Origin of the sequence: Rhodococcus sp. NPDC079359, from assembly GCF_040702585.1 — a bacterium.
Lineage (GTDB): Bacteria > Actinomycetota > Actinomycetes > Mycobacteriales > Mycobacteriaceae > Rhodococcoides.
Genome location: NZ_JBFBLH010000012.1, coordinates 57,672 through 141,727, shown reverse-complemented (window position 1 = coordinate 141,727; position 84,056 = coordinate 57,672). Strand labels below are relative to the sequence as shown.

Below are 84,056 nucleotides of genomic sequence, written 5' to 3'. Positions count from 1 at the left end.
CCGGTGGCGGTCTTCGCGTAACCGCAGCCGGCTTCGAGATCTTTCAGGCTCATGGTGACGATCGCGGTGACGGGCAGGCCTCGGTGTGTGCCGAGAGTCCCGGAGGCAAGTGTGTGCCGGAGCGCCAGTTTCAGGGCGTCGTGACGACGTTCGTTCTGGGTGCGGATGTCACGCTGGGCGGCGGCCTCCCGCGTTGACGCCGCCGCCTCGGCCCGTGCCTGACTGCTCTCGGTATCGCCGCGCCCGGCAGCGGTACGCCTGGCAGCAGAGGCGTCGGAGTAGGCGTCGTCAGAGCCTGTACCGCAACCGCATTCGATGCCGCCTCCGCATTCGTCGTGACCGCATTCGTCGTGACCGCAAGGGCCGTCACCGCACGGGCCGTCACCGCATGGACCGTCGTTCCAGAGTCCCGCATCACGTCGCCACCGGTTTTCCCGCTTGGGTAGCGGTGGTGTTTCGGAATTGGAGTCCCCCGATCTTGCATCACTCGCCCCTGCTTCGCGGGGCGTGGTCCCGGGCTGCGGTCGTGCGTGGGCATCCTCGCCGGAGGTGTGGTCGTCCTCGTCGCTTCCGGTGTCGTCGTCGACGATCGGTTTGCCGTCGGCGGGGTTGTACATGCCAGGCTTCGCGGCTTTCGAGAACAGGGCTTCGAGGTAGGCGCGTAGTTCGGGGTCGACGCAGAATTTGCCTTCCGACATACCGTCGGCACCTTGCTCACCGAGATAGAAGAACGCATCCCTACGTTTGCGCAGCTTCGGTTTTCCGTCCTCGTCTTCGTCTTCATCGTCGTCGTGATCGCCGTCGGGGTTGAGGATCGAATCCAGTGACGCCACCAACGGCGCGAAGTCGTCGGGGCGTCTGGTCGATGCGTAACCCACCAACTGCTCTTCGGCGAGATCGCGGGTCTGCGGATCGACGTCCTTGGGCAGATGGCGAAAGAACTCGCGAATCATCTGCACATGCTTGGCATCGAGCAACCCGGCCCGTAAAGCTTCGGCGGTGTGCGGCAGCAACGGCGGCAGAACTTCACCGGAGAACGAGGTGCGATCCCCCAACTCCGCAGCCAGTCGTACCCGAGCACCCGCAGCTCGTGGGGTGATCCGCAGCATCCACGCCACCGAGGACGGGACCGAGCCCGGATACACGTCGAGGCCGTGCTGCGCGATCAGCTCGTTGAGCCAGGTGTACGAGTAGGCCGACAAGGATCGGGTCACCGTCTCCATGCGTTGGATCACCGCACGCCGGTCGGCGTTCGTCCACGACACCGACGCCTGCCCCGCCAACTCCGCGACCGCGGACTCGACCCGCTCCACGAATGCCGACAAGTCGGGATCGGACACGTCAGGGGCAGGCGGCACCACATCGATGCCGTCCACCCCTGATCCGCCGTCCCCCGAAAGCATGAACAAAATCTACCGCGACCCACCGACAAGTTTTCGAACAGATTTACGAACAGGGCGAGACGACTGTCGACGGCTGCGCCCACCATCTACGCAGTCACGGTGGTAGGAACTGACGTGAGCCATCCGAACCGCATGATCGGCATTCGGAGCTGAACGATCCTGGCTTGAACAATTCGCCTGGCGGGTGGTGGCTCAACCTGTCAGCGGGCGCACTCGATGTCGGTAGCGTCAGGGCTATGGCATCGAGCACGTATCGCCCGGAATGGTCGAACGACGATCTGCAGCAGAATGTCTCGGAAGCGCAGTGGGTGGACTACAACCTCGACGGCCTCGCCACAATCACAGTGGGCTCGCTGGTCCCCACTGCGTTCGACGCCTTTGCCCGTGTCCTGTATCCCGTACGTGCCAGCACGACCCAGCATGCATCGTCGAAAACCGTTGCACCCTGGCGTGATCAGCTGGAATCCATAATCGAAGTACTCGCTCGAAGCACGACGGCACCGGATGAGTGCTGGTTCGCCGTCTGGGAAGGCAACACAGCACTCGACGACATTCGCGCGACGGCACCGACCGCACACATCGCCGGTTACGGCTATTTCCTGTTGAAGGGACCGGTCTCACGCGCAACCGACACTCTCGAAGGACTGTCACCGAATCTGTGGTGGCCCACCGATCACACATGGTGCGTGGCTCAGCACTTCGACTTCACCTGCGCGTATCTCGGTGGCAGCACGGAGACTGTCTCGGACATCCTTGCGCTCGCCGAAGTCGAGTCCCGGCCGGTCCGCGTCAATCAGAACATCACTGCCGGCTACGACGAGACCCACTAGCCATTCGGCGACAAAACTCGACCACCGCGCTGCGTCAGAACTGCGCCCTCGGCGCTCCCATTCCCTGGTCGATTTGGAATGGTCCGCTGGCGGAGGGCGCTATCGGGAAGTCGAAGATCGCGGTGGGGATGTACACGGTGGCACAGGAATTGGGGATGTCCACCACCCCGGACAGGCGTCCTTCGATCGGGGCCGAACCCAGCAACAGGTATGCCTGCTCGGGACTGTAGCCGAACTTGGTGAGGTAGTCGATCGCGTGCATGCATGCGTTCTGGTACGACAGGTCGGAGTCCAGATACTTCTGCTCACCGTCGACGGTCACCGAAATGCCCGAGAAGGCAATCCATTCCGAGTACTGCGGCGCGGTGTTGCCGGGCATGAAGATCGCGTTTTCGCTCACCCCGTAGGTCTCCATGCCACCCTTGATCAGGTCGACGTGCAGGTCCATGAAGCCGCCCATCTCGATGGCGCCACAGAACGTAATCTCTCCGTCTCCCTGCGAGAAGTGCAGGTCTCCGAAAGACAATTTCGCCCCCGGCACGAACACCGGATAGAAGACGCGAGTGCCCTTGGTGAGGTTCTTGATGTCCTGATTTCCGCCGTTCTCGCGGGGCGGTGCCGTGCGAGCGGCTTCACCTGCGACACGGGAGAATTCGTCGCCGCTCAGTGATCCGAGAATTGCCCCGTCGAGTTCTGGGGCAAGTGCCAGTGGCGGAACTCGATTCGGGTCGGTAGCGATCAAGGCACCTTCACGGGCGTTCCACTTCGCCAACAACTGCGCCGAGGGCGCGGTCCCCATGAGGCCGGGATGGGTGATGCCGGTGTACTTCACGTGCGGAACGTGACGAGATGTGGTGGTCTGCCCCGAGAAATCCCAGATTGCCTTGTACGCGTCGGGGAATCGATCGGTGAGGAACCCGCCGCCGTTCTCCTTGGCGAAGATTCCCGTGTAACCCCAGCCCTGACCGGCCAGCGGACCCGAATCCTCCTGCGGGATCGGCCCTACGTCGAGGATGTCGACGATCAACAGGTCGCCGGGCTCGGCTCCCTCGATGTGGAACGGCCCGGACAGTGTGTGCACGTTGTTGAGCGGCGCATTCAGAATGTCCTCGGCGGAATCATCGTTGTGGATGGCCCCGTCGAACCATTCGCGGCAGTGGGCTCGAAAAGATGTGCCGGGTTTGACCGTGACCGCCGCCGGAATGTCGGGATGCCATCGGTTGTGGCCGACGATCTCCTGTTCGGTGAAACTCTTCGTCGAGTCGAGCGGAAACAGCAGTTCGGGCACTGGACACCTCCGGTTGCGCGGATTCCCCTGCCTCGATCATTGCACCGTCGTGGTGCATCCGGCCGCATATGGCGTGTAAATCTTGTATGACGTTGTGCCGGAACGTCGCTGATGCGACATCTAACGCTACCCTCGGATACGTGCCCACCTACAGCTTCCGCTGCGCACAGCGTTGCGCCCCCGTCGAGCAGCGATTCTCCATGGCCGACGTGCCCTCCGAGGTGCCGTGTCCGGCATGCGGGCAGGCGGCAGCCCGAAAGATCTCCTCACCCGTTCTCGGTCGAGGAAACAGCGCGGCGATGAAAGCGCACGATGCCGCCCGCGCCACCGCGGACACGCCCACCGTCGTCACGTCCGTGCCTCACCAGGGGAGGGCGGCGACAAGCACGACATCGAACCCGCTTCATCGACGCCTGCCGCGACCCTGACACCCGCGTTTCCCTTTCCTCCCGACGGGGAAGTCCGACGGTATGTCCGAGCTGCCTCCTCCCCCATCCATCGCCGACGGTGCTGCCACCGATGACGTCGTCGCCTGGGTTGCCGAGCACCTGGGCGATCTGACTCGCGAGGGGGCGGACGGGGTCACCGCCGGTGCCATTCGAGGTGGGCAGTCCGCTGCCGATACCGCGCTGGCCGGACTCGACATCACCGGCTATGCCCGCGATCGAAGCACGTTCCTCCCGGTGAATCGCCGAGGTGCAAGCCGCATGTCGCCGTACATCCGCCACGGACTGCTGACGCTGCGCGAAGTGTGGGACGCGGTCGCCGACGCTCCCTCCCGCGACCGTTCCCGCTACCGCGACGAATTGATGTGGCAGGAATATGCTCGCCACCTCTATGCACGGGTCGGAGCGGATCTCGGCCGTTCACTCCGCCGTGAGCAGCCGCGTCCGCAGGGCTGGACCGCGCAGCCGTGGCCCGAGGAGATGAACTGCATGTCCTCGGTGGTCGGTGAATTGCACGGCGACGGTTGGCTCGTCAATCAAACTCGCATGTGGCTGGCGTCCCAGTGGGCAGTCCGCGCCGGTGCGACGTGGCGCGATGGCGAGGACGAGATGTTCGCCCACCTACTCGACGGCTCTCGCGCAGCCAATCGCCTCGGCTGGCAGTGGACCGTCGGCACCGGAAGCGGGAAGGTCTACGGCTTCAGTCGATGGCAGGTGAACAAGCGAGCACCGTCCCTGTGCCGCAACTGCGCACTGAAAGATGCGTGCCCCATCGAGAATTGGCCCGACGACGATCTCGGCCCCGCGGTCGACGGCCCGGATCTGAACAAGGCTCCGATTCCCGCCGGCCCTGTCCACGTCGAAGGCACTGGCGCAGAACAAGTGTGGATCACAGCAGAGTCGCTCGGCACCGCAGACCCGGCCATGGCAGCGCAGCCCGATCGACCTGCCGTGTTCGTGTTCGACGAACCGCTGCTGCGGAAACTGAGGCTCTCCGGCAAGCGGCTGGTGTTTCTCGCCGAGACGCTCGGTGAGATCGCGTCGACCCGCCCGTTGGAGGTGCGCCGCGGTCGAGTGGCCGACGAACTCTCCGGGCGCCCTTTGGCCACCACCTGGGCACCCGTTCCCGGCTTCTCCCGCATCGCCGACGCCGTGGCCCCGGTCGAGTTGCATCCGTGGCCGTGGCTGGTGCGTCCCACCACGTCCTCGGTCAGATCGTTCAGCGCGTGGCGTCGGAGTCATTGAACAAGTAAGTCACCGACCGAAACTATCTCCGCTGCACCGAAATCTGGCCGTCTTCACTGGTGATCGACACCGACCTCGGTGAATTCGGATCGTCGACGACGTCGATGTCGACATCTCCCTTCTCCGACGTCGCCTCGACGTCGTAGAAGTCGGCTGCCGGCAGTTCGATCGTGCTGTCGCCCTGCATGTTCTGTACACGGACCGAGTCCGGTGGCACCCTCGAATCCAGGGCGATCCTACCGAACGTCGTGTCCACCTCGACTGCCGACACAGCCGCGTCCGTGATGTCGACGTCACCGAATCCGGTGGTGATGTCGAGGGTTCCGGCAGATCCCCGAGCGGTCACGGATCCCGCGGACGTGGACACCGATGCCTGCGCGTCCACGTCGGAGAGCTCCACGTCGCCTGTTGCTGCGTCGATGTCGACAATCAAGCCGGCGGGTATCCGTAGTTCGAGGCCGATGTCGCAGCTGCCTCGCTTGCGGTAGGAACACTCCACAGCGATCGTCGAGCCGTCGTCGCTGATGTCGACTGTCGGAGTATCTCCTCGGTACGAGCCGTCGGCCCGTACGTGCAACTCCGAGTCGGGGCTCATGGACACCGACACCTTGGCGAATCTGGTTGTGACGGAGAGATTGTTCCCGACGATCGCCGTATCGGCGGAGTAATCGAAAGACTGCATCTTCGGCGTGGTGAAGCCGACGGCGAGGGTGGCCGTCGTGGCCGCTCCTGCGGTACCCACCACTACGACGGCAACCGACACGGCGACAGCAGTGCGCCAGAGAACTTTTCTCACTGAATCGCTCCCAGATATCGCAGGACGGCCATGACACGGCGGTGATCGGCGCTGTCTCCGAGCAGACCGAGCTTGGCGAAGATGTTCCCGATGTGCTTCTCCACGGCTGCTTGACCGACCACCAGAGCAGTGGCAATTCCGGCGTTCGACTTGCCTTCGGCCATTGCGGTCAACACTTCTCGCTCGCGCGGGGTCAGCGAATCGAGTGGATCCGATCGTGGGGCCCGAGCCAGGATCTGCTGCACCACTTCTGGATCGATGACCGTTCCACCGGTGGCCACGGTCCGCACGGCATCGGCGAATTCGTCCACGTCGGCTACTCGGTCCTTCAACAGGTAGCCGACACCGTCCGTGCTCTGCCGGATGAGCTCGGCCGCGTACCGTTCCTCCACGTACTGCGAGAGCACGAGAACCCCTACAGCGGGCCACCGTTGGCGAATGACCAGCGCTGCGCGCAGACCTTCGTCCAGGAAGGTGGGCGGCATGCGTACGTCGATCACGCAGACATCGGGAAGCGGATCGGCAGCGGACATGGCCGCGAGCAGTTCCGACGCGTCGGCCACCTTGCCGATCACGTCGGCTCCGGCATCGGTCAGCAGGCGAGCGACGCCCTCTCGCAACAGAACCGAATCGTCGGCGATGATCACTCGCACGGGATGCTCACCTCGAGCCGCGTCGGGCCACCGGACGGCGACGTGATGGACAGGGTTCCGTCGATACCGCTGAGCCTGTCCTCGAGCCCGGCCAGGCCGCCTCCCGGTGCCGGATGTGCTCCTCCACATCCGTCGTCGACCACCGTTACCCGCGCTGCGGACGCGTCCCTCGAGACATCCACTCGGACGTGGTTTGCTTTCGCATGCTTGCTGACGTTGGTCAGAGCCTCCGAGACGACGAAGTAGACCGTCGACTCGACGGTGGCGTCCGGACGTCGATCACCGGAGAGGGCCGGGTCTATCCGGAACGTCACCGGTACCGTGCACAACGCCGCGACGGACGACAGTGCGGCGTCGAGGCCACGGTCGGTCAGGATCGGCGGATGCAGACCGCGGGTGAGGGTGCGGATCTCGCCGATCGCGTTCTTTGCTTCTCGATGTGCGTCGTCCAGCAGTTCCTTCAACACCGCGTCCTCGCTCGCCGAGACGCGCGACTTCGCCTGCCCCAGTGACATTGCCACCGAGACGAGACGCTGCTGAGCCCCGTCGTGCAGATCGCGCTCGATGCGACGGCGTTCGGCATCCGCAGCGTCGACGACACGAGCTCGACTCACCGTCAATTCGTCCACTCTCCTACTGGACTCCGATCGGCCGAGAAGGGCTGCGGCACTCCACCAGTCGAGTCGCGCCAGGGCGGTGAGCAGCAGCGGCACTCCCGCAACGAAGGTCACCAAGGATGCGAAGCCGACCAACGCGACGAACGGATAGCCCACCCGCTCGCCGATTTCGAGCTGGTTGGCGACCGGATTCGTCACGATCCAGGCGACCGGGGCCAGGGCGAGAACCGGCAGGGCCACGAAGAGCGCCGGCAGCAAGAACAGCAGAACAGCCGATACCGGAATGCGGATGAGCCAGTAGCACAACGACTTCCACAATCCGATGTCGCGGAGGCACCAGACGAACATGCGCCAACTGGTCGGGTACACGGTCACTTCGGGGCCCTCGATGGCAATTCCACCGGTGAAACCGATTCCGGCACGCGCTGCACGGTCCATCCACTTGAGCGCCACTATCGTCAGCGCGAAGACGAGCACCCCGCTGAGCGCAAACGGCAGTGCGCACACCGCCAGTATCAGCAGGCCCAGGATCATCCAACCGCCCAGCCCGGCGACCGTCGATGCCAGCAACGACGCCACCGCAAGCCACCAGTGCGGCGATATCCACGCCCTGAGTGGATTCAGGGGAATCGGTAGAGCCTCGTTCATGCGGATCAGCCTAAGTCGGGTGTCGTCGGCTTGTCCGCAGTGTGAACCCACGGCCCGAGGTAGGGCTGGCCCTACCGTCGATCCGTGGGTCGATCGTGGTGTTTTCCGTGCCACGGTCGACCAGATTCGACAGGTATGAACCTGAACATCCTCGATGTGGACCGATTGTCGTCCGTGCCCGTATGGGTCGTCTTCGCTATCGTATTCGTGCTTCTGGCGTTCGAGTCCGCGTCGTTGCTCGGTCTTTTCACACCAGGAAACAGCGTCCCGATCACGCTCGGGGTGCTGACGTCGATCGGCGTCGTACCGTGGCTCCCTGCCGTCGTCACCGCCGCGGTCGCGTCAAGCCTGGGGGCGCAGTGGGCGTTCTGGCACGGTCGCCGCACCGGCACGGTGTTGGGTCTCGGGCGCGCGGAGTCGGCGCTGCCTGCCGCGGTGATCAGGGTTGTCCACGGGCTGGCCACACACGCACGATCACGACCACGCACTGTCGCCACTGCCGGTCACCTCATCGGGGGTGTCCGCACCATCACGCCCCGACTCGTGGCGACCTCCTCACTGCGGCATCGCGAATACATGGTGCTCAGCCTGCTGGCCGCTGTCGTGTGGGCAGGTGTACTGGTGTCGGCCGGAGCGTGGCTGGGCGACCGGACCATCATCAGGACCGCCCTGGGATACGCCTGGATTCCGGCTCTGACGATCATGATCGCGACCCAGCTCAAGCGTCGAACACGCTCGTCTTCTCCCGAACTTGTCAGAGCCCGGTGATATCAAGGATGTAGAGAGATACGACAGAAAGGGATTCGCATGTCCGCACGCTTCGATACCTGCCACGGCACACTCGTGATCCACGCGGTCGGCGGTGCGGAGTGCACGGAGCCGGACTGCGTGGACCTCGAGTACGTCCGCCACTTCCTGGTGCTCGAATGCGAGGATGTCACCGGCGGCTGCCAGTGCACCGCCCTCGTGGAGTTCGCTCAGGCGTCCTGACGTCGAACCACCGGCTGCTGCAGCTCGGTGACCCAGTTCTCCTGCGGCTGTGGCTCCGATACCAGGTAGTACTCGCGGCAGATGCCGGAGAGTTCGTAGCCGTTGGCCTCGATCCACGCCATGAACTGTTCCCACGTCTCACCGATCGTGGCCATCGAACCGTGGTGAACGGTGGTCACCGCGAGTTCGACGGGCGGAAGCTCACGAACCTCGAAGCCCTCACCCGAAACGACCTCAGGTGTCACCTCGAATGCGGCATGCACGGTGACGCCGCTGCCGTCCCCGTCGTCGACGGCCTCGTACATGGCGATCGACGACGGCCCGAACGTCACGCCGTGCCCGGCTAGCGTCTGGGCGAGTCGGGCGTACATCGGGCCGATGACCGGGCCGATGTTCTCGGGTCCGAACCCGGCGGCGGTCTCGGTGACGAGAGCAACACGGGTGGGTGGCAACGACTTGGTGTCCACGGTGATCATCGAAATCCCTTCGGTGTGGGAGAGCCGCGCATCGATGCGACGCAGACGAGCGGCATCGAGATCGAGTCGACGCGCGACATCATCACGCTTCGCGGCAAGCATCTCGCGCAGCCGATCATCATCGACCTGGCCGTGCACGATCTGCGTCACCTCGTCGAGCCTGAACCCGAGGTCCTTGAACATGAGAATGCTTCCCAGAACCTCGAACTGCGAACCGTCGTACGAGCGATAGCCCGTGAACGGATCCACCCGTGCCGGCGTCAACAGCCCGATCTCGTCGTAATGCCGAAGCATCCGAACCGACACCCGGCCGATCGATGCGAACTCTCCAATGCTGAACATGACCCTCCGAGGTTCTCGTCTCACACAGTGTGAGGGTCAAGAGAACAAAATCGGGTGCACTGGACCGCGGTGAGCGCGGTCAGCTGCACCCGATTCTTCAGCGCACGGGAATCGAGAAGCGAACCGCCGACCCGATGAAGTCGACACGTTCGCCTCCTGCTCGCTCCAGCGTCGCGATCGAGGCCGCGTTGTCCACCTCGCATACCGCCGTTACCCGGGCCATGCCCACATCAGCGGCGAGCCTCAGCATCTCGCGAACTGCCCAGGAGGCAACTCCCCGACCTCGTTCGGACGGTCGAACCCCGTAGCCGAGGTGCCCGAGACGGTCGGCGAGTTCATGGCTGTCGTGTCTGAGTGCGATGCCGCCCACTACGCGTTCACCCTGCACGATCCAGCGGTACGTGCACTCGGCGTCGACCCGAAGCCGCTCGACCCAGTCCGAAAAGCCCTGTGCCGACTCCACATCGTCGTCGGCCTTCAGCCCGAAGCCGTCCTCGTGGAACCCAGGCCCCCACTCTGCATGAGCCTCCCGCCAGGCGGCGGCGAAGTCATCGGAGGGAACGACGAGGTGCACCGGCCGACGGTAGCACCGGATCGAGGCGCACCCCGATCCGACGTCCGTTCATCGAGGGGTGATGGAACCGAGGAACGAGGTGGTCCAGATGGCCGAGTTTGCCGATCCTGCAGCATCGTTCGTCGGAACCAGACCGTTGAGTGTCACCTGTCCGCCGGTCAGGCCGAGAGCAGGCTGCGGCGGCAAGGTGAAGCCGCAGGACTGCTGCACGGTGCCCGGTTCGATCGGCAGATCGATACGACGGCACTGTCCGGTGGACGTGGCAGTGAGCGCAGGCGTGACACCGTAGCTCGTGATGCTCAACGATGCGCCGAAATCCGGAGACGACGGGTTCTGGTAGCAGATCGATGCGGTGGCTGCGACGTCCGCGGAGGGCTCGGTCGATGCCGCGCCGGTGGCGGCGTCCACCGACACCGCGTGAATCTCCGTCGTGCGCACACCACCCGGGCATGCAGGAGTGCTTCCGGTCGAGACCGAGTTCACCTCGCGCCCGACGCTGTACTTCACGGAACCGGTCGGTTGCGGTGTTCCCGCAACGGGTTCCGGAACGGGAGCGGTCCCTTCACCGAGTGTGTAGAGCGTCCACAGCGAGCCGGTGCGTCCGTCCGGCAGGCGAAGCGGGTTGGCGATCGAGTTGCTGGTCGCGACACCGTCGATGACCCCGGAATCGTTGGGGTTCACTCGCAGAACACAATCGACGGCCGCGCGACCGGGCAACCCGATCATGAACTCGATCCCGCACGGCCCGTACATCGACAACTCGCCCAGTCCGGGGGCTGTCAGTGCGCCCCACTGGTCGAGGAAGGCCTGGCCGTCGATGATCGGCCCGGCGCACACGTAGATCGGTCCGACGTTCTGAGCCGTCGGGTTCTGCAGGAAACCCGTCGACGGGTCGTTGGTGAAGGTGTACATCCGCGCGTCGAGGCGTTCGACAACGGTCGACGAACGCGGGGAGCCGAAGTAGTCGTTGCACGCCGCGTTGTCCTCCGCGGTCGGACGCTGGCCGCTGTCTACGGTACGGAAAACGCTGAAGCTACCCGGCCCGTTGTCGATGGACCCCATGATGGTCGCTGGTGCCGGACTCGGCGCAGGATCCGCCGAGGCCGTAGCGATCGGACACAACGCGACCGCCACTGCAGACACCACGACGCCGCGCAACCACTTCTTCGACACTTCGTATCCCCCGGAAAAATAGTGGATCCGCAATTGGTGCAGATCGGACTCACCCCGCCGAGGAGACTAACGCAACAGCCGTTGAGAAGCGAGAGGTGGCCCTAGGGGCGCAGGTTCAATCCTGTTGTCGTCGAGAAGTAGTGAGCGGACTCCGCGCGTGGGGCGATTCGGAGGACATCGCCCTGCGACGGGGTTGCGATATCGGGGATGCGCGCGATGATCTGTGCCCCGACGGTGCCGAGATTCGACGCGTCCTCGACGGTCCGGCCGTAGATGTAGGCGTCCGCACCGAGTTCCTCGACGACGTCGACGACGATGTCGGTTCCGGACTCGGAGAGCGTCCACGCTTCCGGTCGCACGCCCATCGTGACGCGGCTGCCGTCGATCCGGTCGGCGATGGCGCGCTCGATGGGGACCGACAGCGAGCCCAGCTTCGCGGCTCCGGCGACCACGTCCACCTCGAACAGATTCATCGCGGGAGAGCCGATGAACCCGGCGACGAAGGCGTTGACCGGGCGCTCGTACAGCTCCTTCGGGCTGGCACACTGCTGCAGCACACCGGCTTTCATGATCGCCACGCGATCACCCATCGTCATGGCCTCGACCTGATCGTGGGTGACGTACACCGTGGTGGTGCCGAGCCTGCGCTGCAGTAGCGAAATCTGCGTGCGGGTCTGAACGCGAAGCTTGGCGTCGAGGTTGGACAGCGGCTCGTCCATGAGGAACACCTGCGGGTTCCGCACGATCGCGCGGCCCATCGCGACGCGCTGACGCTGACCGCCGGAGAGCGCCTTGGGTTTACGGCCCAGGTAGTCGGTGAGGTCGAGAATCTTCGCCGCTTCCTCGACGCGTCGGCCCACTTCGGCCTTGTCCATCCCGGCGATCTGCAGTGCGAAGCCCATGTTCTTGGCGACGGTCATGTGCGGGTACAGCGCGTAGTTCTGGAACACCATCGCGATGTCGCGTTCCTTGGGTGCCAGCGAGGTGACGTCGCGATCGCCGATCTTGATGGCACCGTAGTCGACGTCCTCCAGCCCGGCGAGCATGCGCAACGAGGTGGACTTTCCGCAGCCGGACGGACCGACGAGAACCAGAAACTCGCCGTCCTCGATGGCGAGGTCCAACGATTCGACCGCCGCGACGTCCGATCCCGGATAGAGCTTGGTCGCTCCTTCGTACGTGACCTGTGCCATGGGAGTACTCCTTTGTAGAGGTTAGAAGAATCGATGCGCGGAGCCGGAGGGCTCGGCGGTCAGAAAAGTGGGTTCCGGCAGTTCGGATCGCGCTGCACCGGTTGCGATCTCGTCCGCGACAGCCTGGACCAGCTCCGAGGGCACCAGCGCAATGGCAGAGCCGCCGAATCCCCCGCCGGTCATCCGGGCCCCGTATGCACCCGCGCGCAGCGCCGCATCGACCGCACTGTCCAGCTCCGGTGAGCTGACCTCGTAGTCGTCTCGCAAGGACGCGTGCGAGGCCGTCATCAACTCACCGAGTTCGGCTCCTGCGGCGCCGCCGTCGAGCAGTTCGGCGGCCTCCTCCACTCGGCGAATTTCGCTGATCACGTGGCGAACTCGCGCGATCAGGGTGTCGTCGACGAGTCCCGACACCGCCTTGTCCAGATCGAGACCGCGCAGCGTCGTCACCCCCAATTCGGCGTACGCGGTGTCCAGCGCCTTCCGGCGTTCCCCATACTGGCCGTCGACCAACCGATGCGGCGCGTTGGTGTCGATCACCAGCAACCGAGTTCCCGACGCGGCGAGATCGAGGGGTATCTGACGCGTCGAACCGTCGAGACAGTCGAGTAGCAGCGCATGTCCCGACTGGGCCGACATCGCGATGTTCTGATCCATGCCGCCGGTCGACGCACCGGCGATCTCGTTCTCGGCCCGAATACTGGCGTCGATCAACGCTTTCCGATCGACCTGCAGATCGAAGAGGTCATCGAGCGCCAGCGCGAACGAGCATTCGAGGGCCGCCGAGCTGGACAACCCCGAGCCCACCGGTACCGAGGAGTGCACGGCAACATCGACTCCGCCCACACCGTGTTCCCGCAGTGCCCAGGACACACCTGCCACGTACGCGGCCCAGCCCGACGGCGTGCCCGGCCCGATGTCGCCGAGCTCACCGGTCCACGGCTCGTCGGTGTGTGTGGACACGGCACGCATCGTGGTGTCCTCGCGCCGCCGTACAGCGACTGCGGTGGCGTACGGCAGCGCGAACGGCAACACCAGTCCGCCTGCGTAATCGATGTGCTCACCGATGAGATTGACGCGTCCGGGAGCGATCCAGACGCCGTCGGGTTCGCCGCCGAATGCGCTACGAAACAGCGCGGCGGCACTATCGGCGAGGTTCTCCTCGGCAACGACGTCGAGCCAGTTCACGTCAACACCTCGCGCAACCGATCGGCAATCCGCTCGGGTGTGGTGTCGTTGACCCACGCCCCCATTGCCGATTCGGATCCGGCCAAGAATTTCATCCGACCCGGTGAACGCATCATCGAAAACAGTTGCAGGTGCAGTCTTCCCAGTTCACGGTCGGCTCCGACCGGGGCCTGATGCCACGCTGAGATATACGGCACTTCGTCTACGCCTTCGAAGAATGCATCGACACCGCGCAGCAGCTCGCGGTAGACCCCGGCCAGCTCGTCTCGCTCTGCACCGTTCAACTCGGCGAGGTCCGCGACGTCGCGACGAGGAGCGAGATGCACCTCGACGGGCCAGCGCGAAGCCGCCGGGACGTACGCGACCCAGTGTTCGGCATCGACGACGATGCGTCGACCCGAACGCAGCTCGGCGGCGAGTACATCGGCCAGCAGCACTCGACCGGTGCGCTCGAAGTGTGTGCGCGACTGTCGCATCATGGCGTCGGTGCGGGGCGGAAGGTAGGGGTAGGCGTAGATCTGACCGTGCGGGTGCGTCAGCGTGACGCCGATTTCCTTGCCACGGTTCTCGAAGCAGAACACCTGCTGCACGCCCGGTATTGCCGACAGAGCCGCTGTGCGATCGGCCCAGACGTCGATGATGGTGCGGACGCGGGAGAGCTCCAGCGAGACGAAGGAAGCCTCGGGATCACTGGCGAAGCAGATCACCTCGCAGCGTCCGGTGCCGGGCGCGAGCGGCCACAGCGCCTCGCCGTCCACCTCTGTCGGAAGCGTCTGTTGTGCAGCAGTTTCGGACAGTGATGGGAACCGGTTCTCGAACACCACCACGTCGTAGTCCGACGCCGGGATCTCGGTGGCCGGGCGGCCCGGCCGGCTCGGTGCCAACGGCGACGCGTCGGCCGGGGGCAGGAACGTGCGGTCCATTCGCTGCGCGGCGATGACGATCCATTCGCCTGTGAGGACGTCGAATCGCATCTGCGACTGCGACATCGACGGTGAGAGAGCGCGGGTATCGACCAGGTCTCGGGTGGCTCCGCCGGAGACGTAGGGCTCGGTGTCGTCGTAGTAGATCAGCTCGCGGCCGTCGGCCAGAGTGGTCGACGTCTTGCGCAGGGCGTGCGTCGTGGCGTCATGCGTGGTCATCGAGTACTCGTTCCTCGTTCGTGTCGACGGGTCTTCCGGCGATCACCACGTCGTCGACCACCTCGGACAACGCGTCCTGCACGCCGGGGTCGAGCCCGGCATCGGTGACGAACACGTCGACGCGGGAGAGCGGGATGGTGTTGGCGAGCGCGCGGACGCCCCATTTGGTGTGGTCGGCCAGCACGATGACGCGTCGAGACGATGCCACCAGCGCCTGATTGGTCTGCGCTTCCATCAGATTGGGGCAGGTGAGCCCGGATTCGATGTCCACTCCGTGCGTTCCGAGGAACAGCATGTCCAGGTGGATGCTCTGCAGCGCGCTGACGGTGAGTGGTCCGACCAGCGCATAGGAGGGCGTGCGTTGTCCGCCGGTGAGCAGGACGGTCTGATCCGTTCGGCCCCCGGTGTGGAAGACCTCGGCAACGGGAAGCGAATTGGTGACGACGGTGATGTCCGGGATGTCGAGTAGTTCCTGGGCGAGCGCGTGAGTCGTGGTACCGCCGGAGATGCCGATGGAGGTCCCCGGTCGCACGAACCGCGCTGCGGCCTTGGCTATGTCCGCCTTGGCATCTCGATCCAGTTCGGACTTCGCGGAGAAGCCCGGCTCGAACACGCTCGCCGATCGCGGCAGCGTGACACCGCCGTGCACCCGCTCGACCAGACCGCGAGCCACCAATTCATTGATGTCGCGTCGAATGGTCATGTCCGACACCGACAGTGCAGTGCCCAGATCGGCGACCTTGACCGCACCCTGCGCGGTCACCTGGTCGAGGATCTTCTGCTGACGCTGATGGGCGAGCATCAGCTGTTCTCGGCAATCACTGCACTACCGCCGGCAGCCACGATCAGCTCACCGTCGACGTGTGTGCCGCTGACCAGATCGGTACCGGTGGCCGGCACACTCACCTTGTCGGTTCCGTGATTGAGCACGAACAGCCAGGACTGCTCCCCCGCCGAGCGCCGCACGATCTCCACATCGGATCCCAGATCTCGTCGAGTCTCGATACCGGCTGCACCGCAGAGCTTGTCGGTCAGTGCCGCCCAGCCGGCCGCGTCGGGAACGGTGGCCGCATACCAGGCAGCGCCGGTGCCGACGGCCCGCTTGGTCAGCGCGGGAACACCGCGCAGATGGCCCCTGGTGTGGCGCGCCAGCACATCGACGTCCTCGGATGCGGTGAGATATTCACTCCAGATCTCACCGACGGTCTCGTCGTCGAGGGACAGGGTCTCGCCCTCGGCGAGCGGGAAGAACTCTTCGACGCGGACTCCGAGCAACTCTCGGAAGGCTCCCGGGTAGCCGCCGAGTCGCACGTGGTCGTCCTCGTCGGCGATTCCCGAGAAAGCAGTGACGAGCACCTGCGCACCGGCTTCGGCCGCGTCGCCAATCCGTGCAGCGGTCTCGTCACTGCACAGGTAGAGGGCCGGGACGACGATCACGTCGTAATCGCTCAGGTCCGTCGACGACGGGACGACGTCGCAGGTCACGCCTGCGGCGGTGAAGCCGTGATGGGCGCGGCGGGCAATCTCCATGGGCTGCATCGCCATCGACGGATGACCTTCCTGCTCGCACGCCCACTGGGAGGCCCAGTCGAACAGCACGGCGACCCGCGCGTCGACGGTGCTGCCTGCCACCGGGGCCATGCGACGCAGTGCCGCACCGAGTTCGACGACCTCACGCCACCGAGCGGAGTCCTCGCCTGCGTGCGGCACCAGTGCGGAGTGGAATTTTTCTGCTCCGGCCTTGGAGGCGCGGAACTGGAAGTAGGCGATGCCGTCTGCTCCACGTGCCATGTGTGCCAGCGAGTTCCGCATCATCTCGCCGGGCACCTTGGCGCGGTTGATGTGCTGCCAGTTGACGGCGCTGGTGGAATGTTCCATCAACAACCAGGGTCGACGCCCCGCGACGCCGCGGGTGAGGTCGGCCGAGAACGACAGCTTGTGATGCGCTGCGGCGTCGCCGGTCTCGGGACCGACGAGATAGTGGTCGGTGGAGACGATGTCCTGCTCGGGAGCCCAGGACGCGTAGTCCATGTTGCCGGCGAGCGCGGGTCCCTGCCCCATACCCACCATGAAGTTGGTGGTGACCGGCACGTCGGGGGTGATGCGGTTCAGCACTGCCTTCTCGGCGCGGTACTGCTCGAGGAGTGCGTCGGAGCAGAAACGGCGCCAGTCGAGTTGGTGCGTGGGATTACCGAACGTGGTGCTCACCGACGGGGGAACGATCTCGTCCCAGTCGCTGTACCGCTGGCTCCAGAAGTCGGTGCCCCACGCGGTGTTGAGGGTTTCGAGGTCGATGTACCTGGCGCTGAGCCATTCCCGGAACGCGTGCGCGCTGTCGCCGGAGTAGCACAGGGCGTTGTGGCAGCCGAGTTCGTTGGAGACGTGCCACATCGCGAGCGCGGGGTGCTCACCGTAGCGGTGCGCCATCTTCTCGACCAGTACCAGTGAATGTTCCCGGTACACAGCGGAACTGGGGCTCCAGGTCTGGCGGCTGCCGATGGCGTACCGGTAGCCGCGCTCGTCGACCGGACGCATCTGCGGGTACGCAGTGGCCAACCACGGCGGGGGCGACGCGGTCGCCGTGGCCAGGTCGACGCGAATATCGCCCTCGTGCATCAGATCCATGACGCGATCGAGCCACTCGAAGTCCCACGTCGTGGCGGTCGGCTGCAGGCGAGCCCAGGAGAAGACACCGACGGTCACGAAGTCGACGCCGGCCTCGTGCATGAGTTCTACGTCGCGTCGCCAGACGTCCTCGGGCCACTGCTCGGGGTTGTAGTCGCCCCCGAAGGAGATTCCCTGGGTCGGCCAGGTGCTGCGTCGCGCTGTGTCCATGCTCACAATATGAACGAGACGTTCTCAGATGTCAACATGAATGAACATTTTCTTACTGATGCTGGTGAGCGGGCCTCGAAGAGCTTGACAGACGCCGTTAGGTCGTGTTTCTGTAACCTGCATCACCCCGAACGGTCAGTCGAGCACCGCGGAACGCACAGCGGAATGTTCACTTCTGATCGTTATCGATATTTTCCGTCGAAGGACTCTCATGAACCCACACGAGTGGCCGCGTACCTGGCAGCCGTCTCGACGCGACTTCCTCAGGTCTGCGCTCGTCGCCGCGGGTGCGATCACCGCAGGTGGCGTGCTGTCGTCGTGCTCGAGCAGTCTCGATCCCAACACGATCACGCTCGGCTCACGGCTGTCGGACAAGAACTCCAAGGTCGGCGTCGAGGACGTCGTCGCCATGTATCGGCAGCAGACCGGTGGCGACATCCGCGTCAACACCGTCGACTCGACGTCGTTCCAGGAGAACGTCAACAACTACCTCCAGGGCACGCCCGACGACGTGTTCACCTGGATGGGCGGCTATCGAATGAAGTACTTCGCAGACAAGGGCCTGGTGGAGGACGTCTCGAGCGTGTGGGCGAGCAACGGCGGCGGATACAGCGACTCCTTCAAGGAGAACTCGACCGGATCCGACGGCAATCAGTATCTGATTCCATTCTTCTACTACCCGTGGGCAGTGTTCTACCGCCCGAGCCTGTGGGCCGAGCGTGGGTACGAACCGCCCAAGACCTACGACCAGTGGGTCACCCTGAGCAAGCAGATGCAGTCCGACGGCGTCACCCCGATCGGCTTCGGTGCACGTGACGGCTGGCCGCCGATGGGGACGTTCGACTACCTGAACCTGCGCCTCAACGGAGTCGACTTCCACCGCACCCTGTTGGCCGGTGACGTCAGCTGGACCGACAATCGCGTCCGCACCGTATTCGACACGTGGCGTGAGCTTCTGCCGTTCCATCAGCCACAACCGCTGGGCCGAAAGATCGCCGACGCTCAGACGGCGCTGCTCAACAAGAGCGTCGGGTCCTTGGTCGCCGGCATGTTCGTCGCACAGAGCTTTCCCGCTGGGCCCGACCGTGACGACCTCGACTTCTTCCCATTCCCCGAACTCGACTCCGCCATCGGCAGTTCCGCGGTCGAGGCCCCGATGGACGGCTTCATGATGCGGGCCGATCCGCGCAATCGCCCCGGTGCCGAGAAGCTGCTGACCTTCCTCACCGGCCCCGGACCTGCCGTCGCCTACGCGAAGCAGGATCCGCAGGCCATCCCCGCACACCGAGACGCCGACCTGTCGGATTTCCCTGCGCTGGTGCGTAAGTCGGCAGACCTCGTCCAGAATGCCGGAGAGATCACGCAGTTCTTCGACCGCGACACTCGTCCCGATTTCGCGTCGATCGTCATGATCCCGGCCCTGCAACAGTTCATCGGCAACCCCAACGACGTCGACGGATTGGTCCGCGGCATCGAGCGTCAGAAGTCGGCGGTGTTCGGAACATGAATCCCGCTCGCCCCCACACCATTCACCCACGTCGAGATCAGGTAATGCCATGACCGCACCCGAACGGGTCAAGTCGCCGAAGATCAGGCGCAGTGTTCGCGAGAAGTGGACCATCGCGATGATGCTCGGCGTTCCCGCGATGATCGTCATCGGACTCGTCTGGATCCCCACGGTCTTCACGGTGATCCTGTCGTTCGCACGGTGGGACGGCATCGGCGGCACGTCGAGTATCGAGTGGATCGGTACCCAGAACTACGTCGACGCGGTCCAGGCATACCCACCGTTCCAGCAGGCGTTGCAGAACAACGTGCTGTGGCTGGTGTTCCTGTTCCTCGTCCCCACCGTCATCGGCATCCTGCTGGCGATCCTGCTGGACAAGAACCTCAAGGGATCTCGGCTCTACCAGAGCATCTTCTACATCCCCGTGGTGCTGTCGATGGCCCTCATCGGCTTCATCTGGCAGCTCATCTACTCCACCGAGGGCGGCGTCCTCAACAGCCTGCTCGGTACCGACGTCGACTGGCTCGGCGATCCGGACATCAACATCTGGGCCGTCATGGTCGCAGCAGGCTGGCGGCACACCGGCTACATCATGCTGCTGTACTTGGCCGGCCTCAAGGCCATCGACCCGTCCGTCCGCGAGGCCGCGGTCATGGACGGTGCCGGACCGATTCGCACGTTCTTCAGCGTCATCTTCCCGCTGATGAAGAACACCAACCTGCTGATCATCGTCATCACCGTCATCGAGGCGCTACGCGCGTTCGACCTGGTGTGGGTGATCAACAAGGGCCGCAACGGACTCGAGCTGATCTCGGCGCTCGTGACGGCGAACGTCGTCGGTGAGGCGAGCCGCATCGGATTCGGTTCGGCACTGGCCACCATCATGCTCGGCATCTCACTCGTCTTCATCGCCCTGTACCTCGCCATCGTTCTTCGGAGCAAAGACTGATGACCACTTCACTCACGCGCACAGCACCTCCCGAGCGCGATCCGCTGACCCGCAATCGCGCGGCCGTCGCCAATCGTCGACGCGCGGGCACCGCGCAGATCGCGATCTACGTGCTGCTGACGGTCATGGCAGTGGCCTGGCTGTTTCCACTGGCGTGGGCGGTGTACAACTCGTTCCGCAGCTACGACTACGTGCTGCTCAACGGCTACCTGTCGGTGGGCGGCTTCACATTCGACAACTACATCGACTCGTGGCAGATCGGCGGCATCCCGCACTACTTCCTCAACTCGCTGATCATCACCGTTCCGTCGGTGCTGCTCATCCTGTTCTTCGGCTCGATGGCGGCGTTCATCCTGGCGCGGTTCAGCTGGAAGTTCAACATCTTCATGTTGGCGGTGTTCATCGCCGGCAACCTGCTCCCCCAGCAGACTCTGCTGACCCCACTGTTCCGGCTGTACAACACAATTCCGGTTCCGTACTGGATGAGCTCCTCGGGCTCGCTGTACGACAGTTACTGGGGACTGATCATCGTGCACGTCGCATTCCAGACCGGGTTCTGCGTCTTCGTGCTCAGCAACTACATGAAGACCGTGCCCCACGAATTGCTCGAGGCCGCGACCGTCGACGGAGCCGGGTTGTTCCGGCAGTACTGGCAGGTCGTCATGCCGCTCTGCCGTCCCGCGCTGGCTGCCCTCGCGACACTCATGGTGACGTGGATCTACAACGACTTCTTCTGGGCCCTGGCCCTGATGGTCAGCGGCGACAAGCTCCCGGTGACGACGGCGCTGCAGAATCTGCAGGGCAGCTTCTTCACCGACACCAACCTCCTCGCCGCCGGTTCGGTGCTGGTGGCACTGCCGACGGTGTTGGTTTTCATTGCGCTGCAACGACATTTCGTCTCCGGTCTGACGATGGGTGCCAACAAGTGAGTTTCACCGTCCTGCGCCGTGACGGAGTCATGGTGATCCTCGGCCCGTCGTCCACCGCGGTTCCGGCCGTGCTGCACTGGGGTACCGATCTCGGTGAACTCTCCGATCACGATCTCGCCGAACTGCGCCGGGCCGCAATACCCGCGGTTCCGCACTCGAGTGTCGACGTACCTCGGTGGCTCACCCTGGCACCTGGTGGCGACGACGCCTGGCAGGGCACCCCCGCTCTGGCAATGCATCGCGACGGTTCGGTGCAGTACCCGCGGTGGGCAGATGTGACCGTGTCCGCTACCGAATTCGGTTGCACTGTGGACGCTTCCGACAGCGAGCTCGGCATCTCGTGGTCGATCGAACTGTCGCTCGAGGTCGGTGGATCACTGCGGGTGCGTCAGGGTGTCCGGAATGTCTCGGGCGTCCCCTTGACCGTCGACGGCATCGTGACCCTGATGCCGTTGCCGGACACTGCAACCGAACTTCTCGATCTGACGGGCCGGCACTGCCGCGAACGCACCCCGCAGCGTCGACGGTTCGATCACGGCACCGTGGCTCGTGCCTCACGTCGCGGAAGAACCGGGCACGACGCCACCCTGGTCCTCAACGCAGGCAGCGAGGGCTTCGGCTTTCGTAGCGGCGAGGTGTGGGGCACTCATGTCGCGTGGAGCGGCGATCACCTACATCTGGCCGAACGTCTGCCCGAGAGGGCCGGTCAGGCCTCGGGCGTGCTGGGCGGCGGTGAACTACTCGCCCCCGGCGAGGTGGTGCTCCAAACAGGTGAGACGTACACGACTCCGTGGGTGCATTTCGTGTACTCCTCAGCTGGACTGGATGGTTCGGCGCATTCGTTGCATCGCTGGATGCGCTCCCGCCCAGCACATCCCACATCCCCGCGCCCAGTGGTGCTCAACGTGTGGGAGGGCGTCTACTTCGACCACGATCTCACCCGGCTGCGCGGCATCGCGGACGTCGCCGCACGAGTGGGCGTCGAACGGTTCGTGCTCGACGACGGCTGGTTCCGCCACCGCCGCGACGACAAGGCCGGCCTCGGCGACTGGCAGGTGGACGAGGGCGTCTGGCCCGATGGGCTGGCTCCGCTGTTCGACCACGTCCGCAAGCTCGGCATGAGCCCCGGCCTGTGGTTCGAGCCCGAGATGGTGAACCTGGACTCCGATATCGCTCGGGCGCATCCGGAGTGGCTGCTCGCAGCACCGGGTCGAGTTCCACTCGAATGGCGTCATCAGAACGTGCTGGATCTGACGCGCCAGGATGTCTTCGACTATCTCCTCTCGGCCATCGATACGGTGTTGGCGACCGAGCGGCCGGACTACGTGAAGTGGGATCACAACCGGGACCTGATGTTGGCGGTCGATACCGACGGGCGTGCTGCCGTGCATGCACAGACGACAGCGTTCTATCGGTTGCTGGACGAGCTACGGTCCCGGCATCCGGAGGTCGAGTTCGAGTCCTGCGCATCGGGCGGAGCCCGCATCGACCTCGAGGTCCTCGAACACACCGACCGGGTATGGGCGTCGGACACCAACGATCCGCTCGAACGTCAACGGCTGCAGCGGTGGACGACGCAGTTGCTGCCGCCGGAGCTGATCGGATCCCATGTCGGGCCGCAGATCGCGCACACGTCCGGACGGTGGTCCACTCTCCAATTCCGCTGTTTGACAGCCCTGTTCGGTCACGCAGGGTTGGAGATGGACGTCACGGAACTATCGTCCGAGGATCACGAGTACCTGGCAGCCTGGACCACGTTGTACAAGGATTTGCGCGGGCTACTGCACACCGGCGACGTGGTGCGCTCCGACCACCCCGACCCGACTGTGTGGGTGCACGGCGTCGTGGCAGCCGATGCATCGGAGGCTGCGTATGCGGTGGTGCGGATGGACACCTCGGCCGAGGACCGCACGGATCGCGTGCGCCTCCCGGGTCTCGATACCTCTCTCAGGTATCGCGTCGAATTCGTACGTGAGCTGAGCGATCTCGGCAACGGCATTGCGCTGCCACCGTGGATCGCCGACGGCGGTGTCCTGGAACTGTCGGGTGCGATGCTCGCGCAGGCCGGCGTGGCACTCCCGGTGTTGTTCCCGCAGACCGGAGTGCTTCTGCGAGTGCGAGCCCTCTGAGGCGGATCGGCTCCCCAGTTCTGGATTTCCGCCTGCGATCGGAGGCTGGAATCCGAATCCGAGGAGCTGATTCGCAGGTCAGTCCCAGGTCACCTGCGACGCCATACTCAGCAGCTTTGCTCGTCGCGTCTCGTTGGTCTCGCCGATGCGCGCGATGCGTCCGTAGACGTGGGCCCGAAAGTCGTTGTGGTCGTTTCGGTTCTGTTCGGCAACGCCGGCGGTGATGCAGTTGTGCAGCAGTGCCCGGAGATTGTCGTACTCTTCTCGGGGCACTGCCGGCCACGAGTTGACGACGAGTCCGGTGAGCTGTTGTCTCTGATGCGCGCGTCGGACCCTGGTCTTGTCCGGATGGATCGTGAAGCCCTCGTCGTGGGCGATCTGGGAGGTCAGCCACAGCAGCCTGTCGACGTCGATATCCGCACCGCCGGAGAACGCCAGGTCGTCTGCGTATCGGCTATAGCGGGCTCCAACAGATCGGGCCAGTCCGCTGGCTCTGATATCGAGTTGTCGTGCAGCGAGATTGGCCAACGCAGGAGACGTGGGCGCACCCTGCGGCAGATGTGTCGCACGAAGCCTCGCTGCGGTGGGACGGTCCATCCCGATCAACTCGCCGGCCGGGGTGACCGTCGTACACAGTGCCGCGAGATTTGCCGCGACCCTCCGTGGGTAGCCGACCGCCTCGAAGATCGCGACCACTCGATCGAAGCCGATGGACGGGAAGAAGCGTCGGAGATCCACGGAGATCACCACGTCGCGCTCGGCGTGGGGCATCGCAAATGTTCGCGGGCTGCGCGCCCTTCGAAAGCCGTGCGCCGCCGGATGCGCCGGTATTCGGTCGAGGATGCGGCGCAGTATCTTTCGCTGGATCTCGCGCAGTCGTGGTTTCGGAACCTCCAGCAGGCGGATTCCCTGCCGCTTGTCGAGTCGCGCAGACCGATAGTGCTGCAACGGGAACGGTGCGGTTCGGAGTCTGCCCTGCAGATCGGCGAACCATTCTATTTCGGAAATCGTCAGGTCGAGGGAACGAGCGAGCTGACCGGTCGTTTCGTAGCGCGGCACCTCGAATCGCCAGGGTTTGCGGCCGGTACGCACTTGCGGTCGCTGCGAAGACCTCGAAGGCTCCGAGATGAACGGGAGATCGCGCAGCAGAACGAATATCGATGCCTCGTCGAACGGCGGGCTCGGATACAGATTGATGATGCGATCGGCCAACCACGACGCCTTCTCAGGCGTGAGACGCGCGAACGCGACCTCGAGGCCTGATCGCGTCCACTCGGCATCAGCCGCCAACCGAGCCAGTGTCGCAGCGGCCCGTGGGGACAATTCGCGTTCGGTCATGGACGGCTGTCGCTCAGGTGAAGCGCTGTGACATGCAACGGCGCGGGGCGACCGAAATCTTTCGTCCTCGGAGCAGCCGTGCACGCGAAGCGTGCGGACCTGCTTCGGACGCAGTGATCGATTCTCGTGATGTACCCAGGGGTTACCCCTGAGAGCGGAGCCCGCGGAGCGACCCAAAACACTGAGACCGGTCCCGCGGACCAACTCTCGCCCACGCGCCGCTGCATACCTCCACCATGCCAAATCGACGCCGGTCTGTCAGCGGGATACGCGACATCTCGCCGGCTGTGCGATACCCATGCGGGTATGCTCGGCATTGTCACCCTCGACAACCGAAGGATCGGAACATCATGACCGAATTGGCCATCAGCACGCGAGTGAACACCACGTTCGAGGACACTGTGGACGCCACTCGAAAAGCGCTGTCCGAACAAGGTTTCGGCATCCTCACCGAAATCGACATGCAGGCCACGTTGAAGTCGAAGATCGACGCCGACATCGAACGCTATGTCATCCTCGGTGCCTGCAATCCGCGGTTGGCGAAGGGAGCGATCGACACGGATCGGCAGGTCGGGTTGCTGCTGCCCTGCAACGTCGTCGTCCGAGCCGACGGAGGCAGCACGATCGTGGAGGCGATGAATCCGCAGGTCATGGTCGGATTGTCCGATGCCTCCGGGCTTGCCGACGTGGCCGATGAGGCCACTGCGCTGCTGCAGGCGGCAATCATGACGTTGGGCGGCGACAGCGCCGTCGTGTGAACCACCACTCGACCTGACCGCTATACCCCCTTGGGTATAGTGGAGTCAGGTGTTCGAGTGACAGAGGAGAAATCATGTGCAGAGCCGTCACGTGCAAGAAGTGCGGAAAGACGACGTGGGCAGGGTGCGGCCAGCACATCGACCAGGTGATGCGGGGCGTTCCCTCGTCGAATCGATGCAAGGGTCACGACGCCGATCCGCCGTCTCCAGGGTTTCTGTCCCGCATGTTCTCCAGAAAATAGTCCTGCCCACCCCGTTCCATTGCGGGGTGGGCAGAAGATTCTCAGGCGAGGGCGAGAAACAGTTTCTCGAGTTCCGCTTCGCTCATCTTCTCGCCTGTCTCCGCTCCCGTAATGCACTCACGGAGTCCGGTGGCGACGATCTTGAAGCCTGCCCGGTCGAGAGCCTTCGACACCGCGGCCAGCTGGGTGACGACATCCTTGCAGTCACGACCGCTCTCGATCATGGCGATCACCCCTGCAAGCTGACCCTGCGCACGCCGCAGACGGTTCAATACCAATGCGATGCTTTCGGTGTCACCGGTCATGTCGTTCAGTCCTTCGTTCGATGAAACTCCAGTTTACCCCTAGGGGTAAGAGTGGTCGTGGTGGCCGAAGCCGGACGGCCTCGGCCACCACTGTGTTGCTTGGATCGGTGACACTCAGCTGTGCGAGAAGCCGATCTTGGGGAGTACCGCACGCAACCATGCGGGTGACCACCATGCGGCGTGGCCGGTCAAGCGCAACAACACCGGCAGCAGAACCAAGCGGATGAGAATCGCGTCCAGCAATACGGCGACACCCAGAATGATTCCCATCTCCTTGGGTGGCAGTGGTTCAGCGAGCGCGAACGAGAAGAACACCGCGATCATCACCGCTGCCGCCGCGAAGATCACCCGTCCCGAATGCGCCATTCCGTCGATCTGAGAACCGTGCGGATCACCGGTGTTCTCGTAGTGTTCCTTGACGCTCGACAGCAGAAACACCGTGTAGTCCATCGCGATTGCGAAGATCATCGCGAAGAAGAACACCGGGCCCCAACCGTTCAGGAATCCCTGCGGCGTGAATCCGAGCAGCGACGAGCCGTGACCGTCCTGGAAGATCAGCTTCGCCACACCGAATGCCGCTCCGGTGGACAGCAGGCTGACCACGGTCCCCAGCAGGGCGATCAGCGGCGCCTGCAGCGCGATCAGCAGCAGCAGGAATCCGAGCACGAGGATCACCGACACCACGATCGGCAGATACTCGTTCAACGCTGTCTGCAGGTCCAGGTTCTCCGCCGGTGCACCGCCGACGATCGCTCCCTCGGGCAGCTCGGCGCGCAAGGCGTCGAGTGTGGTCTCGAGTGCGGGGTCCGACGGGTCCACGTTCGGGATGGCCTGCAGCATGACGAAGTCGGATCCGTCCATGGCGGGCATGGGCGGCGTCACCATCGATACGCCGTCGACGCCCGCTGCGATCTGCGCGGTCTGCTCCGCCTCCGATGTGGGGGCGATGATCTGCAGCATGCCTGGTGCACCTTCACCCATCTGTGCCTGCACCAGTTCGTAGCCCTGCCGAACCGGAGCGTCCTCGGGCACAACCGAAATGGACGGCATGGCGACCTTGAGACCCAGAGCCGGAATCGACAGCGCCACCAGAATCAACAGCGAGCCGATGGCGAACGGCCACGGATGCTTGTGCAGCAGCTGACCCCAGGACGCGAATTTCGGCGAGCGGTGCACCTGCCGCTTCGCGTACGGGAGGGAGCCGGCATTGACCTTGGCTCCGAGCTTGCCCAGAACTGCGGGGAGCAGTGTCAGGGTGGCCGCGAGCACGAACACCACCGCGAGCATGATGCCCACGGCCATCGTGCGTACCGCAGGTGCCGGTACCAGAAGCACGGCAGACAAGCTGATCAGCACGGTCAGACCCGACAGCAGGACTGCTTTGCCTGCCGTGTCCATCGTTTCTGCCACTGCACGCTGCGGGTCGATCCGTCCGGCGTCGATGGTCTTTCGGAGCGCATCCCGGAATCGAACGACGAGGAAGAGCGCGTAGTCGATACCGAGCGCCAGCGCGAACATCATCGCAAAGTTCATGGCCCACACCGAGATCGGTGTGATCTCGTTCAGCAGGACCAAGCCACCCGCGGATGCGACCAGACCGGCCAGCGTCAACAGCAGGGGCAGGCCTGCCGCGACGAGGGATCCGAACGCGAGCACCATGATCGCCAATGTGACGGGCCAGGAGATGATCTCGGCCTTGATCATCGCGTCGTGGTTGGCCTTGTTGAAGTCACTCCACAGCGCCGATGCTCCGGTCGGGTAGACCTCGATCGAGTCCGTGGAGGCTGCGGTCAAGTCGCCCTTCAGATCGTCGACGGCCTTCACCATCTCGTCGGTCGTCCCGTTCGCTCCACCGATGAGGATTCCGGTGTGCCCGTCGGGACTGATCGACATCCCCGGTTGCGGGGGGATCACCTCGGAAATCCGCGAGTCAGCGGCCAGTATGTCGGTGACCTCGGAAATGACAGCCGCGACAGCGGGAGCCGTCACCTGCTCGGTGTCCGAGTGCACGACCACCTGTATTGCGGCAGAAGAGTTGCCGCCGAAGTGCTCCTGTGCGAGTTCGCGAACCTGGACCGACTCCGATCCGTTGGATTGCCAACCGGCACCGGCGAGAGAGCCGAACACCGACGGGGCAAACGCTCCCAATCCGATGATGACCACGAGCCACGCGGTGACCACCCACTTGAAATTGCCTGCCATGCGCGCACCGAAGCGCGCCAACGGCCCCCCGCTGATCCCTGGCGGCGAGCTGTCTGCAGAACTCTCGTCGGTTCGAACGTCCGTAGAACTCACTGTGTGTCCTTAAAGGTCGGGGGCGGTGACCGAACGGTAGCACGGTACCCCCGGGGGTATCAATGACACCCGAACTCGTACCCCCTGGGGTATACATGAACAACACCGTTCACTCAGAGAATCGAGCATCTCTTCATGTCATGTGCTGCAGGATCCGTCCGCCCGAGTATCGATCGCGCAGTACCGGCATTGGCAGGCACCGTGGTGCTCGCGAGCCTCGCGCTCACCCGACTACACGACCGTCGATGGCAAGCACTGACGGCGTTCGTCGGCGGAAACCTCGTGTTCTACTCGGCAGTGGGATGGTGTCCGGCGAGTCTTGTGATGCGACGATTGGGCATGGAGCAATCGACACCGTGCGCGAAGCCATGAATCGACGACATGACAGGTGGCAGCGATACTGGGACAAACAGTCGGTCCACTACGACAAGCACATGAACTTTCTCGACCGCGTTCTGTTTCGAGACACCCGATCCTGGATCTGCTCTCGAGCCACCGGGGAGGTGCTCGAGATCGCGGTGGGAACCGGCCTCAACCTCGACCACTATCCGGAGCGGACGGCCTTGACCGGGATCGAACTGAGCCCGGACATGCTGGCGCGCGGTCGAACTCGTGCAGAGTCGATGATGCCCGATGCCAATCTGATGCTCGGCAATGCGCATGGACTGGAGTTCCCCGACGCATCGTTCGACACCGTCGTCTGCACCTTCTCCCTGTGCGCGATCCCCTCACCCGACGTCGCTCTCGCGGAAATGACACGAGTGCTGCGGCCCGGCGGAACCCTTCTGCTGGCCGACCACGTCCCCTCGTCCTTGCGGGTCGTTCGATGGCTCCAGCGCCTGGTCGAACTGGTGAGCATCCCCGTGGGCGGTGAGCACTTCCTGCGACGCCCATCGCTCGCACTTGTCGGCGACGACGCCTTCACGGTCGAGGACATCGAAAGATTCAACCTCGGACTCGTGGAGCGTCTGCAAGCGCGAAAGCGACTGTGACACAGTCTGACGCAGGGATCGTGGAGTCGAATCCGGTCGCATCCGTTCGATCATGCAGCCGCTGAGGCTGTCTCACCGACGCCGCACAGTGACGCACCTACGATGGCGGCCCATCGGGCGATCGGGCTCGAGTACCGCCGATCTACGCCCCTCGTGGGAATCCGCACCCCCTGGACGCGGTGCGAATCCCCACGAGGGGCGTGAATTCGACCGTCTCGGGAACCGGACGAGGCGGAACTGCGTCCAAGAACATAGGTGTTCTCGAGGAATGGACGACAGCGATGCACAGGGCACGTCGATGGCTCCCGGCAATGGCGATACTTATGCTGCTCACGGGCTGTGCGAGCGCTACAGGGGACGACGCGACTCCGACCGCGACCAGCACCACCATCGCAGCACCCACGACGCCATGGGATCCCTGCACCATCCCCGACGAGGCCATCGTGCGAGCGGGATTGAACGCCGAGACCAAGGAATCGGGGATATTCGGACGCGATCAGTACGGATTCAAAATCTGTGGATGGGAGAACCAGCCGCCGAACAACATGTATTACTTTTCAATATTTGCTGGATTGAAGGACATCGACTACATCGACGATCCGAGCGCCTTCGACCGGCTCTCTCCTGTTCGAGTGGGCACTCGTAACGCCACCCAGTACCAGCAGGTCGGTGCTGATGCCTCCCTCAATTGCGGCGTTGCCTTCGCCGCGGGGGCCCTGCTGCTCAGGGCCACCATCATCACGGACGCAACGGTCCGCAACCCTCCATACGACCCGTGCACGGAACTCAACGCCATAGTCTCCGCGCTCGATTCCGAACTGCCGACCTAGTGCCTACCGATCGAAGGATGCCAACGACGTGACGGAATCACAGCCCAACCTCATTGCACACTGGCAAAACCTCAATGCTCAGGCCGATGCGGGCACGATCACCATTCCGCCGGACGTGGCGAGCAAATGTGATGCAGCCTGTGCCGCCTACCTCGCGCATCTCAGTGATATGAAGCGCAAAGCGACCCAGCTGGGTGAATTCCAAGAATGGGGCAACTTGAAGTCCGCCCAGGATCTGGGTAACCGGTTTCTACGCCTGGCCACCGGCACAGATCGCTCTCTCGACATCATTCTTCAGCAGCACATCGACGTCATCGAATCGATGCAAATGCTTTTCCGTCGCTACTTTCAAGAGACGTCCGACACCGATGAGCGGACGTCGGCGAACATCACTGCGCCGACTCCGGAGAACTGATCGACCGCAACGCAACGCGAAAGGGGTGGCTCCAACCGAACCAGACGGTTCAGGTGCGGCCTGATCAGCCTCCGTGTGCCTCGACGGCCACGGGCTGCCATTCGCGCCAGCTCGCGAGTCGCGATTCGTAGTCCTTCGTCGCGATCTCCAGCGGAGCCTCGCCGAAAAAGACTCGCAGCGGCGGCTTCTCGGCGTCGACGACCTTCAGCAGAGCCGACCGCGTTGCACTCGGATCACCAGGAGTCGCCTGCCGGGCGCTGCGCAGCTTCGTGGCCTTGTCCCGAATCGGGTCGTATGCGGCGATGTCGGTGGACTTCTTCGCAGACGGGCCGGACCAGTCGGTGGAGAATCCGCCCGGCTCGATCAGCGTGACGTGAATGCCGAAGTCTTCGACCTCCTGCGCCAATGCCTGGCTGAATCCCTCCAGGGCCCATTTGGAGGCGTGGTACGCACCGACGTTCGGGAACGCGGAAATGCCGCCGATGGACGACACCTGCAGAATGTGGCCGCTGCCCTGCGCACGCATGAACGGCAGTGCGGCCTGGGTCACCCACAGCGCACCGAAGACGTTGGTCTCGATCTGCGCGCGAGCGTCTTCCTCGGAGAGCTCCTCGATCATGCCGAACTGGCCGTATCCGGCGTTGTTGATCACGATGTCGAGCGACCCGAACGTCTCGTGGGCCTGCTGCACAGCCGCGAAGTCCGCCGCTCGATCGTTCACGTCGAGTTCGATCGGCAAAATTGCGTCGCCGTACTGCTCGACGAGGTCCTTCAGCGTGTCGGTGTTGCGAGCGGTTGCTGCCACCCGATCTCCGCGTTCGAGGGCTGCGATGGCCCATTCGCGTCCGAATCCCTTGGATGTGCCGGTGATGAACCACGTCTTCGCTGCCATGAATCCTGTCCCTTTCGATCCGCGGACAAAAGTAGGGACGACGTCCGCTGCAAACGCCTCTCGGCGAGTGGTCGCTCGAAGCGACAAATGGGGTGAGGCCCGGGGCTTGCCAAGCGAACGCCGTCGAAAGAGTCCAACGAGGCATGCCCGCCGACTATTCCCCCTACGTCAGCTGTGTTCGGTGATCATCACTGCCATGGTGTTCGACTCCAGGGCCTCGAAGATGTGCGGCACGTCGCCGGGGTAGGCAACGTAGTCGCCCGGTACCAGTTCGACGGCCTCCCCCATCGGGCCCACCATCGCCCGTCCCGCGCTGAGCACCACATGCTCGACGACATTCGGCGAGTGTGGGTCCGAGCGCCTCGGTTCACCGACGTCGGCGCTGATCAGATAGATGTCCCGCCGAGCGTTCGGTGGAGACGACGCCAACAGCGTCGCCGTGTAGTCCGCCCTGTCCGACGCGAATCTCGGACCCTCACCCGCACGAATCAGGCGGACCGACTGCTTCGCGGGCTCGACCAACCTGGAGAACGGCACGTCCAGGGTGACACTGAGCGCCCAGAGAGTTTCGAGGCTCGGGTTCCCGGTACCCGATTCAAGCTGCGACAGAGTCGATTTCGCAATCCCTGCACGACGCGCAACTTCTGCGAGCGAAAGTCCCACGCGCCGCCGTTCCTGCTGGAGAGCGGCAGCTATCGCCGCGATCGGTGGACCGGTATCCGCCATTCGTTCACTCCATCGGTACGTTCGTTTGATTTGACGAACAGCCTAACATCGTCCACTATAACGACCATGCGTTCGACATGGCGAACCCTGCACGGGGTCAACATCCGCGACATCGCGTTGGTCTGCCTGGCCGACGCTCTGGTCGGGGCTTCGTTCGGTGCCATCTCGGTGGCAGCGGGTCTGCCCCTGTGGCTGCCGATCGTGATGTCACTGGTGGTCTTCGCCGGGTCGTCCCAATTCATTTTCGTCGGCATTCTGGCGGCAGGCGGCAATCCCGTTGCCGCCGTCGCCAGCGCGTTGCTCGCCAACATCCGACTGGTTCCGCTCGGCTTCTCCATCGGTGAGGTGTTTCGCAACGTCTCTCCGTTGAAGCGACTAATCGGAACTCACCTCATCACCGACGAGGCAGTGGCCTTCAGCGTTGCCGAAAAGGACGAGGGCAGCCGTCGAACAGCGTTCTGGCTGTGCGGGATCGGACTGTTCGCCACTTGGAACATCGGCGTCGTGATCGGCACGCTCGGCGGCGGGGCAATCACGGATACCGCCGCACTCGGTCTCGATGCCGCATTCCCTGCGATCCTGCTGGGACTGATCATGCCCGCGCTCCGAGACCGGGCCACCCGCAACGCAGCCCTCGTCGGAGCATGCATTGCGCTCGTCGCCTCGATGTTCCTGCCCAGCGGACTACCCGTGCTCTTGGCACTGGTCGCCGTCGTACCGGTCATGCTCTCCAATGCTCGTGTTGCACAGAAGGAATCCGCATGAACCTCACGATTCCCCTGCTCGCACTGGTCATCGGCACCTACGCGCTCCGCATCGCCGGCCCGGCACTGAGAACCCGAGTCGCCATCTCACCCCGGATCGACAGGGTCATGACCACTGCCGTCGCCGTCATCTTCGTGGCACTGGTCGCCACATCGACCCTCCTCGTGGGCAAGGACTTCGCCGGATTCGCGTTGCCCGCAGGAGTCGCCGTTGCCGCCGTACTTGCCTGGCGACGAGCGCCGTTCGTCGTCATCGTTCTCGCCGCGGCTGCCACTACTGCGGGACTTCGATGGGTCGGCGTCAGCTGAGTCTGCAAGACTGGGTTGGTGTCCGAGTCCCCTGTCCAGTCCGTCGACCGTGCGATCGAGGTGCTCGAATACCTGGCCGACCACGGCGAATCCGGGGTTCAAGACGTTGCGGCGCACCTCGAGGTACACAAGTCCACGGCCTTTCGCCTGCTCAGCGCACTGGAATTTCGCCGACTCGTCGAACAACCGGGTGAACGCGGCAAGTATCGCCTGGGCATCGGCCTGATCCGCCTCGCCACGTCCGTATCCGCTCAACTCGACATCACCCGCATCGCCCGACCGATCCTGCAGGAACTCGCCGACACCATCGGCGAGACCGTCAACATCGCTGTGCCCGACGGCAACGTGACCGTCAACATCGATCAGGTGCGGGGCGGCTCGTCGATCATCAGTCACAACTGGCTCGGCGAGAGGTCGGCTCTGCACGCGACGTCGAGTGGGAAAGCCCTGATGGCGTACGACGACTCGCTCCTCAAAGCCGGCGTCGACGGTCATCTCGAACTGTTCACCGCGAACACCATCACCACCAAGGCCGATCTGCTCGACGAGATCGAGACGGTCCGTGCCACCGGGATCGCCTATGCGCGCGAGGAGTTGGAAATCGGGCTCAACGCGACAGCGGCCACCATCATCAGCTACGACGGAACAGCAGTGGGTGCCATCACTGTCTCCGGTCCCGCCTACCGCCTCGACGAGGACCGTCTCACCGCTGCTGGATCCTCGGTTCTCGAAGCAGCACAGCGTGTCTCGACGCTATTGGGTTGGTCCGGCCACGCGTGATCCGACCCAGTCATGGAACACCCTGATGTGATGCTCGGCCGGCACCAGCACCCCGCCGTCGCGATACATCCGTGACGACATCGCCGGCTGACACCGCTCGCACGCCTCGAAATCCTGCTCGTTGACGCGATGGAACAGCTCCACCGACTTGTCCATCGTTGCCGCGTTGGTCGGATCGGCGACCACCCCGGGCGCATACAGCCAATCGCATTCGACGACAGTGCGATCCACGGCCATCGGGAACATGCGATGGATGATCACGTGATCGGGGACGAGGTTGACGAACACCGTCGGCCGAATCGTGATCGCGTAGTATCGTCGATCACGGTCCTCGCTCACACCGTCGAGGGCGTCGAACCCGTGGGAGCCGTCGACCGTGAAACCGGCTATGTCGCTGCCGAACTCGGCACCGTGGCCCACGTACGTCTGCGCTGCCATGCCGTCGGCGAACTCCGGCAGCACCTCGGTGAGCTCGGGGTGAATCGTTGCGCAGTGATAGCACTCCATGAAGTTCTCGACGATGAGCTTCCAGTTGGCCTTGACGTCGTAGACGATCCGACGCCCCAGGGCGAGCGAGTCCATATCGTACGAGTCGATGGCACCCACACCGCCGAGCCGTTCGCGAACATCACCCTGCACCGTGTCCTCGAACGACGGCGCATCCTCGGCGACGCACACCCAGACGTAGCCGAGCCATTCCCGGACGTGCACCTTCCGCAGCCCGTACTCCACCCGATCGATCATCGGCATATCGATCAGGTTAGGAGCTGCGATCAGCTTCCCGTCGAGATCGTACGTCCATGCGTGATAGGGACATTGGAAGTTTCGACGCACCGTTCCCGACGCCTCGGTGCACAGTGTCGCGCCGCGATGACGGCAGATGTTGAAGAATGCGGTCACACCGCCCTTTCGATTGCGACTGATCAGAACCGACTCTCGCCCGATCTGAACCGTCCGGAAGTTGCCCGGCTCGACGATGTCGTCCGACCTGATGGCGCAGAACCACATCTGCTCGAATATCCGATCCTGCTCGCGGACGAAATATGCGGGATCGACGTAGGTTTCACCTCCCAGCGTCGGAAGCAGAGTCGGCTGCAGTTCGGGATCGACCATGGTCATGCCGACACCGCGCATCTCGCCGGGTCGAAGAGCGCGATGGGATGCTTCGTCGCCCCGTCGATCGCGAGGTCGGCGAGGACTTCGCCGATGACGGGGACGAATTTGAAGCCGTGCCCCGAGAAGCCGCACGCCACTGTCACATTCGCGTGATCCGGATGCTTGGCGACAACGAAGTGCTCGTCCGGCGTCGTGGTGTACATGCAGGTCTTCGCATCCTGATGCGGTCCGGACAGCGCCGGAAACGTGGTGACGATGCGCTGCTGCAGCCGCGCGATCTCCTCGGGATGCACTGTGCGATCGATGGTGTCGGGATCGCACGGCGTTCCGGCGCGGAAGAACGAGATCTTCACGCCACCGCCGTCGCCGTCGATGGCCGGAAAGCCGTAGATCTGATCGGGCCCGTCCCCGCAGATGTACACGGGGTGGTGCGAGCTGTCGAAGGCCGCTTCGCCCGACTCCGGGGTGATCCAGTGCATCACCTGCCGTTCGACCACCATCGGTACGCCGATCTCGGCCAGCAGCTTCGGTGCCCACGCTCCCGGTGAGATGACCAGTGCACCAGCGGTGTACGTGCCGGCGACCGTCGTGACGGTCACCGACGAGTCGGACGATTCCCAGCCGAGTACCTTCTCGTCGTATCGCAGTTCGGCACCGGCCGCCTCGGCCAGATCGAGATGTGCGGCAACCGTCGTCTCGGGTCGCGCAATTCCCGCCTTCTCCTCGAAGAGGGCGAACTCGTCGGGCTGCAGTCGGACCGTCGGGAAGCGCCGCTGCGCCTCGGTGGGGTCGAGTACGTCGTGCTTCAGACCCCACTGCTCCGAGGCACGCAGGCTACCGCCGAACGTGAGCCCGTCCGGCCTTCCCACATAGAGACCACCGGTTTCGGTGAACACGTCCTGCCCACTGTCCGAGGCGAGGTCGTGCCACAGTTCGTACGCGCGCAGGAGCAACGGTACGTAGGCCGGGTCCTCGAAGTACGACTGCCGGTAGATGCGGGAGCCACCGTGACTCGATCCCAGCGCATGCGCGGGACCGAACTGGTCGATACCCAGCACCCGCTGTCCGCGTCGGGCGAGGTGACAGGCGGCGGCACTGCCCATTCCGCCGATACCGAGAACAATCACGTCATACGTCATATCAACACCTGATCTTGTTCATGTCGGGATCCACCAGCGGTTCGGCCATGACCGTCGCGGGTAGTAGGTCACGGAAATACTGCACTGCAACGTGATCGCCGGGTTGCAGCCCTGCCGGTAGCCAGGCGTAGGCCACCGTCTTGCCGATCGTGTAGCCGTAGGCGGCGCTGGTGACGTAGCCAGCCACGGTGCCGTCGATCAACACCGGTTCCTTGCCCATCACCACGTGCGACGGGTCGTCCAACGTCAGGCAGGTCAACACCGGTCCGCCGCGTCCTTCCTGCAGCGCCGAAGCTCCGATGAAGTCGCCCTTCGCTTTTCGCACCGCGAACCCGAGACCCGCCTGATACGGATCGTGTTCGGTGGTCATGTCGGTGCCCCAGGATCGGTAGCCCTTCTCGAGCCGGAGGCTGTTGAACGCACTCCGTCCTGCGGCCACGACGCCGTGCGCCTGCCCTGCCTCCCACAGCGTGTCCCACAGGCGCAGTGCGGTATCGGCGTCGGTGTAGAGCTCCCAGCCGAGCTCGCCCACATAGGACAGTCGCAGCGCCAGGACGTCGACTCCGCCCACAGCAATCGCTCGGCCGTTGAAATACTTCAGACCCGTATGCGAGATGTCGGCCGAGGTGAGGGGTGCCAGCACCTCTCGGGCCAGTGGCCCCCAGAGTCCGATACAGGCTGTGGCACCGGTGATATCGCGAACGTAGACATCGCTACCGGCATGACGGAGCATCCAGTCCTCGTCGAGCGGGCCGTTCACTCCCACCTGGAAACGATCCACGGCCACCCGCGCCACGGTCACGTCGCTCCGGATGCCGCCGGTCGCGTCGAGCATCAGAGCATAGGTGACGCTGCCGACCTTCTTGTCGAGCTGGTTGGTCGTCAACTTCTGCAGCAGCGCGAGTGCACCGGGTCCGCCGACCTCGAGGCGTCGTAGCGGCGTCATGTCGTACATCGCGACCGCCTCGCGAGTGCGCCAGGCCTCGACGGCGCTGATCGGTGACCAGAACTGCGCCGACCACGGCTCGCGCTTGGGTGCCTGCCACTGTTCCGGAAGTTGTTCGAGCAGAGCGCTGTTGGACTCGTACCAGTGCGGTCGCTCCCAGCCGGCCCCGTCGAGAAACATCGCGCCGAGTTCCTGCTGGCGACCGTAGAACGGGCTCACGCGCAGTGGTCGTGGTTCCACTCTCGGCTGAAGCGGGTGAATGATGTCGTAGACCTCGACGAAGTTCTGCGCACTCGTCCGCGCGACGTTGGACGGCACCAGGTCGGTCTTCTCGAATCGGTACAGATCGCACTCGTGCATGTCGATCTCGCTGTGCCCGGTGATCATCTGCTCGGCGAGCGACTTCGCGACTCCGGCAGAATGCGTCACCCAGATCGCCTCGGATACCCACAGTCCCTGGACTTCTCGGGATTCGCCGACGATCGGCGCTCCGTCCGGGGTGAAGGAGAAGATGCCGTTGAACGCGTGTTCTATCTTCGCGTCTCCGAGCGTGGGAATCAGCTCGGTGCTGCGCTGCCAGGCGTCGGCAAAATCGGTCTCGGTGAAGGGCATCGACGACGGCATGATCTCGGCGGTCACGTTCTCGCTCGATCCGAGGTCGCGCGAATCGACGGGCATCGGTCGATGGTGGTACGAGCCGATGCCGAGATGGTCGCCGTGCTCGCGGTAGTACAACCGCTCGTCCTGATGCCGGAGGATGGGCAGCGTGGCCTCGGTTCCGGCTCGACGCGAGGGCAGGTCCAGTGCCGTGGTGTGTGCGTACTGATGCGCCAGCGGCTGCAGGGGTACCTGCATGCCGAGGAGGTCACCGAGCTCCGGCCCCCAGAACCCGGCACAGCAGACCACGATGTCGGCGTCGAACGTGTGCTCGCCCGCGCGCACAGCCGTCACTCGGCCGTTGCTCTGGTCTATCGATGTGACCTCCATGCCGCCGATGAAGCGCGCACCGATGGCGGTGGCTCGCTCGGCCTGCACCCTGCTGGCCTCTACTGCCTTTGCCAACCCGTCGTCCGGTGTGAACAGACCGGCGAGGACTCGGCTGCCGTCGAGCAAGGGGTAGAGCTCGAGGCATCGCTCGGCGTCCACCACTTCCGACGTCAGTCCCCAGGACGACGCGAAGCCGTGGCGTCGATGCAGCTCGTCGACCCGCTCCGGCGTCGTGGCCACTTCCAGTCCGCCGACGTCGAGGAAGCAGCCGACCTTCTTGAACTTCGACGCCGTGTAGGCCGCGAATCGCGACATCGATCGGGAGGAGTTGGTGGCGAACACCAGGCCCGGCGCATGCGAGGTGGAACCGCCGGTGAGCGGTAGCGGGCCCTTGTCCAGGACTGTGACGTCGGTCCAGCCGCGCGCGGTGAGTTCGTCGGCGAGGCTGCAGCCGACGATTCCGGCACCGACGATCACAACCCTCGGGATGCTCGAGGACATGACACGCTCCTAGGGGGTGTACGTCGAGTTGATTTAGTTGCACAATACGAACTGCACTTCGTATAGCGCAACAGATTCACACGATCGAAACTCGAGCGTTCCATCGCCGCAACGGGGTGATCTCACGCTGGGTACAACACGAGCACTGCACACCCTCAGGTCCCCGGAGGCCCGACCATGACCGCAACGTTCTCCACCCGCGTCCTGCTCGACGTCGGTCGCGCCGAGGATCTCCCCGACGGGGAGGCCCTGCGCATCACCCCGGCCGGGGCACCGCCGATCGCGATCTTCAACGTCGAGGGTGAGTTCTTCGCCATCGACGACACCTGCACCCACCAGGACGCCTCACTGTCCGAGGGCTGGGTCGAAGGCTGCGCCGTCGAATGCCCCTTGCACACAGCATGTTTCGATCTCCGCACCGGTGCTGCACTCGGCGCGCCCGCCAAGATTCCCGTGCGAACGCACGCCGTACACGTCGAGGACGGGGTCATCCGCATCGCGGTCACCCCGTGAAATCGGTGACGGTGGTCGGTGCCTCACTCGCCGGCGTCGCCGCGGCCCGGGCCCTGCGTGATCAGGGTTTCGACGGTCGCATCACGATGATCGGCGACGAAGTGCACCAGCCGTACGACCGTCCCCCGTTGTCCAAGGCTTTTCTGCTCGGCGACGAATCGGCCGTATCGCTGGACGTCGACGACCTCGATCTCGACTGGCGCCTCGGATGCGCGGCGACGGGTCTGTCGGGAACGACGGTATCCACCGTCTCCGGCGATGTGACGGCGGATGCCGTGGTGATCGCGACGGGTGCATCCGCCATCCGCCTGCCGGGGACCATCGGCGTCGACGGGATTCATGTGCTCCGCAGCCTCGACGATGCGTTGGCTCTGCGGAGTTCGTTGGTGCCCGGAGTTCGAGTCACGGTGGTCGGTGCCGGATTCATCGGCAGCGAAGTGGCCTCGACGGCACTTCGATTGGGCGCATCGGTGACGGTGGTCGAGGCGTCGGAAACCCCGCTTGCCCGCGTGTTCGGTGGTGAGTTGGGTTCACTCATCGCCGGCTGGCATCGGAACGCCGGTGCGGCACTACTGACCGGGGTATCGGTGGCCGGATTCGTCGTCGAGGCGGGTCGGGTGCGTGCGGTGGAATTGGCGGACGGTTCGACGATCGAGTCCGACGTGGTCGTGCTCGGAGTGGGCTCGGTGCCCAATGTCGGCTGGCTCGACGGATCCGAACTGGAGATCTGCGGCGGGGTGGTGACCGATCAGCGCGGCATCACCTCGAACCCGGCCGTGCTTGCCGTCGGCGACTGCGCTGCGGTGCGAGATGCCGCGGGGGTGATTCGACGCGACGAACACTGGACCTCCGCCGCCACCCGACCGGCCGTCGCCGTCGAGGCGCTCCTCACCGGTGGGTCCAAGAGATTCACCGGACTGCCGTACGTGTGGTCGGACCAATACGCCGCACGAATCCAATTCGCCGGACATCACGGACCCCACTGCGTCGCCGAAATCGTGGAAGGCGACCCCGCCACCGGCCCCTTCGTCGCGCTCTACCGACACGACAATCACCCGGTCGCCGTACTCGCAGTGTCCTCGCCCCGATCATTCGGCAAATGGCGTCGGCAAGTGGTCGATACCGCGAACCCAACGGCCTGAGCGTCCACCATTTCCCTCCGCCGACACCCTCCCGCAACCGCTCCCCGAGTCCACTCGATGTGACATTGACCCCCGAAAAGGCCACCAGATGTCACATTGAGTACCCACGAACGGGAACAATGGTGAAAGAACACGGGAATCGATTGTCGACTTTGGGAGCAGCAATGACCGCGCTGGATGCAGTACGACGACGTTGGCCGAAGACGATGCCGTTGCAGCCGCTGCCGTCGGAGTCGTGGGCCAAGCAGGAGCCCACCTGGAAGGGTGCGAATCCGCAGGTCATCGAGTCTGCTTTGAAGCGTGCGAAGACGCGGACCTCGGGCAATTGGTTCGTGTTCGCGGCCAGTCGCGACGTCAAGGCCGACAAGCCGTTCGGTCGATATGTGGGCACCACCGAACTGGTCGCGTGGCGTGACTCGGCAGGCAAGGTGCACATCGGGCCGGGCGCATGTCCGCATCTCGGTGCCGCGTTGGACACCGCGAAGATCGAATGCGACACGTTGGTCTGCCGCTGGCACGGTCTTGCGCTCGGGCCGAAGGGCAAGCCCGGTTGGCGTCCGGTTCCCGCATTCGACGACGGGGTTCTGGTGTGGGTTCGTCTCGACGAGCTCGGCGGTGAGGAGCCGACGCCCGTCCCCGTGGTCCCGATCCGCCCGCCGGCCTCGACTGCCATCGCCGGAGTGGTCACACTCGTCGGCAAGTGCGAGCCCGACGACATCATCGCCAATCGACTCGACCCCTGGCACGGTGCGTGGTTCCACCCGTACTCGTTCGCGAGACTGAAGGTCGTCAGCGCGCCCACCGACATCGATGTGCCCGACGAGGACGATCGCTTCCTCGTCGACGTGACCTTCCGTGTCAGCCGTGGCGTCGGAGTTCCGGTGCGGGCCGAGTTCGTCTGCCCCGGTCCCCGCACGATCGTCATGCGCATTCTCGACGGCGAAGGAGCGGGCAGCGTCGTCGAAACGCATGCGACGCCGCTGGCGCCCGCGCCCGATGGCACCCCGCGTACCGCCGTCATCGAGGCTACGATCGCCAGTTCGGATCGTCCGGGATTCCAGATGGCACGCAAGGTATCCGGTCTGTTGCGGCCGGCGATGAACTTCACCGCTGCACGGCTGTGGAAGGACGACCTCGACTACGCCGAGCGACGCTACGAGTTGCGTTCGCAGGGCCGCGCCTGACCCTCGACGAACTCGGCGAGTTGTGCGATGACGGTGCCCCAGCCGTCGTGGAAGCCGTACTCCTCGTGCATCTTTCGGTCTTCTTCGTTGCGGTGCATCACGTGGGCGTGGTACTCGGTTCCATCGGGGTGGTCGGAGAGGGTGATCACCGCGGTCATGAACAACTGGGGTGCCGGCCGCCAACCCTCGACGAGCGAGTTGGTGAAGACGATGCGCTCACCGTCGTCGACGGCGAGAAAGCAGCCGTCCATGTGTGGTTCGTAGGCACCGCCGGATTCACTGATCAGTGTGCGGAATGCTCCTCCGGGCTTCGGATCCCAGGCATCGACACGACACAGTGCCGGTGCGGGAATCCACCACTTCTCGAACTTCGACGGGTCCGTCCACGCACTCCACACTGCTGCCCGTGGAGCCCTGATGACGCGGGAGATGGTCAAGTCCGTAGCAGGATCGATCGATGTCATTGCGGTTCACTTTCGTTCGAGGTCCGGGTGACGAAGTCTTCGAGGCGGTCCGTCCGGGATTCCCAGACGGCGCGTTGTTCCTGCAGCCAGTGTCCGGCTGCATCCAGATTGGTTCGCTCGATCGTGCACGCACGCACCCGGCCCACCTTGCGCGTGCGAATCCAGCCACTGCGCTCGAGCAGGTGAATGTGTTTCATGAACGACGGCAGAGTCATGTCGAACGGTTCGGCGAGTTCGCCCACTGTGGCCGGTCCGGATCCCAACCGGCTCAACACTGCCCGCCGGGTCGGGTCGGCCAGTGCCTGAAACACATCGTCGAGAACAGTCGAATACTGAGCCATAAGGCACACTATCGCTGCAGCAATACTTAGCGCAAGAGCTAAGTATCTGAACGAGCTCGTGCGATCATGACCCCCACTGCGGCACAGCACTATTGGATCTGAAAAATCTCTGAGAACCTTCGGAATCCCTCTTGGCACTCCACGGTTGAGAGTGCTAATTTCTGTTCTGCACAGTTGAGGAGCGACTCGCCACAGGGGTGAGCGCATCTGGGTACAGGAGGTGGTTGCTGTGCTTCGTTTCGATCCGTTCCGTGATGTCGATTCCCTCACCTCGGCCATGCTGGGTGCCTCTTCCGGTTCGGACCGCGCCCCGCGATTCATGCCGATGGACCTCTACAAAGTCGACGACCACTACGTGCTCAGTGCCGATCTGCCCGGCGTCGACCCCGGATCGATCGATGTCGACGTCGATCGCGGTACGTTGACGCTCACCGCTCACCGATCCGCTCCGGAAAGCACTGGCGTGCAGTGGATCACCTCGGAGCGATTCGCCGGCACGTTCCGTCGCCAAGTATCGCTGGGCGACGGCGTCGATACCGAGCGCATCTCCGCGTCGTACGACAACGGCGTTCTGTCGATCACGATTCCCCTCGCAGAACGTGCGAAGCCGCGCAAGGTCGACATCGCACACGGCGACATTGCCGCCGAACAGAAGTCCATCGCACACGAGTCGACCTGATCCGAGAACACACCGACATCCCGAACACTCCGGCGAACAGATCACGAAAACCATTGGGGTGATGCACTATGCAGTCCGAGGCGGTGGTGTGGACGGAATCGACCGACCGTGAACAGTGGTGGCGCACGGTGGTGGGCGTGGAGACGAGCATGAGGGAATGCTCGGCGGCAGATGCGCTCGATCAGTGTCGAGCCGTGCCTCTCGACGACGATCTCTACCCGCACACACAGCACGCAGCCTGATGAGAAGGGCCGGCACCGAACACCGGTGCCGGCCCTTCTCCTCGGAACATCTACAGAGACAACGAAAAGAACGTGCTCGACGGATCCACCACGTAGTCCGCGAACGGCGGACACTCGACGAATCCGTGTCGCACATACAATCTGCGGGCGGCGGCGAAGTAGTCCTGAGTTCCCGTCTCCAGGCTGACCCTGACGTAGCCCCGCTCCCGAGCCTGGTCCAATACGAAGCCGAGCAGCCGCGATGCCACACCCTGTCCTCGCGCCGCGCCGGTGGTCCGCATCGACTTCAGCTCACCGTGATCAGGTGAGAGCTTCTTCAGCGCAACGATTCCCAGCAGTGCGTCCGCCTCCCAGGCGGTCCAGACGGTGACGCCAGGCCCACGTAGGCCCGACAGATCGAGGGCGTGCACACTCTTGGCAGGCGAGGTGGCGTGCATGTCCTCGAGATGCTCGCTGAGTAGCGCGTGCACCTCCGGACGCGACAGATCGTCGACCTCGATCCGCATGCCCGAAGTCACCTGTTCATGAGTCTCTCGATGGCGTCGAACATCTTGAATCGTCCACTGGTCGGCACTGTTTCGATGTCGTGTCCGGTGATACCCCAGCTCGCCAACAGTGTGTTCGCGGCCTGCAGTCCGGTAGTGGCCGCGCGTTCCATCAGCGCCACCGGCAGATCGATACGAATGCCGTCGCCCGCAAGTACCAGAGCAGGTTCCGGAGTTCGGACGGTCGGACGCTCGGCAAACGCGCCGAGGCCGAACATCGGGCAATCGTCGCGCCACTCGGAACGCTCGGCAATCACCTCCGCATCAGCGGTTTCCGGATAGATCTGATACATCCGATCCATCAGCTGCGCCCGTGTGACCTCCTCGGATTCCTCGGCGGCGTAGGCGTGCAGTTCGACGACGGAGCCGCCGGTGCGGGCAGCCCACTGCGCGGCCTCGTCCTCGAAGCGTTCGAGCACGCTGATGTTGTCGATCGGGGGCATGCCTCCGGTGCCGATGAAGGCGGGACGGTCCGCGTTGACGGCCTTGCTCAACCACACGCGGTGCACCAGGAACGGCGGTGTGTTCTGCAGCGCTGCAACCTGTTTGCGCCAATCAGGTGTCCCGAGCTCGGATGACTGCTCGAGCACACGCTGCAATCCGGCGATGTCGGTGGCAAGAACCACCGCGTCGGCGTCGATGATGCCGCCCGCGTCGACGCGGAACTTTCGCAGGCCGCCGCGGGTGATCTCACCGCACGGTGTGGAGGTTCTGATGTCGACTCCGAGTCCGGTGAGGTATTCCCCCAGCGGGTCCCACAGCGCCTGTGGATACGGGTCACGGGGAACGTCGAAGATCAGGCCCTCGGAGGAGCCGAGGAAGTAGATGTGGAACATCATCGCCAGCTCGGCGGCGGACATCTTCTCGGGATCGGCGAAGAAGCTGCGGGAGAACACGCCGAACGCCAGGTGCCGCGCGGCCTCGGGAAAGTTGATGTTGCGCAGAAACTCTGCGGCCGGGGTGGTGTCCAGCTCGTCGAAGGTCTTCGGCACACTCACCGTCATCAACGGCAGAGCCGCAATACCGTTGAGATCGGTGAGATCCTTCCACCGGAACGTCGGACTGCGTTTGACGAAGGCGAACGCGTTCAGCGGCGGCGTATCGGGCAGGCCCTTGAAACCGTCGATCCGGCCGTCACCGTCGATCAGCGGATAGTCGTCGACCGGGCGCAGCCTGGCCAAGTCCGGATCGGTGCGACGCAACAGGTTTCGCAGGTTGTAGTACTGCCGGAAGAACGCATGGAAGCCGCGGCTCATGGTCGCGGGCGATCCGTCCTCCAGCGTCGTGTCCCACCCGCCGACGCGGCCGCCGAGGTAGCTCTCACGCTCGACCAGGTGCACCTTCACACCACGCTCGGCCAGCGCTGTCGCGGCGCTCAGGCCTGCGATACCGCCGCCGACCACCACCACGTGCGGGACGTCAGCCAGCTGACCGGCATCCGAATATCCCTGCGCGGCAGCATGGGTGACCTTCTTGGAGTCGGTCAACGCTCTTCCTCCCTGGGACGAGAGCCGAGGAACGTGTGCACCACACCGTTCTGCCACCCGGTCATCGTTTCTCTCGCTACGCCGGTGTACCCCGCACGCTGCATCCGCCGCATGAAGGCCGACGCGCCGTCGAAGGTCACGACGCTGCGCCACAGGTGCCGGTACAGGGTGGCGTCACGGGTCGCGAGCCAGCCGAGCGGAATGATGATGCCCCAGCTCACCACGTTCCAGGAGATCCTGGCGCGGAGCGAATCGTGTACCGAGTACTCGTGGAACGCGATGGTCGAGCCCGGACGCAGCAGCGCCAGAAGCGATTTCAGCTCGGTGTCGGGTTCGTCGACATTCCGGATGAGGTATGCAGCCAGGATCGCGTCGAACGGACCGTCGACCCCGTTGACCGCCAGATCCTCGACGCGTGAGTGCACGAACGTCACGTTCGACGGCCAGTCCTTGCTCCGAGCGACCTCGAGCATTTCGGCGGATGCGTCGGCGGCGACGATCTCGGCGTGCGGGGCGGCTTCGAGCAACGCGGCAGTGGATGCGCCGGTACCGCAACCGATGTCGAGCAAGCGCAGGCCGGCTCCGAGATCGGGGATCCGCAGCCGCTTGGCCGACTTCAGCAGGTGCTCGTGGTAACCGGGGTTCGCTCCGACAAGTCGGTCGTACGCCTTCGCGCCGACGTCGAATGCCCCGGGAACTTCGTTTCGCGGCAGTCCGCTCTTTCCGACCTTCACAGTGCCTCTTCCTTGCTCACGCGGGCCGAGGGCCCACCCTGGACCGATACGACATCACCGTGCTGCAACTGCCGTCCGCGCCGCACATCCACGTCCCCGTTGACGCTCACCAAACCGTCGGAGATGACGCCCTTGGCCTCGGCACCGGATTCGATGAGATTGGCGAGCTTGAGGAACTGACCCAATCTGATCGATTCGTCGCGAATGGGGACATCGTGTACGTCGGACATGTCTCCATCCTGTACTAGCGCGCCGTTCGCTGCTACCAACGAGTCACATCGCGGAGCGGAACCTGCGCAATCGGAGACTGTTGCTCACCACGAACACCGAGGACAACGCCATCGCGGCACCGGCGAGCATGGGGTTGAGCAGGCCCGCAGCGGCGAGCGGAATTGCAGCGACGTTGTAGGCGAACGCCCAGAACAGGTTGCCCTTGATGGTGCTCAGCGTGCGTCGGGAGAGCCGAATGGCATCACCGACGGCCCGCAGGTCACCGCGCACGAGCGTCAGGTCGCTGGCCTCGATCGCCACGTCGGTGCCGGTACCCATCGCAAGTCCCAGATCGGCCGTGGCCAGCGCGGCCGCGTCGTTGATACCGTCGCCGACCATCGCCACGACCTTGCCCGACGCCTGCAGTTCTCGGACGGCATCGACCTTGCCCGTCGGCAGGACGCCGGCGATGACCTGATCGATTCCCACCTCGGCGGCGATCGTGCGGGCGGCGGCTTCGTTGTCGCCGGTCAGCATGACGGGAGTCAGACCGAGTGCCCGTAGTTCCGCGACGGCCTGCTTCGAGGTCGGCTTCACCGAGTCGGAGATCACAAGCACTCCGCGAGCCCTCCCGTCCCAGCCGAGCGCGACGGCGGTGCGTCCCTGATTCTCGGCGGTCTCGAAGGCATCGGCCAGCTCCGCCGGCAGTGGCATCGACCAGTCGGCCAGCAGCGAGCGACGGCCGATCACTGCGGCACGGCCGTCCACGACACCCTGCACCCCGAGGCCCTCGAGGCTCGTGAATTCCTCGACGGTCATCGATGCGGTCGCACTCGCGATGGCTCGAGCGATGGGGTGCTCCGAACCCGCTTCCAACGCCGCCGCCACGGCACGGACCACGTCCTCGTCCTCGCCGTCCGCCACGTGCACCGACTGCAGAGTCATCTCACCGGTGGTGACGGTGCCGGTCTTGTCCAGGACGACAGTGTCGACGCGACGGGTGGATTCGAGGATCTCGGGTCCCTTTATCAGGATTCCGAGTTGCGCGGCCCGTCCGGTGCCGACCATCAGTGCGGTGGGTGTGGCCAGGCCGAGCGCGCACGGGCACGCGATGATGAGCACCGCGACCGCAGCGGTGAACGCGCCTGCCGCGGAATTGCCTGCACCGAGCCAGAATCCGAGTGTCGCGACCGAGATCGCAATGACGATCGGCACGAAGATGCCGGAGATACGATCGGCCAAACGCTGCGCCTGCGCCTTACCGGTCTGCGCGTCCTCGACTGCTTTCGCCATCTGCGCCAACTGGGTATCGGCACCGACTCTGCTCGCCCGCACCGTGATTCGGCCGCCGACGTTCACCGTTGCACCGACCACCGCGTCGCCGACGCCGACTTCCTCCGGCACGGATTCACCGGTCAGCATCGACCGATCGACGGCCGAGGAGCCGTTGTCGACGGTTCCGTCGGTGGCGATCTTCTCACCCGGGCGAACGACGAACAGATCGCCGACGGCCAACTGTTCGATCGGAATCTGCTGTTCCTTACCGTCTTTCAGTACAGCAACGGTCTTGGCTCCGAGGTCCATCAGGGCGCGCAACGCCGCCCCGGCCTGACGCTTGGATCGGCTCTCGAACCATCGTCCGGCCAGGATGAAGGTGGTCACGCCCGCCGCGGCCTCGAGGTAGATGTTGCTCGCCCCGTCCGTTCGCGCGATCGTGAACTCGAACGGATGCGTCATGCCGGGCGTGCCTGCGGTGCCGAAGAACAGCGCGTACAGCGACCATCCGAGGGCCGCAAGGGTTCCCATGCTGACGAGGGTGTCCATGGTCGAGGTGCCGTGCCGCAGATTGGTCCAGGCGGCGCGGTGGAAGGGCCAGGCTCCCCATACGACGACGGGAGCGGCCAGCGTGAGCGAGAGCCACTGCCAGTTGGTGAACTGCAACGCCGGAATCATAGCCATTGCGATCACCGGCACGCTGAGCACTGCCGAGACGATCAATCGCTGCTTCAGCGGATCGGTCGGGGGTTCGTCCGCCGGTTCGGCAGCCGGCAAGGAAGCGGTGTAGCCGGCAGCTTCGACGGCTGCGATCAGGTCCTCGGTGGCCACGCCGTCACTGGTGACGCGGGCCTTCTCGGTGGCGTAGTTGACCGTCGCCGACACCCCGTCGAGCTTGTTGAGCTTGCGTTCGATGCGGTTGGCGCACGACGCACACGTCATACCGCCGAGGAGAAGTTCCGTTTCCTGGCTCATGCCCCACCCTCCTGTGCCTCGATGGTGAATTCGGCTGTGTGGACGACGCCCTGGTGCTGGAAGTCCAGATAGAGCGCATATGTTCCCGCAGTCGGCGCGTCGACGGTGAAGTCGACCGTCGGCCCCGGCGGCCCGTCCTCGGGGTGGACGTGCAGGTAGGCGAGGTCATCGGCGCGGAGGGCCACCAGATGTCCGTAGGCACCGAGGTACGGCTCCAGATCGGTGACCTTGCTTCCGTTCTGATCGATCGTCAGAGAGACGGTCGAGTTCTCGCCCGCAGTCACTGCACCGGCGAGCGTCACGGTGTAACCGTCGACCCTCGATGTCACATTCGGTGTACTCGGGGGCTGCGTACTCAGGGGCTGCGGTCGATAGTCGCCGGGAACGGTCAGCTCCGCTCCCAGGGTGATGTTGTCGCCGCCGGCCGGGGTGAAGTCGGCGAACAGACGGTAGGGCCCGGGCCGGGTGAGATCGAGAGCCGTCGACCATGTTCCCGACGCGTCACGCGTCGGATGTACGTGTTGAAAATCCGTCAGATCGCGTCGAACGACGATGAGGTGCAGCTCCTCGGTGTGCATGACGTCGTAGTCGGTCAGCGCAGACCCATCCGGTTCGCTGATCGTGAAGGTGACCGGTACGTCCGGCCCGGACTCGACGACGGATCGATCGAGCTCGAGGGTGTAGCCGTCCTGGGTGGCCTGGAGCCCGGCAGGCATCTCAGCCGCAGCCGTCTCGTCGTGCGCGTCGTGACCGGTGTGTGACGCGGCTGCGGTCGCCTGGGCGTCGGGTCCGATCTTGTCCCCGACGAACAGCGCCGCCAGGAACAGGAACGCGATCCCGACGACGAAGCCGACGAGCTTGGTGGGTGCGTCGAGTTCCTGCCGTCCTGAGTTCACAGCACTACCCTACCCCCCCAGGGTATCTAAGCGATAGTTCCGAGGGTCATCTTGTAACCGACGTGGGAGTCGACGAAGCCGAGTCGGGTGTAGAAGCGATGAGCGTCCGTTCGACTGGCGTCGGAGGTCAGCTGCACCAGAGCGCATCCCCAGCGCTCGGCCTCGTCGATCGCCCACCTGATCAGCGCACCGCCGAGTCCCCGGCTGCGCCACTGCGCGCCTACCCGAACTGCTTCGATCTGTGCCCGCAGTGCGCCTCCGCGCGCGAGCCCGGGAATGAAGGTCAGTTGCAGCGTTGCCACCACCGCGTCACCGTGTACCACGACGACCTGCAGGTTTCGCGGGTCCGAGGAGATGTCCTCGAACGCTGCGCGATATCGATCCATTTCATCTGCGGATTCCCGCGAGACACCCAGCGGATCGTCGACCAGCAATGCCACGATCGATTCCAGATCCGACGCCACCGCTTCACGCACAACGCACGCCGACCCGTCGGGCAGGTCGAATTCCGTCGATGTAATTCGAGGGTGAATTGTCATGCGCACGACGGTAAATCATCCACTTTGTAACGCGAACCATCCCGAGGACGAAATGCCGGGTAACCCACTGGCAACTGCAGTCGGGATCAGTTCGGGCGGACATGATGGGGATCGAAAACATGAATGTTGGCAAGTCGAAGCGTGCGCGCGTTGCGTTGAGCGCGTTCGCGATCGGAGCCCTCGGTGCCGGAGTAGTTGTGGCCGCACCCTGGTCGACTCCCTCCACGACCACCGAAGCATCCATCGAACTGGTGTCGACGGCCACGTGCTACGACATGGTGAGCATCGCGATCGGCGGCCGCGGCGACACCCCGCGCGAGGGCGTCAAGTGGCTCACCACCCCCGAGGGCGAGCGGCTCCCCGCAGCGATGTCCGGCGATTACTCCAGCGACTGGATCGACCAGGCCGTGCGAGCCCCCAACAACGGCAACGTGGTTCCCGACTCCTACGCCGCGGTGTACGTCGAGTACCCGGCAGACCTGGCGAGCTACGAGAACGCCGTGCAGACCGGCGTCACCAACTCGCAGACCATCATGCGGACGATCTCGGCGTCCTGCCCCGACACCCGATTCGCCATCGTCGGCTACAGCGAGGGCGCAGACGTTGCCCGCCGCACCGCGATGGAGGTCGGCAACCAGGTCGTTTCGGCCGACGGCACGTACGGAATCGTCGATCCCAACCAGGTCGTCGGTGTCGTCATCTTCGCCGACGCCGGCCGCGTGTCGGGAGACGGACCGTTCCCCGGTGCCGAGAACCCGTTCGGCAACCCGGACGGCTTCGACACCAAGTACCAGAACGGCAACACCGCAGTTCCCGGACAGGGCGCACTGCCCGGCACGTCCGGCGGATTCGGAGCGCTCGACGGCCGAGTGGCGTCCTTCTGCTCCGACGGCGACCTCACCTGCGCACTGCCGGAGAACACGTCACTGATTCATCTGGCCGCCAACGTCGGTCGTCAGGTCAATGCCGACGCACTGCAGAACGAGCAGCTCACCCCCGCCACCGGTGCAGATCTTGCACTGGCCCTGGGACGCATCGCAGTCAACGCCTTCAACGACATCGCCTCGCAGCCCAACTGGATGCAGAGCGACGAGACATTCCTCGACGTGCTGATCAAGGTGTCCGAGCCCGGCTACAAGCCCGGCACGGTCACGACTCCCGTCTCGGCCAAGGTCGACGGCGAGCAGGAACCGATCGAAACCGGTCAGATGATCGACCTCGTGTACCTGCCGCAGAAGATCTTCCGCGAGATCACCGGATTCATCTCGTCCAACCAGAACACCGTTCCGGTCATCATGAACGATCCGTACGGCCTGACCTTGGGACCCGGCACGGGACACCACTTCGATTACTGGCGCGACGCCGATGCCGCCAACGGCAAGCCGCTGACCTCGGTGCAGTACGCCGCGGCATGGCTGACCGAACTCGCCGAGGAAGCCAACCGCGGCGAGCCGGTGAAGACCAAAGAGGTCCAGGAGAAGGCCGGACGAGCAGCGGTCGAAACCATCGTGGCACCGGTGACCACCTCGGCAACGGCAACCCCCAAGGCCACGACTACCGCACCTGTAACCACCAGCCCGGTCGTGACCCCGGCAGCTCCGGCTGCGCCGGCACCGGCCGCTGAAAGTCCGGCACCGGCTCCGGCCCCAGCCACCGAGACGGCAACGACCCCCGAGTGCACCGTCGCAGTCGAGGGCGAGACACCCGCCGAGGGCGCACCGCCGGTCTGCGTCACCGCGACCGAGACGGCCGCCGACACAGCACCCGAGACCGTGGTTCCCACGACCACCGAGGCTGTACCTGCGCCGTAGTCCAGTGCGTGCAGAACGCTCACGAGCCCGTCCACCTGTTTCATTCGGTGGGCGGGCTCGTCTGTTGTCACATCCAAGTGCCCGTGACTCAGGCCGTGCCGCGCAGCTTCCCCCGGACCACGATGCCCACGATCAGAAGCGCCACTGCTACGAACACCACCATCGACGGACCGCCCCGGTCGAGACCGGTCAACGTCGGAAGCGGTGCGAGCAGCGCCAGCCCCAGCGGCGGCAGAGTCAGTGCACCGACGCCGCCGGTGTACCAGAACCACTCGATTCGGTTCCAGTCAGAACGACTCTGGACCCGGTCTTCCACATGCACCATGGCAATCGCCAGAGGTACCGCTACGACCAGCCACAGGAGCGGGGACAGCGGCAGACCTGCCCGGCCCAGCAACGCGTCGGTGATGAGCGTCGCGCCGAAATACGACGGCAAGAACACCGCGACGGCGACGCAGAAACCCAAAGTCACGTCGGAGACGTCGTCGGGCAGATCTGTGTTCCGGCTGTGATCGGACATGAGATGCACGCTACGGACAAGGGTGCCGTCGCGGGAATCGCCGCCGTCGGCAGCTACCGAGCCGCCGGATTGTGGATGGGTCGGCGCATCAGCACCGCGCAGGCAATCGTCACCACAGCAACGACCACGAGCCCGGCCACGGACAATGCCAGGTAGTCGGGCTCGCTTGTGCGCGTGGCGACAGCGACGTCCGAAGACAGGCCCGGCTGATAACTCGCGGAGTACACCACCACCGGCAGAGTCATGGTGGACAGCACAGGCAGCGAGACCGCGAGAGAGCCCGGCGACGTCGCGAGGGCCGACACCACCACGTACGCGGCGACCAACGGCAGTGCGAACTCCGATCCCGTCGACACCTCGGCATAGCCCTCGATCACGCCCGCAACAGCGATGACGAACAGCCCGCCCAGTCCGATGTACAGCTGCGGCCAGCGGTAGCCGAGGCCCGCTCCGACGACCAACAGACCCACACTCAGAGCAAGCTGCGCACTGTCACCGGCAGCGAAGCCGAACGAGCCGATCCCGGCCGACGTCGACGCGAACAGCACCAGCAGCAGCCGTCCGTTCCGCCCGGGCAGTAGGAACGACGCCACGAGTGCCACGGCCGTCATACCGGCGAGAGCACCGAGCCATTCGACACTTCGAGCGTCGTGACCGGCGGCAATCCAAGTCAGGACTCCCGCGGCGACAGGTAACGGGATCCCGACGAGCAGGATTCGCCGGGTCTCGTACGGCTGTAGCTCCTCGTGGCGGTACGCCAGGAACAGTGCGATCGCCGCGGCCGAGGCCACGATCACCATGACGATCGCCCGCTGCGGGCTCACGTCGTCCTCGGCACCGACGACATCCCACACGAACACGGGACCGTCATCGGCTTGCAGCAGGGCATCCAGCGCTTTGCCGAGGAGACCGGCTCCGACGGCGGCGACGGCCAGCGATGCCTGCGCACCGCGATGTCGCCCCGCCAGTACGGCGGACGCGCCGAGCAGCGCGCCTGCTCCCACAGCGCCGGCCCAGTCTCCGAACATTCCGGTCACCATGCCGACTGTCCGGAACACGATGACGAGTACTGCTCCGATCGCCACGACAAGCACACCCCGTGCACTCGAACGCGCGAGCACGACGCTCACCAGGCAGGCGGTCAGCGCGAGGACAGTGAGCCCGTTGACGATCGTTGCCGGTGAACCGAATTCGGCCATGTTGCTCAGCAGGGAGTCGAGCGGTCGGACATCACTGATCGCATAGCCGACGACGAAGCCGGCGAGGATCATCGACAGTACTTTCATACTGCCGATCATGCCGTCAGCCGAATTTCACTCCCTGCGCCAGGGGCAGTTCGTTGGAATAGTTGACCGTGTTCGTAGCTCGCCGCATGTAGGCCTTCCATGCGTCCGAACCGGATTCGCGACCGCCACCGGTTTCCTTCTCACCGCCGAAGGCGCCGCCGATCTCCGCACCGGAGGGTCCGATGTTGACGTTGGCGATGCCGCAGTCCGAGCCCGCGGCGGACAGGAAGCGCTCCGCCTCGCGCAGATCGGTGGTGAAGATCGACGACGAAAGGCCCTGCGGCACATCGTTGTGCAATGCGATGGCCTCGTCGAGGGTGTCGTACGTCAGCACGTACATGATGGGCGCGAACGTCTCGTGCTTGACGATGTCGGTCTGCGCGGGCATCGTCACGATCGCGGGCTGAACATAGAACGAGTACTCGTCGACCACGTTCACTCGCTCGCCGCCGACCACGACCGTTCCGCCGTCGGACACCGCCGCCTCGAGAGCCTTCTGATAACCGGCGAATGCGGTGGCATCGATCAGCGGACCCACCAGAGTGTCTGTGGCCAAGGGAGATCCGATCGACAGTGTCTCGTATGCGGCTACCAGCTTGCGAACCAACTCGTCCGCGACCGAGGAATGCACGATGACGCGTCGGAGTGAGGTGCACCGTTGACCTGCCGTCCCGGCGGCCGAGAACACCAACCCACGCGTCGTCAGATCGAGATCGGCCGACGGCGTCACGATTGCTGCATTGTTTCCGCCGAGCTCGAGCAACACCCGACCGAATCGCTCGGCGACACGGGGCGCAACAGCACGGCCCATCCGCGTCGAACCGGTTGCCGAGACCAACGCAACCCGCGAATCGTCCACCAGCGCTTCGCCGGACGCGCGGTCACCGATCAGCAGTTGCGCGATCTTGGGATCCACTCCGGCTGCGGCGGCGGCACGCTCGAACAACGCCTGCACACCGACGGCCGTCAGCGGAGTCTTTTCCGAGGGCTTCCAGATGACCGTGTCTCCCGCGACGAGGGCGAGAGCGGTATTCCAACTCCACACCGCGACAGGGAAATTGAACGCGGTGATGACGCCGACGACACCGAGCGGATGCCACTGCTCCATCATGCGATGCCCGGGCCGTTCGGTGGCGATCGTGTTGCCGTACAGCTGACGGGAGAGTCCGACGGCGAAATCGCAGATGTCGATCATCTCCTGCACCTCACCGAGCCCCTCCGAGACGATCTTCCCGGCCTCGATGGACACGAGCGCGCCCAGATCCTCCTTGTGTACGCGCAGCAGTTCGCCCAGTTCCCGGATCACCTGACCACGCACGGGGGCAGGCACCTGCGACCAGGACACGAACGCGGTGCGTGCATCGGCGACGACGGTCTCGACATCGGCCGCCGAAGCACACGCCAGCGACGCCAGGTTTCCGCCGGTGATGGGCGAGCGCGCGATGATCGCGTCCGGTCCCGCGGGGGCGTCGAGCGCGATCGTGGCACCCAGCCGGTCGAGGATCGCGCGAGTGCGCACACTCAACTCGTCGTGGGTGATGGATGCAGACATGCGCGTACACCTTCCGTGGAGAGAACCGAACCGTCGGAGATGAGCCTACCGATCGAGGCTCGAACCGTATATTTTCCTGTCTTATGGACTTGCTTACGGAACATTAACGCGTATCTTCGTCCTTATGACGCAAGTATTACAGCGCACCGGAGTGACCATCGACGCCGCCAACGTCCGCGACGTGATCGGTGAACACCTACTGGCCGACGGCTTCGAGTTGGTGCTAGACCTCGATGCATCGACCGGATCCACGCTGGTCGACGCCAGGGACGGCACCCGCTACCTGGACCTGTTCACGTTCTTCGCGTCCAACGCGCTGGGCATGAACCATCCGGCGCTGATCGACGACCCGGACTTCCGGGCCGATCTGATGCAGGCGGCGATGAACAAGCCCAGCAACTCCGACATCTACACCGTCCCCATGGCTCGATTCGTCGACACGTTCGCTCGCGTCCTGGGTGACGATCGACTGCCGCACCTGTTCTTCGTCGAAGGTGGCGCCCTGGCCGTGGAGAACGCGTTGAAGGTCGCATTCGACTGGAAATCGCGATGGAACGAAAGTCATGGCCTGGACGCGTCCTTGGGCTCTCAGGTGATGCACTTCGAGCATGCGTTCCACGGACGCTCGGGCTACACGATGTCGCTGACCAACACCGACCCCAACAAGGTCGCGCGCTTCCCGAAGTTCGACTGGCCGCGAATCCCGTCCCCGTTCATCCGATCCGGCGCGAACATGGACGAACTCGAGGACGCATCGTTGGCGGCGGCTCGGTTGGCCTTCGAGGCCAACCCGCACGACATCGCCTGCGCCATCATCGAACCCATCCAGGGCGAGGGCGGAGATCACCACTTCCGGCCCCGGTTCCTGCAGAAGCTACGGGAACTCTGCCACGAGTTCGATGCACTGTTCGTGATGGACGAAGTACAGACCGGAGCCGGAATGACCGGTACCGCGTGGGCATTCCAGCAGCTCGACGTCGTGCCGGATGTCGTCGCCTTCGGCAAGAAGGTTCAGGTCTGCGGCGTCATGGCCGGCGGTCGCGTCGACGACATCGACGACAACGTCTTCGCTGTCAGCTCCCGCATCAACTCGACGTGGGGTGGCAACCTCACCGACATGGTGCGCTCGCGTCGAATCCTGGAAGTGGTCGAATCCGAGAAGCTCATCCCTCGTGCCGGTGAGCTCGGAGCCGTACTGCTGACAATGTTGCAGGACTTGGCAACTCGACACACAGTGGTATCCGAAGTACGTGGACGAGGTCTGATGTGCGCTTTCTCCCTGCCCGACGCCTCCACGCGCGACCGAGTGATCGAGCTGTTGCGTACCGAGGAACATGTACTGGCGCTCGGCTGCGGCGACGCGGCAGTGCGATTCCGCCCTGCACTGACCATCACCGAAACCGAACTGACCCAGGCAGTCGAGTCCATCGACCGGGTTCTGAGCATGCTCTAGCGCTCGGGAGGGATGTCTCTCTGCACCAACCGAATCTGTGACGTCGGAATGACACCGGGACGAAAGTAGAAGTTCTCCGGCGACTGCACGAGGTCACCCTCTTCGACTCCACTGACTTCCCAGACATCGACCGGTCCACCGGTGTTGTTCATGCCCACGAACCAATCACGTTCCCACGCATCGGCTGCCAGGAAACAACCCGCCTGCTCTGGCTGGTTGCTACCGGCAATACCGCGAGCGGCACCCATACGACGCCAGTCGAGTCCGTGGCACCGAATCGACTCACGGTTGAGCACCGAGGTCACGTGATAGCGAATGGTCATCCGCCGAAAATAGCAACGGCAACTTGACGAGTACAGCGATTTTCGCCTTGCCCTCTCCGTTCCACTGTCAGGTAAATCTTGACAGTCTGACCTTCCGCTGTCAGGCTTTTCCTGACACAGGAGGTCGGTCATGGATCCCATCACCCTCGCAACCGAGGCAGATATCACTGCTGCGACGCGGGCCGTCGTGACGGCAGCAGCCACCGAGGCCGGTCGCATCGCCGACGAGATCATCGGCACAGGGCCCCTGCCGGGCACACCGGACTGGGAGGCCGAGCAATCTACCGACCTGCCCGCACGGCGAAGCGTCGCGTGGCATCTGTTGAGCCTGCGTGTGCAACTCGCAGCCGGCCTCGATGGCATCGAAACCGTTGTGGTGCTTCGAGTTCAGGGCACAACGTGGGCGACGATCGGAACGGCCGTCGGAATGTCGCGGCAATCTGCGCACGAGCGATGGGGCACCCGATCGGCGGCGATTCTCGATCCCGTCGGCGACGGACTGCCCGAGGTCGTCCCGAACGACAGTCCGGCCTGAATTACAGCAGCATTCGCTCGGCACCCGCCGCCACGGCGTCGGCCGCTCGCTGCAGTGCGACAGACGACAGCGACCACTGCTGCCAGTACAGCAGCACGTCGTCGATCCCGTTGTCGTCGAAGCACTTCAGCGAGTCACGGTCCTGTAGATCGGGGATCATGCCCCAGCCGAAGCCGAGGTCGACAGCTCGCGCATAGTCGGAAGAAGCCGGCACCAGGTGACGCGGCGGCTCGTGTGGGTCGACACCGAAGCGCTGTAAGTAATTGTCCTGCAATCGGTCGTCTGCATCGAAGACGACCACCGGAGCACAACGCAAAGCCTCTGCCGTCACTCCAGCAGCGAACCACCGATCGATGAACTCCGGCGTGGCCGACGGCCGGTAGCGCATCGCACCGAGGCGTCGAACGGTGCAGCCACGAACCGGATCGGCCACGGAGGTTATTGCAGCGGAGACGATCCCGTCGTGCAGCAACTGCGCGGTCCGGTCCTGGTCCTGCCGATGCAGATCGAAGGTGGTGTTGCGCGCCAGTGGTGCGAGCGCGGGCAGCACCCAGGTCGCCAACGAATCCGCATTGACGGCAAGCGAAATGGGCGCAGCGACGCCGTCGTCACTCAGTTCTGCCCGAGTCTGCTCGGTGAGAGTGTCGATCTGACGCGCCAGACGGAGCACTGCTACGCCCGACTGGGTTGCCACCACCGGCTTGCTGCGTTGAACCAGAGTCCGACCGAGGGATTGCTCCAGCGACTTGATGCGCTGACTCACCGCCGACGGGGTCACGTACAGAGCGCGAGCGGCGGCCTCGAACGTTCCCCCGTCGACCACGGCCCGCAAGGCTCTGAGCTGTTCGATCTCCATAATATGAAGCTACGCTGATCATTACTGAAATACATTCGCTGGACCTAATCATGACCGGCTCCTAGCGTTGCCGTCATGACCTCGCTCGCCGCCGCCCAATCGACCCTCACCGGATTGGGCGTCGGACTCTCCCTCATCGTCGCCATCGGAGCGCAGAACGCGTTCGTGCTGCGTAAGGGCCTGCAACGCGCCCATGTACTGCCGGTGGTGGCAGTGTGCGCACTGTCCGACGCGGTCCTCATCCTGGCCGGGGTGGCAGGAATCGGTGTTCTCGTCGACCGGTTTCCTGTCGCGCTACGCGTCGTGACCGTCCTCGGTGCACTGTTTCTGCTCGTCTACGGCCTGATGGCACTGAACCGTGCTCGGATGCCCTCCACCATGACCGCGGAGGCGCACGGAGGCGGTTCCCTGATCGCCGCGGTGGGCACGTGCCTGGCTCTGACCTGGCTCAATCCTCACGTCTACCTCGACACCGTGGTGTTCCTGGGGTCCATCGGGAACCGTCAGCCCGGTGAACTGCGATGGTGGTTCGCCGCCGGCGCGATGCTGGGCAGCGTGCTGTGGTTCACCGCGCTCGGCTACGGATCGCGGGTGCTCAGTCCATTGTTCGCGAGGCCGTCGGCGTGGCGAGTACTCGACCTCGGCATCGGCATCATGATGCTGACCCTCGCAGCACTGCTGGTGCTCGGCTGAACCTGGATACTTGATCCGCAGTAAAACGAGTGATCTGATAGTCGCGAAAGACCGACCGCGCGGTCTGACAAACCTGGAGGATTTCCCGTGCCGTACCTCGGCCTGCTGATCATGCTGCTGTCCATCTTCTGCTTGATCGATGTCATCACCGCCGACGATTCCGGCATCCGCCACCTTCCGAAAATGGTGTGGCTGCTGCTCGTCATCGTTCTGCCGCTCGCCGGATCGATCGCGTGGCTCGTCGTCGGCCGGCCCGAGAACGGCGGCATCTGGGGTGGCAGCGGCGCACCACGCACCTCGTCGGCCTACCCCGAGTACGACGCCAAACCCGGACGCGCCGTTGCCCAATCGCAGGAGAGCGACGAGGAATTCCTACGCCGTTGCCGCGCCCGGGCCGAGGAACAGCGCCGCATCGCCCGCGAGCAGCGCAGAAACGACTGAGACCATGGCGAAGCTGACGACGTTTCCCGAGCCGAGCTCCGCCCTCTCCGATCCCGCCGACCTGTTTCGCGAGTACCTGCGCTTCTATCGCGGCGAGTTGGTTCGGCGAATCACGGCCCTGAGCGGCGATTCCCTGACCAGCACGGCCGTCCCATCCGAGTGGACTCCGCTGCAGATGCTGACCCATCTGGTGCACATGGAGCAGCGGTGGTTCGTTTGGGGATTTCTCGGCCGCGCAGTCGACGCGCCCTGGGGAGACGCGAAGGACGGCTCCTGGCACGTACCGGCAGATGTGGACGCCGAAGCACTGCTGAGCAGGCTCGACGACGGCGCCCGCCTCACCGACGAGATACTGAAATCACACCGAATGGACGAACTGGCTACTCCCGGTGGGCGATTCAGCGACGAGCAGCCGACGCTGATCTGGATCTGCTTCCATGTACTCCAGGAATACGCCCGCCACCTCGGCCACCTCGACGTCGCTGTCGAACTGGCCGGCGGGCCGACCGGCGAAGCCGAGAACTGACGCTTCAGACGTTCGCGTACAGATCGACGGTGGTGCCGTCGGGATCGTGTACGACGGCATAACGCTGTCCCCAGAACGCATCCCACGGCTGCAGGTGACCGGTGTACCCGGCTTTCGTCACCGCAGCCCACGCCGCGTCCACCCCGTCGGGCGTCCCACAGTCGAACGCGAGCGCTACGCGATGGCCCCCGCTGGGCGGCGTCCACGACGGATCGAACGAGGTGATGGTCGACGGTAGATCGAACAGCAAGCGAACTCCGCCGAGGTCGACTTCCACGTGCTGCTCACCGTCGGCCTCGTCCGGAATATTCAGCCCGAGAACGCGGTAGAACGCCAGCGCCGACGCCATGTCGGCAACGATGATTTCGATTCCTGCCAGGCGCGGTTTCACAATGAAGAGATTAGACCGTCAGCCCCAGTTCGCGGCATTCGTCAGACAGAACGGATGCCCGGCCGGGTCCAGGAGTACGCGCCAGGTCTCACCGGGCTGGTTCTCGGGCAGCGTCGCGCCCAGTTCCACGGCAGCCGTCGCCGCGACATCGAGATCATCGACGGCAAGATCGAAATGAAACTGTTTGCTGCCGTTCGCATTCGGCCACGGCGGCGGTCGATAATCGTCGACGCGGCCGAATCCGAGCGCACTGCTCGGCCCCTGCAGCATCGCGTACTCCTGCTCCGCATGCACGACGCTCCAGCCCAGCAGCGACGACCAGAATGTCGCGCTGGCCTTGGGGTCGGCGCAATCCAGGGTGACCATCTTCAGAGTGGCCACAGGTGTTTCGGTCATGGTGTTCCTCCTTCTCGTGTCGGACCAGACTCCTACACTGACGCGCGTGCCGGATAGGAAAAACGCGACAGCCACCCAGTCCGGCGTCCTGCGGCCCGATCAGCTGGCGCAACATGTCGACCTCGTACGGCTACCGTGTTCGGAGTCGTTGGAACCGTGGGTCGAGAACTACTGGCAGCTGCAGTGGGAACTGCCGCCCGGCACAACGCATCACAGCTCGACGCTCCCGCACCCGGCCTGCACGTTGAGCGTCGAACATGGTTGGACCCGCGAGGGCGTTGTCGAGCCGGTGGTCGTGACGGGGGTCCTCACGCGCCGCTTCGACGTCGTCCTCGCCGAGTCCGGGTGGGTCTTCGGCGTCAAGTTCCGGCCCGGCGGCTACGCGAGTTTCACCGGAACCGTGGCGAGAACACTGCGCGACGTCCCGGTAGCGCCACCGACCCCGTTCCGGTCCGAGACCGTCGCTGCACTGGCCGGGCTGAATGGACGTTTCGATGCCGACCACTGCGGAACCGTCGTCGACGCGGTTCTCACGCCCTACGCCCGTGACGTCGAGCCGGAGTACGAGGTGGTCTTGGACGTCATTGCAACCATGCTCGGAGATCGGGCGCTGATTCGCGTCGCCCAGGTGGAACAGCGGTGTGGCATCGGCACTCGTCGACTGCAGCGGCTGTTCGAGCGTTATGTCGGCGCGACGCCCAAGTGGGTACTCGGGCGGTATCGGATTCACGACGCCCTCAGCGAGCTCGACAACGGCTACTCGGGTCCGCTGGCACACCTGGCCGCGCGGTACGGGTGGTTCGACCAGGCTCACTTCACTCGGGAGTTCACCGAATTGGTCGGAATGCCGCCGAGCGCATACCAGCGGTGAGTAACGCCTTCGTCACGCAATGCGACTTTTGCCGATTCGTTTGGCACAGTATTCGCGGTGCCCGATAAGCATCGTGGTGGGGAACAGCAGCACAGAGGAAGAGTGGGCTTCAACGCATGATCAACATTCTCGTCGCCGGTGGAATCGCGTTGGCGGTCTCGATTCTGTTGACTCCATTTCTCATCGCACTGTTCACCCGGCAGGGCTTCGGCCAGGAGATCCGCGTCGAAGGTCCGGCAAGTCACCACGCCAAGCGCGGAACGCCGACGATGGGCGGCGTCGCGATCATCGTCGGTTTGTGGGCCGGTTACCTGGGCTCGCACCTCGTCGCAATGGGCGGTGACGGGCCCTCGGCGTCGGCGCTGTTGATTCTCGGTCTCGCGACGGCACTCGGCGTCGTCGGATTCCTCGACGACTACATCAAGCTCCGCATGAAACGAAGCCTCGGACTCAAGGCGACCGGCAAGTACGTCGGGCAGATCAGTGCAGCGGTGATCTTCGCGGTACTGGCGCTGCAGTTCCGCAATGGGAACGGGCTGACTCCGGGCAACGTCGAACTGTCGCTGGTACGCCAATCCACGTTCTTCACCATGGCCCCGATCGTCTTCGTCCTGTTCTGTGTCTTCCTCGTCGTCGCGTGGTCCAACGCGGTCAATCTCACCGACGGGCTCGACGGTTTGGCGGCGGGGTCGATGACGCTCGTCCTCGGCGCGTACACGGTGATGACGTTCTGGCAGTACCGGCAGTCCTGCGCGACCAATTCGGTCGCCGGGTGCTATCAGGTACGGGATCCGCTCGACCTCGCCGTCGTCTGCGCTGCGGCCGCGGGTGCCTGCATCGGATTCCTCTGGTGGAACGCGGCTCCGGCCAAGATCTTCATGGGCGACACCGGCTCACTCGCCCTCGGCGGACTGCTCGCCGGCCTGTCGATCGTGAGCAAGACCGAACTTATCGCCCTCGTCTTCGGAGCCCTGTTCGTCGCCGAGAGTGCCTCCGTCGTCATCCAGGTCGCGTCGTTCAAGAGCACCGGCAAGCGGCCGTTCCGGATGGCCCCGATCCACCACCACTTCGAACTTGCCGGCTGGGCCGAGACGACGGTCATCATCCGACTGTGGCTGTTCGCGGCCATCGCGTCGGCGCTGGGACTCGGATTGTTCTACAGCGAATTCCTCGCAGCCGTCGGCTGACCTACGATTCTGGGATGACTGAAGAACTGTCGCCTGTTGCCAAGGTCGACGCTCTCGCCGCCGAACTCGAACAACTCGATGCTCGACGCGTCGCCATCGGGGTCGAGCTCGTCAACCTTCAATTCGGCCTCGACGGAGACGCCAAGATCCGTGCGACCGAGGTCTTTCACAGCGACTACCTGGGACGACTGTTCACCTTGGTCGACGAACTGCGCACCGACGAATAGGGCTCGCTACACAGCGTCCTGATCCGAACGCGACACCACGGTCAGGCGAAAATCTCTGAGTGACAGCGTGAGTGCCGCCAACGCTGCAATCGCTACTCCACCGATCGGAAACACCAGCCACGGATTGCCGATGGTGGGAGTGAAGGTCGATGTGACAAGGTCGTCGCCGAGATACGGCACATACACTGCATCGGTCACATACGTTTCGGCCATGTAGGTGTCCGTCGCTGTCCAGCCGAAGTCGGCTGCAGGGGGCGAGTTGATCTCGATACTCCACGGATGCTCCCACGACCAATCCCACGCGGCTTCGGTTGGTTGCGGTGGCCAGTGTGTCCAGGCGAGTGCACTGCCCGCTCCCAGTGCCGCACCCACGACGATCAACAACACGAACAGGTGTACGCGGCTGTGCTGCCGATCCTGAACGATGCGCAGACCCGAATCGACGAGGAACGAGGCAGCCACGAGACCGATTGCTACTCCTGCTGCGACGAGATAGAGCGTCACGGGAAACCAACTCGGGCGGGCGTGGGTCACGCCGAGTTCCTGCGCATCGGCTACGGCGACATGCCAGACGACCGCTGCCGCAGCGCCTATCGACGCGCCGACGGCTGCCAGCACTGCGACGAGCGCTTTACCGGATGGCCTGTCCACGATCGGGACTCTACTCATGGCCTGTCCGGTCCATTCGAGTACTTGACCTGAAGCTTTGTCGAGGTTCTATCGTCGCTTTCATGAACACACCGAGACCCATGCAGCCACCCGAACTTCAGCCCATCGGATTCTGGACCGCACGCGCCGGCGACGCCATTCGAAATCGGATCCGCGCAGCACTGGCCGAAGTCGGTGTCAGCCAACCTGAATGGTGGCTCCTGCACCAGATCTCGCTGCACCCCACGGGGGCCGATCGCGCCGAGACCGTCGAGAAGATCGGGCACAACGACACGCCGGACGCAATCGTCGAGGCCATCGCGTCTGCACGGGACAAGGGTTGGATCATCGAATCGAATTTGCGCGTGACGTTCACTCCGAAAGGTGAAGCACAATTTCGGCGAGCCGCAGACGTTCAACAGATGTTGCAGGACCAACGCATGCAGGGAATCGGACAGGACGAGTACGTCACCACTATTCGAGTGCTGCAGCGAACGATCCAGAACGTCGGAGGCGACGCCTGGCATTGGTGACGACACCGGTCAGGGGCGAATGCCGTTCGCCTTCAACGACCTCCGGTCAGCGCATCCGTCGCACTCCTGAAATCACAATGCCTACAACCAAACCGAATACCGCGCCCAGAACAGGCAAACCGACGACGAGGGTGACCAACTGCCCAGGCATACCCAGGAACTCCGAGTACTGCGAATCGCCGCCCACGAATGCGTAATTGACTCGACGCGGCGCGCCGTCCCGCAGGACGATACCGATCGACGCGATCAGTCCTAGTGAGAAGCCGACGAAGGTAGAGACCTTACGCATCCGAGCGCGCCTCGCGGGCCGATGCTGCGAAAGCGGCCATACTCGGGAACTTCATGTCGACACTGTGTTCCTCGGATGGCTCAGGCGTTGCTCCCCAGCCGGGGCGATCGTGCCGCCGATCGATCCACACCGACGGGATGCCGTGGCGCTTGGCAGGCACGTGATCGTGGAACAGACTCTGCGCGACGTGGAGTAGTCGTGATCGTGGGACACCCAGCGTCTCGAGAACTCCGTCGAGCGCGTCGAAGTGATTGTCCGCCGGCTTGTAGGCCTTGACGTCCTCGGCGGTGACGATGGCGTCGAACTGCACGCCGAGGCGGCGGTTGCTCCCTGCGAAGCCGTCGCGATGCACATTGGACAGGATGACGAGCTTGTAGCTCTCGCCGAGGGACGACAACGCGTCGGCCGAGTCCTCGAATGCCGGCCAGTCCGGAACGGAACCCCCGAGCCTGTCCGCCCACTCGGTCGAGACAGGGATTCCCAGCATGTCACCGGTCCGCATGAAGGCGTCGGCAAGGATCCGGGGGTACAGAGCAGCGGGTGAATCACGCTGTGCCTGAGATTCGTTGATGCCGTAGGCCGCAAGCAGCTCGTCGTCGGACAACGGCGAACCGGCTTGCTGTGCCCATGGCCTGAGCGCATCGAGGATGCCGGTTTCCCAATCGATCAGTGTTCCGTAGCAATCGAAGCTCAGGACGTCGTAGTCGGCGAGATTCATGTGGCCGGGCCTCCTTGCGAAAATTCGATGGCGGCCGATTCTTCGTGCCGATACCGTCTGCAGGTCATGAGCATCGTACTGCCCGTCATCTGCACTCGCCTGTCCGGCTGTCGATGCGGACGCCGACCGACCGGGAAGCAAATCTACTGCGCCACAGAGTCTATCGAGCTGTTCACATCGGTCCTGTATCCGAGCTGATCGACGGTAGAGTTCATCGCGACAGTCGATCGGCTGACGATGAAAGGCAGAACCCATGAATATGGGCAAGGACGACGAGGTGCGCAACGTCGCCGAAGCGCTGAACACGATCGAGAAGCCCTGGCAGCCTCACCGACTGGCCAGCATCAACGATTACAACGTCAAGGTGGTGAAGCTGCTCGGCGAATTCGTCTGGCACACACACCCCGACACCGACGAGATGTTCTTCGTCCACAGCGGAGAACTCACCATCCAGCTTCGCGACCGCGATGTCGTTCTCGGTCCCGGTGACGTCTTTGTGGTCCCAGCGGGCGTCGAACACTGCCCCAAAGCCGTCGAAGAAGTCTCTGCACTTCTGTTCGAGCGATCAGGCACCGTCAACACCGGCGATGCGGGCGGGAACCTGACCTCACAGATCCGAGAGTTGTGACACGGATTCTGTTGCGGCCCGCAGTGGGGTCCGACGCCGACTTCCTGTTCTCGATGGCATCGAATCCCGATGTCGTCCGTTGGGTCGGTGACGGAAAGCCCTGGAGTAGAGCCTATTTCGATAGCCGTTTCTCGCGCGCCCTGAGCGCGAAGGACGCCCGAACGCCGGACGTACAGAGATGGTTCATCGGCACCAACGATGATCGGCACCCCGTCGGTCTGCTCAGCCTGATTCGACGGTCCGACCACTTCGAGGTCGGGTACTGGGTGCATCCGGCCCAGTGGGGTCGTGGCTACGCAGGCGAACTGATCGCTCTTGCGCAGGATCATACGGATGGTCTCCCGATGGCAGCGCAGGTTCACCGGGCCAACAGCGCCTCGCGTCGGGTGCTCGAGCGCGCCGGGTTCACACTGGTCGACGACGGTGATCCCATGACCTTTCGGTCTCCTCCGAGGCAGTGATTTCGCTTCACCAGGTCCTGATGGGACGGGGTCTCACCGTGGTACGGCCGGTCGTGACGCCGCGCACCATGGGTCGCATCAGGAACCCGTGCGGGAACCCGAGGTCGACAGCGCTGGCTGCTTGCAGAGTGTCGAGTTGGTATTCGTCGAAGGTGACGTCGAGGGCAGAGATGTTCTGCTGCAGTTGTTCCGGAGTACGTGCGCCGATCAACGAGCTGACGACGGACGGATGCCGAAGCGTCCACGCCAACGCCACCTGAGCAGGAGTCACGTCGAGTTGGCGAGCGACCCCGACAACCGCGTCCGCAATCGCGAGCCCCCGCGCAGTCAGCGTTCCGCTCGACCTCGCATGATCGCGTCGAGTACCCGCCGGCGCATCGGAACCCGGCACCGCGAGGTCCGCCGCGGTGTACTTGCCGGCCAGCACTCCACCGCCCAGAGTGCCCAGGGAATGACGCGTCTGCGATCGATGAACTCGACCGCCTGCGCTCTCGTCAACGGCACCTTCGCACCACCTGAATCCGACCTTTCGCGGCACGGGAAGTCGAGACTCCGGTGATGCAGTGCTCCTATCGTTTGGGACAGAACGAAGGAAGGTCACCGGCACATGCTCGAACGATGGAACGCGGCACTCGACCACATCGAGAACAATCTCGACCGCGAGATCGATGCGGGGGAGCTCGCTCGCATCACGCTGACATCCGAATACCACTTCAGACGCGTGTTCTCGGCACTGGCTGGATTGCCTCTGTCGCACTACATCCGGCAACGCCGAATGACATTGGCAGCAGCAGACATTCTCGACGGTACAGCGGTGCTCGACGTCGCGACCAAATACGGCTACACGGCAGACGCATTCACCCGCGCCTTCCGAGACCTGCACGGCATCACGCCATCTCAGGTCCGCCGACCCGGAGCAGTCCTTCGTTCCAGACAAGCCGTGACATTTCACCTGACCATCGAAGGACGAAGCACCATGCGATACCGCATCACCGAACTGCCGGCATTTCACATCGTCGGCAAATCCACCCGAATCCCGCTGCGGTTCCGCGGCGAGAACACCGCAATGACCGAATTCCACCGTAGCCTCGCCCCTGGAACAGGGGAAAAACTACTCGAACTGGCAGACTTGCCCGAGCTTCCTGACATCCTCTTCGTCAGCGACGGCTTCGAACCCGAACGCGAAGACGGCAGCCTCTTCGACTACTACTTCGCCGTTGCAAGCACTTCGGCTGGAACATCCGACTGGGACACCCTCGCCGTGACCGCATCGACCTGGGCGGTATTCGAGACGAGCAGCGACACCGCACTCGCCCCCGCACTCCAACAACTCTGGGCCGACGCCTTCAGCGAATGGTTCCCCTCCAACCCCTACGAAACAATCCCGGGACCGGAAATCCTGACCGTCAAAGAAACCTCCCCCGACTGGACCTCGGGAGCGGGAGAACTCTGGATTCCAGTCCAACGAAGCCACTAGCCGTCCTTCACTCCTCCCCTCCCGTCGCGGCCCACCATGTTCACTCAATGTGACATTCAGTGGCCTTTTCGGGGGTCAATGTCACATCGAGTGGACTGGGTCAGGTGTCAGGCGATCGATTGGCCGTAGACGTGTGTCACCGAGATGGTCACCAGTACTCGTCGGTCGGCGACCATGACAGTTCGGTATTCGTTCCAATCGGGGTGCTCGCCGGCGGCGGCGCGGAAGTAGTCCACCAGGGCATCGACTTCGGGGCTCTCGGGTGACGATCCCGGGCCGGTGAGAGTGACGGTTCCTTCCGCTGTCGCCCATGCTGTGCCGTCGGCACTGGTCACTTCGAGCGCGGCGCGAGGGTCTCGACGTAGATTCGCCGTTTTCGCTCGCCCTTCGGTGACCGAGATCGCGATGGTGCCGGCTGCCCGGTCGTACAACGGCGTCACCGGTGACAGCTGCGGAATTCCGCTGGCTTTGATGGTGGCGAGCACGCCGATTCTGCTCTGCTCGAGAAGCGCATGTGGATCGTAGGTGGTTCCGGTCATGGAGTCCCCTTCGGTCGTCGAAACAAGCGTGCACGAACTTCACCGTAGAACGCCGTCGACGACGCGGTTGTTCCGTCCGACCTCACGGTTGTCTGTCGTCGAACAGTTCCGCCGCATACGCCCCGATTGCTCGACGGTATCTGCCCAGCGCCGGGTCTGCGGCACGCAGTGCGTTCCGCAGAGCCTGTGCACCGTCGCCCTTGTCCCAGAGTGCGAGTGCCACGAATGCATCTCGCGCAGACGAGTATTCGGTTGAGAACTCGAACTCCTCCAGCACTCGCAAGGCGTCGTCTTGTCGACCCACGTTGCGGAGCGAACTCGCCAGTTGAATCCGAGCCTGGTTCTCCCTGTCGATATCGAGCCCGTGGGACAACGATGCCTCGTACAGCGGAACGGCCGCGGACTCTTCGCCCAAGAAGTCTTCCAGCGAGGCTTGCTCGAACAGTGCACGGCCATCAGAACACGGTGCAGCGGCAAGCAATTGACCGATCTGGATCCGCATACGAACGGGGTCTGTATCGTCCGCGTTGCGCCAGAATTCGGCCATTCGATCTTCCCAACTCAGCATGGAATCGATCGTCCACGATGCTGCGGCCTGCCGCCAGCGCTGTCTCCCTAGGCAGTTGCGTTGTCTTCGTGACACGAGACATGTAGATCAGAAAAGGGACGAGGCCGGTTCCCCCGACGCCGCGACCACACTCGACAACTATGGAGCTGCTACGAATTCGATCCGATTGCCCACGCCGTCGCGGGTATGGAACCGTCGTCGGCCCGGGATCTCCTCAGGGTCGGCCCAATTCACTGGGTAGCCGGCAGATGTCAACGCCGCAGCTGTCGCATCGACATCGACGACGAAGGCCGGGTGCGCCTTCAGCGCCGGGCGAAAGTCGTCCTCGATGCCAACATGTACTTCGCCATCGGGACCGCCCACTCCCGGCACGCGAAACCAACAGCCGCCGCGGACCGCCAACAGCGGCGGCTTCGCGATCTCCTGCCAGCCCAGAGCACCAGAGTAGAACTCCCGCTCGCGGTCTTCGCCGCCCGCCGGACAAGCGACTTGCACGTGGTGAATCATCGAACGAACGTACCGCCATCTCGATTGACATGCCGGTGAACGGTAGGCAAACGTATGGGCATGCAACTGAGATTTCTGGCCGGCATCTCGACGGCCTTCGCATTCAAGCTCCTGCTGATGCGAGCGCTGACACTCAAGCTGCAGCGAGACATCGAAGCACTGAACAACGGCAACTACCGCCCGCTACTGTCGTCCTTCCATCGCGACGCAGTGCTGAAGTTCGCCGATGGAGACAGCCGCTGGTCGGGCACACACCGCGGCCGCCCGGCCATCGAAAAATTCTTCCAGGACTTCGTCGCTGCCGGAATCAAAGGCCAGATCACCGAAATCTACAGCGGCGGCGCACCCTGGCGTATGACCCTGCTCGCCCGCTTCGACGACCATGCCCACGCAGCCGACGGCACCCAGATCTACAACAACCGCACAGTGCTGCTGGTCCGCACGAGCTGGGGAAAAATCATCTCCCAAGAAGACTTCTTCGAGGACACCACACGCCTCGACGCATTCGAAAAGAAACTGCGGCAACTCTAGATTTGCCCGGCATTCGGCTCGGTGCACCACTTCCGCCGGTACTCAATGTGACATCCAGTGGCCTTTTCGGGGGTCAATGTCACATCGAGTGGACTCCAGGGGCGGAAGGGGCGGGGCGGCGATAGGTCACCTGTGGATAGTTGTCGGCATTCGTGACGCTGGCGTGCACGTTGTATACCGTGCGCACCAGGTGTTCGGTGATCACTTCGTTCGGGGTTCCCGATGCCACGATGGCGCCGTTGTTCAGGACGATGATGCGGTTGCAGAACATCGCGGCGAGGTTGAGGTCGTGGAGGGCGATGTAGCTGCTCAGGGGTAGGCCTGCGACGAGGGTGAGGATGTCGAGTTGGTGTTGGATGTCGAGGTGATTGGTCGGCTCGTCGAGCAGTAGTTCGGTGGGTTGTTGGGCGAGTGCGCGGGCGATCTGGACTCGTTGGCGTTCGCCGCCGGAGAGGGTGTGCCATCGTCGGGTGGCTTTCGATGCCATGGCGGTGTCGGTGAGTGCTCGTGCGATGGCGGCGTCGTCGTCGGATGCGTCGCCGCCGAGGATGCCGTGATGTGGGATGCGGCCTAAGCGGACGACGTCGCGGACGCTGATGTCGACGTCGGTGTCGGAGTGTTGGTCGACCATTGCCACGCGTCTGGCGATGCGTCGTCGACGCAGTGTTCGGAGGTTGTCTCCGTCGAGCAGCACCTCACCGCTGTCGGGGGCGACGATGCCGGCGAGAATGCGCAGCAGTGAGGATTTGCCCGAACCGTTGGGGCCGATCAGGCCGATGGTCTCGCCGGGTTCCGGCGCGAAGCTGATCCCGTCGAGAATTGGATGCCCACCGCGGGTCCATCGAAGGTCTTTGGCGTGCAGTGTCATCGGGACCTCCGTAGCCGGAAGAGAATGAGCGCGAAGGCCGGAACGCCGATCAGAGCAGTGACCACTCCGACGGGAATCTCCTGTGGCGCGAACACCGTTCGGGCGATCGTGTCGACCCAGACCATGAAGATTGCGCCGATCACCACCGTCGTCGGGAGCAGTCTTCGGTGGCGCGCTCCCACGAGGAAGCGGGCGGCATGCGGAAGCACCAGCCCTACGAATCCGATGGCTCCGGCGGCACTGACGAGGGCGGCCGTGATCAGTGCGGTGATGACCAGCAACAGGATTCGCACATATTTCACCGGAACGCCGAGCGATGCGGCCGCGTCGTGCCCGAAGGTGAAGGCATCGAGTGCGGAGGTGTTGAACAGGCACACCACCATTCCCAACAGTGCTACAGCACCGCACAGTGCCACGTCTGTCCAGTCGGCACCGCTCAGCGAGCCGAGCAGCCAGAACAGCACTCCCCTCGTTTGTTCGGCATCGGCCGAGGATATGACGATGAACGACGTCAGAGCCGAGAACAGTTGTGTACCGGCCACTCCCGCGAGTACGACGCGGTCGTTGCCTCCACCCGCACCTGCGGCGAGCAGCATCACCAGGATGAAAGACAACAGCGCTCCGGCGAACGCCCCGGTGGACAGCGACAGTGCGCCGCCGCCTACGCCGAGCACTGCGACGACGACGGCACCGGTGGACGCGCCCGACGAGATACCCAGCACGAACGGGTCGGCCAACGGGTTGCGCAACAGCGACTGCATGATGGCACCGCACAGCGCGAGGCCTGCGCCGCAGATGGCCGCGAGCAACGTTCGGGGCAACCTCAACTGCCAGACGATACCGTCCTCGATACGACTCACTTCGGCCGCGCCGATCCCGATGTGCCCCAGTATCACTCGATACACATCGGATACCGACACGCTGGCGGGGCCGATCGTCACGGCCACGCCGATCGAGAGCACCAACACCACGAGGCCACCGAGCAGAAGCGGGATCAGCAATCCGCGATCTGTCCGGCTCATGGGGTGGTCGATCCCCAGTTCTGCAGAGCCGCCGCAACTTTCTCGACCCCGTCGATCGTGCGGATCGACGGGTTGAGGTCGGCACCGTTGACGACGATGTACCGCTTGTCCTCGACGGCGGTGAGCCGACTGGTGACTGAATTCGATTCCAGGAAGGCGATCTTGCTGTCGAGAGCATCACCGGCGATGCTCCGCCGGCTCAGGTCGGCGAGCACGAGCGCGGTGGGATCGCGATCGAGGACACTCTCCCAATTGACCTGTGGCCATTCGTCGGTGGTGTCGGCGTAGATGTTCTGGGCACCGACGGATTCGGTGATGATTCCCGACGACCCACAGCATCCGGCCATGTACGGGGTATCGGTGTCGGCGAACCAGTACGCCAACGTCACACCCGAGGCGTCGACGGCTCCTGATGCTTTCGCGAAGCGATCCTGCAGCTCGCCGACAAAGCGTTCGCCGCGATCACGCACGTCGAAGATGGCTGCGAGGTCGCGAATCTCCTGGTAGACGGTCTCGATCTCGAGCGGCGCCGTACGCGCGCCGTCGGAGTTGACACTGTCGTCGGTCTTGCCGTTGCAGTCGGTGGGAGAAAGGTAGCTCGGCACACCGAGCTGCTCGAACTGGTCCCTGTCGGCTACTCCTCCGGGCCCGAGAGTGCCGCCGAACGACGCGGACACGAAGTCGGGCTCGGCGTCGAGCACCACCTCGAGCGAGGGTTTGTTGTCCGCCAACCTTGGCACCTTCGCGTTCTCGGATTCGAGGTTTGCGCGGACGGGGTCGGTCCAGGTGGCGGTGCCGACCATCCGGTCGGCGAGGCCGAGCGAAAGAAGAATTTCCGTCGAACCCTGATTCAACGACACCGCACGCTGAGGCGGGGCGTCGACGACGATGTCGCGGCCGCAATTGTCGATCGTCAGCGGATAGTTTCCGGTGGTCGGGGTGGCCGCGACGGTTGTCGCAGTGGACGAACAACCGGCGAGGACGAGGATCGAGACAGCGCCTAGGACGGCGAGAGTGGTACGCATCGTGAAGAGCTTCCTGCTGAGGGCTCGTGTCGCGGAGCCGCGGATGGAGGTGAATCACGACGTCCGAGCATTCGGACTTCGAGCTCTCACCCGTCACCGTTGCGCGCCAGCTCCGGAATTGCACCGGATTCCCTCGTTCGTCGCTTGCTGACCCTATCGTGCGGGGTACCTCGACGGTCAGCGTGTCGCTGCGGCCACCGGCTCCTGGACGTAGCTGCGTGGAAAGGTGGTGCGTGCCAACACGACTACGACCATCGCGGCGGCGACGAGCACCGTCGCAGCAGCCGTGACGGCCACGATGCCGCTGAGGTCGATCACCACACCGCCCACCAGGGCTCCCGTGGCGATCGCCAACTGGAAGGCAACGACATAGATCGCCGACGCCTTGTCCGCATCGGCCGGCGCCGCTCTGACCACTGCCGATTGGATGCACACCGGGAGGGTGGTGAAGGCCAGTCCCCACAAGGCGATCGCACCGACGGCGAACACGGCCAAGCTGCCCGGCGCTCCGATCACGGTGCACCAGAGAACTGCAACCGCAGCGGTCACTGCGCCCAGGGCGGCGATGGTCGAGTACCGAGGCCACCGGTCGTAGGTTCTGCCGATCACCCAGATTCCGATCACTCCGAACAGCCCGTACAACATCAACATCAGAGTCAGAGTGGTGCCGGCCGATCCGATGGCACGGTCGACGATCACCGAGAAATAGGTGTACGCGGCGAAATGACCGAGGACGGCCAGGAACGTCACTCCGCACAGAACGGCCAGGGTGCCGTCGAGCACCCGCGGTGTCTTTTTCGTCTCCGACGCCGCCCGGGTGACCGGTAGTGGCGGGAGGACGAAGTAGAGCGCAACCGCGATTGCTGCGGCGACGACACCGAGAATCGTTGCGGCCGTGCGCCATCCGAACCATTGTCCGAGGGCAGCGGTGAGCGGGTTGCCGGCAACCAATGCCAGCGAGGTACCGGCGTACACCGTCGCGATGGCCTTGCCCTGCTTACCCGGTAGCGCAAGCGATGCCGCGACGGGCGCGACGACAGCCCAGAAGACGCCATGCGTTGCCGCGCAGAGCGTTCGGGAGATCACCAGCATCGGATATCCGACCGATACCGCCGAGAGGAGTTGCGAGAGTGCCAGTGCGGCAACGGTGATGACGACGAGACGCCGTCGGGGCCACTCCCGCACGAACCGGATCAGCGGCATCGTCATCACGGCAACGCCGTACGCGTAGAAGGTCAGCAGGAGACCAACGGCGGATTCGCCGACACCGAGGTCGCCGGAGATTTCGGGGAGCAACCCCACGGGCAGTGTTTCCGCAGTGACGTAGATGAATGCGGCTGCGGCGAGCACCAGCAGTTTCGGTAGCGGCGACGACATTCTGTGTATCGTTACACACAGTCCGTACAGCGCGCTACAGTGGGCCGGTGAACACTCGGGTGACCATGGCTGACGTCGCAGCGTCCGCGGGCGTGTCCACCATGAGCGTCTCGTACACCTACAACCGACCGAGCCGGGTATCGGCGGCCACACGCGATCGCGTACACGAGGCAGCCGCCACCCTCGGATACGCCGGTCCCAACCGCACGGCCCGGTCGCTGCGCAGTGGCAGGCACAACAGCATCGGCGTCGTCCTCGGCGAGAAGCTCACCTATGCATTCGAGGATCCCCAGGCTCGACGTTTTCTGTCCGGTATCGCCGAAGCATGTCTGGACGCCGACACCGCGCTGGTCATGCTGCCGAACCTGCACCGCGACACCGACAATGCACGCATCCGAGACGCACAGGTCGACGGGTACGTCGTGTGGACCACCGAGACGGACGACCCCCTGCTCGACGTGCTCGTCGACACCGGCAGGCCGACGTGCATCCAGGGCGGGCCCGACCATCCCGGCCTGAACTGGATCACCATCGACGACCGAGCGGCAGCCGAGACCATTGCCACCGTCGCGTTGAACAGCCGATCTCGCCCTGCCATCGTCGCTCTCCGGCCCGATACCCGACGCGAATCGACGATCGTGCGTGGCGCGGACGCGTCGGACATCTCGATGCCGGTGACCCGAGCCCGACTCGAAGGCTACCGAGACGCCTGCGTGCAGTTCGGACTCGACTGGTCGACGGTTCCGACACTGTTCACCACCGACAACGCCCGCGCAGAAGGTGACCGAGGAGCGCGACTGTTGTTGCAGGACAATGCCATCGACACATTGCTCGTGATGAGCGACGAACTTGCCCTCGGAGTGCTCGACGCCGCGGCCGCATCCGGAATCGACGTTCCGGAGCAATTGGCCGTCACCGGATGGGACGACTCCCCCGCCGCAGCCGACGCCGGATTGACCACCGTCGCGCAGTCGCTGTTCGATCAGGGTCGGTCGGCGGCCCGGTGGGTTCTTGGACTCAGCGACACCGTGGACGACGCGATCTGGAGCATCGAAAGACGATTGTCGACAGGACGCGCAAATGGCCGACAAACCAAGGAGAGCATGATCTAATAGCTCCATAAAAGGGGATGTTCCCTGTTTATAGCGCTGAACCAGACTCGTGGGCTAGTATCGCTCGTGGCTATCCGGCCATGAGGGGGAACAATGAGCCGAGAGCACGACGCGCCGCCCCGTCATGTCGCCGCCGTGTCCGGGACAGCCGCCCAGCGCGACGCGTTGACCGGACTCCCTAACCGCGACGAGATTCTTGCCCTCATCACCGCCGAGCTCGAAGGACGCACCCCGGGTCGCCAGTTCAGTGTCCTGCTGGTCGACATCGACGGATTCCGAGAATTCAACGACGCCCTCGGCCCCGCGCAGGGCGACGACCTGCTGTGCATGATCGCCGATCGCCTCCTTGCCTCCACCCGCCCCGGCGACACCATCGGCCGACTCACCGGCGACGAATTCGTCGTCATCGCCCGAGGCTCCCACTCCATAGCCGCGCGAGCCCTGGCCGCCGGTTTCGCGAGCATCTTCGAGCCCGCCTTCGAGCTCGGCGACCGCCAACTCACCCTCACAGCCAGCGTCGGAGTCGCTTCCAGCACCGACACCGACATCAGCGCCACCCAACTGGTTCACAACGCCGCCGCAGCAATGCATGCCGCCAAGGCCGTCGGACGCAACGAACACCACGTCTTCACCGACGAGCTGCACCACACCAACCGCACCCGACTCGAACTCATCGAACGACTGCGCGGCATCGCCATGGTCGAGCGCGAACTGACGATGGTCTACCAACCCATCGTCGAACTCACGACGGGAACGGTCGTCGGAGTCGAAGCACTCATCCGATGGAACCATCCCGAACTCGGCCTACTGATGCCCGACACCTTCATCCCCCTCGCCGAGGATGCCGACCTCATCGTCCCGCTGAGCATGTGGATTCTCGCCGAGGTCGCGCACACCATCGCCGACTGGCAGACCCGCAACATCCACCTCCAAGTGGGTGTCAACATCAGCCCAGCCCACTTCGCCACCGGAAGCCTCGCCACCGACGTCATCGACATCGTCGACACCTACGGGATCCAACCCGGCCGGCTCGCCCTCGAACTCTCCGAATCACAGACACTGCACGACCTCGACGCCGTCCACTACCAACTGCGCGACGTCCAACGCCACGGCGTCCTCATCGCCATCGACGACTTCGGCTCCGGCTTCTCCTCCCTCGAACGACTCGCGACCCTCCCCGTCGACACCCTCAAGATCGACAAATCGCTGACCCAACACCTCGACAGCGACAACCTGCACCGACGCCGCGCCATGACCACACTCTGCACAGCCCTCGTCGACGTCACCACCACCCTCGGCAAAGACACCGTCATCGAGGGAATCGAGACACCGGAACAACTCCAGGTCTGCACCGACATGGGCGTAACCTTCGGCCAAGGACACCTACTCGGACGCCCCATGTCCGTTGCGGCACTCGAACAATTCATCACCCGACACAGCACCCACAGCGAATCCGCATAACCCGAGGAACCGAACGTGAAGATCGACAACGAAGTCCAACGCTTCACCGACGCACCCCGAGCCCAACTCTCCACCATCAACCCCGACGGCACACCACACCTGGTACCGATCGTCTTCGCCGTCGCCCCCACCGGCGACCGCATCTACACCGCCATCGACTGGAAACCCAAGACAACCCGAAAACTCCAGCGACTCGACAACATCCGCGCCGACCCCGCCGTCAGCCTCATCGTCGACCACTACACCGACGACTGGTCCCAACTCTGGTGGATCCGCGCCGACGGAAGCGCCCATATCGCCGAAACCTCCAGCGCCGAGGGCACATCGGCCACCGACGCCCTGGTCGCGAAATACAGTCAATACAAAAACAACAGACCCGAGGGTCCAGTCATCATCATCGACAAACTGTCCTGGCGATCCTGGTCGGCTTCCTGACCCCGCCCCCTGCCCCCTTTGTTGACCACTCAATGTGACATTCGGTGGCCTTTTCGCCCGTCAATGGCACATCGAGTGGACTGCGGGCGGGTGACAGTGCAATGAAATTCGATGGCGAGTCGGATGCATTGTTGACACACTGCTGACCATGCACGACGCGTCTTCCGAACGGATTGTGACCGATCGCCTCGTCATTCGTCGCGAGGAGTCCGACGATGCCGGTGCTGTTGCCGACGTGATCGGTCGCAATCTCGTTCACCTTTCGCCCTGGATGGGGTGGGCGACGGCCGAAGCTGCACGAACGTCGGCGCAACTCGCTCGTATCGCCGACGCCGTCGAGCAGTGGGATGCCGGGAAGATGTTCGACTACGGAATCTTCGACCTCGAAGGCGGCGCATTTCTGGGCAAGATCGGGATGCATCGCCGAATCGGCCCGCACGGAATCGAATTGGGTTACTGGCTCGACGCCCGGGCCGAGGGACGTGGGGTGATCAGCGAGGCCGTCGCGGCGCTCATGCGGGAGGCTTTGAGGCTGGGCGGAATCATCCGAGTTGAAATTCATTGTGATGCAGCGAATCTCAGAAGTCAGGCCGTACCCAGACGGCTTGGCTTCGTTCTGGACAGGATCGAGGAACAACCGATCGCCGCTACGTCCGAAACCGGCGAGCACATGGTCTGGGTGTATCAGCCCGACCGGCGATAAGCCTGATCCGCTCGCGGTCGGACCGTGACGTTCGGTCGCGGTCGAGCCTTGGCCTGCTCGTAGCGCGCCCGAAGGTCGGCCAATACGCGTTCCGGATCATCCCGAATATCACTCGGCAGATGTGTCACCACGATGAGGCCGGCATTCTGCGCTCGTTCACGACGCGCCACCGTCGCCTTGTGTGCCGCAGGCGAGAGGTGGTGCTCCAGCGAATCGATCTCCCAATCCAATGCCACGTCGTCGAGCCAATTGTCAGCGATCAACAGGAACTTTCCCCGCTCGTCGTGGACGACCACGTTGTGCTGCATCGGCGGAAGTCCACTGCGCGCGTACAGCTTCTGGGCCTGGGCTTCGGCAACGGAATGCGCGCCGGCTGCCAACTCCCGCAACACCCGTCGTGGCATCGCCGTTCCTCGTGTACTACCGGCATCGAGCTCCTTCATGATCGCATCCACGGTGGCCGCGCCTCGCTGCACGACATTGGCAATCAGCGCCATGCACTGCTCGGCATTCTTCATTCGCCGAACCGCATCGCACAAGCACCGAACGATCGGCGCAACGCGGAGTCCCGACTTCATCTCCGCCGTCGGCATTCGCCACGTTCGCTCTACCACCGCGAAGCTCACGGACTTCCGATGTTGCGGCTCGGGAATCAGGGCGAAAGTCTCCTCCAACGAGCCCGACGTGCCCAGTCCATGCAACGCCAACCCTGCCCGACCGCTGATGACAGCATCTTTGCCGCAGTAAATTGCCACCGCGGTGGCGCGCTCCATCGGCGTCAGCGAGCGATTCTTCAAGAACACCAACCCAGGTAGTGCCCGTGACCAGCTGCCGTCCGGCTGGGTGCGTCGAACAATTGTCTTCGACGCCACCCCGAGCTCGAGGAGATGCGCTGTCCTCATGAAACCGCGATCGGACGCAGCCGCGATCACCTTCGCATCGATTCGTGCTCCACCCCGCTTCATGCCCTTGATGATGCACAATCCAGGCACCCCGAATCCGACACGACGATGGGAAACACATTGCCCTGTGGATAACTCACGCCCTGTGGACAAACTCCGCCCAGGAGCGCCTCACCGAGATCGAATGCACTCGGCAAGCCGCTGCCCGCACTCGACCCGAGGTCCACTCGATGTGCCATTGACTGGCGAAAAGGCCACCGAACGTCACATTGAGTGAGCGGGGGTGCGGGCAATGGGCACCTGACTCGCGTTGGCGGGGATACCGTCTACGTTGCAAGTGCATTCTGACTTCGGGAGTGAGATATGACGGCGACAGCGATTCCCTCGGAGCGGTCCGGGTCCATGGTTCCGCGGTCGTTCGTGCCACCCGCGCGCGGTCGTTTGAGTGAGGTTCCGCATATCGCGGGGTTGGTGCTCGGTGTGTTCGCGGTGTTGTTGTTTCTGTGGAGTCTGTCGCCCACTCTTCGTTTTCTGGTTCATGTTCCTCGCGAGTACGTGGACAACTATTACTTCGATGCTCCCGATACGAGTTTGTCGTGGGCGCTGGTCGTCGGGTTGTTGGCGGCAGCCTTGGCGAGTCGTAAGCGCATTGCGTGGTGGTTGCTGACGATTTATCTGGTGTTGTTGGCGATCACCAATGTCGTCGAGGGCATCCAGGACGGGAACGTCAACTCGTGGGTTGCGCTGGCTGCCCATGTGGTCGTGACGGGGGTGTTGATCGCTGCGCGCAAGGAGTTCTACACGCGGGTGCGTCGCGGCGCGGTGTGGAAAGCGCTCGGGGTGCTCGTCCTCGGAGCGGCCGTCGGGACGCTCATCGGCTGGGCGTTGGTTGCGTTGTTCCCCGGGTCGTTGCCGGAGAGTCAGACGTTCCTGTGGGCGTTCAATCGTGTGACGGCGTTGGCGACGGTGGACAACGAGCAGTTCGACGGCAGGCCGAACGGGATCGTGAACACGGCGTTGGGGTTGTTCGGAGCGTTGGCGTTGCTGGGGGCGATCGTGACGTTGTTCAGGTCGCAGCGGTCGAGCAATGCGCTCACCGGTCGCGACGAGTCCGCCCTGCGAGGTCTGCTCGACAAGTGGGGCGCCGACGATTCCCTCGGCTACTTCGCCACCCGCCGCGACAAGGGCGTCATCTTCGCCACCAGCGGCAAGGCTGCTGTGACGTATCGCGTCGAGGTCGGGGTGTGTCTGGCCAGTGGTGACCCGATCGGTAACCCCGAGGCCTGGCCGCATGCCATCTCGGAATGGCTGGACCTGGCCGAGAAGTACGGCTGGACCCCAGCTGTCATGGGGGCCAGCGAGATCGGGGCCACCGCATACAAGCGGGCCGGCCTGAGCGTCCTCGAACTCGGCGACGAAGCAATCCTCAAAACCAAAGATTTCAACCTCAATGGACGCGAGATGCGCCCCGTGCGTCAGGCGGTCAACCGGGCTCGCAAAGCGGGTGTCGTGGTCACCGTGCGTCGTCATCGGGATATTTCGTCGGAGGAGATGTCGGAGATCATTGCCTGCGCGGATGCGTGGCGCGATACCGAGACCGAGCGCGGTTTCTCGATGGCGTTGGGCCGGCTTGGCGATCCGCTCGACGGCGATTGTCTTCTGGTGCAGGCGGTTCAGGGTGAGAAGGTGATCGGCGTTCTCTCGCTGGTGCCGTGGGGTCGTACCGGTGCGTCGCTGGATCTGATGCGGCGGGATCCGGCGTCGCCCAACGGGGTGATCGAGCTGATGGTGACCGAACTTGCTACCGGCGCAGATCATTTCGGTGTCGGCAAGATTTCGTTGAACTTCGCGGTGTTCCGCGCGGCGTTCGAGGAGGGCAGCCGGATCGGTGCGGGGCCGGTGTTGCGAATCTGGCGCAGCGTGCTGGTGTTCTTCTCCCGGTGGTGGCAGCTCGAGGCGCTGTATCGCTCGAACGTGAAGTACCTTCCGGAATGGGAGCCGCGCTATCTGTGCTTCGCTGACAATCGGGTGTTGCCCAAGGTCGGCGTCGCGTCGGCCATCGCCGAAGGCTTTCTGACTCTCCCGACCTTCCGACGCGCCTCGAAGCACACCGGTTCCCACGTTGCGGTGCCCGCGGCTCTGGCCGACGCCGACGACATTCATCCCGACGGCAGTGGACCCGACAGCGTTCCGGACGAGCCGACGCCGGGCCGCAAGCGTCCCGACCAGGTGCGCGTGCGCATGTCGAAGCTCGATCGCCTCGAACGCGAGGGCACCGAGGGCTATCCCGTCGCCTATCCCCCGACCCACACCGTCGAGGCTGCTGTGGCGTCGCCGCAGGGCACGACGGTGCGAATCGCCGGACGCATTCTGCGTATCCGTGACTACGGCAGCGTGTCCTTCGCCGTCATTCGGGACTGGTCGGCAGACATTCAGGTGCTGTTCGACCGCGAACGCGTCGGCGACAGAATCGAGGAATTCGATGCCGACTTCGACCTGGGTGACCTCATCGAGGTCAGCGGGGCCATCGGGTACAGCAGGCGTGGCGAGCTCTCGCTGCTCGCGACCGACTGGCGAATGAACGCCAAGTGCCTGCATCCGCTGCCGGACAAGTATCGCGGTCTCACCGACCCGGAAGCGCGGGTGCGGCAGCGGTATGTGGACCTGGCGATCAATCGGGATGCTCGTGCTCTGCTGATCGCGCGCTCGAATGTGGTGAAATCCCTGCGTGATTCGCTCGGAGAGCGCGGGTACATGGAAGTCGAGACCCCGATTCTGCAGCAGGTGCACGGTGGTGCGAACGCCGCGCCGTTCGTCACCCACATCAATGCGTACAACCTCGATCTCTACCTGCGCATCGCCCCGGAGCTGTATCTCAAGCGCCTGTGCGTCGGAGGCATGGAGAAGGTGTTCGAGATAGGGCGGGTGTTCCGCAACGAAGGAGCGGACTTCAAACACAATCCCGAGTTCACGATCCTCGAAGCGTACGAGGCTCACAGCGACTACGAACGCGCAATGGTGCTGTGCCGCGAGCTGATTCAGCGGGCTGCCGTCGCGGCGCACGGACGCGAGATCATCCTGCGCCCGGACGGTCCGAACGGGGAGATGATCGAGATCGACATCTCCGGTGAGTGGCCCGTCAAGACGCTGCACGGTGCCGTCGCCGAGAAGTTGGGCGTTGCCGTCGAACCGTCGACTCCCCTCGACGAACTGCAACGACTGTGCGACGAGAACGACATTCCGTACGAGAAGACCTGGGATGCAGGAGCCGTCGCACAGGGAATGTACGAGCATCTCGTCGAGGACTACACCGAATTCCCCACCTTCTACAAGGACTTCCCGACGTCGATGTCGCCGTTGACGAGGCCGCATCGAAGCATCCCTGGTGTGGCGGAGAAGTGGGATCTCGTGGCGTGGGGTGTCGAGTTGGGGACCGCGTACAGCGAATTGACCGACCCGGTCGATCAACGGCAGCGCCTGACCGAACAGTCGCTGCTGGCGGCCGGCGGGGACGAGGAGGCCATGAGCTTGGACGAGGACTTCCTGCAGGCGCTCGAGCACGGAATGCCGCCGACCGGTGGCCTGGGCATGGGCGTCGACCGCGTCGTCATGCTCATCACCGGTGGCAGCATTCGCGAGACACTCGCATTTCCGCTGGCCAAGCCGCGTCAATGACCTTCCTGCGCGACCGGTCCGCGAGGGCAGGTGTGCAAAACCGGCAAGATGATGGAAACTGGAGCGTGAAACAGACGACAGGTCGGCAAAGCATCGTGGAGAACCAGACATGGACAGCGGGGATCGAGTCGAACGCAGTGCGTTGTTTCCCGTGAAACATCCTCCCGGTCAGTACGTCGAGGTGGACGGACAACGCCTACATCTGTTCGTCCGCGGTACGGGCCCCACGGTCGTCCTCTGCGGAGGCCTCGGCAGCAATTGGTTCGACTGGAACGACACCGTCGACATCCTGAGCGCACACCATCACGTGGTCGTTCTCGACCGCCCCGGGTTCGGACTCAGCGATCCACTTCCGGCCGGAGCCACCCCCACCGTCCGCGGGGAGGCAGACAGGATCGTCGGCGTCCTCGACGCACTCGGAGTCACCGAACCGGCCGTCGTCGCGGGTCATTCGATTGCCGGCTTCTACGCAGAAGCCGTCGCCCGGCTGTACCCGTCGCGCATCCGCGGGATTCTGTTGCTCGATTCCAGCGCAGAATCCGACCCCCGCCGCTTCATCCCGGCGGCCGTGCGCGTCGAGGCGGCACACCTGATCGCAGCCGTGCTCAGCAAGACCGGCGTGCAGAAGCTGTTCGGACCGCGCGTGCGCCGCGTCCTCAATCAGGCGACGCCGCCCGACGGCACACCGCAGGAGACATTCGACTGGGTCGACGACATCTATCGCCGACCCACCTACCTCGCAGCCGCGCTGACCGAAGACGTCGTCTACCCGGATCTCGCCGTCGAACTGAACCGCATTCGCAAGCAGTTCCGACTCGTCGTGCCCGTCATCGTGGCGGCCGCACACACCGGACGACCCTCCCCGTGGGGCAAGAGATGGATCAGAACTCAACGCAAGCTCGCCGCATATCTGCGTGCCGACTTCACCGTCGTGATGCCCGCCCACCACCACGCCATGATCGACAAGCCCGCCGAGGTCGCGGCCCTCATCACCGAACTGGTGTGAACCCCTCGCGGCGACGCACGTAACGTGTGTCACCGAGCCCGCAGCCCAAGACCCGAGCCGAAGCTCGGCGATGGCGCGGTAGCACGAGAGGAAATTGAAGATGGGTGCGATCAGCACGACGCAGGGACGACAGTCGAAACTACTCGGACTCGGCGTTCACCGCCCCGAGCGAATCGTGACCAACGACGAGATCTGCGAATTCATCGACTCGAGCGACGAGTGGATCCAGACGCGCTCGGGAATCAAGAACCGGCGCTTCGCCGATCCCAAGGAAAACGTCGTCGAGATGTCCATCGCGGCAGGCCGCAAGGCTCTCGAGGCCAGCGGAATCACGGCCGACCAGGTCGACACCGTCATCGTCGCCACCTCGACGCATCTCGAACTGACACCCCAAGCAGCGGCGAAAGTAGCGCACGGACTCGGCACCAAGGGGCCTGCCGCATTCGACATCTGCGCCGGCTGCGCAGGCTTCTGCTACTCCCTCGCCGTCGCGTCGGACCTGGTCAAGGCCGGAACCTCCAAGTACGTGCTCGTCATCGGTGCAGAACAGCTCAGCGTCACCACCGACCCCTACGACCGCACCACGCGA

General features: G+C 64.1%; 92 protein-coding genes and 1 riboswitch (1 of these 93 only partly in view). Of the genes, 43 read left to right on the top strand and 49 right to left on the bottom strand.

Annotated elements, in window-relative coordinates:
- Positions 1-1,403 (bottom strand): DUF222 domain-containing protein (locus AB0362_RS23155; protein ID WP_366236154.1); only part of this gene is annotated, 1,403 nt, incomplete at its 3' end.
- Positions 1,404-1,639: 236 nt separating this feature from the next.
- On the opposite strand from AB0362_RS23155, the gene AB0362_RS23150 reads away from it, so the two are divergent.
- Complete coding sequence (locus AB0362_RS23150) at positions 1,640-2,233, top strand: hypothetical protein (protein ID WP_317809213.1); 594 nt, start codon at positions 1,640-1,642, stop codon at positions 2,231-2,233.
- A gap of 34 nt (positions 2,234-2,267) precedes the next feature.
- On the opposite strand, the gene fmdA is transcribed toward AB0362_RS23150, so the two are convergent.
- On the bottom strand, positions 2,268-3,521 hold the full coding sequence (gene fmdA, locus AB0362_RS23145; RefSeq protein ID WP_317809212.1) for a formamidase: 1,254 nt from the start codon (positions 3,519-3,521) through the stop codon (positions 2,268-2,270).
- 140 nt (positions 3,522-3,661) lie between these two features.
- Here fmdA and AB0362_RS23140 point away from each other — a divergent pair, with 140 nt between their 5' ends.
- Both AB0362_RS23140 and AB0362_RS23135 read left to right on the top strand, forming a co-directional pair.
- Entirely contained in the window at positions 3,662-3,949 is a 288-nt protein-coding gene (locus AB0362_RS23140; protein ID WP_317809211.1) for an FmdB family zinc ribbon protein, read from the top strand.
- Between the two features lie 42 nt (positions 3,950-3,991).
- Positions 3,992-5,212, top strand: a complete 1,221-nt coding sequence (locus AB0362_RS23135) for an FAD-binding domain-containing protein (protein ID WP_317809210.1) — start codon at positions 3,992-3,994, stop codon at positions 5,210-5,212.
- Positions 5,213-5,234: 22 nt separating this feature from the next.
- On the opposite strand, the gene AB0362_RS23130 is transcribed toward AB0362_RS23135, so the two are convergent.
- Genes AB0362_RS23130 through AB0362_RS23120 form a run of 3 tightly spaced genes read right to left on the bottom strand, consistent with a single transcriptional unit; the run spans position 5,235 to position 7,926 of the window.
- Positions 5,235-6,008: a DUF4097 family beta strand repeat-containing protein gene (locus AB0362_RS23130; RefSeq protein ID WP_317809209.1), complete on the bottom strand. Its 774-nt coding sequence runs from the start codon at positions 6,006-6,008 to the stop codon at positions 5,235-5,237.
- Positions 6,005-6,661, bottom strand: a complete 657-nt coding sequence (locus tag AB0362_RS23125) for a response regulator transcription factor (protein ID WP_317809208.1) — start codon at positions 6,659-6,661, stop codon at positions 6,005-6,007. Before AB0362_RS23125 ends, AB0362_RS23130 begins: the two co-directional genes overlap by 4 nt.
- Positions 6,652-7,926: a histidine kinase gene (locus AB0362_RS23120; protein ID WP_317809206.1), complete on the bottom strand. Its 1,275-nt coding sequence runs from the start codon at positions 7,924-7,926 to the stop codon at positions 6,652-6,654. The genes AB0362_RS23125 and AB0362_RS23120 overlap by 10 nt, the downstream gene beginning before the upstream one ends.
- A gap of 135 nt (positions 7,927-8,061) precedes the next feature.
- Between AB0362_RS23120 and AB0362_RS23115 the strand changes: the two genes are divergently transcribed.
- Positions 8,062-8,694, top strand: a complete 633-nt coding sequence (locus AB0362_RS23115) for a VTT domain-containing protein (protein ID WP_317548831.1) — start codon at positions 8,062-8,064, stop codon at positions 8,692-8,694.
- A 39-nt stretch (positions 8,695-8,733) separates the two neighbouring features.
- Positions 8,734-8,916 carry a hypothetical protein gene (locus AB0362_RS23110; RefSeq protein WP_269595781.1) on the top strand — a complete coding sequence of 61 codons (183 nt, stop codon included), beginning with the start codon at positions 8,734-8,736 and terminating at the stop codon, positions 8,914-8,916.
- On the opposite strand, the gene AB0362_RS23105 is transcribed toward AB0362_RS23110, so the two are convergent.
- The 8 genes from AB0362_RS23105 to AB0362_RS23070 all read right to left on the bottom strand — a co-directional run bounded on the left by AB0362_RS23105 (position 8,904) and on the right by AB0362_RS23070 (position 17,839).
- Positions 8,904-9,734 (bottom strand): MerR family transcriptional regulator, encoded by an 831-nt coding sequence (locus AB0362_RS23105; protein ID WP_317809204.1) that lies wholly within the window; start codon positions 9,732-9,734, stop codon positions 8,904-8,906. The genes AB0362_RS23110 and AB0362_RS23105 overlap by 13 nt on opposite strands.
- A gap of 97 nt (positions 9,735-9,831) precedes the next feature.
- Positions 9,832-10,308, bottom strand: coding sequence for a GNAT family N-acetyltransferase (locus AB0362_RS23100; protein WP_317809202.1), 477 nt, complete (start codon positions 10,306-10,308; stop codon positions 9,832-9,834).
- A 48-nt stretch (positions 10,309-10,356) separates the two neighbouring features.
- Positions 10,357-11,481, bottom strand: coding sequence for a hypothetical protein (locus AB0362_RS23095; protein ID WP_317809200.1), 1,125 nt, complete (start codon positions 11,479-11,481; stop codon positions 10,357-10,359).
- 101 nt (positions 11,482-11,582) lie between these two features.
- The gene (gene ugpC / locus AB0362_RS23090; protein ID WP_300515952.1) at positions 11,583-12,674 is read right to left on the bottom strand and encodes a sn-glycerol-3-phosphate ABC transporter ATP-binding protein UgpC; all 1,092 of its coding nucleotides are present in this window, start codon (positions 12,672-12,674) and stop codon (positions 11,583-11,585) included.
- A 21-nt stretch (positions 12,675-12,695) separates the two neighbouring features.
- Positions 12,696-13,862, bottom strand: coding sequence for a galactokinase (gene galK / locus AB0362_RS23085; RefSeq protein WP_317809199.1), 1,167 nt, complete (start codon positions 13,860-13,862; stop codon positions 12,696-12,698).
- On the bottom strand, positions 13,859-15,004 hold the full coding sequence (galT, locus tag AB0362_RS23080) for a galactose-1-phosphate uridylyltransferase (protein WP_317809198.1): 1,146 nt from the start codon (positions 15,002-15,004) through the stop codon (positions 13,859-13,861). The genes galK and galT overlap by 4 nt, the downstream gene beginning before the upstream one ends.
- A complete protein-coding gene (locus tag AB0362_RS23075) occupies positions 14,991-15,806 on the bottom strand; it encodes a DeoR/GlpR family DNA-binding transcription regulator (RefSeq protein WP_317809197.1) in 816 nt (271 codons plus the stop codon). Before AB0362_RS23075 ends, galT begins: the two co-directional genes overlap by 14 nt.
- Complete coding sequence (locus AB0362_RS23070) at positions 15,806-17,839, bottom strand: beta-galactosidase (protein WP_317809196.1); 2,034 nt, start codon at positions 17,837-17,839, stop codon at positions 15,806-15,808. Before AB0362_RS23070 ends, AB0362_RS23075 begins: the two co-directional genes overlap by 1 nt.
- 211 nt (positions 17,840-18,050) lie before the next feature.
- On the opposite strand from AB0362_RS23070, the gene AB0362_RS23065 reads away from it, so the two are divergent.
- The 4 genes from AB0362_RS23065 to AB0362_RS23050 are packed head-to-tail and all read left to right on the top strand — an operon-like array spanning position 18,051 to position 23,353.
- A complete protein-coding gene (locus tag AB0362_RS23065) occupies positions 18,051-19,346 on the top strand; it encodes an ABC transporter substrate-binding protein (protein ID WP_317809195.1) in 1,296 nt (431 codons plus the stop codon).
- A gap of 49 nt (positions 19,347-19,395) precedes the next feature.
- Positions 19,396-20,295: a sugar ABC transporter permease gene (locus AB0362_RS23060; protein WP_068045284.1), complete on the top strand. Its 900-nt coding sequence runs from the start codon at positions 19,396-19,398 to the stop codon at positions 20,293-20,295.
- On the top strand, positions 20,295-21,224 hold the full coding sequence (locus AB0362_RS23055; RefSeq protein WP_317809194.1) for a carbohydrate ABC transporter permease: 930 nt from the start codon (positions 20,295-20,297) through the stop codon (positions 21,222-21,224). The genes AB0362_RS23060 and AB0362_RS23055 overlap by 1 nt, the downstream gene beginning before the upstream one ends.
- Positions 21,221-23,353, top strand: a complete 2,133-nt coding sequence (locus tag AB0362_RS23050) for an alpha-galactosidase (RefSeq protein ID WP_317809192.1) — start codon at positions 21,221-21,223, stop codon at positions 23,351-23,353. The genes AB0362_RS23055 and AB0362_RS23050 overlap by 4 nt, the downstream gene beginning before the upstream one ends.
- Positions 23,354-23,431: 78 nt before the next feature.
- On the opposite strand, the gene AB0362_RS23045 is transcribed toward AB0362_RS23050, so the two are convergent.
- Positions 23,432-24,691: a reverse transcriptase family protein gene (locus tag AB0362_RS23045; protein WP_317809190.1), complete on the bottom strand. Its 1,260-nt coding sequence runs from the start codon at positions 24,689-24,691 to the stop codon at positions 23,432-23,434.
- Between the two features lie 350 nt (positions 24,692-25,041).
- Between AB0362_RS23045 and AB0362_RS23040 the strand changes: the two genes are divergently transcribed.
- Complete coding sequence (locus tag AB0362_RS23040) at positions 25,042-25,449, top strand: DUF302 domain-containing protein (RefSeq protein ID WP_068045290.1); 408 nt, start codon at positions 25,042-25,044, stop codon at positions 25,447-25,449.
- A gap of 283 nt (positions 25,450-25,732) precedes the next feature.
- Here AB0362_RS23040 and AB0362_RS23035 read toward each other — a convergent pair whose 3' ends face one another.
- Together AB0362_RS23035 and AB0362_RS23030 are read right to left on the bottom strand one after the other, a co-directional pair.
- Entirely contained in the window at positions 25,733-25,996 is a 264-nt protein-coding gene (locus AB0362_RS23035; RefSeq protein ID WP_011331580.1) for a metal-sensitive transcriptional regulator, read from the bottom strand.
- A 114-nt stretch (positions 25,997-26,110) separates the two neighbouring features.
- A complete protein-coding gene (locus tag AB0362_RS23030; RefSeq protein WP_317809188.1) occupies positions 26,111-28,291 on the bottom strand; it encodes an MMPL family transporter in 2,181 nt (726 codons plus the stop codon).
- Between the two features lie 135 nt (positions 28,292-28,426).
- Between AB0362_RS23030 and AB0362_RS23025 the strand changes: the two genes are divergently transcribed.
- From AB0362_RS23025 to AB0362_RS23010, 4 genes are all read left to right on the top strand, one after another.
- Positions 28,427-28,663: a DUF2892 domain-containing protein gene (locus AB0362_RS23025; RefSeq protein ID WP_068045302.1), complete on the top strand. Its 237-nt coding sequence runs from the start codon at positions 28,427-28,429 to the stop codon at positions 28,661-28,663.
- Entirely contained in the window at positions 28,660-29,283 is a 624-nt protein-coding gene (locus AB0362_RS23020) for a class I SAM-dependent methyltransferase (protein WP_317809186.1), read from the top strand. The genes AB0362_RS23025 and AB0362_RS23020 overlap by 4 nt, the downstream gene beginning before the upstream one ends.
- A 311-nt stretch (positions 29,284-29,594) precedes the next feature.
- Positions 29,595-30,113 carry a DUF3558 family protein gene (locus AB0362_RS23015; protein WP_317809185.1) on the top strand — a complete coding sequence of 173 codons (519 nt, stop codon included), beginning with the start codon at positions 29,595-29,597 and terminating at the stop codon, positions 30,111-30,113.
- A 28-nt stretch (positions 30,114-30,141) separates the two neighbouring features.
- Positions 30,142-30,528, top strand: coding sequence for a hypothetical protein (locus AB0362_RS23010; protein ID WP_317809183.1), 387 nt, complete (start codon positions 30,142-30,144; stop codon positions 30,526-30,528).
- A 64-nt stretch (positions 30,529-30,592) separates the two neighbouring features.
- Here AB0362_RS23010 and AB0362_RS23005 read toward each other — a convergent pair whose 3' ends face one another.
- Both AB0362_RS23005 and AB0362_RS23000 read right to left on the bottom strand, forming a co-directional pair.
- Positions 30,593-31,420, bottom strand: a complete 828-nt coding sequence (locus AB0362_RS23005; RefSeq protein ID WP_149407644.1) for an SDR family oxidoreductase — start codon at positions 31,418-31,420, stop codon at positions 30,593-30,595.
- A gap of 168 nt (positions 31,421-31,588) precedes the next feature.
- Positions 31,589-32,146, bottom strand: a complete 558-nt coding sequence (locus AB0362_RS23000) for an XRE family transcriptional regulator (RefSeq protein WP_317809182.1) — start codon at positions 32,144-32,146, stop codon at positions 31,589-31,591.
- A 66-nt stretch (positions 32,147-32,212) separates the two neighbouring features.
- Between AB0362_RS23000 and AB0362_RS22995 the strand changes: the two genes are divergently transcribed.
- Genes AB0362_RS22995 through AB0362_RS22985 form a run of 3 tightly spaced genes read left to right on the top strand, consistent with a single transcriptional unit; the run spans position 32,213 to position 33,999 of the window.
- On the top strand, positions 32,213-32,911 hold the full coding sequence (locus AB0362_RS22995) for an AzlC family ABC transporter permease (RefSeq protein WP_317809181.1): 699 nt from the start codon (positions 32,213-32,215) through the stop codon (positions 32,909-32,911).
- Positions 32,908-33,219: an AzlD domain-containing protein gene (locus AB0362_RS22990; protein ID WP_149407642.1), complete on the top strand. Its 312-nt coding sequence runs from the start codon at positions 32,908-32,910 to the stop codon at positions 33,217-33,219. Before AB0362_RS22995 ends, AB0362_RS22990 begins: the two co-directional genes overlap by 4 nt.
- Positions 33,220-33,237: 18 nt before the next feature.
- A complete protein-coding gene (locus AB0362_RS22985; RefSeq protein WP_149407641.1) occupies positions 33,238-33,999 on the top strand; it encodes an IclR family transcriptional regulator in 762 nt (253 codons plus the stop codon).
- Here AB0362_RS22985 and AB0362_RS22980 read toward each other — a convergent pair.
- Genes AB0362_RS22980 through AB0362_RS22970 form a run of 3 tightly spaced genes read right to left on the bottom strand, consistent with a single transcriptional unit; the run spans position 33,973 to position 38,688 of the window.
- Positions 33,973-35,118, bottom strand: coding sequence for an aromatic ring-hydroxylating dioxygenase subunit alpha (locus tag AB0362_RS22980; protein ID WP_317548818.1), 1,146 nt, complete (start codon positions 35,116-35,118; stop codon positions 33,973-33,975). The two genes, AB0362_RS22985 and AB0362_RS22980, sit on opposite strands and share 27 nt — an antisense overlap.
- A complete protein-coding gene (gene solA / locus AB0362_RS22975; RefSeq protein WP_317809178.1) occupies positions 35,115-36,254 on the bottom strand; it encodes an N-methyl-L-tryptophan oxidase in 1,140 nt (379 codons plus the stop codon). The genes AB0362_RS22980 and solA overlap by 4 nt, the downstream gene beginning before the upstream one ends.
- A 1-nt stretch (position 36,255) precedes the next feature.
- Positions 36,256-38,688: an FAD-dependent oxidoreductase gene (locus AB0362_RS22970; protein WP_317809176.1), complete on the bottom strand. Its 2,433-nt coding sequence runs from the start codon at positions 38,686-38,688 to the stop codon at positions 36,256-36,258.
- Between the two features lie 177 nt (positions 38,689-38,865).
- On the opposite strand from AB0362_RS22970, the gene AB0362_RS22965 reads away from it, so the two are divergent.
- The 3 genes from AB0362_RS22965 to AB0362_RS22955 all read left to right on the top strand — a co-directional run bounded on the left by AB0362_RS22965 (position 38,866) and on the right by AB0362_RS22955 (position 41,527).
- Positions 38,866-39,201 (top strand): bifunctional 3-phenylpropionate/cinnamic acid dioxygenase ferredoxin subunit, encoded by a 336-nt coding sequence (locus AB0362_RS22965; protein WP_317801975.1) that lies wholly within the window; start codon positions 38,866-38,868, stop codon positions 39,199-39,201.
- A complete protein-coding gene (locus AB0362_RS22960) occupies positions 39,198-40,343 on the top strand; it encodes an FAD-dependent oxidoreductase (protein WP_317809174.1) in 1,146 nt (381 codons plus the stop codon). The genes AB0362_RS22965 and AB0362_RS22960 overlap by 4 nt, the downstream gene beginning before the upstream one ends.
- A 164-nt stretch (positions 40,344-40,507) precedes the next feature.
- Positions 40,508-41,527, top strand: coding sequence for a DUF5914 domain-containing protein (locus tag AB0362_RS22955; RefSeq protein ID WP_317809173.1), 1,020 nt, complete (start codon positions 40,508-40,510; stop codon positions 41,525-41,527).
- Here AB0362_RS22955 and AB0362_RS22950 read toward each other — a convergent pair.
- Both AB0362_RS22950 and AB0362_RS22945 read right to left on the bottom strand, forming a co-directional pair.
- Complete coding sequence (locus tag AB0362_RS22950) at positions 41,497-41,991, bottom strand: SRPBCC family protein (protein WP_269595806.1); 495 nt, start codon at positions 41,989-41,991, stop codon at positions 41,497-41,499. The two genes, AB0362_RS22955 and AB0362_RS22950, sit on opposite strands and share 31 nt — an antisense overlap.
- Positions 41,988-42,332 (bottom strand): metalloregulator ArsR/SmtB family transcription factor, encoded by a 345-nt coding sequence (locus AB0362_RS22945; protein ID WP_094670403.1) that lies wholly within the window; start codon positions 42,330-42,332, stop codon positions 41,988-41,990. The genes AB0362_RS22950 and AB0362_RS22945 overlap by 4 nt, the downstream gene beginning before the upstream one ends.
- Before the next feature lie 229 nt (positions 42,333-42,561).
- Between AB0362_RS22945 and AB0362_RS22940 the strand changes: the two genes are divergently transcribed.
- Together AB0362_RS22940 and AB0362_RS22935 are read left to right on the top strand one after the other, a co-directional pair.
- Complete coding sequence (locus tag AB0362_RS22940) at positions 42,562-43,011, top strand: Hsp20/alpha crystallin family protein (protein ID WP_269595807.1); 450 nt, start codon at positions 42,562-42,564, stop codon at positions 43,009-43,011.
- Between the two features lie 68 nt (positions 43,012-43,079).
- On the top strand, positions 43,080-43,253 hold the full coding sequence (locus tag AB0362_RS22935; RefSeq protein WP_317809171.1) for a hypothetical protein: 174 nt from the start codon (positions 43,080-43,082) through the stop codon (positions 43,251-43,253).
- Positions 43,254-43,303: 50 nt separating this feature from the next.
- Here the strand turns inward: AB0362_RS22935 and AB0362_RS22930 are convergent, their stop codons facing one another.
- The 7 genes from AB0362_RS22930 to AB0362_RS22900 are packed head-to-tail and all read right to left on the bottom strand — an operon-like array spanning position 43,304 to position 49,914.
- On the bottom strand, positions 43,304-43,759 hold the full coding sequence (locus AB0362_RS22930) for a GNAT family N-acetyltransferase (RefSeq protein WP_317809170.1): 456 nt from the start codon (positions 43,757-43,759) through the stop codon (positions 43,304-43,306).
- An 8-nt stretch (positions 43,760-43,767) separates the two neighbouring features.
- Complete coding sequence (locus AB0362_RS22925) at positions 43,768-45,285, bottom strand: NAD(P)/FAD-dependent oxidoreductase (protein ID WP_317809169.1); 1,518 nt, start codon at positions 45,283-45,285, stop codon at positions 43,768-43,770.
- Positions 45,282-46,019 carry a class I SAM-dependent methyltransferase gene (locus AB0362_RS22920; protein ID WP_094638467.1) on the bottom strand — a complete coding sequence of 246 codons (738 nt, stop codon included), beginning with the start codon at positions 46,017-46,019 and terminating at the stop codon, positions 45,282-45,284. Before AB0362_RS22920 ends, AB0362_RS22925 begins: the two co-directional genes overlap by 4 nt.
- Positions 46,016-46,249: an RNA-binding S4 domain-containing protein gene (locus AB0362_RS22915; RefSeq protein ID WP_317809168.1), complete on the bottom strand. Its 234-nt coding sequence runs from the start codon at positions 46,247-46,249 to the stop codon at positions 46,016-46,018. The genes AB0362_RS22920 and AB0362_RS22915 overlap by 4 nt, the downstream gene beginning before the upstream one ends.
- Positions 46,250-46,292: 43 nt before the next feature.
- The gene (locus AB0362_RS22910) at positions 46,293-48,479 is read right to left on the bottom strand and encodes a heavy metal translocating P-type ATPase (RefSeq protein ID WP_317809167.1); all 2,187 of its coding nucleotides are present in this window, start codon (positions 48,477-48,479) and stop codon (positions 46,293-46,295) included.
- Positions 48,476-49,375 (bottom strand): hypothetical protein, encoded by a 900-nt coding sequence (locus tag AB0362_RS22905; protein ID WP_317809166.1) that lies wholly within the window; start codon positions 49,373-49,375, stop codon positions 48,476-48,478. The genes AB0362_RS22910 and AB0362_RS22905 overlap by 4 nt, the downstream gene beginning before the upstream one ends.
- Positions 49,376-49,401: 26 nt before the next feature.
- Positions 49,402-49,914, bottom strand: a complete 513-nt coding sequence (locus tag AB0362_RS22900) for a GNAT family N-acetyltransferase (RefSeq protein ID WP_317809165.1) — start codon at positions 49,912-49,914, stop codon at positions 49,402-49,404.
- A 119-nt stretch (positions 49,915-50,033) separates the two neighbouring features.
- Between AB0362_RS22900 and AB0362_RS22895 the strand changes: the two genes are divergently transcribed.
- Positions 50,034-51,725, top strand: coding sequence for a cutinase family protein (locus AB0362_RS22895; RefSeq protein ID WP_317809164.1), 1,692 nt, complete (start codon positions 50,034-50,036; stop codon positions 51,723-51,725).
- Between the two features lie 88 nt (positions 51,726-51,813).
- Here the strand turns inward: AB0362_RS22895 and AB0362_RS22890 are convergent, their stop codons facing one another.
- Genes AB0362_RS22890 through AB0362_RS22880 form a run of 3 tightly spaced genes read right to left on the bottom strand, consistent with a single transcriptional unit; the run spans position 51,814 to position 55,083 of the window.
- Entirely contained in the window at positions 51,814-52,245 is a 432-nt protein-coding gene (locus AB0362_RS22890; RefSeq protein ID WP_317809163.1) for a hypothetical protein, read from the bottom strand.
- Positions 52,246-52,298: 53 nt separating this feature from the next.
- Positions 52,299-53,531, bottom strand: coding sequence for a hypothetical protein (locus AB0362_RS22885; protein WP_317809162.1), 1,233 nt, complete (start codon positions 53,529-53,531; stop codon positions 52,299-52,301).
- A 16-nt stretch (positions 53,532-53,547) separates the two neighbouring features.
- A complete protein-coding gene (locus tag AB0362_RS22880; protein WP_300515835.1) occupies positions 53,548-55,083 on the bottom strand; it encodes an aldehyde dehydrogenase family protein in 1,536 nt (511 codons plus the stop codon).
- A gap of 124 nt (positions 55,084-55,207) precedes the next feature.
- Between AB0362_RS22880 and lat the strand changes: the two genes are divergently transcribed.
- On the top strand, positions 55,208-56,536 hold the full coding sequence (gene lat, locus AB0362_RS22875) for an L-lysine 6-transaminase (RefSeq protein ID WP_317809161.1): 1,329 nt from the start codon (positions 55,208-55,210) through the stop codon (positions 56,534-56,536).
- Here lat and AB0362_RS22870 read toward each other — a convergent pair.
- Positions 56,533-56,859: a hypothetical protein gene (locus AB0362_RS22870; RefSeq protein ID WP_317809160.1), complete on the bottom strand. Its 327-nt coding sequence runs from the start codon at positions 56,857-56,859 to the stop codon at positions 56,533-56,535. The genes lat and AB0362_RS22870 overlap by 4 nt on opposite strands.
- Positions 56,860-56,989: 130 nt before the next feature.
- Here AB0362_RS22870 and AB0362_RS22865 point away from each other — a divergent pair, with 130 nt between their 5' ends.
- Positions 56,990-57,394 (top strand): hypothetical protein, encoded by a 405-nt coding sequence (locus AB0362_RS22865; RefSeq protein ID WP_317532974.1) that lies wholly within the window; start codon positions 56,990-56,992, stop codon positions 57,392-57,394.
- A 1-nt stretch (position 57,395) separates the two neighbouring features.
- Here AB0362_RS22865 and AB0362_RS22860 read toward each other — a convergent pair whose 3' ends face one another.
- On the bottom strand, positions 57,396-58,250 hold the full coding sequence (locus tag AB0362_RS22860; protein WP_317809159.1) for a LysR family transcriptional regulator ArgP: 855 nt from the start codon (positions 58,248-58,250) through the stop codon (positions 57,396-57,398).
- Positions 58,251-58,325: 75 nt separating this feature from the next.
- Between AB0362_RS22860 and AB0362_RS22855 the strand changes: the two genes are divergently transcribed.
- The 3 genes from AB0362_RS22855 (at position 58,326) to AB0362_RS22845 (ending at position 59,910) form a co-directional block, all read left to right on the top strand.
- Positions 58,326-58,943 (top strand): LysE/ArgO family amino acid transporter, encoded by a 618-nt coding sequence (locus tag AB0362_RS22855; RefSeq protein WP_317809158.1) that lies wholly within the window; start codon positions 58,326-58,328, stop codon positions 58,941-58,943.
- An 87-nt stretch (positions 58,944-59,030) separates the two neighbouring features.
- Complete coding sequence (locus tag AB0362_RS22850) at positions 59,031-59,384, top strand: PLD nuclease N-terminal domain-containing protein (RefSeq protein WP_149407626.1); 354 nt, start codon at positions 59,031-59,033, stop codon at positions 59,382-59,384.
- A gap of 4 nt (positions 59,385-59,388) precedes the next feature.
- Positions 59,389-59,910, top strand: coding sequence for a DUF664 domain-containing protein (locus tag AB0362_RS22845; protein ID WP_317809157.1), 522 nt, complete (start codon positions 59,389-59,391; stop codon positions 59,908-59,910).
- A gap of 4 nt (positions 59,911-59,914) precedes the next feature.
- Here AB0362_RS22845 and AB0362_RS22840 read toward each other — a convergent pair whose 3' ends face one another.
- Positions 59,915-60,301, bottom strand: coding sequence for a VOC family protein (locus AB0362_RS22840; RefSeq protein ID WP_317809155.1), 387 nt, complete (start codon positions 60,299-60,301; stop codon positions 59,915-59,917).
- Positions 60,302-60,319: 18 nt separating this feature from the next.
- Positions 60,320-60,697 carry a VOC family protein gene (locus tag AB0362_RS22835; protein ID WP_317809153.1) on the bottom strand — a complete coding sequence of 126 codons (378 nt, stop codon included), beginning with the start codon at positions 60,695-60,697 and terminating at the stop codon, positions 60,320-60,322.
- 46 nt (positions 60,698-60,743) lie between these two features.
- Between AB0362_RS22835 and AB0362_RS22830 the strand changes: the two genes are divergently transcribed.
- The 3 genes from AB0362_RS22830 to AB0362_RS22820 all read left to right on the top strand — a co-directional run bounded on the left by AB0362_RS22830 (position 60,744) and on the right by AB0362_RS22820 (position 62,982).
- On the top strand, positions 60,744-61,568 hold the full coding sequence (locus AB0362_RS22830; protein ID WP_317809151.1) for a helix-turn-helix transcriptional regulator: 825 nt from the start codon (positions 60,744-60,746) through the stop codon (positions 61,566-61,568).
- Between the two features lie 116 nt (positions 61,569-61,684).
- Complete coding sequence (gene mraY / locus AB0362_RS22825; protein WP_068045417.1) at positions 61,685-62,755, top strand: phospho-N-acetylmuramoyl-pentapeptide-transferase; 1,071 nt, start codon at positions 61,685-61,687, stop codon at positions 62,753-62,755.
- 14 nt (positions 62,756-62,769) lie between these two features.
- Entirely contained in the window at positions 62,770-62,982 is a 213-nt protein-coding gene (locus AB0362_RS22820) for an oxidoreductase (RefSeq protein ID WP_068045421.1), read from the top strand.
- A 6-nt stretch (positions 62,983-62,988) separates the two neighbouring features.
- Here the strand turns inward: AB0362_RS22820 and AB0362_RS22815 are convergent, their stop codons facing one another.
- Positions 62,989-63,633, bottom strand: a complete 645-nt coding sequence (locus tag AB0362_RS22815; RefSeq protein WP_317809150.1) for a hypothetical protein — start codon at positions 63,631-63,633, stop codon at positions 62,989-62,991.
- A gap of 80 nt (positions 63,634-63,713) precedes the next feature.
- On the opposite strand from AB0362_RS22815, the gene AB0362_RS22810 reads away from it, so the two are divergent.
- The gene (locus AB0362_RS22810; protein ID WP_317809149.1) at positions 63,714-64,163 is read left to right on the top strand and encodes a MarR family winged helix-turn-helix transcriptional regulator; all 450 of its coding nucleotides are present in this window, start codon (positions 63,714-63,716) and stop codon (positions 64,161-64,163) included.
- Between the two features lie 46 nt (positions 64,164-64,209).
- Here the strand turns inward: AB0362_RS22810 and AB0362_RS22805 are convergent, their stop codons facing one another.
- Both AB0362_RS22805 and AB0362_RS22800 read right to left on the bottom strand, forming a co-directional pair.
- Positions 64,210-64,452, bottom strand: a complete 243-nt coding sequence (locus tag AB0362_RS22805) for a hypothetical protein (RefSeq protein WP_317809148.1) — start codon at positions 64,450-64,452, stop codon at positions 64,210-64,212.
- The gene (locus AB0362_RS22800) at positions 64,445-65,170 is read right to left on the bottom strand and encodes an HAD-IA family hydrolase (RefSeq protein WP_317809147.1); all 726 of its coding nucleotides are present in this window, start codon (positions 65,168-65,170) and stop codon (positions 64,445-64,447) included. Before AB0362_RS22800 ends, AB0362_RS22805 begins: the two co-directional genes overlap by 8 nt.
- Before the next feature lie 253 nt (positions 65,171-65,423).
- Between AB0362_RS22800 and AB0362_RS22795 the strand changes: the two genes are divergently transcribed.
- Together AB0362_RS22795 and AB0362_RS22790 are read left to right on the top strand one after the other, a co-directional pair.
- Positions 65,424-65,798, top strand: coding sequence for a cupin domain-containing protein (locus AB0362_RS22795; protein ID WP_317809145.1), 375 nt, complete (start codon positions 65,424-65,426; stop codon positions 65,796-65,798).
- Positions 65,795-66,259 carry a GNAT family N-acetyltransferase gene (locus AB0362_RS22790; protein WP_317785597.1) on the top strand — a complete coding sequence of 155 codons (465 nt, stop codon included), beginning with the start codon at positions 65,795-65,797 and terminating at the stop codon, positions 66,257-66,259. Before AB0362_RS22795 ends, AB0362_RS22790 begins: the two co-directional genes overlap by 4 nt.
- A gap of 7 nt (positions 66,260-66,266) precedes the next feature.
- Here AB0362_RS22790 and AB0362_RS22785 read toward each other — a convergent pair whose 3' ends face one another.
- Positions 66,267-66,797 carry an aldo/keto reductase gene (locus AB0362_RS22785; protein ID WP_317809144.1) on the bottom strand — a complete coding sequence of 177 codons (531 nt, stop codon included), beginning with the start codon at positions 66,795-66,797 and terminating at the stop codon, positions 66,267-66,269.
- A 69-nt stretch (positions 66,798-66,866) separates the two neighbouring features.
- Between AB0362_RS22785 and AB0362_RS22780 the strand changes: the two genes are divergently transcribed.
- Positions 66,867-67,736 (top strand): AraC family transcriptional regulator, encoded by an 870-nt coding sequence (locus AB0362_RS22780; RefSeq protein ID WP_317809142.1) that lies wholly within the window; start codon positions 66,867-66,869, stop codon positions 67,734-67,736.
- Positions 67,737-67,843: 107 nt separating this feature from the next.
- On the opposite strand, the gene AB0362_RS22775 is transcribed toward AB0362_RS22780, so the two are convergent.
- From AB0362_RS22775 to AB0362_RS22765, 3 genes are all read right to left on the bottom strand, one after another.
- Complete coding sequence (locus tag AB0362_RS22775) at positions 67,844-68,275, bottom strand: PPOX class F420-dependent oxidoreductase (RefSeq protein ID WP_317809141.1); 432 nt, start codon at positions 68,273-68,275, stop codon at positions 67,844-67,846.
- An 82-nt stretch (positions 68,276-68,357) separates the two neighbouring features.
- Positions 68,358-68,822: a tetratricopeptide repeat protein gene (locus AB0362_RS22770; protein WP_366236151.1), complete on the bottom strand. Its 465-nt coding sequence runs from the start codon at positions 68,820-68,822 to the stop codon at positions 68,358-68,360.
- Between the two features lie 159 nt (positions 68,823-68,981).
- Positions 68,982-69,350 carry a glyoxalase gene (locus tag AB0362_RS22765; RefSeq protein WP_317809137.1) on the bottom strand — a complete coding sequence of 123 codons (369 nt, stop codon included), beginning with the start codon at positions 69,348-69,350 and terminating at the stop codon, positions 68,982-68,984.
- A gap of 60 nt (positions 69,351-69,410) precedes the next feature.
- Between AB0362_RS22765 and AB0362_RS22760 the strand changes: the two genes are divergently transcribed.
- Positions 69,411-69,881, top strand: a complete 471-nt coding sequence (locus tag AB0362_RS22760; protein ID WP_317809135.1) for a nuclear transport factor 2 family protein — start codon at positions 69,411-69,413, stop codon at positions 69,879-69,881.
- 79 nt (positions 69,882-69,960) lie between these two features.
- Here the strand turns inward: AB0362_RS22760 and AB0362_RS22755 are convergent, their stop codons facing one another.
- The 4 genes from AB0362_RS22755 to AB0362_RS22740 all read right to left on the bottom strand — a co-directional run bounded on the left by AB0362_RS22755 (position 69,961) and on the right by AB0362_RS22740 (position 74,173).
- Positions 69,961-70,749, bottom strand: coding sequence for an ABC transporter ATP-binding protein (locus tag AB0362_RS22755; RefSeq protein WP_317809133.1), 789 nt, complete (start codon positions 70,747-70,749; stop codon positions 69,961-69,963).
- A complete protein-coding gene (locus AB0362_RS22750) occupies positions 70,746-71,771 on the bottom strand; it encodes an iron chelate uptake ABC transporter family permease subunit (protein ID WP_317809131.1) in 1,026 nt (341 codons plus the stop codon). The genes AB0362_RS22755 and AB0362_RS22750 overlap by 4 nt, the downstream gene beginning before the upstream one ends.
- Positions 71,768-72,796, bottom strand: a complete 1,029-nt coding sequence (locus AB0362_RS22745; protein WP_317809130.1) for an ABC transporter substrate-binding protein — start codon at positions 72,794-72,796, stop codon at positions 71,768-71,770. Before AB0362_RS22745 ends, AB0362_RS22750 begins: the two co-directional genes overlap by 4 nt.
- Before the next feature lie 67 nt (positions 72,797-72,863).
- Positions 72,864-72,928: riboswitch (cobalamin riboswitch) on the bottom strand.
- A 45-nt stretch (positions 72,929-72,973) separates the two neighbouring features.
- Positions 72,974-74,173, bottom strand: a complete 1,200-nt coding sequence (locus AB0362_RS22740; RefSeq protein ID WP_317809129.1) for an MFS transporter — start codon at positions 74,171-74,173, stop codon at positions 72,974-72,976.
- Between the two features lie 47 nt (positions 74,174-74,220).
- Between AB0362_RS22740 and AB0362_RS22735 the strand changes: the two genes are divergently transcribed.
- The 4 genes from AB0362_RS22735 to AB0362_RS22720 all read left to right on the top strand — a co-directional run bounded on the left by AB0362_RS22735 (position 74,221) and on the right by AB0362_RS22720 (position 77,884).
- Positions 74,221-75,285: a substrate-binding domain-containing protein gene (locus tag AB0362_RS22735; RefSeq protein ID WP_317809128.1), complete on the top strand. Its 1,065-nt coding sequence runs from the start codon at positions 74,221-74,223 to the stop codon at positions 75,283-75,285.
- A gap of 93 nt (positions 75,286-75,378) precedes the next feature.
- Complete coding sequence (locus tag AB0362_RS22730; protein ID WP_317809127.1) at positions 75,379-76,746, top strand: bifunctional diguanylate cyclase/phosphodiesterase; 1,368 nt, start codon at positions 75,379-75,381, stop codon at positions 76,744-76,746.
- A 15-nt stretch (positions 76,747-76,761) separates the two neighbouring features.
- Positions 76,762-77,181, top strand: a complete 420-nt coding sequence (locus tag AB0362_RS22725) for a TIGR03668 family PPOX class F420-dependent oxidoreductase (protein WP_269596834.1) — start codon at positions 76,762-76,764, stop codon at positions 77,179-77,181.
- Between the two features lie 148 nt (positions 77,182-77,329).
- A complete protein-coding gene (locus tag AB0362_RS22720) occupies positions 77,330-77,884 on the top strand; it encodes a GNAT family N-acetyltransferase (RefSeq protein WP_317809125.1) in 555 nt (184 codons plus the stop codon).
- On the opposite strand, the gene AB0362_RS22715 is transcribed toward AB0362_RS22720, so the two are convergent.
- Positions 77,866-78,849, bottom strand: a complete 984-nt coding sequence (locus tag AB0362_RS22715) for a hypothetical protein (RefSeq protein ID WP_317809123.1) — start codon at positions 78,847-78,849, stop codon at positions 77,866-77,868. The genes AB0362_RS22720 and AB0362_RS22715 overlap by 19 nt on opposite strands.
- Positions 78,850-79,149: 300 nt before the next feature.
- Between AB0362_RS22715 and lysX the strand changes: the two genes are divergently transcribed.
- From lysX to AB0362_RS22700, 3 genes are all read left to right on the top strand, one after another.
- Positions 79,150-82,461: a bifunctional lysylphosphatidylglycerol synthetase/lysine--tRNA ligase LysX gene (gene lysX / locus AB0362_RS22710; RefSeq protein ID WP_317809122.1), complete on the top strand. Its 3,312-nt coding sequence runs from the start codon at positions 79,150-79,152 to the stop codon at positions 82,459-82,461.
- A 109-nt stretch (positions 82,462-82,570) separates the two neighbouring features.
- Positions 82,571-83,467, top strand: coding sequence for an alpha/beta hydrolase (locus AB0362_RS22705; protein WP_317809121.1), 897 nt, complete (start codon positions 82,571-82,573; stop codon positions 83,465-83,467).
- 100 nt (positions 83,468-83,567) lie between these two features.
- Positions 83,568-84,056: the beginning of a beta-ketoacyl-ACP synthase III gene (locus AB0362_RS22700; RefSeq protein ID WP_149408181.1), read on the top strand. 516 nt of this gene lie beyond the right edge of the window; 489 of the gene's 1,005 nt are visible here — the first part of the coding sequence; its start codon is at positions 83,568-83,570; its stop codon lies off the right edge, out of view.

Excerpts from the sequence above, each read along its gene's own strand:
- AB0362_RS23150 (WP_317809213.1), top strand. The coding sequence starts at position 1,640 with ATGGCATCGAGCACGTATCGCCCGGAATGGTCGAACGACGATCTGCAG.
- AB0362_RS23135 (WP_317809210.1), top strand. The coding sequence starts at position 3,992 with ATGTCCGAGCTGCCTCCTCCCCCATCCATCGCCGACGGTGCTGCCACC.
- AB0362_RS23120 (WP_317809206.1), bottom strand. The coding sequence starts at position 7,926 with ATGAACGAGGCTCTACCGATTCCCCTGAATCCACTCAGGGCGTGGATA.
- AB0362_RS23115 (WP_317548831.1), top strand. The coding sequence starts at position 8,062 with ATGAACCTGAACATCCTCGATGTGGACCGATTGTCGTCCGTGCCCGTA.
- AB0362_RS23110 (WP_269595781.1), top strand. The coding sequence starts at position 8,734 with ATGTCCGCACGCTTCGATACCTGCCACGGCACACTCGTGATCCACGCG.
- AB0362_RS23105 (WP_317809204.1), bottom strand. The coding sequence starts at position 9,734 with ATGTTCAGCATTGGAGAGTTCGCATCGATCGGCCGGGTGTCGGTTCGG.
- ugpC (WP_300515952.1), bottom strand. The coding sequence starts at position 12,674 with ATGGCACAGGTCACGTACGAAGGAGCGACCAAGCTCTATCCGGGATCG.
- galT (WP_317809198.1), bottom strand. The coding sequence starts at position 15,004 with ATGACCACGCATGACGCCACGACGCACGCCCTGCGCAAGACGTCGACC.
- AB0362_RS23075 (WP_317809197.1), bottom strand. The coding sequence starts at position 15,806 with ATGCTCGCCCATCAGCGTCAGCAGAAGATCCTCGACCAGGTGACCGCG.
- AB0362_RS23070 (WP_317809196.1), bottom strand. The coding sequence starts at position 17,839 with ATGGACACAGCGCGACGCAGCACCTGGCCGACCCAGGGAATCTCCTTC.
- AB0362_RS23065 (WP_317809195.1), top strand. The coding sequence starts at position 18,051 with ATGAACCCACACGAGTGGCCGCGTACCTGGCAGCCGTCTCGACGCGAC.
- AB0362_RS23060 (WP_068045284.1), top strand. The coding sequence starts at position 19,396 with ATGACCGCACCCGAACGGGTCAAGTCGCCGAAGATCAGGCGCAGTGTT.
- AB0362_RS23055 (WP_317809194.1), top strand. The coding sequence starts at position 20,295 with ATGACCACTTCACTCACGCGCACAGCACCTCCCGAGCGCGATCCGCTG.
- AB0362_RS23045 (WP_317809190.1), bottom strand. The coding sequence starts at position 24,691 with ATGACCGAACGCGAATTGTCCCCACGGGCCGCTGCGACACTGGCTCGG.
- AB0362_RS23040 (WP_068045290.1), top strand. The coding sequence starts at position 25,042 with ATGACCGAATTGGCCATCAGCACGCGAGTGAACACCACGTTCGAGGAC.
- AB0362_RS23035 (WP_011331580.1), bottom strand. The coding sequence starts at position 25,996 with ATGACCGGTGACACCGAAAGCATCGCATTGGTATTGAACCGTCTGCGG.
- AB0362_RS23025 (WP_068045302.1), top strand. The coding sequence starts at position 28,427 with ATGTCATGTGCTGCAGGATCCGTCCGCCCGAGTATCGATCGCGCAGTA.
- AB0362_RS23020 (WP_317809186.1), top strand. The coding sequence starts at position 28,660 with ATGAATCGACGACATGACAGGTGGCAGCGATACTGGGACAAACAGTCG.
- AB0362_RS23015 (WP_317809185.1), top strand. The coding sequence starts at position 29,595 with ATGGCGATACTTATGCTGCTCACGGGCTGTGCGAGCGCTACAGGGGAC.
- AB0362_RS23005 (WP_149407644.1), bottom strand. The coding sequence starts at position 31,420 with ATGGCAGCGAAGACGTGGTTCATCACCGGCACATCCAAGGGATTCGGA.
- AB0362_RS23000 (WP_317809182.1), bottom strand. The coding sequence starts at position 32,146 with ATGGCGGATACCGGTCCACCGATCGCGGCGATAGCTGCCGCTCTCCAG.
- AB0362_RS22995 (WP_317809181.1), top strand. The coding sequence starts at position 32,213 with ATGCGTTCGACATGGCGAACCCTGCACGGGGTCAACATCCGCGACATC.
- AB0362_RS22990 (WP_149407642.1), top strand. The coding sequence starts at position 32,908 with ATGAACCTCACGATTCCCCTGCTCGCACTGGTCATCGGCACCTACGCG.
- AB0362_RS22980 (WP_317548818.1), bottom strand. The coding sequence starts at position 35,118 with ATGACCATGGTCGATCCCGAACTGCAGCCGACTCTGCTTCCGACGCTG.
- solA (WP_317809178.1), bottom strand. The coding sequence starts at position 36,254 with ATGACGTATGACGTGATTGTTCTCGGTATCGGCGGAATGGGCAGTGCC.
- AB0362_RS22970 (WP_317809176.1), bottom strand. The coding sequence starts at position 38,688 with ATGTCCTCGAGCATCCCGAGGGTTGTGATCGTCGGTGCCGGAATCGTC.
- AB0362_RS22965 (WP_317801975.1), top strand. The coding sequence starts at position 38,866 with ATGACCGCAACGTTCTCCACCCGCGTCCTGCTCGACGTCGGTCGCGCC.
- AB0362_RS22955 (WP_317809173.1), top strand. The coding sequence starts at position 40,508 with ATGACCGCGCTGGATGCAGTACGACGACGTTGGCCGAAGACGATGCCG.
- AB0362_RS22950 (WP_269595806.1), bottom strand. The coding sequence starts at position 41,991 with ATGACATCGATCGATCCTGCTACGGACTTGACCATCTCCCGCGTCATC.
- AB0362_RS22945 (WP_094670403.1), bottom strand. The coding sequence starts at position 42,332 with ATGGCTCAGTATTCGACTGTTCTCGACGATGTGTTTCAGGCACTGGCC.
- AB0362_RS22935 (WP_317809171.1), top strand. The coding sequence starts at position 43,080 with ATGCAGTCCGAGGCGGTGGTGTGGACGGAATCGACCGACCGTGAACAG.
- AB0362_RS22930 (WP_317809170.1), bottom strand. The coding sequence starts at position 43,759 with ATGCGGATCGAGGTCGACGATCTGTCGCGTCCGGAGGTGCACGCGCTA.
- AB0362_RS22915 (WP_317809168.1), bottom strand. The coding sequence starts at position 46,249 with ATGTCCGACGTACACGATGTCCCCATTCGCGACGAATCGATCAGATTG.
- AB0362_RS22910 (WP_317809167.1), bottom strand. The coding sequence starts at position 48,479 with ATGAGCCAGGAAACGGAACTTCTCCTCGGCGGTATGACGTGTGCGTCG.
- AB0362_RS22900 (WP_317809165.1), bottom strand. The coding sequence starts at position 49,914 with ATGACAATTCACCCTCGAATTACATCGACGGAATTCGACCTGCCCGAC.
- AB0362_RS22895 (WP_317809164.1), top strand. The coding sequence starts at position 50,034 with ATGAATGTTGGCAAGTCGAAGCGTGCGCGCGTTGCGTTGAGCGCGTTC.
- AB0362_RS22890 (WP_317809163.1), bottom strand. The coding sequence starts at position 52,245 with ATGTCCGATCACAGCCGGAACACAGATCTGCCCGACGACGTCTCCGAC.
- AB0362_RS22885 (WP_317809162.1), bottom strand. The coding sequence starts at position 53,531 with ATGAAAGTACTGTCGATGATCCTCGCCGGCTTCGTCGTCGGCTATGCG.
- AB0362_RS22880 (WP_300515835.1), bottom strand. The coding sequence starts at position 55,083 with ATGTCTGCATCCATCACCCACGACGAGTTGAGTGTGCGCACTCGCGCG.
- lat (WP_317809161.1), top strand. The coding sequence starts at position 55,208 with ATGACGCAAGTATTACAGCGCACCGGAGTGACCATCGACGCCGCCAAC.
- AB0362_RS22870 (WP_317809160.1), bottom strand. The coding sequence starts at position 56,859 with ATGACCATTCGCTATCACGTGACCTCGGTGCTCAACCGTGAGTCGATT.
- AB0362_RS22865 (WP_317532974.1), top strand. The coding sequence starts at position 56,990 with ATGGATCCCATCACCCTCGCAACCGAGGCAGATATCACTGCTGCGACG.
- AB0362_RS22860 (WP_317809159.1), bottom strand. The coding sequence starts at position 58,250 with ATGGAGATCGAACAGCTCAGAGCCTTGCGGGCCGTGGTCGACGGGGGA.
- AB0362_RS22855 (WP_317809158.1), top strand. The coding sequence starts at position 58,326 with ATGACCTCGCTCGCCGCCGCCCAATCGACCCTCACCGGATTGGGCGTC.
- AB0362_RS22845 (WP_317809157.1), top strand. The coding sequence starts at position 59,389 with ATGGCGAAGCTGACGACGTTTCCCGAGCCGAGCTCCGCCCTCTCCGAT.
- AB0362_RS22835 (WP_317809153.1), bottom strand. The coding sequence starts at position 60,697 with ATGACCGAAACACCTGTGGCCACTCTGAAGATGGTCACCCTGGATTGC.
- mraY (WP_068045417.1), top strand. The coding sequence starts at position 61,685 with ATGATCAACATTCTCGTCGCCGGTGGAATCGCGTTGGCGGTCTCGATT.
- AB0362_RS22820 (WP_068045421.1), top strand. The coding sequence starts at position 62,770 with ATGACTGAAGAACTGTCGCCTGTTGCCAAGGTCGACGCTCTCGCCGCC.
- AB0362_RS22810 (WP_317809149.1), top strand. The coding sequence starts at position 63,714 with ATGAACACACCGAGACCCATGCAGCCACCCGAACTTCAGCCCATCGGA.
- AB0362_RS22805 (WP_317809148.1), bottom strand. The coding sequence starts at position 64,452 with ATGCGTAAGGTCTCTACCTTCGTCGGCTTCTCACTAGGACTGATCGCG.
- AB0362_RS22800 (WP_317809147.1), bottom strand. The coding sequence starts at position 65,170 with ATGAATCTCGCCGACTACGACGTCCTGAGCTTCGATTGCTACGGAACA.
- AB0362_RS22795 (WP_317809145.1), top strand. The coding sequence starts at position 65,424 with ATGAATATGGGCAAGGACGACGAGGTGCGCAACGTCGCCGAAGCGCTG.
- AB0362_RS22780 (WP_317809142.1), top strand. The coding sequence starts at position 66,867 with ATGCTCGAACGATGGAACGCGGCACTCGACCACATCGAGAACAATCTC.
- AB0362_RS22775 (WP_317809141.1), bottom strand. The coding sequence starts at position 68,275 with ATGACCGGAACCACCTACGATCCACATGCGCTTCTCGAGCAGAGCAGA.
- AB0362_RS22770 (WP_366236151.1), bottom strand. The coding sequence starts at position 68,822 with ATGGCCGAATTCTGGCGCAACGCGGACGATACAGACCCCGTTCGTATG.
- AB0362_RS22765 (WP_317809137.1), bottom strand. The coding sequence starts at position 69,350 with ATGATTCACCACGTGCAAGTCGCTTGTCCGGCGGGCGGCGAAGACCGC.
- AB0362_RS22760 (WP_317809135.1), top strand. The coding sequence starts at position 69,411 with ATGCAACTGAGATTTCTGGCCGGCATCTCGACGGCCTTCGCATTCAAG.
- AB0362_RS22755 (WP_317809133.1), bottom strand. The coding sequence starts at position 70,749 with ATGACACTGCACGCCAAAGACCTTCGATGGACCCGCGGTGGGCATCCA.
- AB0362_RS22750 (WP_317809131.1), bottom strand. The coding sequence starts at position 71,771 with ATGAGCCGGACAGATCGCGGATTGCTGATCCCGCTTCTGCTCGGTGGC.
- AB0362_RS22745 (WP_317809130.1), bottom strand. The coding sequence starts at position 72,796 with ATGCGTACCACTCTCGCCGTCCTAGGCGCTGTCTCGATCCTCGTCCTC.
- AB0362_RS22740 (WP_317809129.1), bottom strand. The coding sequence starts at position 74,173 with ATGTCGTCGCCGCTACCGAAACTGCTGGTGCTCGCCGCAGCCGCATTC.
- AB0362_RS22730 (WP_317809127.1), top strand. The coding sequence starts at position 75,379 with ATGAGCCGAGAGCACGACGCGCCGCCCCGTCATGTCGCCGCCGTGTCC.
- AB0362_RS22720 (WP_317809125.1), top strand. The coding sequence starts at position 77,330 with ATGCACGACGCGTCTTCCGAACGGATTGTGACCGATCGCCTCGTCATT.
- AB0362_RS22715 (WP_317809123.1), bottom strand. The coding sequence starts at position 78,849 with ATGAAGCGGGGTGGAGCACGAATCGATGCGAAGGTGATCGCGGCTGCG.
- lysX (WP_317809122.1), top strand. The coding sequence starts at position 79,150 with ATGACGGCGACAGCGATTCCCTCGGAGCGGTCCGGGTCCATGGTTCCG.
- AB0362_RS22705 (WP_317809121.1), top strand. The coding sequence starts at position 82,571 with ATGGACAGCGGGGATCGAGTCGAACGCAGTGCGTTGTTTCCCGTGAAA.